Annotated in this window: 89 protein-coding genes, 8 pseudogenes and 1 riboswitch (1 of these 98 running past the window's edge); of the genes and pseudogenes, 58 read left to right on the forward strand and 39 right to left on the reverse strand. The window is 71.4% G+C overall.

What is annotated here, in order from left to right:
• Positions 1-90 precede the first annotated feature (90 nt).
• From ACWDX7_RS13960 to ACWDX7_RS13990, 7 genes and pseudogenes are all read right to left on the reverse strand, one after another.
• The gene (locus tag ACWDX7_RS13960; protein ID WP_451489697.1) at positions 91-261 is read right to left on the reverse strand and encodes a hypothetical protein; all 171 of its coding nucleotides are present in this window, start codon (positions 259-261) and stop codon (positions 91-93) included.
• A 117-nt stretch (positions 262-378) separates the two neighbouring features.
• Positions 379-921: pseudogene (locus ACWDX7_RS13965) on the reverse strand (hypothetical protein); the annotation flags it as partial.
• A complete protein-coding gene (locus tag ACWDX7_RS13970; protein ID WP_451750619.1) occupies positions 918-1,517 on the reverse strand; it encodes a TniB family NTP-binding protein in 600 nt (199 codons plus the stop codon). The pseudogene ACWDX7_RS13965 and the gene ACWDX7_RS13970, both read right to left, overlap by 4 nt.
• Before the next feature lie 9 nt (positions 1,518-1,526).
• Entirely contained in the window at positions 1,527-1,850 is a 324-nt protein-coding gene (locus ACWDX7_RS13975; RefSeq protein WP_451489682.1) for a hypothetical protein, read from the reverse strand.
• A 209-nt stretch (positions 1,851-2,059) separates the two neighbouring features.
• Positions 2,060-3,652, reverse strand: a complete 1,593-nt coding sequence (locus tag ACWDX7_RS13980) for a hypothetical protein (RefSeq protein ID WP_451489696.1) — start codon at positions 3,650-3,652, stop codon at positions 2,060-2,062.
• Positions 3,653-4,392: 740 nt separating this feature from the next.
• Positions 4,393-5,074 (reverse strand): annotated as a pseudogene (locus ACWDX7_RS13985) (TnsA-like heteromeric transposase endonuclease subunit); the annotation flags it as partial.
• A 224-nt stretch (positions 5,075-5,298) separates the two neighbouring features.
• Positions 5,299-5,730: a hypothetical protein gene (locus ACWDX7_RS13990; protein ID WP_451489681.1), complete on the reverse strand. Its 432-nt coding sequence runs from the start codon at positions 5,728-5,730 to the stop codon at positions 5,299-5,301.
• Between the two features lie 1,215 nt (positions 5,731-6,945).
• Here ACWDX7_RS13990 and ACWDX7_RS13995 point away from each other — a divergent pair.
• From ACWDX7_RS13995 to ACWDX7_RS14010, 4 genes are all read left to right on the forward strand, one after another.
• Positions 6,946-7,569, forward strand: coding sequence for a histidine phosphatase family protein (locus tag ACWDX7_RS13995; RefSeq protein WP_451489680.1), 624 nt, complete (start codon positions 6,946-6,948; stop codon positions 7,567-7,569).
• Positions 7,570-7,907: 338 nt separating this feature from the next.
• Entirely contained in the window at positions 7,908-9,326 is a 1,419-nt protein-coding gene (locus tag ACWDX7_RS14000; protein WP_451489679.1) for a S41 family peptidase, read from the forward strand.
• Positions 9,327-9,471: 145 nt separating this feature from the next.
• Complete coding sequence (locus tag ACWDX7_RS14005) at positions 9,472-10,005, forward strand: DUF998 domain-containing protein (protein ID WP_451489678.1); 534 nt, start codon at positions 9,472-9,474, stop codon at positions 10,003-10,005.
• A 143-nt stretch (positions 10,006-10,148) separates the two neighbouring features.
• Positions 10,149-10,295, forward strand: coding sequence for a DUF4287 domain-containing protein (locus ACWDX7_RS14010; RefSeq protein ID WP_451750623.1), 147 nt, complete (start codon positions 10,149-10,151; stop codon positions 10,293-10,295).
• A gap of 201 nt (positions 10,296-10,496) precedes the next feature.
• On the opposite strand, the gene ACWDX7_RS14015 is transcribed toward ACWDX7_RS14010, so the two are convergent.
• Positions 10,497-11,024 carry a DinB family protein gene (locus ACWDX7_RS14015; RefSeq protein ID WP_451489677.1) on the reverse strand — a complete coding sequence of 176 codons (528 nt, stop codon included), beginning with the start codon at positions 11,022-11,024 and terminating at the stop codon, positions 10,497-10,499.
• Between the two features lie 364 nt (positions 11,025-11,388).
• On the opposite strand from ACWDX7_RS14015, the gene ACWDX7_RS14020 reads away from it, so the two are divergent.
• The 4 genes from ACWDX7_RS14020 to ACWDX7_RS14035 all read left to right on the forward strand — a co-directional run bounded on the left by ACWDX7_RS14020 (position 11,389) and on the right by ACWDX7_RS14035 (position 16,321).
• Positions 11,389-12,588: a thiolase family protein gene (locus ACWDX7_RS14020; RefSeq protein ID WP_451489676.1), complete on the forward strand. Its 1,200-nt coding sequence runs from the start codon at positions 11,389-11,391 to the stop codon at positions 12,586-12,588.
• A gap of 278 nt (positions 12,589-12,866) precedes the next feature.
• A complete protein-coding gene (locus tag ACWDX7_RS14025) occupies positions 12,867-14,306 on the forward strand; it encodes an aldehyde dehydrogenase family protein (RefSeq protein WP_451489675.1) in 1,440 nt (479 codons plus the stop codon).
• A gap of 114 nt (positions 14,307-14,420) precedes the next feature.
• Positions 14,421-14,837, forward strand: a complete 417-nt coding sequence (locus tag ACWDX7_RS14030) for a thioredoxin family protein (protein ID WP_451489674.1) — start codon at positions 14,421-14,423, stop codon at positions 14,835-14,837.
• 41 nt (positions 14,838-14,878) lie between these two features.
• Positions 14,879-16,321 carry a dihydrolipoyl dehydrogenase family protein gene (locus ACWDX7_RS14035; protein ID WP_451489673.1) on the forward strand — a complete coding sequence of 481 codons (1,443 nt, stop codon included), beginning with the start codon at positions 14,879-14,881 and terminating at the stop codon, positions 16,319-16,321.
• Positions 16,322-16,614: 293 nt separating this feature from the next.
• Here ACWDX7_RS14035 and ACWDX7_RS14040 read toward each other — a convergent pair whose 3' ends face one another.
• Positions 16,615-18,057, reverse strand: coding sequence for a phosphoribosyltransferase family protein (locus tag ACWDX7_RS14040; protein WP_451489672.1), 1,443 nt, complete (start codon positions 18,055-18,057; stop codon positions 16,615-16,617).
• Positions 18,058-18,306: 249 nt separating this feature from the next.
• Here ACWDX7_RS14040 and ACWDX7_RS14045 point away from each other — a divergent pair, with 249 nt between their 5' ends.
• Positions 18,307-19,080: a metallophosphoesterase gene (locus ACWDX7_RS14045; protein ID WP_451489671.1), complete on the forward strand. Its 774-nt coding sequence runs from the start codon at positions 18,307-18,309 to the stop codon at positions 19,078-19,080.
• Here ACWDX7_RS14045 and ACWDX7_RS14050 read toward each other — a convergent pair.
• The 6 genes from ACWDX7_RS14050 to ACWDX7_RS14075 all read right to left on the reverse strand — a co-directional run bounded on the left by ACWDX7_RS14050 (position 19,053) and on the right by ACWDX7_RS14075 (position 23,773).
• Complete coding sequence (locus ACWDX7_RS14050) at positions 19,053-19,355, reverse strand: DUF2087 domain-containing protein (protein WP_451489670.1); 303 nt, start codon at positions 19,353-19,355, stop codon at positions 19,053-19,055. The two genes, ACWDX7_RS14045 and ACWDX7_RS14050, sit on opposite strands and share 28 nt — an antisense overlap.
• Positions 19,356-19,497: 142 nt before the next feature.
• Complete coding sequence (locus ACWDX7_RS14055; RefSeq protein WP_451489669.1) at positions 19,498-20,148, reverse strand: hypothetical protein; 651 nt, start codon at positions 20,146-20,148, stop codon at positions 19,498-19,500.
• A 183-nt stretch (positions 20,149-20,331) separates the two neighbouring features.
• Positions 20,332-20,739 (reverse strand): DUF6114 domain-containing protein, encoded by a 408-nt coding sequence (locus ACWDX7_RS14060; protein WP_451489668.1) that lies wholly within the window; start codon positions 20,737-20,739, stop codon positions 20,332-20,334.
• 257 nt (positions 20,740-20,996) lie between these two features.
• Complete coding sequence (locus ACWDX7_RS14065; RefSeq protein WP_451489693.1) at positions 20,997-21,635, reverse strand: DUF6230 family protein; 639 nt, start codon at positions 21,633-21,635, stop codon at positions 20,997-20,999.
• Positions 21,636-21,786: 151 nt separating this feature from the next.
• On the reverse strand, positions 21,787-22,551 hold the full coding sequence (locus ACWDX7_RS14070) for a MerR family transcriptional regulator (protein WP_451489667.1): 765 nt from the start codon (positions 22,549-22,551) through the stop codon (positions 21,787-21,789).
• 28 nt (positions 22,552-22,579) lie between these two features.
• Positions 22,580-23,773, reverse strand: a complete 1,194-nt coding sequence (locus tag ACWDX7_RS14075; protein WP_451489692.1) for a methyltransferase — start codon at positions 23,771-23,773, stop codon at positions 22,580-22,582.
• A 328-nt stretch (positions 23,774-24,101) separates the two neighbouring features.
• Between ACWDX7_RS14075 and ACWDX7_RS14080 the strand changes: the two are divergent.
• The 6 genes and pseudogenes from ACWDX7_RS14080 to ACWDX7_RS14105 all read left to right on the forward strand — a co-directional run.
• Positions 24,102-24,383: pseudogene (locus ACWDX7_RS14080) on the forward strand (pirin family protein); the annotation flags it as partial.
• Between the two features lie 342 nt (positions 24,384-24,725).
• Positions 24,726-25,607: a SigB/SigF/SigG family RNA polymerase sigma factor gene (locus ACWDX7_RS14085; protein ID WP_451489666.1), complete on the forward strand. Its 882-nt coding sequence runs from the start codon at positions 24,726-24,728 to the stop codon at positions 25,605-25,607.
• A gap of 261 nt (positions 25,608-25,868) precedes the next feature.
• Positions 25,869-30,422, forward strand: a complete 4,554-nt coding sequence (locus ACWDX7_RS14090; RefSeq protein ID WP_451489665.1) for a HAMP domain-containing protein — start codon at positions 25,869-25,871, stop codon at positions 30,420-30,422.
• 43 nt (positions 30,423-30,465) lie between these two features.
• Entirely contained in the window at positions 30,466-32,859 is a 2,394-nt protein-coding gene (locus ACWDX7_RS14095) for a SpoIIE family protein phosphatase (RefSeq protein ID WP_451489664.1), read from the forward strand.
• Between the two features lie 112 nt (positions 32,860-32,971).
• Positions 32,972-33,199: a hypothetical protein gene (locus ACWDX7_RS14100; RefSeq protein WP_451489663.1), complete on the forward strand. Its 228-nt coding sequence runs from the start codon at positions 32,972-32,974 to the stop codon at positions 33,197-33,199.
• 372 nt (positions 33,200-33,571) lie between these two features.
• Positions 33,572-34,213, forward strand: coding sequence for a TIGR04222 domain-containing membrane protein (locus ACWDX7_RS14105; RefSeq protein ID WP_451489662.1), 642 nt, complete (start codon positions 33,572-33,574; stop codon positions 34,211-34,213).
• Between the two features lie 259 nt (positions 34,214-34,472).
• Here ACWDX7_RS14105 and ACWDX7_RS14110 read toward each other — a convergent pair whose 3' ends face one another.
• The gene (locus ACWDX7_RS14110) at positions 34,473-34,826 is read right to left on the reverse strand and encodes a PRC-barrel domain-containing protein (protein WP_451489661.1); all 354 of its coding nucleotides are present in this window, start codon (positions 34,824-34,826) and stop codon (positions 34,473-34,475) included.
• A 457-nt stretch (positions 34,827-35,283) separates the two neighbouring features.
• Here ACWDX7_RS14110 and ACWDX7_RS14115 point away from each other — a divergent pair, with 457 nt between their 5' ends.
• Positions 35,284-35,823, forward strand: a complete 540-nt coding sequence (locus ACWDX7_RS14115; protein WP_451489660.1) for a DoxX family membrane protein — start codon at positions 35,284-35,286, stop codon at positions 35,821-35,823.
• Between the two features lie 308 nt (positions 35,824-36,131).
• Positions 36,132-36,620, forward strand: coding sequence for an SCO4225 family membrane protein (locus ACWDX7_RS14120; RefSeq protein ID WP_451750627.1), 489 nt, complete (start codon positions 36,132-36,134; stop codon positions 36,618-36,620).
• 100 nt (positions 36,621-36,720) lie between these two features.
• Here the strand turns inward: ACWDX7_RS14120 and ACWDX7_RS14125 are convergent, their stop codons facing one another.
• From ACWDX7_RS14125 to ACWDX7_RS14135, 3 genes and pseudogenes are all read right to left on the reverse strand, one after another.
• Positions 36,721-38,787, reverse strand: a complete 2,067-nt coding sequence (locus ACWDX7_RS14125) for a GAF domain-containing SpoIIE family protein phosphatase (RefSeq protein ID WP_451489659.1) — start codon at positions 38,785-38,787, stop codon at positions 36,721-36,723.
• Positions 38,788-39,186: 399 nt separating this feature from the next.
• Positions 39,187-39,279: pseudogene (locus ACWDX7_RS14130) on the reverse strand (transposase); the annotation flags it as partial.
• Between the two features lie 113 nt (positions 39,280-39,392).
• Positions 39,393-40,121: a thioesterase II family protein gene (locus tag ACWDX7_RS14135; RefSeq protein WP_451489658.1), complete on the reverse strand. Its 729-nt coding sequence runs from the start codon at positions 40,119-40,121 to the stop codon at positions 39,393-39,395.
• A gap of 139 nt (positions 40,122-40,260) precedes the next feature.
• Between ACWDX7_RS14135 and ACWDX7_RS14140 the strand changes: the two genes are divergently transcribed.
• The gene (locus tag ACWDX7_RS14140; RefSeq protein WP_451489657.1) at positions 40,261-47,790 is read left to right on the forward strand and encodes an SDR family NAD(P)-dependent oxidoreductase; all 7,530 of its coding nucleotides are present in this window, start codon (positions 40,261-40,263) and stop codon (positions 47,788-47,790) included.
• A 212-nt stretch (positions 47,791-48,002) separates the two neighbouring features.
• The gene (locus tag ACWDX7_RS14145) at positions 48,003-48,941 is read left to right on the forward strand and encodes a DUF72 domain-containing protein (protein WP_451489656.1); all 939 of its coding nucleotides are present in this window, start codon (positions 48,003-48,005) and stop codon (positions 48,939-48,941) included.
• A 215-nt stretch (positions 48,942-49,156) separates the two neighbouring features.
• Here ACWDX7_RS14145 and ACWDX7_RS14150 read toward each other — a convergent pair whose 3' ends face one another.
• The 4 genes from ACWDX7_RS14150 to ACWDX7_RS14165 all read right to left on the reverse strand — a co-directional run bounded on the left by ACWDX7_RS14150 (position 49,157) and on the right by ACWDX7_RS14165 (position 52,760).
• The gene (locus ACWDX7_RS14150; RefSeq protein WP_451489655.1) at positions 49,157-50,347 is read right to left on the reverse strand and encodes a cytochrome P450 family protein; all 1,191 of its coding nucleotides are present in this window, start codon (positions 50,345-50,347) and stop codon (positions 49,157-49,159) included.
• The gene (locus tag ACWDX7_RS14155) at positions 50,344-51,534 is read right to left on the reverse strand and encodes an MAB_1171c family putative transporter (protein WP_451489654.1); all 1,191 of its coding nucleotides are present in this window, start codon (positions 51,532-51,534) and stop codon (positions 50,344-50,346) included. The genes ACWDX7_RS14150 and ACWDX7_RS14155 overlap by 4 nt, the downstream gene beginning before the upstream one ends.
• Complete coding sequence (locus ACWDX7_RS14160; protein WP_451489653.1) at positions 51,531-52,058, reverse strand: regulator component; 528 nt, start codon at positions 52,056-52,058, stop codon at positions 51,531-51,533. Before ACWDX7_RS14160 ends, ACWDX7_RS14155 begins: the two co-directional genes overlap by 4 nt.
• Before the next feature lie 246 nt (positions 52,059-52,304).
• The gene (locus ACWDX7_RS14165) at positions 52,305-52,760 is read right to left on the reverse strand and encodes a helix-turn-helix domain-containing protein (RefSeq protein ID WP_451489652.1); all 456 of its coding nucleotides are present in this window, start codon (positions 52,758-52,760) and stop codon (positions 52,305-52,307) included.
• 727 nt (positions 52,761-53,487) lie between these two features.
• Between ACWDX7_RS14165 and ACWDX7_RS14170 the strand changes: the two genes are divergently transcribed.
• From ACWDX7_RS14170 to ACWDX7_RS14230, 13 genes are all read left to right on the forward strand, one after another.
• The gene (locus tag ACWDX7_RS14170; protein ID WP_451489651.1) at positions 53,488-53,973 is read left to right on the forward strand and encodes a DUF402 domain-containing protein; all 486 of its coding nucleotides are present in this window, start codon (positions 53,488-53,490) and stop codon (positions 53,971-53,973) included.
• A gap of 32 nt (positions 53,974-54,005) precedes the next feature.
• Positions 54,006-56,888 carry an FAD-binding and (Fe-S)-binding domain-containing protein gene (locus tag ACWDX7_RS14175; RefSeq protein ID WP_451489690.1) on the forward strand — a complete coding sequence of 961 codons (2,883 nt, stop codon included), beginning with the start codon at positions 54,006-54,008 and terminating at the stop codon, positions 56,886-56,888.
• A gap of 12 nt (positions 56,889-56,900) precedes the next feature.
• The gene (locus tag ACWDX7_RS14180; RefSeq protein WP_451489650.1) at positions 56,901-58,073 is read left to right on the forward strand and encodes an MFS transporter; all 1,173 of its coding nucleotides are present in this window, start codon (positions 56,901-56,903) and stop codon (positions 58,071-58,073) included.
• Between the two features lie 311 nt (positions 58,074-58,384).
• On the forward strand, positions 58,385-59,101 hold the full coding sequence (locus ACWDX7_RS14185) for a phosphoribosylaminoimidazolesuccinocarboxamide synthase (protein ID WP_451489649.1): 717 nt from the start codon (positions 58,385-58,387) through the stop codon (positions 59,099-59,101).
• Positions 59,094-59,786, forward strand: a complete 693-nt coding sequence (locus ACWDX7_RS14190) for an SDR family oxidoreductase (RefSeq protein ID WP_451489648.1) — start codon at positions 59,094-59,096, stop codon at positions 59,784-59,786. The genes ACWDX7_RS14185 and ACWDX7_RS14190 overlap by 8 nt, the downstream gene beginning before the upstream one ends.
• Positions 59,787-59,918: 132 nt before the next feature.
• On the forward strand, positions 59,919-60,383 hold the full coding sequence (locus ACWDX7_RS14195) for a hypothetical protein (RefSeq protein WP_451489647.1): 465 nt from the start codon (positions 59,919-59,921) through the stop codon (positions 60,381-60,383).
• Between the two features lie 66 nt (positions 60,384-60,449).
• Positions 60,450-61,646, forward strand: coding sequence for an MFS transporter (locus ACWDX7_RS14200; protein ID WP_451489646.1), 1,197 nt, complete (start codon positions 60,450-60,452; stop codon positions 61,644-61,646).
• Positions 61,643-64,522 (forward strand): HAD-IIB family hydrolase, encoded by a 2,880-nt coding sequence (locus ACWDX7_RS14205; protein ID WP_451489645.1) that lies wholly within the window; start codon positions 61,643-61,645, stop codon positions 64,520-64,522. The genes ACWDX7_RS14200 and ACWDX7_RS14205 overlap by 4 nt, the downstream gene beginning before the upstream one ends.
• A gap of 132 nt (positions 64,523-64,654) precedes the next feature.
• Entirely contained in the window at positions 64,655-65,662 is a 1,008-nt protein-coding gene (locus ACWDX7_RS14210) for a phosphoribosylaminoimidazolesuccinocarboxamide synthase (protein WP_451489644.1), read from the forward strand.
• Positions 65,663-65,688: 26 nt separating this feature from the next.
• On the forward strand, positions 65,689-66,717 hold the full coding sequence (locus tag ACWDX7_RS14215) for a beta-ribofuranosylaminobenzene 5'-phosphate synthase family protein (RefSeq protein WP_451489643.1): 1,029 nt from the start codon (positions 65,689-65,691) through the stop codon (positions 66,715-66,717).
• 17 nt (positions 66,718-66,734) lie between these two features.
• Positions 66,735-68,159: an adenylosuccinate lyase gene (purB, locus tag ACWDX7_RS14220; RefSeq protein WP_451489642.1), complete on the forward strand. Its 1,425-nt coding sequence runs from the start codon at positions 66,735-66,737 to the stop codon at positions 68,157-68,159.
• Positions 68,160-68,215: 56 nt separating this feature from the next.
• On the forward strand, positions 68,216-69,829 hold the full coding sequence (locus tag ACWDX7_RS14225) for an FAD-dependent oxidoreductase (protein ID WP_451489641.1): 1,614 nt from the start codon (positions 68,216-68,218) through the stop codon (positions 69,827-69,829).
• Positions 69,826-71,061, forward strand: coding sequence for an NAD(P)/FAD-dependent oxidoreductase (locus tag ACWDX7_RS14230; protein WP_451489640.1), 1,236 nt, complete (start codon positions 69,826-69,828; stop codon positions 71,059-71,061). The genes ACWDX7_RS14225 and ACWDX7_RS14230 overlap by 4 nt, the downstream gene beginning before the upstream one ends.
• A gap of 60 nt (positions 71,062-71,121) precedes the next feature.
• Here the strand turns inward: ACWDX7_RS14230 and ACWDX7_RS14235 are convergent, their stop codons facing one another.
• From ACWDX7_RS14235 to ACWDX7_RS14250, 4 genes are all read right to left on the reverse strand, one after another.
• Positions 71,122-72,291 (reverse strand): amidohydrolase family protein, encoded by a 1,170-nt coding sequence (locus ACWDX7_RS14235; RefSeq protein WP_451489639.1) that lies wholly within the window; start codon positions 72,289-72,291, stop codon positions 71,122-71,124.
• A 27-nt stretch (positions 72,292-72,318) separates the two neighbouring features.
• Complete coding sequence (locus tag ACWDX7_RS14240) at positions 72,319-73,680, reverse strand: LLM class flavin-dependent oxidoreductase (RefSeq protein ID WP_451489638.1); 1,362 nt, start codon at positions 73,678-73,680, stop codon at positions 72,319-72,321.
• A 4-nt stretch (positions 73,681-73,684) separates the two neighbouring features.
• A complete protein-coding gene (locus ACWDX7_RS14245; RefSeq protein WP_451489637.1) occupies positions 73,685-74,749 on the reverse strand; it encodes an LLM class flavin-dependent oxidoreductase in 1,065 nt (354 codons plus the stop codon).
• Positions 74,750-74,946: 197 nt separating this feature from the next.
• Positions 74,947-76,101, reverse strand: coding sequence for a transposase domain-containing protein (locus ACWDX7_RS14250; protein WP_451489636.1), 1,155 nt, complete (start codon positions 76,099-76,101; stop codon positions 74,947-74,949).
• A 163-nt stretch (positions 76,102-76,264) separates the two neighbouring features.
• On the opposite strand from ACWDX7_RS14250, the gene ACWDX7_RS14255 reads away from it, so the two are divergent.
• The 18 genes from ACWDX7_RS14255 to ACWDX7_RS14340 all read left to right on the forward strand — a co-directional run bounded on the left by ACWDX7_RS14255 (position 76,265) and on the right by ACWDX7_RS14340 (position 97,128).
• A complete protein-coding gene (locus tag ACWDX7_RS14255; RefSeq protein ID WP_451489635.1) occupies positions 76,265-77,191 on the forward strand; it encodes a PfkB family carbohydrate kinase in 927 nt (308 codons plus the stop codon).
• 121 nt (positions 77,192-77,312) lie between these two features.
• Positions 77,313-78,542 (forward strand): Rieske 2Fe-2S domain-containing protein, encoded by a 1,230-nt coding sequence (locus ACWDX7_RS14260; protein ID WP_451489634.1) that lies wholly within the window; start codon positions 77,313-77,315, stop codon positions 78,540-78,542.
• 40 nt (positions 78,543-78,582) lie between these two features.
• Positions 78,583-79,140, forward strand: coding sequence for an NADPH-dependent FMN reductase (gene ssuE / locus ACWDX7_RS14265; RefSeq protein ID WP_451489633.1), 558 nt, complete (start codon positions 78,583-78,585; stop codon positions 79,138-79,140).
• Between the two features lie 388 nt (positions 79,141-79,528).
• Positions 79,529-80,791 (forward strand): ATP-grasp domain-containing protein, encoded by a 1,263-nt coding sequence (locus tag ACWDX7_RS14270; protein WP_451489632.1) that lies wholly within the window; start codon positions 79,529-79,531, stop codon positions 80,789-80,791.
• Positions 80,792-80,822: 31 nt separating this feature from the next.
• Entirely contained in the window at positions 80,823-82,010 is a 1,188-nt protein-coding gene (locus tag ACWDX7_RS14275) for a saccharopine dehydrogenase family protein (protein WP_451489631.1), read from the forward strand.
• A 13-nt stretch (positions 82,011-82,023) separates the two neighbouring features.
• Positions 82,024-83,352, forward strand: coding sequence for a lysine N(6)-hydroxylase/L-ornithine N(5)-oxygenase family protein (locus ACWDX7_RS14280; RefSeq protein WP_451489630.1), 1,329 nt, complete (start codon positions 82,024-82,026; stop codon positions 83,350-83,352).
• Between the two features lie 79 nt (positions 83,353-83,431).
• On the forward strand, positions 83,432-85,471 hold the full coding sequence (locus ACWDX7_RS14285; protein ID WP_451489629.1) for a class I tRNA ligase family protein: 2,040 nt from the start codon (positions 83,432-83,434) through the stop codon (positions 85,469-85,471).
• Positions 85,472-85,550: 79 nt separating this feature from the next.
• Positions 85,551-86,822, forward strand: a complete 1,272-nt coding sequence (locus ACWDX7_RS14290; protein ID WP_451489628.1) for an aspartate aminotransferase family protein — start codon at positions 85,551-85,553, stop codon at positions 86,820-86,822.
• A gap of 115 nt (positions 86,823-86,937) precedes the next feature.
• Positions 86,938-87,537, forward strand: coding sequence for a sigma-70 family RNA polymerase sigma factor (locus ACWDX7_RS14295; RefSeq protein WP_451489627.1), 600 nt, complete (start codon positions 86,938-86,940; stop codon positions 87,535-87,537).
• A gap of 118 nt (positions 87,538-87,655) precedes the next feature.
• Positions 87,656-88,657, forward strand: coding sequence for an NAD(P)-dependent oxidoreductase (locus tag ACWDX7_RS14300; RefSeq protein ID WP_451489626.1), 1,002 nt, complete (start codon positions 87,656-87,658; stop codon positions 88,655-88,657).
• Between the two features lie 117 nt (positions 88,658-88,774).
• Positions 88,775-89,974 (forward strand): MFS transporter, encoded by a 1,200-nt coding sequence (locus tag ACWDX7_RS14305; RefSeq protein ID WP_451489625.1) that lies wholly within the window; start codon positions 88,775-88,777, stop codon positions 89,972-89,974.
• Between the two features lie 78 nt (positions 89,975-90,052).
• Positions 90,053-91,348, forward strand: a complete 1,296-nt coding sequence (locus ACWDX7_RS14310; RefSeq protein ID WP_451489689.1) for an adenylosuccinate synthase — start codon at positions 90,053-90,055, stop codon at positions 91,346-91,348.
• Between the two features lies 1 nt (position 91,349).
• The gene (locus ACWDX7_RS14315; protein ID WP_451489624.1) at positions 91,350-91,925 is read left to right on the forward strand and encodes a hypothetical protein; all 576 of its coding nucleotides are present in this window, start codon (positions 91,350-91,352) and stop codon (positions 91,923-91,925) included.
• Positions 91,926-92,131: 206 nt separating this feature from the next.
• Positions 92,132-93,640, forward strand: a complete 1,509-nt coding sequence (locus ACWDX7_RS14320; protein ID WP_451489623.1) for a DUF4246 domain-containing protein — start codon at positions 92,132-92,134, stop codon at positions 93,638-93,640.
• Between the two features lie 299 nt (positions 93,641-93,939).
• Complete coding sequence (locus ACWDX7_RS14325; protein WP_451489688.1) at positions 93,940-94,257, forward strand: STAS domain-containing protein; 318 nt, start codon at positions 93,940-93,942, stop codon at positions 94,255-94,257.
• Complete coding sequence (locus ACWDX7_RS14330) at positions 94,257-95,189, forward strand: anti-sigma factor RsbA family regulatory protein (RefSeq protein WP_451489622.1); 933 nt, start codon at positions 94,257-94,259, stop codon at positions 95,187-95,189. The genes ACWDX7_RS14325 and ACWDX7_RS14330 overlap by 1 nt, the downstream gene beginning before the upstream one ends.
• 116 nt (positions 95,190-95,305) lie before the next feature.
• Positions 95,306-96,775 (forward strand): PP2C family protein-serine/threonine phosphatase, encoded by a 1,470-nt coding sequence (locus ACWDX7_RS14335; protein ID WP_451489621.1) that lies wholly within the window; start codon positions 95,306-95,308, stop codon positions 96,773-96,775.
• Complete coding sequence (locus tag ACWDX7_RS14340; RefSeq protein ID WP_451489620.1) at positions 96,772-97,128, forward strand: STAS domain-containing protein; 357 nt, start codon at positions 96,772-96,774, stop codon at positions 97,126-97,128. Before ACWDX7_RS14335 ends, ACWDX7_RS14340 begins: the two co-directional genes overlap by 4 nt.
• Before the next feature lie 60 nt (positions 97,129-97,188).
• On the opposite strand, the gene ACWDX7_RS14345 is transcribed toward ACWDX7_RS14340, so the two are convergent.
• Positions 97,189-98,253: a type III polyketide synthase gene (locus ACWDX7_RS14345; RefSeq protein WP_451489619.1), complete on the reverse strand. Its 1,065-nt coding sequence runs from the start codon at positions 98,251-98,253 to the stop codon at positions 97,189-97,191.
• Positions 98,254-98,752: 499 nt separating this feature from the next.
• On the opposite strand from ACWDX7_RS14345, the gene ACWDX7_RS14350 reads away from it, so the two are divergent.
• From ACWDX7_RS14350 to ACWDX7_RS14365, 4 genes are all read left to right on the forward strand, one after another.
• Positions 98,753-99,031, forward strand: coding sequence for a GlsB/YeaQ/YmgE family stress response membrane protein (locus ACWDX7_RS14350; protein WP_384522711.1), 279 nt, complete (start codon positions 98,753-98,755; stop codon positions 99,029-99,031).
• A gap of 233 nt (positions 99,032-99,264) precedes the next feature.
• Positions 99,265-99,398, forward strand: a riboswitch (cobalamin riboswitch).
• Positions 99,399-99,587: 189 nt separating this feature from the next.
• Positions 99,588-100,610, forward strand: a complete 1,023-nt coding sequence (locus ACWDX7_RS14355) for a FecCD family ABC transporter permease (RefSeq protein WP_451489618.1) — start codon at positions 99,588-99,590, stop codon at positions 100,608-100,610.
• Positions 100,610-101,404 (forward strand): ABC transporter ATP-binding protein, encoded by a 795-nt coding sequence (locus ACWDX7_RS14360; protein WP_451489617.1) that lies wholly within the window; start codon positions 100,610-100,612, stop codon positions 101,402-101,404. The genes ACWDX7_RS14355 and ACWDX7_RS14360 overlap by 1 nt, the downstream gene beginning before the upstream one ends.
• A 9-nt stretch (positions 101,405-101,413) precedes the next feature.
• Positions 101,414-102,433 carry an ABC transporter substrate-binding protein gene (locus tag ACWDX7_RS14365; RefSeq protein ID WP_451489616.1) on the forward strand — a complete coding sequence of 340 codons (1,020 nt, stop codon included), beginning with the start codon at positions 101,414-101,416 and terminating at the stop codon, positions 102,431-102,433.
• Positions 102,434-102,512: 79 nt separating this feature from the next.
• Here ACWDX7_RS14365 and ACWDX7_RS14370 read toward each other — a convergent pair whose 3' ends face one another.
• Entirely contained in the window at positions 102,513-103,598 is a 1,086-nt protein-coding gene (locus ACWDX7_RS14370) for a DUF5954 family protein (RefSeq protein WP_451489615.1), read from the reverse strand.
• A gap of 486 nt (positions 103,599-104,084) precedes the next feature.
• Between ACWDX7_RS14370 and ACWDX7_RS14375 the strand changes: the two are divergent.
• A pseudogene (locus ACWDX7_RS14375) lies at positions 104,085-104,427 on the forward strand (TOBE domain-containing protein).
• A 192-nt stretch (positions 104,428-104,619) separates the two neighbouring features.
• Here ACWDX7_RS14375 and modA read toward each other — a convergent pair.
• The 3 genes and pseudogenes from modA to ACWDX7_RS14390 all read right to left on the reverse strand — a co-directional run.
• On the reverse strand, positions 104,620-105,423 hold the full coding sequence (modA, locus tag ACWDX7_RS14380; protein ID WP_451489614.1) for a molybdate ABC transporter substrate-binding protein: 804 nt from the start codon (positions 105,421-105,423) through the stop codon (positions 104,620-104,622).
• Between the two features lie 107 nt (positions 105,424-105,530).
• On the reverse strand, positions 105,531-105,926 hold the full coding sequence (locus ACWDX7_RS14385; RefSeq protein WP_451489613.1) for a TOBE domain-containing protein: 396 nt from the start codon (positions 105,924-105,926) through the stop codon (positions 105,531-105,533).
• Between the two features lie 140 nt (positions 105,927-106,066).
• Positions 106,067-106,279 (reverse strand): annotated as a pseudogene (locus tag ACWDX7_RS14390) (MerR family transcriptional regulator); the annotation flags it as partial.
• A 400-nt stretch (positions 106,280-106,679) separates the two neighbouring features.
• On the opposite strand from ACWDX7_RS14390, the gene ACWDX7_RS14395 reads away from it, so the two are divergent.
• Positions 106,680-108,674, forward strand: a complete 1,995-nt coding sequence (locus tag ACWDX7_RS14395; protein WP_451489612.1) for an amino acid transporter — start codon at positions 106,680-106,682, stop codon at positions 108,672-108,674.
• An 85-nt stretch (positions 108,675-108,759) separates the two neighbouring features.
• On the opposite strand, the gene ACWDX7_RS14400 is transcribed toward ACWDX7_RS14395, so the two are convergent.
• The 6 genes and pseudogenes from ACWDX7_RS14400 to ACWDX7_RS14425 all read right to left on the reverse strand — a co-directional run bounded on the left by ACWDX7_RS14400 (position 108,760) and on the right by ACWDX7_RS14425 (position 114,103).
• A complete protein-coding gene (locus ACWDX7_RS14400) occupies positions 108,760-109,314 on the reverse strand; it encodes a GNAT family N-acetyltransferase (RefSeq protein ID WP_451489611.1) in 555 nt (184 codons plus the stop codon).
• Between the two features lie 6 nt (positions 109,315-109,320).
• The gene (locus ACWDX7_RS14405) at positions 109,321-110,037 is read right to left on the reverse strand and encodes a potassium-transporting ATPase subunit C (protein ID WP_451489610.1); all 717 of its coding nucleotides are present in this window, start codon (positions 110,035-110,037) and stop codon (positions 109,321-109,323) included.
• Between the two features lie 20 nt (positions 110,038-110,057).
• Positions 110,058-112,163, reverse strand: coding sequence for a potassium-transporting ATPase subunit KdpB (gene kdpB, locus ACWDX7_RS14410; protein WP_451489609.1), 2,106 nt, complete (start codon positions 112,161-112,163; stop codon positions 110,058-110,060).
• Positions 112,160-113,853, reverse strand: a pseudogene (gene kdpA, locus ACWDX7_RS14415) (potassium-transporting ATPase subunit KdpA). Before kdpA ends, kdpB begins: the two are co-directional and overlap by 4 nt.
• Positions 113,854-113,861: 8 nt before the next feature.
• Entirely contained in the window at positions 113,862-113,951 is a 90-nt protein-coding gene (gene kdpF, locus ACWDX7_RS14420) for a K(+)-transporting ATPase subunit F (RefSeq protein ID WP_451489608.1), read from the reverse strand.
• Entirely contained in the window at positions 113,948-114,103 is a 156-nt protein-coding gene (locus ACWDX7_RS14425) for a hypothetical protein (RefSeq protein WP_451489607.1), read from the reverse strand. Before ACWDX7_RS14425 ends, kdpF begins: the two co-directional genes overlap by 4 nt.
• 328 nt (positions 114,104-114,431) lie before the next feature.
• Here ACWDX7_RS14425 and ACWDX7_RS14430 point away from each other — a divergent pair, with 328 nt between their 5' ends.
• On the forward strand, positions 114,432-114,608 hold the full coding sequence (locus ACWDX7_RS14430) for a hypothetical protein (protein WP_451489606.1): 177 nt from the start codon (positions 114,432-114,434) through the stop codon (positions 114,606-114,608).
• Positions 114,593-115,105: pseudogene (locus ACWDX7_RS14435) on the forward strand (amino acid permease); the annotation flags it as partial. The gene ACWDX7_RS14430 and the pseudogene ACWDX7_RS14435, both read left to right, overlap by 16 nt.
• A 147-nt stretch (positions 115,106-115,252) precedes the next feature.
• Here the strand turns inward: ACWDX7_RS14435 and ACWDX7_RS14440 are convergent.
• On the reverse strand, positions 115,253-115,343 hold the 3' portion of the coding sequence (locus ACWDX7_RS14440) for a DUF5133 domain-containing protein (RefSeq protein WP_451750589.1). The gene runs 170 nt beyond the window's last position; only the last 91 of its 261 coding nucleotides appear in the window; its start codon lies off the right edge, out of view; its stop codon occupies positions 115,253-115,255.

Consider the following 115,343-nt stretch of genomic DNA (forward strand, 5'->3'; position numbering starts at 1 on the left):
AGTTGCCTACGCGTCACAGCCACTGTCCTACTGGGTTCCGCCCCACAGAGAAGGCAAAACCCAGCAACTGATCACGACACCACACAGGCCCTAGGTGACCAGGTCACGGGCCAGCAGCGTGGCTGAGGCGGTTCCCGGCTGGTTCAGGTGGGCGTTGGCCGCGACGAGCCGGTTCAGGCGGTGCTGCCATCGGCTGGTGAGGTGTTGCTGGTGGTCGTACCAGCGGGTGGTGATCGCGCGGGCCGTGGTCCAGACGGTCACGGCCCGGGGATGACGTCTCAGGCGCTGGTGGGCGTGGTGGGCTGTGGTGAGTTCGGGTACGGCCCCAACGTGTAGAGGGGTGTGGAGTCGGGGGTCGGGGGCGGCTCGCTGATGTTGTGGGCAGACCAGCTTGTGCCAGGGCCGGTGGATCCACGCGGTGCCGGCGGCGCCGCGGCTGTGGTGGCCAACGCACACGGTAAAGGCGGCCACGGCCTGGTGTCCTCTTTCAATCGGTGTCCAGGTTGCTGTGGCCGCGCCGCCTTCCGCGCGGTTTTCCCGGCTGCCACCCGGGGTCAGGCCTGGTAGCGCGTAGGAGAGGCGGTCTGGACGGATGCCCGCCACCGCGGCGACCCGGCAGGCTGCGATGGGGTTGAGGGCCAGGCCGGCTGTGGGCGGGGTGGCGTGTCCGTGGACGGTGATACCGATGCCGTCGAGGAGCTGGGGCAGCGTCAGCCGGTAGGCATCCGCGATCCGGTGAAGGTAGGAGGCGGTCGCTTCTGATGGCAGGGGCCGGACTCGGAACACCCCCGGTGCCACGGCGGGTAGCCGCACCAGCCGCGCGTGCGCGGTGGGACCACTGGACGATGCCGCGGCCGCGGACGGTGCTGCCGCCACGCTGGGAGCGTCTGCGGAGCGGGCGCTCTGGCTTGTTCGGTTCACGGGGCGGGGGGCCTGCGCCGGGGGGTGGGGCGCCTGTGTTGTTCGGCGAGGTGGTCCAGGCGGATGTGGTCGAGGGTGGTTTTGGTGATGCGTTCGGTGCCGTTGGTCAGGGCGGTGAGGGCGGCTTGGCGGATGAGGCGGGCGAGGGAGCCGATCCGCCCGGCGGTCCGTTCGTGGAGATAGGGCGCGAGCCGTACCAGGCTTCCGGCCTGGTGCCGGCGTAGGTCGAGGGCGTTTTCCATCGCGGTGACGAGTTCACGGAAGGGCTCGCTGGAGCCGAGACGGGCGGGGAAGGGGTCGCATTCGACGAGCGATGCCCGGCCGGCGAGCTGCGCCCCGCGTACTCCGGTGAACAGGGGCGTGCTGGTGACGTCGATTCCGGCGTAGACGAACGTCGCGCCGATGCGTTCGGTGAGGTCTTTGAGGAGGTCGGCGCTCTGGGCGCCGCTGGTGGTGCGGGGGTTGAGGCGGTGGATTTCGTCGATCAGCACCAGCCGCACGCCGGCTGTGGTGTAGGTGCGGCAGACGCTGCCCACGATTGCGGCTTGGGACATGCGGGCGGTGGCGGGGATGCCGAGGTAGCGGGCGAATTCCAGGGCGAGGGTTTAGGCGGTGGCGGCGGGCGGGACCAGCACGTACGCGACCGGTACCTGTCCACTTGCCGCTTCGCCGTGGCGGAGGGTGTGGGCGAGGTGGCATACAGGGCCGACCTGGAGCAGGGCTGTGGTCTTTCCCGCGCCGGCGGGGCCGGTGACGATCAGGGAGGGGCGGGCGGTGACCTGCTGGTGGCGGCCCACCAGCATCAGGGTGCGGACGTGGGTGGCGAGCACGTCGATCACGGGCGTGCGCACGGTGACGAACCGCGAGTGATAGGCGAGCCGTTCCTCCAGGCTGCGCGTTGGTGCCCCGGGCGGGGGAGGGGCGGCCACTGGTGTTGCGGTGAACCGGGCGAACCCGTCCCATGTCGTCACCGACCCCGGCCCCTGCCATTCACCCGCACCCGAGCCCGTTGCCGCGCCCGTGCTGCTCATCCGACCCGTGCCGCTTCCCGCTTCCGCCACGAGCGGGAGCGCCCCGCTCGTCACAACGCCCGCATCGAGGCCAGCCGTCGGCACACCATCTGTACCCGGTACGGAACTCACCACCGTTCCGCCTCCGCCTCGGCGTCCCACAGTCCGTACCCACCCCGGTCAGCGCCGTTTTCGTCGGGCAGGGCGCCAGTGTCTTGCGGAGCGGGTTCGTCTTCGACGTTCTGGCCGATGGCGGCCAGGCCGTCCAGGCTCTCGTCCCACTCCCACTCCAGCGAGCCCCCGGCTTGTAGGGTGCCGGCGATGCCCGCGGGGCCTGGCTTTGAGCGCTGACTTGTGTCCGCCGTGGCGTCGAGTTCCGTCGGCCGGCCGTCTGCCGGATCCAAGGGCTGTCGTGGTGTCGGCAGGCCGGCGGCCAGGCCCTGGAGGGCGGCCGCACTGCGGGGCGCGGTGATCGAAGGGTTTCGGCCTCTGCGTTTGGGTGCCGCCGCGGCTGTGCCGCGGGTGCGGCGCAGGACCTGGTCGAGGGCGTCGGCGAGGTCGGCTTCGTGCTGCTCACGGTCGGCCCGCTGGTCGACTGCGCCGAGGATGTGGCGCCAGATCTGCTCGCCGAAGGGCTGGTGGACGTGGCCGCGGTGGATCCAGGGGATTTCGTGGAGGGTGCCGTCGGTGAGGCGGACCCAGATCTGGCGGGCATCGTGGGGGTTGTGGTGGACTTCCCACCTTCCGTCCTTCGCCGCGGCGTCGGAGCGCTCGCCGCGGCAGGAATCCAGGATGTCGTGGTCGTAGGTGCGGTAGTCGATGCGGATGCCGCGTTCGGTGATGGGCTGCCAGCGCACCGGCAGCAGTTCCAGGTAGTCGGCCCCGGTCAGCGGCACGGGCACGTACCCGCTCACGGCGATCAGCGCGGCCCACATCTGGTTCGGCGTGAGTACCGCCTCCGGCAGCACCGGATGGCGCAGGCCCTCATGGGGACGGTTCTGCCAGCCGCAGACGATCCACTCGTCGAGGAAGTCCTGCAGTTGGGGGATCGTCCACTGCGTCTTGGCGGCGGTGTCCGGGCCCCGGCGCCCGACATGGGATCCGGTGTGACCGGCGACATGCTGGCAGAACAGGTCGTTGATCGACCCGAAGGTCCGCTCCACCACGCCCTTGGCCTGCGGCCGCCGCGGCGGAGCCGGCTGCACGCTCACACCGAGCGTCTCGCACGCGGCGACGAAGCTCTCGGAGACGTTGATCTTCCCGCGGTCGACGACGATCGTCTCCGGCACGATCACCGGCCGCCCGGCCGCACCCTCCAGCCGTTCGTCCAGCGACAGCATCCGCCTGTACGGCACCTGGGCCCGCGACAGGTGCAGCGCAGTAGGCCATGTGGGCCGGGCGGGATGGGGTACCGCCATCTCCGCCAGCAGGAGCGCCGCGTCCACGGCTTTCGTACCGTGCGGCCGCAGTACCGCAGCCAGGATCGAGCGTGTCGCCACATCCACCGCGATGGACAGTTCGGGACGTCCCAGACTGCCGTCCTCCATCACGGCCATGATGTCCAGGCGGGTGGTGTCGATCTGCACCTGCTCCCCGGGCCGCAGCACCACCGGCGCCGACGCCTTGCGCGCCGGCCCGGTCGCCGTCCGTGCCGCTCGCCCGCCCCGCTCGGCCAGCACGCTGACCAGCCGGTAGAACGTCGACCGTGACGGCAGCTCCACCGCCCCCCGCTCCGTGCGTGTCGTCGATGATCTGCCCCACCAGCACTCGCAGTCCCTTCACCGTCCCCTTCGACCGCCCCCGCTGCCTGCGCAGCGCCTCCAGCACCGCCGCCACGACCCGCTCGTCGGCATACCCCGTCAAACGACGTCCCCGCTCCGGCACCGTGCGGTTGTCGACCAGCCCCCACAACCCCTGCTCGCGGTAGACGTACCGCATCTTCTGCACCCTCGTACGCGTCACCCGCGCGAACCCGAGCGCGGTCATCTCCCGCGCCTTGGCGGCCCCCCGCTGCGCGAGCGTCCACCGCTCGGGGTCGTACCTCACACATCGCCTGTCCCTCGCGGTTGCCCTCGGGGTGCGGCCAGCCCGTCTCCACCTCCCTGATGCGGCAGCCACGCGAGCGCCCGCACTGGGCCTCCAGCGGTACCGTCTCGAACAGGCCCCACTGCGGGACCGCGTCCGCCGGCCGCGCGCCCACCACCGCGAAGCCCGGGTCTGCGAACAGCCGGCTGGACAGCAGCGAGATGTCCGTGCCGTCCTCACCCAGCAGATCCACCCGCTGCCCCTGCAGGCCGACACCTGGAACGTCCGCCCCTGGTAGGTGACGTGCCCGCCGACCTCCACCACCGGACGCCGCCCCGCCGCCTCCTTGTGCCCACCCACCGCGCTCACCGCCTTTGCCGCGGCCGGCTCTGGCTTTCCGCCCGCCGCCGGCTGACGGGACGCAGACCAGCGATCCGCCGTGCAGCGGCTCTATCGGCTCCGTCTTCAACTGTCCTGACCACAGGGCGTGAAAGACGGCAGGCAGTACCCGCAGCGGATCCCCCGCCGACGCGGCTCCCTCGGCCAGCGGCCGGGGTACGCCGAACGCTTCGACCAGCGCGGGCCGCAGCTCGACAGACCCCTGATACCGGGGGTGGCGGTAACCGGCCAGCCACCGCAGGTTCGCCCCCTGCACCGCGGACGGCGCCTCAAGACGCCGGTACTCCCATCCGACCCGCGAACACGCCGCCTCCAGCACCGACCCGGCCCGCTGCGCCCGGCATGGCCGGGCAGTCGGCGAACAGGCCCGTGCCATCGGTGTGCCGCGCGAACACCTGTGGGATCCACGACCGCACCCGGCCATCCGCCTCGTCCCGCCACACGAACCGGACAGGCCGCCCGGCCAGGCCAACAACATCAGGATCACGGTCCAAAAGCATCAGCTGCGTGCGCATCGCGGCCGAACCATGCACCACATGCCGCCCGGTGGTCGCCGACCACCACCAGCCCGGACCCCACCTGCGCCCGGGGACCACAGGGAACGCCGACACCGACCCCAGCTCCTCGAACCGCACCGATGCCACAGCCTGCTCCCACGACAGCTGCGCCCTCTGCCCGCCAAGACCGCTGAAAGCGACCTCCACGTCCGAACTGCCCATTTCCCCGACAGCGCATCGAGCGCGACATACGACTTCGTCCTGCACACCGGACAGCCAAGGACGCACCGCCCGCGCGCACCGTGCGAACACGGGCCCGTCCCACTCGAAAAGGTGATTCCCGGCAGAAACCCGGACCGCGCGGAGCCGCTCCCCGTACAGCCCGCACCGGCCGCGGTCGCGGCCCCGAGCTGACCAGACCTGGATTCGGTATCCGCGTCCGGCCGCTATCGGCAGTCTTCGCCGGTGGCGGGTGTGTCGGTGTCGAGCTTCGCCCACCGCTCTACGTCGTGGAGTGCGACGCCCGCGTTCACTGCCGCGAGCGCGGTTGCCTTCAGGGCCTGGTCGAGCAGGCGGCTGGAGTGGCTGAGGCGCTGTAGGAGGAAGCGGGCGGCGTCCGCGGTGCGTCCCTGGTGCGCGCCGCGCAGCTGGAGCAGTTCTTCCTGGGCGGCCTCGATGAGGCTGGTGATGAACATGCGCCGCTCGGGTGGCACGGTGGAGCGCCAGTTCGTCCCGGAACCGCCGACGGCTTTCTCTCTGGTCTGTTCACGGAGCAGGGCGGCCATGGTGGGCGGCTGCTGGTCGGCCGGTACCCGCCACGGGCGGGCGTCGTGGGCGGTGAGGGGGTGCCCCGCCGGTGGATGACGGCGGCCTTCCACGTGATCAGCGGGCTGCCGCCGTCCGTCACGGCCAGCGGGCCCAGCCAGGGGCGTCCCACCAGTCGACCCAGGTGGCGCCCGAAGTGGCCATCGGTGGGCGGCACACGGGCACGGGTGCCGCCGCTGTCGGCCCACACCATCTCCTCGACGGCCACATCCAGCAGCGCGCCGGCCACCGCCACCGCTTCGGGGAAGACGACCGCGTCCCGCCCGACAGCCTGCCACCGCTCGAAGTCGCCACTGGCGTCGCCGCCCGCGACCTGGTGGAGGCGACGCGGCCAGGTCGTCTCTTCCTCCCAGTTCACGGCGTGCTCCCACCAACGGCACACCACCGCCCGGGCGAGAGTGAACACCTCGGCCGGTTCCACGCCCGACCGGCGGGCCCGCCGCTCCACCGCGGCCCATCGCTGCCGCGCCGTCGCGACCTCCGGGAGCTCGCGCAGATCGAGGTTCTCCAGGGGCTGGTCGGCGTCCGCGTCCAGCAGCCACCGGTCGTGCCGCTGGCACACCCGTTCCCAGCGCTCGGCGTAACGCACCACACGTACCGCCTGCCCGGTGCGCCGGGCCGCGCACGGACGGCAGCCGAACGCCACCGGCCCTACGACAGCGCCGGCAACACGCCAGAGGGCTTGTGGGGCTCTTGCCGTGTCCTGCTGGGGGTGTCGAGTCCGGCGACGAGGGTGTCACAGGCGGCATCGACGACATCACTTGCGCGGCCTTCTCCCATGCTCCAGAGGACGGCATGATCCAGTAGGGCGCTTGCTGCGGCTTCGGTCGACATCACTCGCCCATGATTCCCTTCGCGGTGCGTCCCGGTCGAGCGCATTTCATCGAAGCCGCTGTTCAGCCACCTGTTCCAGTAGCGCTCGTGCCGAGTCCGGGTACCACTCGGTGAATCCCGTAGCACCTTCCCGGAGTACGCGTCAGCTTCGGCCGGCTCCATGTCCCGCAGCGGTCGGCCGAACCAGGTTCAGATGTGGTGGTCCGGGTGCCAGACATGCCCGCGAATCGTACCGTCCGCCAGCCTGCCGAGGCCCACGCGAGGACAAACCGGAGCCCTTGCCGCGCCCGTCGTAGGCGCGGCCGTACGGGGCGACAGCCCTCGCGACGTGCTGCTACGGATTCAAGCCCGACCCCACCCATCGCGGAACCGGCCCGCGTGGGTCGACGTCACTCCATGAGTCCGCGAGATCGACTGCATTGAAGGGCGCGCTCATGATCGGTACGGCCGCCCGCTACCTCTATATCACCCGTCACGGCGAGGCATCGTCGGACGAACGTGAGCTGACGGATGCGGGCCGCCACCAGGCCGCTTTGCTGGGGGAGCGACTCCGTGGGGTCCCGTTGGCGGTGATCCACCACGGGCCTCTCGCCCGTGCTGAACAGACCGCCCGGCTGGTCGGTGAACGGCTCGACGGCGTCCCTCGCCGTTGCCTCGAAGCAGCCGGCGACTACATCCCTCACCTGCCGTCGTCCGAGGAACTGCCGCCGGAGGCAGCGGACGCCTGGCTCAAGTTCCTGGACCAGTTCACGGTTGAGGAACGTGAGCAGGGCCCCAGGCTCGCGGCGGCGGCGCTCGCGCATTTCACCGGACCTGTCGTCGGCGACGAACCGCGCCACGAGCTGGTCGTCACCCATAACTTCCTCGCCGGATGGCTCGTCCGAGCGGCCCTCGACGCGCCGAAGTGGCGGTGGCTGGGCATGAACCATGCCAACGTGGCCCTGACCGTTATCCGTTACGCACCCGAGCGTCCCCCGGTGGTCCTTCTCTTCAACGACACCGGCCACCTCCCCGCCGAGCTGTGCTGGACCGGCTTCCCGCAGGAGCTCCACGTCTGAGGCCCCGTAGCCGAGAGCGGCGTCCCGTCCTGAGTGCGGCAGGACCTCCGCAGTCCGACAGCTCGTTCCCCAAGCCCCGCCCGCCGTCCTCGCGAAGGCACTCGGCTATCACGGCAGACCGCCGTCCGACTCCTCAACGAGACTGGTGCGACGAGGAGTTCGATGCGCCCCCGGGGACAACTCACGGTCACCAGTGGGCTGAATTCCCCGGGGAGCTGACCGGTAGTAGGGGGGCTGGCCCCACCCATGATCAACCGGACAGCCGGATGGTCGGGAGAACACCGTGTCGGCGACGGTGGGGCTGTCCCGAGCAAGTCGCCCACCAAGAAGGCAAATTCGTGCGCATCATCACGGCCGCCGCCGTCGCGCTGGCCCTCGCCGGCCAAGCCGCACCGGCCGCCAACGCCCAACAGCCGACCATCGACGGAATCTGGCGCATGGACGGCTACGGCACAGTGCTATCCATCCGGAACGGAACCTTCCAGGAGTACCAGACCACCGCCGTCAGCTGCCTCAAGGGCGACTCCGCCCAGCGGACCGGCCCCGGCACCTACACCAGGCCCGACGGCGACGTCCTGACCGTGCGCACCCATGAAGGCCGCGACCACGCGTCCATACGCGCGCAGGGCGACGTGGGCAGCCGGAACCTCCGGCGTATCGCGGCGTTGCCCGACGCCTGCACGCGCCCGACGGCCGAGGACCCCCGCACGACCTTCGACGTGTTCTGGCAGACCTTCGAGGAGAACTACCCCTTCTTCGCGTCCAAGGGCATCGACTGGCACGAGGTCCGCGAGCAATACCGCCCCAAGGTGCACACCGGGACGTCGAGAGATGAGCTTTTTTCCCTCTTCAGCGAGATGGTCAAGCCGCTCTACGACGCCCATATCCTCGTCCAGGACGGCAAGCGCCGCTTCCACCAGGTCCGCCCCGGCACCGTCGCGCCGACCGGCGACCTGGACGCCGAGGCCAAGAAGTTCATCGTGGAACGCGACCTCAAGGACGCCAGGAACCTCCAGGACTTCGCCAACGGGCGGATCACCTACGCCGACCTCCCCGGCGGGCAGGGCTATCTGCGGATCTCCGGCTTCGGCGGGTACGCCGGAGAGGACGCGCCCTACGCCGCCGAGCTGGCCGAGCTCGACAGGGCGCTGGACACGGCCCTAGGCAAGCAGCGCCCCCAGAGCCTGAACGGCCTGATCATCGACCTGAGGATCAATGGCGGCGGCTCGGACGCCCTGGGAATCCACATCGCTGAGCGCCTCACCGGCACCCCCTACGTCGCCTACTCTAAGCGGGCTCGCAACGACCCAGCCGACCCAACCCGGCACACGCGCCCCGAGCCCGTGTACGTCACGCCCGCCCGGGGCCCCCGTTACACCGGGCCGGTCGCCGTGCTGACCGGCGGCTCGACCGTCAGCGCGGGGGAAAGCTTCACCCAGGCCCTCATGGACCGGCCCGGCAAGACGGTGCGTATCGGGCAGCCCACCCAGGGCGTCTTCTCGGACTTCATGGTGCGCAAGCTCCCCAACGGCATGTCGGCCTGGCTGCCGAACGAGGAGTTCCTGACCCGCTCGGGCAGGACCTTCGACGGCACAGGCATTCCGCCGCACCTCGCCGAGCCGGTCTTCACCAAGGAGGAGTTCGACAAGAAGAGGGACTCGGCCTTCGACAGGGCTGTGAACGTCCTGCGGAACTACGGCGGCACCACGACCCCGGTCGAGCCGGGTGACCTTCAGCGTGTCTCCCTCGCACAGTAGTTGCATGACGAGGTCGAGCTTCGTGCGGGACGCCGTGCTGGGAACGGCCGGGAAGGCGGGCTCTGCTGGCCGGCGGCATCGCGGCGGGCCCGCTGTTCCTCGCGGCCGGCGTGGTCCAGGGCCGGACCCGCGACGGTGTTCCGACTTGACCCGCAACGCCCTCAGTCAGCTCAGCCTCGGCTCGCTGGGTTGGTTCCAGGCCAGCGTCCTTGTGGTCATCCGGCTCCTGTCCATCGCCGACGCGATGGGGATGCGCGAGAGACTGCGCGATACCACCGGCGGCACCTGGGCGCCGCGCCTGATCGGGTGTTCGGCGCCTCCTTCCTCGCCGCGGCGGCCTTCCCCGCCGACCCCGGTGCCCGGTCCCCGCCGGTGCTCCCCAGGCCCGGCGACCTCGCTGAGCATGCACGGTGCCGTCCACATGCTCAGCGCCGTGGTGGGCTTCCTCGCGCTGTGCGCCGCGTTCCTGGTGCTGGCCCGGCACTTCACCACCCATGGCCGACGCCGATGGGCCATCGCCTCCCGCCTCGTGCCGGTAGGGGTTTTCGTCGGCTTCGCCGCCTCCTCCGCCGCCGCCGTCCTGGCCTGCACCGCCGGAGCGGGACTCGGGCTCCTCTGGCTCACCGCGGTGAGCATCCAGCTGCTCACCTCGGCGCCGGCGCCGACGACACGGCCGTAGCGACGGAACGGCTTGCCGACCAGCCGTGCGGAAACGAAGATCGAAGATCACGCATACGGACACGGGAGAGACAACGCCATGGCTGAACCCTTGAAGGGCCCAGCCAGCTACTTCCCTCGATCGAGACGAAGTACGGCCGCCCCATCGCGGAGTGGAAGGACCTCATCCGCTCATCGCCCCTGACCAAGCACACGGAACTCGTCGCCTGGCTCAAGACCGAGCACGGTCTGGGCCACGGCCACGCCAACGCCCTCGTCGCACACACCCTGGCCGAGGACAGCGGTAAGTGAACCGTTCCGCACCGGGCGCAGAACCCCGGGCGAATCACCACCCCGCTTCAGCGCGGAGCCCTCGCTCATGTGAACGGCTCGCTGGGCCGTCTTCGGTTCGGAAGGTGCCGTACGGGGGGATGTTCGACCAGAACGGCGCGGTCAGGCCGCGCCGGGCCTCGGCGCTGAGCGCGCGAGTCGGTCACCTCCGGGGGCCGACGGTCACCGTTGAGCGGTGGTGTTGGCTCCGTCCAACGCTTCGCGGATGATGTCCGCGTGGCCCGCGTGCTGGGCTGTCTCCCTGATCAGGTGGAGCAGGATCCGGCGCGCAGACCAGTAGACGGTCTCCGGCGGGGACCACGGAGTCTTGGGGAGGGGCACGCTTCGGTCCAGGTCCGGCAGGGCAGCCACGACCTGCTCCGTCTGCCGCGCCGCGGCCGCGTACTGCTCCAGCAACCCGGTGAGCGTCTCGTCGTCGGCCATGCGGTACTGCTCCATGTCCAGCATGCCCACCGGCACCTCTCCGTCACCTTTGGCCATGATCTGCGCCCACACCTGCTCGCAACGGCCCATGTGCTTGACGATTCCGCCCAGGGTGAGTTCGCTCGCGGTCGTGCGCTGTGCGGCCTGAGCGTCGGTGATCCCGCGGACGGTGATCAGAAGCAACTCCCGCTGCTCCGCGAGTGCCTGGAGCAACTCCTCCCGCTCGCCTCGAAGGGACGGGGCGGGGCTTTCCAATGAATTGGCCATGGCCCGACTGTAGGAGGCATATAGGTCACAGCGTGTCCTTCATGGCAGTCCGTGCCCTCTTCGGCCTGCCGCGCCAGCCAACGGTGCGGATCCTCGACCGCGGCAGCCAGCTGCCCCCGAGTCCCGAGTCCCGAGTCTCCGAGTCCCCGGCTCTCCAGCCGGTCTGGGCCCCACCGGTCGCGGGAGTCCAGCCGGGGCCGGGCCCGGCTGGGTCGCGTAGCCGCTGCGGGGGGCCGTTGACAGGCGGTGACCTGCGGACGGAGACTGCGGGCGCGCCCTACCCGGCGCGCCCGGCGTCGTACCCCGGTGCCGAAACCGGTACGGAAGCGTCGCCGCCCGTACGGATCCGCCCAGGAGAGCCCCCATGAGCATCCGCACCGTCCGCGACGTCTACGTCGTCGACGCCGTCCGCACCCCGATCGGCAAGTTCGGCGGCGCCCTCGCGGGAGTCCGGCCGGACGACCTGGCCGCTCACGTGGTCCGCGCCCTGGTCGACCGCGCGCCCGGCCTCGATCCGGCCCGCATCGACGACGTCGTCTTCGGTGACGCCAACGGCGCGGGCGAGGACAACCGGGACGTGGCCCGGATGGCGGTCCTCCTGGCCGGGCTGCCGGTGACCGTCCCCGGCGTCACCGTCAACCGGCTCTGCGGATCCGGCCTCGAAGCAGTGATCCAGGCCGCCCGCGCGATCGCGCTCGGGGACGCCTCCGTCGCCATCGCGGGCGGCGTCGAGTCGATGTCCCGCGCTCCCTGGGTGATGCAGAAGCCGGAGCGGGCCTTCACCGCCGCCCACCAGGAGATGTGGTCCACCACCCTCGGCTGGCGGATGACCAATCCGCGCATGCCCGCGGAGTGGACCGGCTCCCTGGGCGAGGGCGCCGAACTCGTCGCCGACAAGCACGGCATCACGCGCCAGGCGCAGGACGCCTTCGCGCTGGAGAGCCACCAGAAGGCCGCGGCGGCATGGGCCGCCGGGCACTACGACGCGGAGGTCGTCCCGTACGCCGGTGTGGACCTCGTACGCGACGAATGCATCCGTGAGGGCTCCACCCCCGAGGCGCTGGCCCGGCTGAAGCCCGCCTTCCGGACGGACGGCGCCGGCACGGTCACGGCCGGCAACGCCTCCCCGCTCAACGACGGCGCCGCCGCCCTGCTGCTGACCGACGAGGCGGGGCTGGCGGCCACCGGCCGCGAACCGCTCGCCCGGATCAGTGCCTCGGCCGTCACCGGGATCGAGCCGCAGCTCTTCGGCCTGGGACCGGTGGACGCCGTCGAGCGGGCCCTCGCCAAGGCCGGCCGGGGACTCGGCGAGCTCGCCGCCTTCGAGCTCAACGAGGCCTTTGCCGCACAGGCCTTGGGCTGCCTGGCGGCGTGGCCCGAGCTCGACCCGGCCGTGGTCAACCCGCGCGGCGGCGCCATCGCGATCGGCCACCCGCTCGGCGCCTCGGGCGCGCGGCTGGCCGGCTCGGTCGCGCACCAACTGGCGGCCGCCGGCTCAGGTACCGGCATGGCGGCGCTGTGCATCGGCGTCGGGCAGGGCATCGCGCTGGTCCTGGAGCGCTGAGGGGGTCCGGTCGCACCGCGGGTCGATCTCCCTACCGGGCCCCTGCACCGTGCCTAAAGGGACCCGGCACCCGCCCTGCACCGGCCCCTGACCGGGCCCGTGCAGGGCGGTGCCTCGGATCGGGCGCGCTCCTCGCCGTGTCGCTCCTTTTCGGTCATGAGGTCTCCTCAACTGCCCTAGAACTGAACAGAAGTGGTGCCTCCGGTCTGGCACGATGGCGCGTGCTGCCGCCTCGCCCGCCCCCGCCCCCGCCCATCCGCACCCGGAGGCCCCGCGCCATGCCGCTCCTCGACCCGACGTTCTGGCAGGACGGACCCACCCTCACGGGCGGCGCCGCCCCGGTCGTCGAACCCGCCACCGGCCGCACCCTCGCCACCCTCGACCTGGCCGCGCCCTCCGACGTAGCGGACGCCGCCGTACGGGCCCGGGCCGCGCAGCAGGACTGGGCACGGGCCACCCACGCGCAACGGGCGGCCGTGCTGCGCCGTGCCGGGGACCTGTTCGCCGTGCACGCCGACGAGCTGCGGCAATGGCTCGTACGGGAATCCGGCTCGATCCCCGGCAAGGCGGACTTCGAGCTGCACGTCGCCGCGCAGGAGTGCTACGAGGCCGCCGCGCTCGCCTCGCGCCCCACCGGCCAGGTACTGCCGAGCGAGGCGCCCCGGCTGTCTTTCACCCGCCGCATCCCGGCCGGAGTGGTCGGGGTCGTGGCCCCCTTCAACGCCCCGCTGATCCTGGCGATCCGCTCGGTCGCACCGGCGCTGGCACTCGGCAACGCGGTGCTGCTCAAGCCGGACGCGCGTACGGCCGTATGCGGCGGCCTCGCCCTCGCCGCGGTGTTCGCCGCCGCCGGTCTGCCCGGCGGGCTGCTGCACGTACTGCCCGGGGGCTCCGGAACGGGCGCCGCCGTGGTCGCCGACCCCCGCGTGCGCGTGGTCTCCTTCACCGGTTCCACGGCGAGCGGCCGGCTCGTCGCCGAGCTGGCGGGCCGCCATCTGACGCGCGCCCACCTGGAATTGGGCGGCAACTCCGCGATGGTCGTGCTCCGCGACGCCGATGTGGAGGCCGCCGTCGCCCAGGCCTCCTGGGGCTCCTTCTTCCATCAGGGTCAGGTGTGCATGACCCCCGGCCGCCACCTCGTGCACGCCTCGCTCTACGACGAGTACGTGGAGCGGCTGGCCGTACGCGCCGAGGAGCTGGCGGTGGGGGACCCGTACCGCGAGCCCGTACACCTCGGCCCACTGATCGACCGCGCTCAGCTGGACCGGGTCCACGGCCTGGTGGAGGCCAGCACCCGGCAGGGGGCCAAACTCGTCGCGGGCGGTACCCACCGGGAGCTCTTCTACCGGCCCACCGTGCTGGCGGGCGTCGCCGACGACACGCCCGCCTACGCGGAGGAGGTCTTCGGCCCCGTGGCGCCCGTACGGTCCTTCGCGACGGAGGAGGAAGCGGTGGCACTGGCCGCGGCCGATCCGTACGGCCTGGCCCTCGGGATCGTGACGCGGGACGCCGCGCGCGGGCTGGAGCTGGCCGAGCGGATACCCACCGGGATCGTGCACATCAACGACCAGACGGTGAACGACGAGGCCGTGGCCCCCTTCGGCGGCGTGGGCGCCTCCGGCACCGGCGCCCGCTTCGGCGGCGAAGCCAATCTGGACGCCTTCACGGAACTGCGCTGGACCACGACCCGCGCCACCCCGGCGGGGCACCCTTTCTAGGACGGGATCCCCTTCTCGGAGCGGGATACGGGATACGGGATCACCCTCCAGGAATCATGGGCGCGCGTCGTTCGTTCCAGGAGCAGACGGCTCAAAACAGGAGGTCTGGATACCGTGGCTACAGTCGAGCTCACCAAGGACAATTTCGACCGGACGGTTACCGACAATCCCTTCGTACTGATCGATTTCTGGGCGGGCTGGTGCCGGCCCTGTCTGCAGTTCGCCCCCGTCTACGAGAAGGCGTCCGAGGACAATCCGGATCTGGTCTTCGCCAAGGTGGACACCGAGGCACAGCAGGAACTGGCCGGCGCCTTCCAGATCACCTCGATCCCGACCCTGATGATCGTCCGGGACCAGGTGGCCATCTTCGCCCAGCCCGGCGCACTGCCCGAGGCCGCGCTGACCGACCTCATCGACCAGGCCCGCGCGCTCGACATGGACGAGGTGCGTGCGAAGATCGCCGCCGAGCAGAAGGACGGGCAGCAGGACGCGCAGAAGGATGCGCGGGAGCCCGGCACGCCGGAGGGCTGAATGCGTGACGCGGCCCCCGGCCGCCGGTGACACTGGTCCGCATGACAGAAGCCGTGGAGTACGATGTCGTGGTGCTCGGCGGGGGACCGGCGGGCGAGAACGTCGTCGACCGGACCCGCGCCGCCGGCCTGAGCACGGCACTGGTCGAGAGCGAACTCGTCGGCGGGGAATGCTCGTACTGGGCCTGCGTCCCCAGCAAGGCACTGCTGCGCCCGGCGCTGGCCCGGGCCGACGCACGCCGGGTGCCGGGCCTGGCGGCGGCCGTCAAGGGGCCGCTGGACACGGCGGCCGTGCTCGCGCACCGCGACTACTGGACCGGTAACTGGAACGACGAGGGCCAGATCGACTGGCTGGACTCGATCGGCGCCCACGTGTACCGGGGCCACGGCCGGCTCTACGGGATCCGGAAGGTCGCAGTCACCAGCCCCGAAGGGGAGCACCACGTCCTCGCCGCCCGGCACGCGGTGGTCATCGCCACCGGCAGCCGCGCCGTGATCCCCGGCCTGCCCGGGATCGCCGGAGCACGCCCCTGGACCAGCCGCGAGGCCACCTCCTCCCAGGAGGCACCCGGCCGGCTGCTCATCGTCGGCGGTTCCGTAGTGGCCTCGGAGATGGCCACGGCCTGGCAGGCCCTCGGCTCCCAGGTGACGGTGCTCGTACGCGGCCCCGGGCTGCTGCCCCGGATGGAACCCTTCGCGGGGGAGCTGGTGGCCGAGGCGCTGGGGGAGGCCGGCGCGGTCATCCGTACGGGCGTGAGCGTCGAGGCGGTCGTACGGGACGGCTCGACGGGCCCGGTCACGGTGGTGCTGGAGGGCGGCGAGACCCTGGAGGGCGACGAACTGCTGATGGCGACCGGGCGCTCGCCGCGCACCGAGGACATCGGGCTGGACACGGTGGGCGCGGCCCCCGGAGAGTGGATCGAGGTGGACGACACCTGCCGGGTTCCCGGCCACGACTGGCTCTATGCCGTCGGGGACGTCAACCACCGGGCGCTCGTCACCCACCAGGGCAAGTACCAGGCCCGGATCGCGGGCGACGCCATCGCCGCCCGGGCGACGGGCACCCCCTCGCTGGACACCGGCCCCTGGGGCGCGCACGCGGCCACCGCCGACAACCGGGCCGTCCCCCAGGTGGTCTTCACCGACCCGGAGGCGGCGGCCGTCGGCCTCACCCTGGCCGAGGCGGAACAGGCGGGTCACCGGGTGCGCGCTGTCGACTACGACCTGTCCAAGGTCTCCGGCGCCGGCCTGTACGCCGACGGCTACCGGGGCCGGGCCCAGATGATCGTGGATCTGGACCGCGAGGTCCTCCTCGGCGCCACCTTCGTCGGACCGGGCGCCGCCGAACTGCTCCACGCGGCCACCATCGCGGTCGTGGGCGAGGTCCCGATCGAGCGCCTGTGGCACGCCGTCCCGGCCTTCCCCACCATCAGCGAGATCTGGCTGCGGCTGCTGGAGACGTACCGGAGCCAGGCACGGGGTTAGGGCGTGTCTTTCGGATCTTGTCGGCCGAGCCCGCGTTGCCCGGTGCCGTGCATCGCAAGGCGGAGGAGCTTGCCTCGTACTGGACGTACTGGGAAGCCCCGACAACGCGGGGAGGTGCGGCACCGGGCAACGCGGGCCCGGCAAGATCCGAAAGACACGCCCTACTAGGGCTCCGGCAGGGCAGACGCTGGAGAGGGCAGACGTCGGCCGGGCAGACGCCGACCGGTCCCAGCAGGCGGATGAGGGACGGCAGGCAACGGGCGACGGAGGACGTACGACGGGCGGGCGAAGCGTTACTGTGGCGGCGCTCCCCGGGCTGCGCTCTGGCCGGCGGCCGGGGCCGTCAGGTGCGCGGTGAACCAGTCCCGGGCCAGGCCGGCGACCTCCTCCAGTGCGCCCGGTTCCTCGAAGAGGTGGGTGGCCCACTGGACCACCTCCAGGCGGTTCTCGCAGCGCAGCAGCGCCTGGGCCCGCCGGTTGAGGTCGAGGACCATGGTGTCGTCACCGCCCACGATCAGCAGCGTGGGCGCCCGTACGTCGGCGAGCGCCGGCCCCGCCAGATCGGGGCGGCCGCCGCGGGAGACCACGGCGCCGACCTCGGAGTCGGCGGAAGCGGCAGCCAGCAGGGCCGCCGCGGCCCCGGTGCTCGCCCCGAAGTAGCCGACGGGCAGGGGCTCGCGGCTCCGCAGCCAGCGGGTGGCGCCCGCCAGCCTCCCCGCCAGGGCTCGGATGTCGAAGACGTTGGCGCGGTCGGCCTCCTCCGCCGGGGTGAGCAGGTCGAAGAGGAGGGTGCCCAGACCGGCCTGCTGAAGGGCCGCCGCCACCGCACGGTTGCGGGGGCTGTGGCGGCTGCTGCCGGAGCCGTGGGCGAACATCACGATCGCCTCCGCGCCGTCCGGGAGGGTGAGTTCCCCCGCGAGCCGCAGCTCGCCCGCCTGCACGTCGACGGACTCCGCGGTCGCCCGGCCCGACCGCCGGGACGGCGGACCGGTCGATGCCGACCCCGATGCCGACCCCGACCCCGACCCCGACGCCGATGCCGATGCCGACCCCGACGCCGCTTCCGGATCCGGCGGAGCGGCTTCCGCCCGGCCCCGGTGTGCGGCCGAGGCCTCGGCCAGCAGGGCGACGACCTCCTCGTCCGGGGTCTGCGAGAAGTCCTCGTACCACTCGCCGACGGCGCGGAACGCACGCGGCGTGGAAAGGCAGACCACCTCGTCCGCCACCCCGCGAAGCCACGTGACCGCGTCGGGTGATGCGACGGGAGCGGCGAGCACCACGCGGGCCGCGCCTTGCGCCCGTACGACCTCACACGCGGCCGCGGCGGTGGCGCCGGTCGCGATCCCGTCGTCCACCACGATCACCGTGCGGCCTGCGACGGGCGTGCGGGGGCGGTCCGCGCGGAACCGGCGTGCCTGACGGGCGAGCTCGGCCTCCTCGGCATGCTCGACCGAGGCGAGATCCTCCTGTTTGGCGCGGCTCTGGCGCACGATGCGGTCGCTGATGACGCGCACCCCGCCCTCCCCGATGGCGCCGAATCCGAGTTCTCGGTGGTACGGGACTCCGAGCTTGCGGACGACGATCACATCGAGGGGGGCGCCGAGCGCCTGAGCGACTTCGAAGGCCACGGGCACCCCGCCCCGGGGCAGGCCCAGGACGACGGGCTCCTCCGGCTGGACGTGCCTCAGGGCCGCGGCGAGGCGTCGGCCCGCGTCCGTGCGATCGGTGAACAGCACTGTGCTTCACCACCCCACAAGGGGAGAACAGGACCCTGTGCCTTAGCTACTTCGACGCAACTCCACTTGCGGCCGCCGCGCAACTCGGATCCGGTTCCGGGCACGGTGAGCCGGGCGGAGGCGTGTTGAATGAGGTGCACATGCCGTTTCGGGGTGGGGGAGCCGCGGTCGGTCACCGCGCCCCCGTCCCCGCTCAGCCCCCGCCTCCCCTCGTGGGACGCTCGGACCAGCGACGAAGGAGCACCGCCCGTGATCGTGATCGCCCACCTCAGCGACGTCCATCTCGACGGGGACCGCCGTGCCGCCGACCGTACCCGCGCCGTCATGGAGTACCTGGACGGGCTGCCGTACGAGCTCGACGCCGTACTGGTGAGCGGGGACATAGCCGATCACGGCAGCGCCGCCGAGTACGAGGAGGCCCGCAAGGTGCTGCGCTCGCGGCACCCGCTGGTCGTCTGCCCCGGCAACCACGACGAGCGCGTCGCCTTCCGCCAGGTCCTGCTGGGGGAAGGGCCCGGGGCGGTCGCCTCCACGGAGCCGGTCGACCAGGTGCTGCGCGGTGACGGGTTCGTGCTCGCGGTGTGCGACTCGTCCGTGCCGGGCGAGCACCACGGCTTCCTGGGGGAGTCCACCCTCCGCTGGCTGGACGACCTGCTGGCCGCCACCCCTCGCCGGACGCCGGTCCTGGTCGCCTTCCATCACCCGCCGCTGCCCCTGCACACGCCGTACGTCGATGACATCAGGCAGTTCGGAGTCGAACGGCTCGCGGAGCTCGCCGGCCGGCACCCGCACCTGACGGCCTTCCTGTGCGGGCACGCCCATACGGCGGCGGCGACCACGTTCGCGGGCCGCCCGCTGCTCGTGGCGCCCGGCGTGGTCTCCACGCTCCGGCTGCCGTGGGAGGCGCGGTCGGGCGCGGACGAGCACGTCCACCTCGACGAACCGCCGGCCGTCGCTTTCCACGTACTCGGCGACGACGGACGGCTGACGACGCACTACCGGGTCGTCGTGGCCCGGCGGTAGCGACTGCCGTCACGGGTCCGCGTCAACAGGCCCGAGGTGATCAGGTAGCGCCGCAGGGCCGAGCAGTCCTCGTGCACGCTCAGCAGTGCCTCGTTCACCTCCGGTTCCGTGTAGTCGCAGTCCACGGCGAACAGGGTCTCGGTGAGGTGGACGAGCAGCTGTTCGCGTCGGGCGACCTTGCGGGGGATCGCGGTGAGGCGGCCGCCGGAGAAGAGGTCGCGGACGTCGCGTTGTGTACGGGGCGCGGTGCCGGGTTGCAGGAGGCTCTGTGACATGGAGTGAGCTTCACGCAGTTGCCTCCCCACGGGCAACGCAATTACCGCCGCCCCCCGGTCACCGGAGGGCGGCGGTCATTGCGTTGCCGGCGGGGTCGGGGACTCAGGCGCTCAGGGACTCAGGGACTCAGCGACCTGGGACTCAGGGACCGACGGTGATCTGCTGCGCCGGGTCGGTGGTGTCGGAAACCGTGTACACGGCGTTGAAGACGGAGCTCGTCGCACTCGTCGGGCAGCCGAAGCCGCCGACGACCTTGACCGGTACCGAGGCGTTGGTGAAGGTCAGCCGGGACGGAGCGCCGTTGGTCCAGCTGCCGCCCACCCCGGCCGGGGCGGTGGGCGCGGTGGTGACCGTACAGTTGGCGAGACCGGTCGTCTTGACCACGAGCCCGCCCTGCGGGACGGTCAGCGTGGCCGTGCTCGGGGCGCCGTTCTGCATCGACACCGTCCAGGCACCGCTGGTGGTGACCGTGGGGGTCACTCCCGGCGTGCTGGAGGTGCAGGAGGTGTACGTGGGCGGCGAGATCGGCGAGGAGACCGGCCCGGCCGGGTTGTGGTTGCCCGGGGCGGCCGGGACCGTACCGGTGGAGACGGAGACCGTGCAGGTCACCGTGACCGATCCGGCCTTGAGGGTGGCCTTCCCGCTGAGGGTGGCCTTGAAGGCGTGCCCGGCCGGGGTGACGGTGGTCGACCCGGCCAGCGGTAAGGGGGCGGCGGTTGCGGTGACCGAGGCGAGGGAGAGTGCCCCGGCGGCGGCCAGCCCGAGGGCGAGCGCGGTACGTGTACGGATCATGGCGGTGCTCCTTGGGGATGGTGGTGCGAGGTGGAGGGAGCGGGGCTGAGGGTGCGGTAGCGGGGTGGGGGTGTAGGTGTGACCAAGGGTGGGACTGGGCGTGGGGAGTCCCGGCTACCGCGGGGAGGTACTCCTCCCTGCGGCGGGCTCGGTGGTCACTGGGACTCGGTCGGCACGGCCGAATCAGTGGTTGCTGCCGGATCGGTGGTTACTTGCCGGATCGACCGAGTCGACGGAGTCGGCCGAATCGACCGGCCCGGCGGGCTGCGCGGGCTCGGCGGAGTCCGTGAGGTGGGTGCGCCGGGCGGCGGACGGCTGCCAGGCGAACATCAGGCCGCCGCCGACGATGCCGAGCAGCGTCCCGATGAGGAAGCCGCCCAGGTTGGACAGAACCAGCGCGGCGGTCGCGATCAGCGTGGTCAGCACGCCGGCGAGGCTGCGCTGCGGCGGCGAGAACCAGGCGGTGAGCCCGAGCACGATCATGACGACCCCCAGCAGGACGGACGGGATCCCCGCCACGCCCTGCTGGAGCATGACCTTCAGCGGTGCCAGCGGCAGGACACAGATCTCCACGCCCGCGAGGATGGCCAACAGCCCTCCCCAGAAAGGCCTGCCGCGTCGCCAGCGCCGCCACCGCCCGGGTCCGGGTTTCCGCGTGGACCTGGGATCCCGCCCGCGCCCGGTTCGGCGACCGGCTTCGCGCCCGGGCCCGCTTCCGGCCCCGGTCCCGTGGTCGGGCCCGGTCCCAGTTCCGTGCTCGGGCCCGGTCCCGGCCCCGGTTCCGCGCCCGGCGCCGGTGCCAGGCTCCGGCTCGGACGGACGCCCGCGTGGTCCGGGACGGCGGCGGTTCAGAAGCATTCCTTCTTGCCCCTGCTGACGTTCATGCTCAGGCCGGAAAGCTTGAAGGTGCCGGCGTTCGTCGCCCACGCCGTCTGCTGGAGACCGGTGATGCTGACGGTGTCCGCCTGCTGGGCGAAGAGGTCCTGCATGCCCTGCGCCTCGGCCGGACCCTTGTCGAGGGTGGAGGCGTCCCGGCCGATTTCGATGTTGGTGAAGGCGGCGTCACCGGAGAGCTGGGTGGCGTCGACGAACAGGTTGCTCGCCTCGACCGGCTTCTTCTGGCCGGCCGTGAGATTGAGCGAGATGTCACCGATCACCGGGAGCGTGGTGACCACCGACTGGCACAGGCTGTGCAGCTTGGCCTCCCGGATGGCGGTGACCGCCACCGGGATCAGCTCGCCGCGGGCGTTGACGTCGACACTGCCGTACTGCGCGAAGCCCTCGCCCTGCAGGCTCTGCGCCGACACCTTGAACTGCTGTCCCGACACCGCGAAGGAAGCGGCGAGCGCGCCCTGCGCGAGGGCGATGCCGAGGCCCGCCGTGACGGCCACGGCGGGGACGGTCAGGAGGGCGAACCGACGCCAGCGGACGCGGCCGTCGCCTTCCGATCCCCCGGCGGGGCCGGATCGATCGGAGGGGCCGGACATTCCGGAGGGGTCGGATAAGTGCGGGGAATCTGCCATGAGATCGTCCCTTATTTCGGCTGTGCACCGATTGTTGTTACCGACGAGTGAGTTGAATGTAAGAGTGCCAATGACGGTTGGCAAGGTTGCGCGAGCGCACCTTTTAGGCCGACTCCTACTGCTCCGTACGCAGCAGTTCGGCGACCTCCGCCTCCACCCGCCGCGCCATCGCCCGCGCGAACTCCGTGGCCACGACCTCACCGGCCACCGGTCGCAGCGCCGCCACCGCCTCGGAGATGTGCTCCAACTGCGTGGCCGAAAGCCGCTCCAGCCCGTCCTCGCCGATCACATGCCGCCGGAACAAACCGACGAACCGGTCGGCCAGAGCCGCCGCTTGTGTCTGTACGAAGTCCCCCGCGTCCAGGATCTCCGCGAGCGGCACGCCCTGGCGCACCAGCGTCAGCGTCGCCTCCAGCAGCCGTCGGCTCTGATGCGTCACCCGGTCGCCCTCGACCGTCACGTACCCCAGCTCCGCCGCCCGCCGGGTGTCCTCGGCCGTCGCCGTCGGGCCGAAGAGCGCCCGCAGCTCGGCCCGGGTCATCGTGACCGCGTCCTCCTGCACCCAGTCCCGCGTCATCTCCCGTTCGAAGCCGAGGAGTTGGGACAGGTCGCCACCTTCTTCCCACGCGTGCAGCAGCTCTGCGATGCCGTTGACGGTGTAGCCGCGCCCCAGCAGATCGCTGATCATCCGCAGCCGGGTCAGGTGGTCGTCGGAGTACCAGGCGATCCGGCCCTCCCGGCGCGGGGGCGGCAGCAGCCCGCGCTCCTGGTAGTAGCGCAGATTGCGCACCTTGACGCCGGCCGCCCGGGCCACGTCCTCCCGGCGGTAGCGCCCGCCCCCGCCGTCTACTCGGCCGTCATACCGCGTCTGGCTGCTCACGCGGCCGAGTGTAGGACGTACTGGCAGGTCACATAGGCCGCGGACGATCCTGCTTGACCGCGCGCAGGACCACGAACTTCGGCTCGCTGGCCACCACTTCGCTGTTGCCGAAGAGCCGGCGCAGGTGCGTGTGGTAGCCCATGTGCCGGTTGGCGACGATCCACAGCTCGCCGCCGGGCCGCAGCACCTTGCGCGACTGCGCGAACATCCGCAGCGCGGTCGCGTCCGTCGTCGCCTGGTGGGAGTGGAACGGCGGATTGCTCAGTACGAGGTCCACGGAGCCGGGGGAGAGCATGGCCACCCCGTCTCCGACGAAGAACTCGGCGGTCCGCCGGCCTTCGCGCACGTTCGCCCGGTAGGTGGCCTGCGCCGAGGCGATGGCCTGGTAGGACTCGTCGGTGAACACGATCTCGGCGTCCGGATCGGCGACCGCGACCGCCGTCCCGACGACGCCGTTGCCGCAGCCCAGGTCCACGACCCGGGCGCCGTCGGTGTTGGTCGGCAGGCTCTGCAGGAAGAAGCGGGTGCCGACGTCGAGCCGGTCGGCGCAGAAGATCCCGGCGTGGTTGACGACGGTCAGCCCGGAACCGGAGCCCGCGTCCTCGTCCACGGTGTACGTGACCGGCCAGGGGTCCGCGGCCGCGGGGCGCGTGGCCCCGGGGGTGCCGGGCGTACAGAAGATCAGCCGGGCCTTCTTCTCGGCGAGGGAGGTCTTCGTCGGACCCAGGATGCGCTCGAAGAGCCGCAGCGTGGAGGTGTGGATCTCCTTGACCATGCCCGTACCGATGACGACCGTGTCCGCGTGCACGTGCGGCGCCAGCCGGTGCAGCTGGTCCTCCAGCAGCGCCAGGCTCTTGGGTACGCGCACCAGCAGTACGTCGATCCGCTCGGGCGGCGGGTCCTGCGTGGTCAGCAGCGTCACCGTCGCCTTGGAGGTGCCGATCCCGTTGCGGTCCAGGTTCGCCGCGGTGGCGGAGCGAGTCAGCGAGGAGTCGGTGATCTGTGTGGGACGGTACGCCGCGAGGGCCGTCGTCAGCGTCCCCCAGCGGTCCCCGAGCACGGTGATCTGGCCGGCGGCGGCCAGATCCACCGGTCCGCGCTCGCCGGTACCGGAGTCGAGGTGGCGCAGCAGGTACTCGTCGGCGGCGTCCCAGGCGCGGAGCCGGTCGCGCGGGTCCTCGGGGAAGCGGGTGAGCTCGTAGGAGCCGAAAGGCGTGGTCAGACGGTTCATCGTGGCCCCAGGCTAACCGAGGCGGGCGCTCGGCCCCGCATGGGCGGGGCCGAGCCGCCGCTGGCCGGGGAACTCCGGGGGCCGACGCGGCGGCCCTCCGGGGATCCGGAGGGGCGCGGGCGCGGCCCGGCATCAGCTGCGCGAGAGCGGGGCGGGGCGCTCGGAGGAAACGGGGGAGCGGCAGCGTCGGGGTCGGCTGCCCCTTCGCGGCGCCGGTGGGACCCGGTGTCCGGAGGCCCGTGCCGAGTGCCTCCCAGGGCCGCCGTGGCGTGGAACGTTCCACTCCCGGTAGCCGCCGGGGCAGGGCTAGGTTGTCCGTATGAGCAATCTCGATCGCCAGCCCGCCCTCTCCACCTGCGGCGGCCGCGGTTTCGTCGTCGCGGAACCGGTACGCGAGCTCCTCAGCCCGCGTACGGTCAAGCTCGGGCAGTCCACCGAAGTCCGCCGCCTCCTGCCGAACCTGGGCCGCCGCATGGTGGGCGCCTGGTGCTTCGTGGACCACTACGGCCCGGACGACATCGCCGACGAGCCGGGCATGCAGGTCGCGCCGCATCCGCACTCCGGACTCCAGACGGTGAGCTGGCTGCACGACGGCGAGGTGCACTCCTGTGGCGTGGCCCGTACATCCCGTGTCTCCGCCAGTCACCGCCGGCATCTCGAAGAGGCCGCGGCGGCTGCCCTCAAGGCACGTGAGGCGGCCCGACACGTGAGGCGCCCGAGACGTGAGGCGGCCCGGCTGGTCAAGACATCGGGCACTGGTCGGTGTCGTCGGCGGGAGATCGGGCACGGCCGAGAGTCCTGCGGCAACGCAACTCGCGAAAACTATTTCGCGTATTTCTTGACGGGTGTGGGGTGAAGGAGCGAAGCTCAGGGGGCAGCCACACAGGCGGCAGTGTCCGGGGGAGCCCTCGGCTACGAAGTCGAGAACCCGCGGAGCGCTGACATGAACACCCTCACCACGCAGTCCGTGACCGGTACGGCCGAGGCCGTGACGGAGACCATCACGGAGTCGCCGGAGCAGCTTCCCCGCATCGCGAATGGCCGCGAGGTCGCCCCCGCCGACGCCCGGGCCCTCTCCAAGGTCTTCTTCGAGCGGCTGCGCACCCTGGACGAGGGCACCCACGAGCGGCAGTACGTCCGCAACACCTTGATCGAGATGAACCTGTCCCTGGTCCACTTCGCGGTGCGCCGCTTCCGCAACCGGACTGACGGTACGGAGATGGACGACATCATCCAGGTGGGCACCATCGGCCTGATCAAGGCCATCGACCGCTTCGACCCCACCCTCGGCAACGAGTTCACGACCCTGGCCCTCCCCTACATCACCGGGGAGGTCAAGCGGCATTTCCGCGACACCACTTGGGCCGTCCGCGTCCCGCGGCGCCTCCAGGAACTGCGCATCGAACTGGCACGGGGCAAGGAAGAGCTCAGCACCGTGCTCGACCGATCGCCGACGGTCCGTGAGCTGGCGGCGCACATGGGGCTCAGCGACGAAGAGGTGATAGAAGGACTGGTCGCCGCCAACGGCCACTCCAGCCAGTCCCTCGACAACGACCAGGACGAGTCATCCGACACCGCTCCCCGCCCCCTGGCCGACATGCTCGGTAGCGAGGACCCGGCCATGGAACTCTTCGAGGACATCCACAGCCTCGCCCCGCTCCTGGAGAAACTTGAGGGGCGAGAGAAGCTCATCCTGCAGATGCGCTTCGGCCAGGAGATGACCCAGGCAGAGATCGGTGCCCGCCTGGGCATCTCCCAGATGCAGATCTCCCGACTCCTCACCCGCACCCTTGCCCGGCTCCGTGAGGGCATGCTCGCCATGTGACCCAACCCACCCCGAACCCACGCCGGCAGGATCCGCTCCAGGCTGGCTGCCCTGCGTCCTCAGTCGATTGCCCGGGCGTCCGCAGGGCGCTGTGAGCCGGGCCGCCCGTGACGAGCGTCGCATCGGGTGCGGGTGTCTGCGGGGACTTGTTGCAAACGGCGGGCCAGGGCGACGGAGGCCCTGGTTTAGGCTGAGCGAGGGACGCTCACGGCTTCGAGCTTGTCCTGCTCTGACGGAGATGGGACAAGGATGGTCATGCCGGTGAGTACCGCGACGAGCGCGAAGACTTCTGGGGCGGTGGGGGAGCCCGAGCTCCGCCAGCTCCTGGCCGGACTGACGTCCGTGCGTGACGGTGATTTCGGTACCCGTCTGCCCGACGAGGCCGATGGGCTGCTGGGCGAGATCGCGACCGTCTTCAACGGCATGGTAGACCAGCTCTCCCTGTTCACCTCGGAGGTGACCCGTGTCGCCCGGGAGGTGGGCACCGAAGGGACCCTCGGCGGGCAGGCCGTCGTCCCGGGCGTGTCCGGAACCTGGGCCGATCTCACGGACTCCGTGAACGCGATGGCGGGCAACCTCACCACTCAGGTCCGCGACATCGCCCAGGTCGCCACCGCCGTCGCGCGCGGCGACCTCTCGCAGAAGATCGACGTAGCGGCCCGGGGTGAGATCCTGGAGCTCAAGGACACCGTCAACACGATGGTCGACCAGCTGTCCTCCTTCGCGGACGAGGTCACCCGGGTGGCGCGCGAGGTCGGCAGCGAGGGCCGGCTCGGCGGGCAGGCCGAGGTGCCCGGGGTAGCCGGCGTGTGGCGCGACCTCACCGACTCGGTGAACTTCATGGCCGGCAACCTGACCGACCAGGTGCGCAACATCGCGCAGGTGACGACGGCGGTTGCCAAGGGCGACCTGTCGCAGAAGATCGCGGTGGACGCCCGGGGCGAGATCCTGGAACTGAAGAACACCATCAACACGATGGTCGACCAGCTCTCCGCGTTCGCCGACGAGGTCACCCGTATGGCCCGCGAGGTGGGTACGGACGGACGGCTCGGGGGGCAGGCGGACGTCAAGGGGGTGTCCGGCACCTGGCGCGACCTGACCGACTCGGTGAACTTCATGGCCGGCAACCTCACCGCCCAGGTCCGTTCCATCGCGGAGGTCGCGACCGCGGTGGCGCAGGGAGACCTGTCGCAGAAGATCCGGGTCGACGCCCGCGGCGAGATCCTGGAGCTGAAGACGACCATCAACACGATGGTCGACCAGCTCTCCGCGTTCGCCGACGAGGTCACCCGCGTCGCCCGCGAGGTGGGCACGGACGGACGACTCGGGGGGCAGGCGGACGTCAAGGGGGTGTCCGGCACCTGGCGCGACCTGACCGACTCGGTGAACTTCATGGCCGACAACCTCACCGCCCAGGTCCGCTCGATCGCGGAAGTGACCACCGCGGTGGCGCAGGGAGACCTGTCGCAGAAGATCCGGGTCGACGCCCGCGGCGAGATCCTGGAGTTGAAGGAGACCATCAACACGATGGTCGACCAGCTCTCCGCGTTCGCCGACGAGGTCACCCGCGTCGCCCGCGAGGTCGGCACCGAGGGCAATCTGGGCGGTCAGGCCACCGTCCGCGGTGTCTCGGGCACCTGGAAGGACCTGACGGACAACGTCAACGTCATGGCGTCCAACCTGACCGGCCAGGTCCGCTCCATCGCCCAGGTGGCGACGGCGGTGGCCCGCGGCGACCTGTCGCAGAAGATCACGGTGGAGGCCAAGGGCGAGGTCGCGGCGCTGGCCGGGGTCATCAACACGATGGTGGACACCCTGTCGGCCTTCGCCGACGAGGTCACCCGCGTCGCGCGCGAGGTCGGGACCGAGGGCCGGCTCGGCGGCCAGGCCCGGGTCCCCAACGTCGCCGGGACCTGGAAGGACCTCACCGACAACGTCAACTCCATGGCCAACAACCTCACCGGCCAGGTCCGCAACATCGCCCTGGTCACCACGGCCGTCGCCAACGGAGACCTCTCCAAGAAGATCGACGTCGACGCCCGGGGCGAGATCCTGGAGCTGAAGACGACCATCAACACGATGGTCGACCAGCTGTCCTCCTTCGCCGCGGAGGTCACCCGTGTCGCCCGCGAGGTCGGCAGCGAGGGCCGGCTCGGCGGCCAGGCCGAGGTCGAGGGCGTCTCCGGCACCTGGAAGCGCCTCACCGAGAACGTCAACGAACTCGCCGGCAACCTGACCCGGCAGGTCCGCGCCATCGCCGAGGTCGCCAGCGCCGTCGCCGAGGGCGACCTCACCCGTTCCATCACGGTCGACGCATCCGGTGAGGTCGCCGAGCTCAAGGACAACATCAACTCCATGGTCGGCTCCCTGCGCGAGACGACCCGGGCCAACCGCGAACAGGACTGGCTCAAGTCGAACCTGGCGCAGATCTCCGGCCTGATGCAGGGCCACCGGGACCTCGCTGTGGTCGCCGAGCTCGTCATGGACGAGCTCGCCCCGCTCGTCGAGGCCAGCTACGGAGCCTTCTACCTCGCCGAGGAGACCGATGGCGAGACCTGGCTCACCCTCATCGGATCCTTCGGCCGGCCGTCCGACAGCCCTGCCGCCCAGCGGGTACGCAACGGCGAGACCCTGGTGGGCCAAGCGGCCCGCAGCCGCCGCATCCTCACCGCCACCAACGTACCGCCCACCTACCTGATCTCCTCCGGGCTCGGCGGCGCCACACCCGCCAGCCTCATCGTGCTGCCCATCCTCGTCGAGGAGCAGGTCCTCGGCGTCATCGAGCTCGCCTCCTTCAACGCCTTCACGCCGGTGCACCGCGACTTCCTCGCTCGCCTGATGGAGACCGTGGGCGTCAACGTCAGCACGATCGTCGCCAACGCCCGCACGGACGAACTCCTCGGAGAGTCGCAGCGCCTCACCGTCGAACTGCAGGCCCGCTCCGAGCAGTTGCAGGTCCAGCAGGACGAGCTGCAGAGGTCCAATGCCGAGCTGGAGGAGAAGGCTGCCCTCCTCGCCACGCAGAACCGCGACATCGAGACCAAGAACCTGGAGATCGAGCAGGCGCGCCAGGAACTCGAAGACCGGGCCCAGCAGCTGTCACTGGCCTCGAAGTACAAGTCGGAGTTCCTGGCCAACATGAGCCACGAGCTGCGCACGCCGCTCAACAGCCTGCTGATCCTCGCCCAGCTGCTCTCGCAGAACCCGTCCCGGAACCTGACCCCGAAGCAGGTCGAGTACGCGGGCATCATCCACTCGGCCGGCTCCGACCTCCTCCAGCTCATCAACGACATCCTCGACCTGTCGAAGGTCGAGGCGGGCAAGATGGACGTCAATCTGGAGCGGGTGTCCCTCAAAAACCTGCTCGCCTATGTGGAGGCGTCCTTCCGGCCGCTGACCACCCAAAAGGGCCTCGACTTCGACATCGTGACCGCGCCCGGCGTACCGGTGGAGCTGTTCACCGATGACGCGCGGCTCCAGCAGATCCTGCGCAACCTGCTGTCGAACGCGGTGAAGTTCACCGAAAGCGGCAAGGTGCAGGTCGAGATCGAGCCGGCGCGCGCCGCAGAGCTCCCGGCCGAGCTGGCGGGCTCCGGCCCGGTGGTGGCGTTCAGGGTCTCCGACACGGGCATCGGGATCGCCGAGGAGCAGCTGGAGGTGATCTTCGCCGCGTTCCAGCAGGCCGATGGCACGACCAGCCGAAAGTACGGCGGTACGGGCCTGGGCCTGTCCATCACCCGGGAGATCGCCAGGCTCCTCGGCGGCGTCGTCACCGCCATCAGCACGCCCAACGTCGGATCAGCGTTCACGCTCTACCTTCCCGTCACCCGCGACAGCGATCTCCCTGACCGGAACGCCCCGGTCCCCGCCCTGGAGCAGACGCCTGACGCGCAGGAGAAGCCGGAGGGCGACCCGGCCGACGAGCGCGGTCCCCGCCGGCTTCTGGTGATCGAAGCCCGCACCAACGGTCTTCTCAGCCTCGTCGCCGAGAGCGCCGCCTCGGACCTGACCGCCGGACGGGCCGCAGTGGACCCGGCCGCGAGGGTCGAAGTCGTCACGGCCGTGACGGCCACGGAGGCGGCCACCATGCTTGCCCAGTCGCCCTTCCACTGCGTGGTCCTGGAGCTGGGAGCCAACGACGAAGCCCTGAGTTTCCTGCGCGCCCTCGCCGGCGACCCCGCCCTGGCATCTCTGCCGGTCCTCGCCCACGACAACCGCAGGATGACGAAGGAACTGGACGAGGAAGTCACCCGGCACGCATCCGGACAGCGCCTGGAGGTACTCGCCAGCCTCGACGAACTGCGCGAGCGGATCACCCTGCACCTGTCGGTCGACGGCCTGGAGGACGTCCTCCCGCTCGTACGGCCCGACAGCGACGCGACCTCACCGGGCCACGCCCACGTCGATGCGAGTCTGGCCGACAAGTCCGTCCTGGTCGTCGACGACGACCCCCGCAACCTGTACGCCATCAGCGGCATCCTCGAACTCCACGGCATCCGGGTCCTGCATGCCGAGAACGGCCGCAAGGGCATCGAAACACTGACGAGCACGCCCGGCATCGACCTGATCCTGATGGACGTGATGATGCCCGAACTCGACGGATACGCGGCGACAGCGGAGATCAGGGCCATGCCCGAGTACGCTGATCTCCCCATCATCTCGGTCACCGCGAAGGCGATGCCCGGCGACCGCGACAAGAGCCTCGCCGCCGGATCGAGCGACTACATCACCAAGCCCGTCGACGCGAACGACCTCGTCGCCCGGCTGCGCCACTGGCTCCTGCCCACGGACGCCCCGGGAGCCTCCCGTGCCTGACCAAGCGCCCTCCGAACACGCGGGAACCCTGGAGGTTCCGGGCATGCGCCGAAGGCCGGATCCGGAACCGCCCTACGCTGCTGCCCCGTCCGGCACGGGTCAGCCGGGCGACGTCGGCCGCCTGGCCGCCACCGTCGAGCGTCTGCGCCAGGAGGCTCTTGAGGCCCAGGAAGCCGCCGATGGGCGTGCGCTGATCGAACTGGCCAAAGGCATTCTGGTGGGGCGCCTGGGATGCGGGCCGGGCGAAGCCTCCCGACAGCTCGCCAAGCTGGCCGAGCAGTCGAACGCGACCGTCCTCGCCCTGGCACTCGACATCATCAACCAGGCGGCCCGCGACCACGTCAGCGAACTCGCGCAGCAGTTCCTCCAGGCGGCGGACGCCGAAACCGCCACCCCCGACGTCACAGCGCCCCTCCTCCGGATGAGGGCGGCGGAAAGCCGCATGCTCGCCGCCGGCGACTCACAGGCCGTGGCCACTGCCCTGCTGGACAATGCGCTCCAAGCCCTGGGCGCCCACGGAGTGGCGATCTGGTCGGTCGGGCCGGACTCCTCGCTCGCACTCGTGGGCCAGGCGGGCTTCACCGCGCAGGACGCCGGCCGCTGGCGCTACGTCCCACCCGAGGTCGCCACATGCGCCCGGCTGGCCATCACCAGCCGGGAACTCACCATCGTGGAGTCCCTGTCCTCCTCCGGCATCCCCACCATCGGCAGGCGCCAGCACCCGGACGGCGGGCGCATCATGGTCCCGGCCGGCACCGGCGGACGCATCATCGGCGTCCTGGAAGTCAGCTGGACGAGCCCCCTGCCGCCCCAGCAGCCCCCGGTCCTGCGCCAGTTGGAGGCGCTGGCCGAACTGTGCGCCCGCACCCTGGACGAACAGTCCCCCGAGCCCGCATCCCTGACCCCCAGCGCCTCCGATCTGGCGGGCGTCGCGGAACTGACAGACCTCGCCGACCACCTCTGCGACCCGGTACTGATCCTCACTCCCACTTTCGACTCGGCCGGTCACCTCGCGGACTTCCGCATCCACCACACCAACCCCAGGTTCACCGACCCCGCCAGCCGGCCCCGTTCGATGCTGACCGGGACGCACTTCCTGGAGGTCTTCCCGGCGGCCGCCGAAAGCAACGGTCTCTTCTCCCTGCTGGAGCGCGTGTACGCGACCGGAGAGCCCTGCCAGGCGCCACGCACCACGCTGAAAACCATCGTCGACCAAGTCCCGCTCGTCACCGTCGCCGACGTCAGCATCACCCGCCACGGCGCAGCCCTCCTGGTCATCTGGAAGATCGAGGACGAGAGCGTACGGCTGGCCACTCTCCTACAGCACGCCCAGCGCCTGGGCCGAGTCGGCGGCTTCGAGGAAAACACCACCACCGGCGACATCAGCTGGAACAGTCAGCTCTTCTCCCTGTTCGGACTGCCATCGACAGCCTCCCCGGTTCCGCTCCAGGAACTGACGACTTACGTGCACCCCCACGACGTCAACTCGTTCGGCCGCTTCCTGCGAACCCTCCTGCACCGGCTCAAAGAGTCCTCGGTGGACTTCAGGCTCAAACGCGCAGATGGCATCATCCGGCACATCCGCATGGTCGCGGAGCCCGTCCTGGACCATAACGGACGACTGAGCTCCGTCCGCGGAGCCTGTCAGGACATCTCATCGCAGCACTGGACCGAGGTCGCCCTGGCAGCGACGCGCGACCAACTCGCCGACAGCGAAGCAGAATCGGCCGGCCGCACGAAACTCGCCCTCCAGCTCCAGCACGCCATCATGCCCCCCGCCCCAGCCCCCCTGGAGGTTCCCGGCATCCGCATCGCCGTCCGCTACCGCCCGGCCGAATCCCAGTCCCTCGTCGGCGGAGACTGGTACGACTCCGTCGTACTGCCCGACAACAAGATCCTCATCAGCGTCGGTGACGTCGCCGGCCACGGCATCCAGGCAGCCACCGGCATGGTGGTCCTCCGCAACGCCCTACGAGGTCTCGCCGTCACCGGCGCCGGCCCGGCCCAGCTGCTCTCCTGGCTCAACCGCGTCGCCCACGACCTCACCCGGCAGCTCACAGCCACCGCCGTGTGCGGCATCTACGACCCCGCCACCCGCTCGCTGCGGTGGGCGCGCGCCGGCCACCTGCCGCCCGTCCTGGTACGGGGAGCGCAGGCCAAGACCTTCCCGCTGACCTCCGGCCTCCTCCTCGGAGCGATCCCCGACGCGGACTTCGAAGAGGTAGAGGTACAGCTGGAGCCCGAGGACATCCTGCTCATGTACACCGACGGCCTCGTCGAGCGCCGGGACGTGTCCGTGACGGACTCCCTGACACAGCTCCTCGACGTGGCCGCACGCCCCTTGGAGTCACTCGAAAGGCGCCTCGACAACCTGCTGACCTACAGCGCATCCGACACCGATGACGACACGTGCCTCATCGGAGTACAGGTCGACTGACCCGTGTGGTGTGAGCAGGCCACCCGGCGGAAGTGATGATCATTTGTGACTGCCAGGAGTGATCAGCGGGGCTTGGCTGGGCGCCAAGGTCGGATGGCAACGACAGCGGGCCTTGGACGGAGGTCTTCTCATTGGCGGAGATGACGTACTCGTCCGCGCCCAACAGCTCGCCCTCGAAGGTACGGGCGTACAGATCCAGGACCCGCTGACGGTTCCGGGATCCGGGTCGATCCCGGCCGCATCCCTGAACCAGATGGCCGAGCGCGTGCTCGACAACTGTCCCAAGGTCAACAAGGCGCGCCTCAACCTCCCCAACGAGCATCACTTCCTCGCGACCTAGAGCCCTTCGACCTAGAGCCCCCTTCGACCTGGAGCCCTTCGGCCTCAAGAACGACAACGAGGTCTACTAAGCGCTGGACCGGATGTACGGTCTCAGCGAGGGCACGCGCACCGCGACGGCATGCAGCCGGTGATCGCGACGAGCGACTGAATCGTGGCGTAACGCCCGTTCCCAACCCGGAAGTTCGGCCCGACCGCGTCGCGGGGTCCGGAGCGCTCCGCGTTCCCGGCCCGACTCCACCCGGCTCGTCCCGATCCGGCCTTGCGCCGAAGCTCAAGTGTTGCTCTGAGATGGCAGGACGAGGGTTGGGCGCCGCGCTGTCAGGTGACACTGCCGACAGATGAGGTGGGCCGAAACGGGGGCGGGTCTGGTATGCGGTGGGTGTTCCGGTGGATCGTAAGGGGCTCGGGCGAGACGCGGACTCTGGATGTGTATGACGTCGCGTTCCTGGCGGGCGGGGCGCGGCGGGTGGTGGACAGCGCGGTGATCGCGTTGAACCGGCGCGGGCTGCTCGTGGTGCACGCCTCGCAAGTGCGTACTGTGGATGGGGAGCAACCCTTGCATGCGGTCGAGCGTGCTGTGGTCGCGTTCTGCGGGCGCACCAAGAGCATCGACACCGTACGCGCTGGCCTGCAACGCTCCCCGGAGGTTGAAGAGATCGGCCGTGGGCTGGCCGCATGGGGCCTGGTGGCGGGCGCGGACCGTCAGGTGACGCGTGCGGGCCGGCGACACCTCCAGCAGGCCGAGCGCGACCCAAACATCCCGGAGTACGTCCTGGGCGGGCCCGCCGGCCTCCTGGACGGGACGGTGCGACGCCCGGTCGGCCGCGCGCAGGCGGTTTCGCCCCGCCCTGGCCCGACGCCGAGGCGTAGCGGTCAGGGCCCGACGTCGGGGCGCAGGTTCTCGCGCCTGGACGTCGACTCCGGTCCCCACTTCGGCGGCGGCAGCGGCGGCGGCTGGGGAGGAGACGGCGGTGGCGGAGGCGGTGGTGGCGGCGGGGGAGGCGGGGAGTGAGGCGCTGCCCGGCGGACTTGATGCTCGGATGGCGGGGAGTTCAAGGTCTGGACGCAGGCCGGGGCGCCGATACCGGGGGTCGGGATACCGCTGGCTGTGAGGGCCCCGGGGCAGCGCGGCACGCAAGCCGGCGCGGCAGGTCCCCGAGCGCCCTCGGGGCGAGCACGGGGCGCGCACGGGGCGCGCACGGGCGGAGTAGAAGAGGCGTGGGCGGCAACCGAACGGTTGCCGCCCACGCCCCCGGGCCTGCTGGTGGTGGTCAGAGGCGGTGCGGGCCGTCGTAGTAGCCGCCCACCTGACGGTGGTAGTCCGCGTCACCGAGGTGCTTGTCCTTGTCGAACTCCGGGGCACTCTTGATCTGCTCCTTCGTCCGGTCGACATAGATCTTGCGGTCGTCCGTATCGATCCGGCTGACCGTGCCCGCGGGAAGGAGGACTTCCTTGCCGAAGATCCAGGGGCCGGTGTCGACCACGATGTACGCGGAACCGACCTCGTCGGAATGCTTGTCGACCTTGCCGATGGAACCGTCCGTCGCCTCGACCTCGTAGCCCGTCAGATCGGCACCGGCCAGACGGCCTGACGTCTCGCGGTAACCCCACACATGCTCAGACATACGAAAACCCCTCCATGAAGACTGGAAACCCAGCGGCCACTCTGACCCTCAGAAACACTGGGGATGAGCAACCCTGCCGAAGGGCCGCCTGCCCCGGTGAATCCGCCTCACACACCAGCACCGAAAAATGGCCTCCCGGGGTCGTGCTACCAGGCAGCAGTTGGGGCGGTCGACGGATTGGGAGGCGTCGGTTCCCGATGCTCCCGGCAGCCACCCCAACCACTCCCGCGCGCAGAAGAACAAGAAGCAGGAAAACCGTAGTTATCAACCTCCAAGGACCCGAAGGCCCTGCGATTCCATACCATGCACGACTTCTTACCCGTTTCCTACCTCCCAGGCAGGGCTGCAAGCCCGGTATTCTGATCATCTGTCCCGCGGACCGGGTTGCGCCCAGACGGGACGCACTTGGGCGGTCCGCCGCCGGGATGAGCAGGCCAAGTTGGGGCAGCAGCGGGACATGGCTGTCCTACGAAAGCTCGCACGCCCCCTGCTCGCCGCCCCGTTCGTCACCGGCGGACTGCGCAGCCTGCGCCGCCCCGAGGTCGCAACGGAGACCGCCCAACCCGTCATCCGGGCAATCGGAAAGCGCGTCCCGGCCCTCGCCGGGGATCCACAGCAACTCGTACGCGTCACCAGCACGATCCAGACCGCAGCGGGCCTGCTGCTCGCGACGGGTCGTGCCCCACGTCTGGCCGCGCTCACACTCGCTGCCACGCTCGTACCGACCTCCCTCACCACACACGCCTTCTGGACCGTGGAAGACCCAAAGGAACGTGCACGGCAGCGCGGCCGCTTCCTCACCGACCTCTCTGCGCTGGGAGGGCTCCTGATCGCCGCAGCAGACACCCACGGCAAGCCCTCACTCGCCTACCGCTCCCGACACGCACTCGACCACCGGCACCCGGTCAAAGCCATCCGCCGCCCCGCCCAAGCAGCCGCGGCCAGTACAACCCACCGCGCCAAAAGGGCGGCGACCTCGCTCACCGGCTCCCACTGAGGACTCACCCACCCACCGCCGCACCCCGGTTCCCCCCGGCCCTCGTGGTGGCCGAGGACCGCGCGGACGAGGCGCCCAGGGTTTCCGGGACGGGCAGGCCGTCGCTCTGGCGGCGGTTGATGACGGGCGTGCCCGTCGGATGAGACCTGTACAGCAGCGATCACGAAGCGGCTAAAGGTGTCATCGGAGCGCAGGTCGAGCGGGGCTCCTCGGTGGTATAGCAGGTGCGCACGCGCACCTGAGTAGTCGTACTCAGGTGCGAGGGCTGAACCGTTCTGATACTGGCTGTCAGACGAACGGGGGCAGTCATCAGACGACGGTCAAGAGTTGAAGTGTGGGTTCCGGCTGGCTATCTGGCCGTTGTTGTCGGGCTGTTGGTCTGGGTGGATGTGCTCGTCCGGAGGGGGGACGCCGGGTTCGCCGGCATCTGGCCGATGCTGGCCACCGCACCCCTCAGTCTCCTGGCCATGCGGCTGATCGTGCCCGATCCCGAGTCGCCCGAGATGCCGGAGGTCACGCCGCCCGTCCACACGGGCCCCCTGCCGCCCGAGCCCCAGCCGGTGCCCCTGCCTGAGCCCCTGCTCGGGGAGACGCCCGAGCCCGTGCCCCTGCCCGTGGGACCGCCCCCGACCGATTCGGCAGTTTACGACCTGCCAGGGACCGACCTGCCTGACACCTGGCTGGGGTTCGGATTCTACGGTGTGATCCTGGCCTCCGCCCTGGTCAACGCCACAGCACTCTGGGCTCTGGTACGCGGCCTGACCGGTCTCCTCGCACGCCGTCGGCGGGAGCGATGACGATGCCGACGGCCAGGTCGACCACGTTGCCGCGCAGGATGAAGCTGCGGAAGCCTTTCAGGGCGACTGCGTGCGGTCGGCCGGACCGTTTCGCGCTGGGTCAGGTGATGCGTAGGGCGAGGATGGCGAAGTCGTCGTTTGGTGGTGTGGGGCCGTAGGTGAGGACTTGCTGCTCAAGGGCGGCGACGGTGGCGGCTGCGGAGAGGTGGTGGGTGCGGGCGAGGGTGTCGCGGATGCCGTCCTCGCTGAGCATGGTGGTGCCCGAGCGGCGTTCGGTGACGCCATCGGTATACAGCAGGAGCAGATCTCCGGGGTGAAGACTGTCCTCGGTGATGTGCAAAGGAGGGTCGCTCATGATGCCGAGGAGGGTGCCTGCTCTGCCCAGTGTGGTGATCGTTCCGTCTGCCCGGCGAAGCAGGGGATGGGGATGTCCGCCCAGGGCCAGGCGCAGGCGAGCCGGTGAGGCACTCACATCCAGCTCAGCGTAGGCGGCGGTGCAAAAGCGCTGGGCAGGATGGTCGGTGAGGATCGCGCTGTTGACAGCATTGAGCACGCTGCGTGGTGCGGGGTCCCATCGCCGGGCGGCGCGGGCGGTGTGCCGCACCAGACCGGTGAGTGCCGCGGCCTGCGGCCCCTTCCCGCAGACGTCGCCCATGATCAGGGACCATTGGTGTCGACTGGTGGAGACGATGTCATAGAAGTCACCTCCCACGAGTGTGCCTTGGGCTCCGGGGTGGTAGCAGGCGGCGATTTCGGCTTGGGGGATGTGGGGGAGGGCCGGGGGAAGCAGGCTTCGCTGGAGGTAGTGCGCCACCTCGCTCTGCTCTGTGAAACGTCGCGCATGTGCGACGGCTTGCGCGGCGCGGCCGGCGAGTTCTTTTGCGAAGGGGATGTCATCCTCGGCGAACAACGTCTGCGCGGATGTTTCCTGGATCAGGACCATGGCGCCGATAACGGTCTGTCCATGCTCCATGGGTACGGCCAGCCAGGACGCCGCTGGCATGAGCTGGCTCAGAGCCGATCGGTGTTCGGCGTTGCGGGCCAGGCGGTCCAGGGTCCGGGGGACATCGGTCACCAGTTCATGCATCCCCGTGCGGATGACAGCGCCGACCCCGCCTTCGGCGTCCAGCCTCGGGGGGAAGCGTTCCACCAAGACACGCAGGGCCTGTTCCTGGCGAGGGTCGCGATGGACCAGGGTGGCGAGCTCGGGCTCTCCGGCTTCGCCCATGACGTGGATGAGGCATCCGTCGGCGATCTGCGGCACGACCGCGGCAGCGATGTTGGTGAAGGCCGTCGCGGGGTCCAGGGATGTGGCCAGCACGGCGCTGACCTCCGCGAGGGCACGGAGCTGCGCCTGCTTGTCCGTGGTCTGCTTTTGCAGCCGGGCGCGTTCCATGGCCTGGGCGCATTGCCCGACCAGCGCTGTGAGGAAGCCGCGCTCGGATTCGGTGAAGTCGTGGCGGACGGCGAAGTGGAAGCTCACAGCCCCGAACAGTCGCCCTTCCACGGCGAGGGGCAGGACCGCAGTTGAGTGAAGCCGCGGCGCAAAAAGGTGAGCCGCCTGCGGGAAGGCCTTGGCCCGTTCGGCCGGATCGGCGAAGAAGAGGGCCTGCCCGCTTCTGGCGGTGTGGGCCATGGGGTAGGGCGCACTGATGCTGAAAGGGGCCGGCTGCTGCGCTCCGCGTTCGACGTCGTGGATGTGCCGCACGGTGTAGTGCTTACTGCCCGGTTCGTTCAAGACGGCGGCGCTGACGGTCGCCCCGACCGCCGGCATGACCTCCTGGGTGAGGACCGTCATGACGGAAACAAGAGTGTCAGCCCGAGACAGAGACGCCGTCACCTTGGCCAGGAGTTCAGCTCTGAGTACGCGCTCCCTGTTGTCGCGCAGCACCCATACCAGCCGGTCCTGTCCCACACGGGTGGCCTGGTACTCGTAGTCGGCCGCCCGGTAGGTCCTCGCCTGAGTCCAGGTGAATGTGCCCTGCTCCGGTCTGCCCGTGGCCAGCACGCGCATGCAGGCGGCGAACGAACCGTTTTCAACCATCTGCGGCCAGAGCTCACTGCACAGGCCCCCGATGGGAGGGACACCGTCCGGCAAACCGGCCCGGGCGGCGGCATTCATGTGCTCCAGCCGCATGTCCACTGGCTCACCGGTGGCGTCGCGCACAGCCACAGAGACAGTCACCGCGTCCGGCAAACACTCGAACACATCCGTCAGCAGTTCAACAGAGGCAGCCCTCCGCATCATCCCCCCGGAGGCAGTGTCGCCCGGTCCTTGACCTGGCGTGACTATCACTCGCACATCTCCCACTGTCCGCGCCGGCAGATCAGCGGATACGGTGTCTGGTCATCTCTCGGAGGAAGGTAACAGTTGCCTAGCGGCAAGTGTTCACTCTGTGGCCGATACCGGAAGAGCAGCGCCAGACCTTAACCCGGTCATGGCAGGGAGCAAACCGAATCTTTACCAAGGTGCAGGGGCCAAGGCCGCAGACCGCCCCCGGCGCCGGCGTCCCGCCAGGCGCCCGTACTCGACGACACGAAGGTCGATAGCTGCCGGGCCCGCTGTGGCGAACCGCTCGCAGACGGTCTGCCAGGGTGCGTACCGCTCGGGCAGTTCGCGCCACGGAGCCCCGGTCCGCAGCCGCCACAACACCCCGTTAGGGCCGAGCACGCACACGCTCGGTGCCTACGGGCCCCGTTCGGCGCTTGGCCCGGCGGGGACCGTCAGGAGCCGGAGGAGGCCGCGGCCGCCGGACAGGGCCAAGCCCAGTTCTAGAGGTGATCGGCGATCAGGGCGATGGCGCGGGGGAGGCCGAGGTAGTGGTGTTCCACGGGGAGCGTGTGGTGGGTGAGCTCGTGGTCGGTCACGGCCTGCCACTTGGCCGCAGAGCCCGATGGAATGAGGGAGTCATCACGGGCGGTCCACACCGTGACGGGGTAGGTCAGCCGCTGGCCGGCTTCGTGGTGGTAGGAGTCGACCAGGGTGAGGTCGTGTCGGATGGCGTGGAGTGCTTCGTGTCGCCGGCGTTCGTCGCGCGGTAGGTCCATGCCGAGCGAGCTGGAGAGGCGAGTCAGGGTGGGGTCGTCCATCGACCGGGCGTCGAGGTCGATGTCGCCGTATTCGGGCGGCGACAGAGCTGCGGACGCGTGGAGGGCGAGGGGCGGCTGACGGCGCCGGGTGAGCTGCCGGGCGGTCTCGTAGCCGATGAGGGCCCCGAGACTGTGTCCGAAGATGACCAGCGGTTCGAGGACGTGGTACGTCAGGCGCTGGGCGAGTTCGCCGGAGAGGGCGATGAGATCCGCCGCCGGGGCCGGGGAGTCGTCGCGCCCCGGGTAGCGTGCGCTCAGGACGCGGAAGCGGGGCGCGAGGTAGTGCGGCCACAAGGCGAAGTCGGCAGGGCCTCCCGCTACCCCCGGCAGCAGGAGTACCGCCAGGTCCGCCACTGCCCCCTCGGGTGTCAGCTCCCACAGCAGGTCGTCACCGAGCGTTCGCATCGGCATCCCTTCATATGAACGCATCATTGCTCTGAACTGTCCCGTTATCACTCGTTCGTGATCTTTGCCCGTTTTTGGCTGGCTTTCCGACGCCGGTCGCAGGCAGGCTCTGCGTGACGGTTGGCGGCAGAGACAGGGAGGACACATGGACCGGGCGACGGGCAGCCATGAGCGTGGCACGAGCGGTCGAGCGGATGATGTCGCGATCATCGGGATCGGCTGTCGGCTTCCCGGTCGCCTGAACAGCATCGACGCCCTGTGGTCGGCGCTCATTCAGGGCCGTGATCTGGTCACGCGGATCCCTCCCGAGCGGTTCGACACGGACGCGTTCACCGACGCCGACCCTCGCCGGCCGGGTCGAACCTACACGGACGCCGCCGGTGTCCTCGCCGACATCGCCGCCTTCGACACCGAATACTTCGGCATCTCCCCACGCGAGGCAGCGTGCATGGACCCACAGCAGCGGCTGCTGCTGGAGCTGGCCGCGGAAGCCATCGACGACGCCGGCATCGATCCGGCGGCCGTCGCCGGCACCGACACCGGGGTCTTCGTCGGGGTGTCCAACCACGCGTACGGCAATCTGCAGTTCAGCCGCCTGGAGACGGTCGGTCAGCACACCATGACCGGCATCGCCGGTGCGAACACCGCCGGCAGGCTGTCCCATGCCTTCGACCTGCGCGGACCCAACGTCGCCGTGGACACCGCCTGCTCCTCCAGCCTGGTCGCCCTGCACCAGGCCTGCGAGTTCCTCCGCGCGGGCGGCGAGGCGGCCGTGGCCGCCGGGGTCAACATCCTGATCAGCCCTCATGAGTTCATTGGATTCGCCAAGGCATCGATGCTCTCTCCCACCGGCCGCTGCCGCGCCTTCTCCGCGGTCGCCGACGGATTCGTACGAGCCGAGGGCGGCGTCGTCCTCCTCCTCAAGAGCCTCGACCGCGCCCTGGCGGACGGGGACCGCGTCCACGCGGTGATCACTGCCACCGGCACCAACAGTGACGGCCGCACCCCCGGCCTCGCCCAGCCCAGTGCCCAGGCTCAGGCGGCGTTGCTGCGCCAGGTGTACGGGAGGGCCGGCCTGGAAGCCGACGACCTGCTGTACCTGGAGGCGCACGGCACGGGCACCCCCGTGGGCGACCCACTGGAGTGCGAGGCGGTATCAACAGCGCTGGCAGGGCGGCGATCCGTACACCCGCTGCCCATCGGCTCGATCAAGACGAACCTCGGGCACCTGGAATCAGCCTCCGGCCTCGCCGGCCTCCTCAAGGCCGTGCTGGTCCTGCGCCATCGCGTCATCCCGGCGTCCCTGCACGGTCAACCCGTCAGCTCCGCCATCGACTTCGCCGGACTGGGCCTCTCGCCCGTACCCGTCGCCGTGCCGGTGCCCACGGCCTCGGGCGGGCTCGTCGGGGTCAACTCCTTCGGGTTCGGCGGCGCCAACGCCCATGCCGTCCTCGCCCCCGCCCCCGCCCCCGCGGCCCGGACCGCCCCGCCGCCGGGACCACGGCCCCTCCTGGTGTCCGCCCGGACCCCGGCCGCCCTCGCCCAGGCGGCCACCGCCCTGGCGGACCGCCTCTGCGCAGCGGACGTGGACGAGCAGGTGTTCTACGACATCGCCCACACCACTGTCACCCGCCGCGGCCGTCACCCCCACCGAGCCGCCGTGCTGGCCGCCGATGCCGCCACCGCCGCCGACCGGCTGCGCGCCGCCGCCACCAACCCGCCCGTCCCCGCGCTGGCCCACAGGGACGTCGCATTCGTCTACAACGGCAACGGCGCCCAGTGGACGGGCATGGGCCGCAGCCTGATCAGTGGCTGCGTCCCCTTCCGAGAAGCCGTCGAGGAGATCGACGGGGCGCTGGCGCCGCTGCTCGGCTGGTCCGTACACGAGGAGCTCGCCACCGGCGCCGACACCGGCCGCCAGGCGCGGACGGAGGTCGCCCAGCCACTGCTGTTCACCGTGCAGGCAGCCCTGACCGCGACTCTGGCCACCTACGGGGTGCAGCCCGCGGCCGTGGCCGGTCACAGCGTCGGCGAGGTTGCCGCCGCCTACGCCTGCGGTGCTCTGGACCTGCCCGGTGCGGCGCTCGTCATCGCCCACCGCAGCAGCGCCCAGGCCCGAACGGCCGGGTCGGGACGGATGGCGGCGGTGGGACTCAGCCGCCCCGAGGCGGAGGAAGAACTGGCCGCCTACGACGGCAGGCTGGAGCTGGCCGCGGTCAACAGCCCCCAGGACGTCACCGTCGCCGGCGACGAGGCCGCGCTCGACGACCTGGCCCGAACGCTCGCCGGCCGCGGCACGTTCTTCCGGATGCTGGACCTGGACCACGCCTTCCACAGCCGGCACATGGACCCCATCGAAGAAGAGCTGCGCAGCGCTCTGGACGGCCTTGCGCCGCAGTCCGCCCTGGTCCCCTTCGCCTCCACGGTCACCGGCGGCCTGCTGAAGGGCCACGAGCTGACGGCCGAGTACTGGTGGCTCAACGTCCGCCGGCCGGTGAGGCTGACCGACGCCGTCCAAGCCCTCGCAGAAGCCGGCTGCGGCGCGTTCGTCGAGATCGGCCCACACCCCGTCCTCAGCCACTACCTGCGCCGCACACTCACCGCGGTGCGCCCGACCGGGCAGACGGTGGCGGTCCCCACCCTCAGCCGCGACCGCGACGGCGCCAAGGCCCTCGAAACGACCGCGGCCACCCTGCTGGCGGCCGGCGCCCGCACCGACCACAGCCGGCTCCTCCCGGTTCCCGGCCGGGTCCAGAGCCTGCCCTCCTATCCCTGGCAGCGCGAACACCACTGGCACGGCGCTCCGCAGTGGTTCGACCGCGGCTGCGGTGACGGCCGGCGCCACCACCCCCTCCTCGGCGAACGGGCGGCCCACCCGGACCCGCTCTGGCAGACCCGCATCGACCCCTCACGGCACCACTGGCTCGCCGACCACGTCGTCGCCGACGCCGTGGTCCTGCCTGCCGCCGCCTTCGCCGAAACCGCCCTGGCCGCAGGCCGGCTCCACCACCAGGCCCCCGTCCAGCTGACCGACCTGGCCGTCGAGCGCGCCCTCGTCCTGCCCTTCGACGACCCGGCGATGGACATCCAGCTCCAGACCGCCCTCGACCCGGCCGACGGCACCGTACGCCTCTCCAGCCGCGAGGGCTCCGGCGCCTGGCGAGCCCACGCCCGAGGCGTCGTCCGCCGACTCCTGCGCGAACGCCCCGCGCCGCAAGACCTGGCCGCTCTGCACGGCCGGCTGAGCGAGCCCCTGACCGCCGCCGCCCACTACGCGGCCGTCGCCGCGACCGGCATCAGCTACGGCCCCGCCTTCACCGTCCTCACCCAGCTGCACACCGGCCCCGGCGAGGTCCTGGCGCGCTACACCCTCACCACCACCGAGCCGTCCGCCGACCCCGCCAGCGGGCACATCCTGCACCCCACCGTCCTGGACGGTGCCATCCAAGCCGGCGCGGCACTGCTCCACCGCACCGGCGACAACCCGGAGCACCCACTCGACGCGCCCTACCTCCCGGCCGCCGTCGACGCCCTGCGGGTGTGGAGCCAGCCACCTTCGGAAGGCTGGGTGCACGTACGTCACCGCGAGGCCACCGACCGTGAAGTGTGCTGGGACATCCGGCTCCTCGACGACGAGGGCCAGGTCACCGCCGAACTGGATGCATGCCGGCTGCGCCGCTTCGACGCCGCCCGCACCGTGCCACGACATCTGACGACGGTCCTGCGCGCCGCCCCCCACGGCCACGACCCGGATGTTCCCTCGCACCGCCTGCCCGGTCCGCGGGAGCTGGCCCACGCGCTCTCCCGCACCTCGCACACGCTCTCCCGCACCTCGCTGCTCGCGCAGGATGACGACCGGTACGCCCGGACACTCGGCCTGGCCAGAACACTGAGCGCCCACTTCACCCTGCGGGCCGCCCACACCATCGACCCGGCCGCCACGACGTTCACCCCCGACACCCTCATCGCCGCAGGCGCCCTCCCCGAGTACCGGCGTGCGCTGCACGGACTCCTCGGCCACGCCGAACGCGCCGGGCTGCTGAGCCGCACCGGCGACGGTGTCTGGACGCCCACCAGCCCCGCCGACCCGCAGCAGGCCCTGACCGAACTGCTGCGTACCGCGCCCGGCAAGGTCGTGGAAACCGTCCTCTACAGCCGCTGCGGCACCGTGCTGGCGGACGTTCTGCTGGGCCGGCAGGACCCCGTCGCCCTGCTCTTCGGCGACGCCGAACGCCACTGGATGGAGAGCTTCTACTCCCACACCGAAGTCACCCGCCACTACAACGCCACGGCCGCCGCCCTCGCCCGGGAGATCGCCCGGCACTGGCCCGCCGGGCGGCCGTTGCGCGTTCTGGAGACCGGCGCGGGCACCGGGGCCCTGACCGCGGCCCTTCTCGCGGAGCTTCCCGCCGACCGAACCCACTACACCTTCACCGACGTCTCCGAAGCGTTCTTCCACCACGCCCGGCGCCGCTTCAGCGACCACGACCACATCACCTACCGCACCCTCGACCTCGACCAGGACCCCGAACGGCAGGGCTTCACCCCCGGCTCGTACGACCTCGTCATCGCGGGCAACGTCCTGCACGCCACGAGCAGACTGCGGGAGAGCCTCACCCGTACCGCATCCCTGCTCGACGACGGCGGACACCTGCTGGCCGTCGAGACCCACAACCCCGACGTCCTCCTGCCGATCTTCGGCCTGCTGACGAGCTTCTGGCACGCCGACGACCCCGACCTGCGCCCCGACTCGCCACTCCTGGCGCACGACCAGTGGCCGCGGCTGCTCGCCGGCAACGGGTTCGACGAGACGGCCCAGCTCGGCGCCGACCGGACTGGTGGCGACTACTCGGTCCTCCTCGCCCGCCGTGGCCCCCGCCCGCAGCCCCGGCCTGTAGCACCCGCCCCCGCCACGGGCGTGACCTCCTGGATCATCGCCACCGAGCACCCGCACCACCCCCTCGCCAGCTCCCTGGCGACTGCCTTGCGCGCGGCCTGCGACGTTCCCGTCGATGTCGTGCCCGCCACCACCGACCCCGCCCAGTGGGCGGCCCAGCTGTCCTCGGACCGGGTCCGCCCCGCCGTGGTCCTGCTGCTCGCCGACTCCGGCATCCCCCGTGACGAGGACGGCACGCAGCACGCAGCCGGCCACGGCGACGGCGACGACGAGTCGGGCGTCCTGGGACAGGCCGTCACCCGCACCGCGGTGCTGCGTGCCCTCGCCCAGAGCTGCGCCGGGCTAGCCCGGTCGACCACCCCCGAACTCTGGCTGATCACCCGGCCGTCAGGGGCCCTTCCCACACCAGGAGCACCGCTGACCCCGGGCGACGCCGTCCCGTGGGGCGTGGCGCGGACGATCGCCAACGAACAGACCAGGCCCGTCGTGCGACGGCTGTCGTTCGAGCCCGGGCCCTCGCCCGAGCGCGACGCCCGTCGCCTGGCCCGTGAGCTGCTGGCCGAACCGTCCGAGGAGGACGAGATCGTCCTCGCCTCCGGCGGGCGGTTCGTGCCTCGGCTACGGGAAGCGCCCGCCGCGACGGTGCCGGCGCACGGGAGCCCGTACCGGCTGAGGCTGCGCCGACCGGGTCTGAGCTTCGGCCTGGACTGGACGCCCGCCCCCGCACCGCCCGCTCCCGGCCCCGGCCAGGTGGCCATCGAGGTACGAGCGGCCGCCCTGAACTACCGTGACGTGATGCTGGCCACCGGCCTGCTGCCACCCGGGGCCGAAAACCCGGCACCCGGCGAGCACAGCCTGGGCCTGGAATGCGCCGGTGTCGTCAGCGCCGTCGGGGCCGGCGCCGCCTTCACCGTCGGACAGCGCGTCCTCGCCTACGCACCCGGGGCGCTGGCCTCGAACGTCGTCGTTCCGGCCCTGGCCGCGGGCCCGATCCCTGACCATCTGAGCTTCGCCGAGGCCGCGACGCTCCCCGTCGCCTTCTTCACCGTCCAACACGGACTGGAACACCTGGGCCGTCTCACCGAGGGCGAGACCGTCCTGGTCCACGGCGCCGCCGGCGGAGTGGGACTCGCGGCCCTTCAGTACGCCCACCAGGTGGGCGCCCGGGTCATCGCCACCGCGGGCAGCCCGGCCAAACGGGATCTGCTGACCCTGCTGGGCGCCGACCACGTGCTGGACTCCCGCACGCTCGCGTTCGCCGACCAGGTGATGGAGCTGACCGGCGGCCAGGGTGTCGACGTCGTCCTCAACTCCCTCGCGGGCGAGGCCATCGCGCGCAACCTCGACATCCTGCGGCCCGGCGGACGCTGTATCGAGCTGGGCAAACGCGACATCCACAGCGGCGGGCGCCTCCCCTTGCGGCCCTTCCGCAACAACCTGTCCCTGCACGCGGTGGACGCCCACCAGATGTTCACCCGGCAGCCGCAGCTGGCGAGCCGACACTTCGCCGCACTCGTCCGCCGCGTCCACGAGGGCGCCTACCAGCCGCTGCCGCACCAGGTGTTCCCCGCCGACCAGGCCATGGAGGCCTTCACCCTGCTGCGGCACTCCCGGCACATCGGCAAGGTCGTCCTGTCGCTGGAGTCCCCGCCGTACCTGGCCCCGACCCCCGGGCGCCTCGCCTGCGATCCGGATGCCACGTACCTGATCACCGGCGGCCTCACCGGACTCGGGGCCGCCACCGCCCGCTTCCTCGCCGCCCGCGGCGCCCGCCACCTGGCCCTGGTGAGCCGCCGCGGCCCCGCCACGCCCGGCGCGGCCGAACTGATCGCCGATCTGGCACGTCACGGAGCCACCACCACCGCCTACGCCGCCGACGCGGCCGATCCCATCGCTCTCGGCGCCGTGCTGGAGGAGATCGACGGGACCGGACGACCTCTGCGCGGCGTCGTCCATTCCGCCATGACCTTGGAGGACCGGCTGCTGACCGACCTGAGCGACGAAGCCATCAGGACGGTCCTCGCGCCGAAACTCAGCGGGGCGGCCGTCCTGGACCGTCTCACCCGCAAGGCCGACCTGGAGTTCTTCGTCCTGAACTCCTCCATCTCCGCCACCGTCGGCCACCGTGCCCAGGCCGCCTACGCCGCTGCCAACCTCGCCATGGAAGGACTCGTCCGCGCCCGCCGGGCAGCCGCCCTGCCCGCTCTGGCCGTCGGCTGGGGACTGATCGGCGAGATCGGCACCGCCGTCGAGGCGCACTACACCGACACCTTGGAACGCATGGGTCTCGGCCCCCTGTCCTCCGACCAGATCTTCACCGCGCTCGAAGACCTCATGACCCGCGCCACCGACGCCGACGCCGATGCGGCGGTCGTACAGGTCGGCCACTTCGACTTCCCCCGCATGGTCACCCTGCTGCCCACCCTGCGCGCCCCCAGGTTCGCAGCGCTCCTGCCCCCCGAGGAAGCCGGCGACCAGGAAGGCGCCGACCTGCGGCGGTCCCTGGCCTGCGGCGACCCGCAGACTCGGCACGCCACCGTCGCCGACATCCTCGTCCGCCTCATCGCCCGCGTCACCCACCACGTCCCAGAGCGGGTGGACCGCACCTGCCCCCTGGACGCCTTCGGCATGGACTCGCTGATGGCCACCGAACTGGTCGTCGCCCTCCAGCGTGAACTGGCCTGTGAGATTCCCGTCTTGGAAGTCATCAACGCCGCCAGCATCAACGACCTCGCCAGCCGTGTCCTGACCCTGCTCAACCCGCCCGCCACCGCTTGACCGGCAGCGGAGCGGGCGGCGCTCATCGGCCGCCGGCGCGTCAGGGGCCTACGCATCGGCCTCAGTGGAGAGGACGACGGTCATGGTGGGGTTCAGACGCGTGCCGCGTCCGTGAAAGCAGCTTCGGGGCGTCGCCGGGGAACGGGTGCGGGAAGGCCCGGGGGTTGACGGCGTTCCGGGGTAGACGGGGCCGGGGAGAAAGGACGGCCGTAATGGGCGAGATGTTGATCGGGACGTGTTCCTGGACGGACAAGGCCCTTGTGGGCAGCGGATGGTACCCGCCCGGGCGGCGCGACCCGGAGGGGCGCCTGCGACACTACGCCGAACGGTTCCCCGTCGTGGAGGTCGACGCCGGCTACTACGCCCTCCCCAGTGTGCGCAACAGCATGCTCTGGGCCGAACGCACCCCGCCGGGCTTCCGCTTCGACGTCAAAGCGTTCTCCCTCCTCACCGGCCACCCGACCCGCAAGGCCGCCCTGCCCGCCGACCTCCGCGGCTACGACGCCGGGGACCCGGAACTCCTCGACGAGGTATGGCACCGTTTCGGCGCCGCCCTGCGGCCGCTGGAGGAAGCCGGCCGGCTGGGTGCCGTACTGTTCCAGTTCCCGCCCGGATTCACGCCCGGCGCGCGGGCGGAGACCGTGCTGCACCGCACGAGGAAGCGGATCTCGCGGTGGCCGATGGCCGTGGAGTTCCGCCACCCCGGCTGGTGGCACGAGGACCGACGGGAACGCACCGCCGCCCTGTTGCGGGACCTGGACGCCACGGCGGTGGCTGTGGACACGGCGCAAGGGCTGCCCACCTCGATGCCCCCGGTCACACCGGTCACGTCCTCGGAGCTCGGAATCGTCCGCTTCCACGGCCGCAGCGCAGCATGGGGGACCGGCAGCAAGGAGGACCGCTTCCGTCACGCGTACACCCGGGAGGAGCTGCGCGGGTGGCTTCCGCGCCTGCGCTCTTTGGCGGACCGGGTCGACCAGCTGCACGTCCTGTTCAACAACTGCTGTGGCGACGCTGCCGTAAGCGCCGCCGAGACCCTGAGCGGCCTGCTGGGCCCCGATGAAGCGGCCGCCCCGCGCGCTCCGGCCGGCCACACGCGCGTACCCCTCTTCGAACCACCGCGCCCACGTGCCGGTTCAGCGCCCCAGTGACGACGCGGCCGGCCTCCGGGGTCGGCGGAGGCCGGGAAGATCGGCTTTGCCGGAACAGGGTGAACGCGCGGATCCTGCGCCCGGCTCGTGACCGTGATCGCCGTCCTGCCCGTGCCAGTAGTCGCGACGCTCGGCACCACCATCCCGGACGGGGAGCCGGACAGGACTCCGCACAACCAGGAGTCAGCCGGGCGCGCCTGGCGTGACCGCCGAGGTCACGCCAGGGTGAGGGGGAGGGTGGTCAGGCCGCGGGTCAGGCGGGTTCGGCGCCAGGTCAGGGACTCCGCAGGGATGGCCAGGCGCGTGTTCGGGAAGCGGGTCAACAGGGCGCGGAGGGCGATTTCGGCCTCGGCCCGGGCCAGGGGGGCGCCCGGGCAGCGGTGGATGCCGTGGCCGAAGGAGAGGTGGCCGCCGGCGTCGCGGTCGAGGTCGAGGCGGTGCGGGTCGGGGAACGCCGCCGGGTCGCGGTTCGCGGCCCCGGGGGCGATGAGCACCGGGAAGCCCGCCGGGATGTCGACCTTGCCGACGCGCAGGTCCTCCGTGCTGTGACGGAAGGTGGCGACGCTCACCGGGGAGTCGAAGCGGAGCAGTTCGTCCAGGGCGCCGGGGATCAGGTCCGGGTCCCGGCGCAGGCGGTCGAACGCCTCCGGGTGCCGGAGCAGGGCCAGGACGGCGTTGCCGATGAAGTGGGTGGTGGTCTCGTGCCCGGCGACCAGGAGGAGGGCGGCCAGGGAGACGGTCTCGTCCCGGCTGAGGCCGCCCTCGTCGCAGTCGCGCAGGAGGGAGTGGAGCGGGCCGTCCGCGAGGTTCGCCCGGGCCGTGTCGGTCATGTGGGTGAGGTAGTCGCCGATGTGGTGCGAGGCGGCGTCGATGCGAGCGGTGTCGGTCGCGTCGAAGAGGTCGTGGGACCAGGCGGCGAGCGCGGCCCGGTCGGCTTCCGGTACGCCGAGCAGCTCGCAGACCACGGTGACCGGCAGGGGCGCCGCCAGATCTGCCACCAGGTCGACTTCAGTGCCCGGTTGCCACGCGGTCATGAGGTCGTCCACGACCCGGGTGATGAAGGGGCGTAGTTCCCGGACGCGGCCGGTCGTGAACAGCCGGGTCGCCACCCGCCGGTGGCGGGTGTGCACGGGCGGGTCGCTCGCCAGCATGTTGCGGGAGATCGCCGGGTGCAGATCGCGGTTCGAGGGCCGGCCGGCGAAGAAGCGGGCCGTGTCCTTGGACAGGCGGGGGTCGGTGAACGCCTCGCGGGCCTCAAGGTGGCCGGTGATCAGGTACGCGTGGTGTCCGCCGGAGCCGGTGGGGACCCGCTGGACCGGGCAGCCTTCGCGCATCCGGTCGTAGGTGGGGTAGGGGTCGGCGAAGAAGCGGGGGTCGCGCAGGGGGTCCTGCCGCGGGGCGGTCACGAGGCCGCGCCCGCGTTGGCGGGTGCCGGGCGCCGCGCGTAGGCGTCCGCCACGAGCAGCAGCCACGCGGTCTCCGCCTGGAGGTCGCCCTTGCGGGAGGCGGTGCCAGTGGCGGTTGGCGCCTCGTCGCCCTCGGGGACGACTCCGGCGTGCTTCGCGGCGACGGCCGCGGCGAGGACCGCCGCCTCCACCTCGGCGTCGCCCTCGGGGGTGCCGGCCGTGCCCCGGCGGGCGACCTCGGCGGCCGCGGTGTCCCGTACCGACGCTTGACGGTACCGGCGCAGGGCCAGCACGCAGTCGTTGATCTCGATGACCCGGCGGTGTAGGTGGAAGTCGAGGTCGTGGGTGTCGGCCCCGGTGTTCCCCGGGTCGAGCACGACCTCGGGGACCGCTGAGGTGACCTCCCGCCACAGCGGCTCCAGCTCGGTGAACGAGTTCCGTTCCCAGCGACGCCGGCGCAGTTGGCTGAGCGGCCACAGCAGGGCGGGGAGGGTGAGTCCGAAGGTGATGAGGAGCACGGCGACGGCGGGCGCGGTCACGCTGAACGCGCAGCGGAAGGGGGTCAGCGGCGTCGAGCACCGGGCCTGGTCGGGAACGAGCCCCAGACCGAGGCCGATGGAGACCAGGGCGAAGACCTTGTACGCGGCGTAGACGAGGGCGAAGCCACAGCCGACCGAGGTCGTGCGCAGGCCCCAGCGCTGGCTGCGGCGGGTCGAGCGCTTGGACTGGGACCAGGTCTGCAGCAGGAAGTCCTTGGCCGTGTACCCCAGGTAGGAGATGTAGATCAGCACGTAGCACGCGTACAACACCGGGTTTCGTCCCGTGAGTTGTTCGGCGACGAAGAAGGCGGTCATGCCGGCGACGGAGATCGCGAGGGCGATGAGGCGCAGTCGGATCTGCCGGTGGGCCCGCTCTCGGTCCAGATTGAGCTGGAAGAGGAAGGCGAGGACCGCGGTGGCCGCCGTCAGGGTGAAGGTGTTGCTGAGGAGCCGGGCGACGTGGGGGACCACCGATTCGACCGCGCGCTCCACGGCGGGGGCGTAGGAGGCGAAGGCGAAGGCGAACGAGGTCAGCAGCGCCGCCATCGCCCAGGTGCCCGTGGGGCGGTGTCCGCCGCGTCCCCGCACCCAGTAGGCGGCGAAGCACAGCAGCACGACGGCCGTGCCCGTGAAGAGGATGTTGATCATTTCCGGTGGCGCTTCTTCCTTTGTGGCCTGGCGAACAGCGCGTCCCAGCTCTCGGCCCCGCTGGTGGGCCGGCTCGACGGGCCTTCGCGTCCCCGGTACATGAGTTGTCGGATCACGCTGGCCATCACCTCGGCCTCGCGTTCGTCCTCGCTGGTGTAGCTGGTCCGGCCGGACATGCGCTGGACGAGGGTGCGGTTGAAACCGATCGCGCGCAGGGTGTCCTGGTCCAGCTCCAGGCTGCCGGGGTGGTCGCAGATGATGTGGCTGATCTCGTGGGCGAGGATGTGGTTCTGGTGGAGGGGGGAGGTGGCCTCCTCGTAGAACAACAGGTCGGCGTCCGGGGTCTCCAGGCGGATGCCGCACGGAGCGTCCATGGCGCCCAGGGTGCTCAGCGGGCGCAGGACGATGGGGCGTCCGCGTTGTTCGGCCACGGCGTCGCGGAGGTCGCGGGTGCTGAAGCGGTGCGGGAGCCGAAGCGCCTCGACGCGTGCCTCACGCGCGGCGCGAAGCTGCTCGAAGTCCATGTCCTCACTCTGGTGACGACGGTCGGGGGTGGTCGGCCGTTGCGAGCCCCTCCGTGGAGGCCCGGCATGCGCGCCCCATGCTGACATGTTCGCGACGACGCGGTGCGGGCGGGGTGTCGCCGCGCAGGTGCCGCGGCCCGGGATGCCGGGCCTGTTCCGGGAAACGGCTGATGCCCCCTGCCGATGATCGGCCAGGGGGGTGTCGTGTCGGGGCGGGGACCGCGCGATCGCCGCCCGGTGCGCGGTTCAGTCGTCCAGGTTGAGGTCCTGCGCGGGGTCCTCGGTGGTGAGCCCTTCGAGTTTGCGGGCCTGTTCGATCACGGTGGACAGCATCTTCAGGCTGTCGACGCTCAGGCCGTTGGCGCGCAGGGCCACCTTGCGCACGTCTTGATCGCGCATGGCGGCGAGGAGGCCGATCTCCGCCTTGGTGCGTTCGGCCGCCGCGCTGTCGACGAAGTAGCCCGCCGGTACGCCGAAGAAGTCGGCCAGGGCCTTGATGGTGTGTCGCGTCGGGTTCCGCTTGGCGCCGGTGCGCAGTTGCTGGATGGCGCTCGCCGTCACCCCGCGCCCCTCTCCGGTCGCGGCCTTGCGGATTCCCTCGGCGACCTCCGCGTAGGTGTAGGGGCCCCGGGAAGGGGGGTGCACCTCGCGGAAGAGGTGGTCCAGGAGTTGGGCGAAGCTGGGCGACTGGTCATCCTCCACGTACACGACCTCCTTGGCGTGATGGCGAGTCTCTGCCCACCACAGTGTTTCTCAAAGCCCTTCAGGCCGACGCCGGCAACACTTTGGTTGACGCCGGGTGGCCACTCTGGTGTACGTTACCAACGCTCCGGCGCCACTGGAGTGTCGAGGGGGGGTGACGGCGGGGCCGGCCGGGTCGGGTCGGGTCGGGTCGAGCTTCACGGGGGTGAGCTCGGCCGGTGCCCGGAGCGCCGCGGCCGCGTCGGACGGCTTCGCCCCGGCCGGCGCGCGGCGACGCGGGGCAGGCCCCGGGCAGGGGCCCGTTCTCGACACCCGTACACGGGCTGAGCTTCAAAGACCCGCCTCCGGCCCCGCTTCGGTTCTCCTCGGAGTGCTGCCGCTGCTCGGCGATGCTGGCGGTCACCCCGGCAGCGTTGTGCGTTTCGATCGGCCCGAGCGTGCGTCCCGGGACACTGCCACCCGGGTGTTGCCCATCGCGACGCTCCATCGGCCTGAGTATTGGCCTGAATTTTTCAGTCCCGCCAGCAGACCTGCGGCCTGTCCCGGCGCCCTCCGCCCGTACCGCTGTGCGAGGACGCCGCGACCGGCGGAAAAGTGACGCTGACCCGGCAGTTACCGCGCCGGCTGTGGTCTGATGACCGCCTGCCGCGACCCCGGTTTCGATACGATCATCGTGCGACACGGAGGTGCGGAACCGAGAACGGGGGCAGCCAAGGTGCGGAAGCTCATGGACGTGGTGTTGACCAAGGCCGGTCGGGTCAAGATCCGTTACCAGGCGGAGCTGCTGGGAGACGACGGCTCCCGGGTGTCGGTGATCGCGCCCTGGTCGGCGCCCGGGGTGCGGGACTTCGGGTTCGTGCGGTTCGAGCCCGGTGATGAGTTCACCGAGTACTACTGGAGGGACCGCTGGTACGCCGTCAAGGAGGTGCGCGACGGCGCGGGGGTGTTGAAGGGGTGGTACTGCGACATCACCCGGCCCGCCGCAGTCCGGGACGCGGGAGCGGAGCCGGCCCAGATCGTGATCGAGGACCTCGATCTCGACCTGTGGGTCTCCGCGGACGGAGCCGAGGTACTGCGGCTGGACGAGGACGAGTTCGCGGCGAGCGGGCTCGCCGAAAGTGACCCGGAGGCGGCCCGGCAAGCCCTCGCTGCTCTCGACGAGCTGGAGCGGCTCGCCAAGGGCGGTGCTCTGCCCGTACTGCTGGCCGAATAGGGGCACGGGTGGCGGCGACTTTGCGGGACTCCATGGTTCCTGGCGCGGCGGCCGTGGCCCAGGCGTTGACCGAGGCGGACTGCGGGGAGGTGGCCGGCGACACGGGCGTCCGGGCGCAGTACTCCGCCGATGCCTCCAACTACCGGCAGATCCCGCTGGCCGTCGTCTTTCCCCGCGAGCGTGGGCACGTCCTCAACGCGCTCGCGGCGTGCCGGGGGCTGGGCGTGCCCGTCACCGCGCGCGGCGCCGGGACCAGCACCTCCGGCCAGGCGGTCGGCGCGGGCGTGGTGCTCGACTTCTCCCGCTTCTTCAACCGGCTGCTCGACCTGGACCCGCAGGCCCGTAGGGCCACCGTGCAGCCCGGCATCGTGCTGGACGACCTCCAGGCCGCCGCGGCCGGACACAACCTGCTCTTCGGCGCCGACCCGTCCACCCACAGCCGCTGCACCCTGGGCGGCATGATCGGGAACAACGCCTGCGGCACCCACTCCCTCGCATGGGGCCGCACCTCGGACAACGTGGACGAGCTGGAGGTCGTCACCTACCGCGGCACCGTCGTCCGGCTCGGCGAGATGAGCCAGGAGGAGATCGACCGGGCGGTCGCCGTGGGCGACGACCGGGCCAGGCTCATCGGGGCCTTGCACGCCCTCGCCCGGGACAACCTCGCCACGCTGCGCACCGAGTTCGGCAGGTTCCCCCGGCAGGTGTCCGGCTACGCGCTGGAACACCTGCTGCCGGAGCGCCGGTTCAACCTCGCCCGGGCCTTCGTCGGAAGTGAGGGCACGCTGGGACTGGTGCTCTCCGCCACGGTCCGGCTGATCGCGCCGCCACCCGCGCGGACGCTGGTGGTCCTCGGATTCGAGGACGCCTACATGGCGGCGGAGGCCGTGGTTGCGCTACTCGGTCACCAGCCGCTGGCGCTGGAGGGGCTCGACCAGGCACTGACCGACGTGGTGACCCGGCCCGAGACCCGCGCCGCCATCGACACCCTGCCAGCCGGGCGCGCCTGGCTCTTCGCCGAACTCGGCGGCGAGCCCGACGAGTTGGCCGCACGGGCCGAGGAGCTCCTGGAGGCCGCGCGGAAGGCCGCCGGCTTCAGCGGGGGGCGGGTCGTCGGCGATCCGGCCGACGCACGCCGGCTGTGGCGGATCCGGGAGGACGGCGCCGGGCTGGCCACCCGCCGGGCCGACGGGTCGGAGGCCTGGCCCGGATGGGAGGACTCGGCGGTCCCGCCCGGTCGACTCGGCTCGTACCTGAGGGAGTTCGGGTCGCTCATGGAGCGGCACGGTCTCGCGGGAGCCGTCTACGGGCACTTCGGCGAGGGCTGCCTGCACGTACGGATCGACTTCGACTTCACGAGCGAGGAGGGTGCCGCCGTCTTCCGGGCCTTCGGCGCGGACGTGGCCCGGCTGATCGCCGAGCACGGCGGCTCGCTGTCCGGGGAGCACGGCGACGGGCAGGCCCGTTCCGAGTTCCTCCCCGTCATGTACTCCGCGGCGGCCATGGGGCTGTTCGAGCGGTTCAAGGACATCTGGGACCCGGACAACGGCCTGAACCCGGGGATCATCGTCCGACCGCTGCCGGTCGACGGGAACCTGCGGGTGAGCCCGCACCGCACCACCCTCCCGCTGGCCACCGTCTTCGCCTACGACGCCGACGACGGGGACTTCGCGAAGGCCACCCGCCGGTGCGTCGGCGTCGGCAAGTGCCGCGCCTCGGCCGCCCACGGCACCGGGGTCATGTGTCCCAGCTTCCGGGTCACCGGGGACGAGAAGGACTCCACACGCGGCCGTGCCCGGCTGCTGTACGAGATGACCCAGGGCGAGGTCATCACCGACGGCTGGCGGTCCACCGAGGTACGGGACGTCCTCGACCTCTGCCTGTCCTGCAAGGGGTGCAGTACCGACTGCCCGGTCGGCGTCGACGTGGCCACCTACAAGTCGGAGTTCCTGCACCACCACTACAAGGGACGGATCCGGCCGGCCTCGCACTACACCATGGGCTGGCTGCCCCTGCTGTCCCGGGCGGCCTCCCGGGCGCCGGGCCTGGTCAACGCCGTCCTGGGCTCCCGGCTCGCCCCGCTGGTCAAACGCCTCGGCGGGATCGCCGACCAGCGCACCCTGCCGCGGTTCGCGGACCCCACCTTCCTCTCCTGGTTCCGGGGACGGAGCCCCCGAGGTGACGGGCACCGCGGGCCGGTGATGCTGTGGGTGGACTCGTTCAACAACCACTTCTCCCCGGAAGTCCTCCAAGCCGGGGTGGTCGTCCTGGAGGACGCCGGGTTCGTCGTCCAGGTGCCCGACGGCACCCAGTGCTGCGGTCTCACCTGGATCACCACCGGGCAGCTCGGGATCGCCCGGCGGATCGCCCGGCGCGCCACTGCCGCGCTCGCCCCCGCCGTCCGCGCGGGCGTGCCCGTCGTCGGCCTGGAGCCCAGCTGCACCGCCGCCCTCCGCTCGGACCTGCCCGAACTGCTCGGCCGGGACGAGGACGCGAAGGGGCTGGCCGAAGCCACCCTGACCCTCGCCGAACTGCTGGTCCGGCGAGCCCCCGACTGGGAGCCCCCCGAGGTCCGCCTCCGCTCCCTCAGCCAGACGCACTGCCACCAGTACGCCACCTCCGGCTTCGGCGCCGACACCGCCCTGCTGCGCCGGATGGGCGTGGACAACACGGTGGTCGACTCCGGCTGCTGCGGACTGGCCGGAAACTTCGGTTTCGAGCGCGGCCACTACGAGGTTTCCGTGGCCGTGGGCGAGCAGGGACTGCTGCCCGCCGTACGGTCCGCCGGCCCCGACACCCATGTGCTGGCCGACGGGTTCAGCTGCCGGACCCAGATCGCCCAGCGGACCGACCGCCGGGGTACCCACCTCGCCCAGCTCATCGCCGAAGCCCTTCCGCCGGCTCCGGCACCCTGAAAGGGACCGCACATGCCCTACTTACACATACTTCGGCGCCCGTCGGTGTTCCGGCTGCTCACCGGCAGCTGGGTGGGCCGGCTGCCGTCCGCGATGGCCGCCCTGGCCGTGCCGCTCGCGCTGCGGGACGCGGGGGCCCCGTACGGCTTCGTCGGCCTGGCGGCGGGCACCTTCGCCATCTCCGCCGCCGTGGGGGCCCCACTGCTGGGGAGACTGGTGGACCGGCGCGGCCAGACCCTGGTCCTTCTGCTCACGGCGCTGCTCGCGGCGGCCGGCTTCATCACGGTCGCCGTCGCCCCTGACCATCGGGCGCTGGTGCTCCTCGGTGCTGCCGTGGCCGGCGCGGCGACGCCCCCGCTGGAGCCCTGCCTGCGCGCCCTATGGCCGGATCTCGTCCCCTCCGACGACCTGGAGTCCGCCTACGCCCTGGACTCCAGCGCCCAGGAAATGGTGTTCGTCGCCGGCCCCCTGGTGGTGGCCGGGACCGTGGCGGTGGCCTCGCCCACCGCCGTGCTGTGGGCCCAGGCCGTCCTCGGCATCGCCGGCGTGCTGGTGGTGGCCACCTCCCGCCCCTCCCGCCGGTGGCGGACCGCCGCCCGCTCCACCGACTGGCTAGGGCCGCTCCGCGAACGCGGGCTGGTCCTGCTGCTCGTCTGCCTGGCCGGGGTCGGCTTCGCCATCGGCACCCTCAACATCCTCGTCGTCCACTACGCGGAGCAGCGCTCGTTCCCCGGCGGCGCGCCCGGACTGCTCGCGCTGCACGCCGCCGGCTCGCTGATCGGCGTACTGGTCTACGGGGCCCGGCGGTGGACGGCTCCGCTGCCGCGGCGGGCCCTGGCGCTGGCCCTGTGCCTGCTGGTCGGTTACACCCTGCTGATCCTGTTGCCCCCGGCCTCGCTGATGGGCCCGCTGATGGTGCTGACCGGGCTGTTCCTGGCGCCGCTGCTGGTCACCACCTTCATGCTGGTGGGCGAGCTGGCCCCGGCCGGCACCACCACCGAGGCCTTCGCCTGGCTGATCACCCTCTTCGCCTCGGGCACCTCGCTGGGTTCCGCGATCACCGGCGTGGTGCTTGAGGGCGCCGGCGAGCACTGGGGGGCCGCCTGCGGGGCGCTGGGCGTCTGTGTCACGGTGCTGCTGCTGTTCGCGGGCCGCCGCAGGCTGCGGGTCGCCGTCGCCGCGTAACCGGTCGATTCCGGCCATGCAGGGCCGCGTCGAGCCACGCTGAATAACTCTGATCACACCCGGTCGGGCTGTTGACGATCACTCAACGGCCCGACTAGGGTGCGATTCGGTGAGGCCCGGACCCCATGCGGGGCGCGGCCAATTTTCCTTCACTCACGTGTATCGCGAGCGAGTCCTCCCTCGGCCAGGCGTGCTGTCCCGATCTGTCACGCGGCCCGGAGTTGAACGTTTCGATACGGCTTCCCCGTGGACGGGGCTGCCGTCTTTCCCTTCCCATGGGTTCGCCCGACGAACCAGAATGGATGTGAGGCGTGCATTCCGATGTGACGGATGTGATGTCCAGGACGCCCGACGTCTCGGGACGCAGCAAGAAGGTCTGGCTCGTCGACGAGGACACCTGCCTGGTCGAACTGATCCCCTCGTTGAGCAGCTTCACGTTCAACCGCAACGAACTGATCGACGGCACGGCCGAGTTGCGCCTGGACTTCTTCGAGCACGTCTCCGGTCGGCTGGCGGCCGAGGGAGTGCACACGGTCTTCCGCGAGCGCACCGGACCGCTCACCTACCTGGCCGACTACCGACCGTCCACGCCCTTCGAGGTCATCGTCAAGAACAGGGCCACCGGCTCCACCATCCGCAAGTACCCGGGGCTGTTCACCGAGGGCCAGGTGCTCGACCGCCCCGTGGTCAAGTTCGACTACCGGACCGACCCTGAAGACCAGCCGATCGGCGAGGACTACCTCCGGCTGCTCGGCCTCGACGTGGACGCCTACCGGGCCGCCGCGCAGCACTGCAACACCGTCCTCCGCGGCCTTCTTGAGCCCCTCGAACTCTGGGACTTCTGCCTGATCATCGCGCCCGACGCGGAGCGCGGACTGGTGATCAACTCCGAAATATCGCCCGACTGCATGCGGCTGCGCTCGGCCGCGGGCGAGTGCTACGACAAGGACCTGTTCCGCCAGGGCCTCTCGGGCGACGAGATCATCAAGCGCTGGACCGAACTGATGCGGATCATCACCCGTGGCTGAGCGGCGACTGGCGCTCGTGACGGGCGCGAACCGGGGGACCGGGCGGGCCATCCGCCACCGCCTCACGGCCGACGGCTTCACCGTCCGCTGCCTCAACCGGAGTTCCTGTGCGGACCACCGGGACCCGGTCACGGCCGATCTCGCCGACTCGCAGGCGGCGTTCGAGGCGGCCCGCGCGGTCCTGGCCGACGTGTCCGCGCTGGACCTGCTGGTCCTGAACGCGGTGACCCGCGGACTAGGCCGGGTCGAGGAGCTCGTCCCGGAGGTGTGGGACGAGGCGTTGGCGGTGAACCTCACCGCCAACGTCCGCGTCATCCAGGCGGCGCTGCCCGCGCTGAGGGCGGCCGGCGGGCACATCGTCCTGATGGGCTCGCACGCCGGGGACCGGCCGTTCGAGGGCGGAATGGCGTACTGCGCGACCAAGGCGGCCCTGAAATCGGTGGCCGAGGTGCTGCTGATGGAGGAACGCCCGAACGGTGTCCGGACCACCCTGCTCAATCCCGGCGCCATCCGCAATTTCGACGACGATTTCTCCGAGCTCAAGATGAGCGTCGAATCGGTGGCCTCGGTGGTGTCCTGGGTGGTCGCCGCCCCCGCCGACACCGTCCTCGGCGAGGTCGAACTGCGGCCGGCGCGCCTCGGCACCCCGCCCGCGGTCGGATTCGAGCGGCTCCAGCACGTGTGAGTGACCTAGGGGGTGTTTCTCGGATCTCCGTGGGAGAAGGAGCGGGGTCTGGTGCGTGCCAGGGCTCGCGACGCCGCGGAGATCCGAGAAACACCCCCTAGGTCCCCTGATGACCCCGAAGGGAGCGTTGAGATGGCGCCACAGAGCTTCATCACCGAATGGAATGCGGAATCCGGAGCACTGGAGGCTGCACGGTCCCCCACCGGGGACCCCGCGGATGTCCGGTTCCCGCCGTCCGGACCGGCCGGCGACACCCCCATAGGCTTCCGGGCGACGGCCTCGGTGGGCTTCGCTCCCGACGGCGGAGTGTGCAGGGTGGACGTGCCGGACATTCCGGAAGGCGTCGCCCCGGCCATCCCCACCGCCCGCGGCGAGGAAAACGTGGGCTTCGCCTGGCTCGACAGCGGCTGGCTCTGGATCCCGCTCAGCGGGGACCGGGCCGAGCGGTACCGGTCGGGCCTGGCGGAGATCGAACTGCGGGTCCGCCGCGAGGCAGTGACGGGCCTCTCGCTGCGGTTCCTCAGCCAGGTCTGCGACCGGCGGTTCCCGGTCCGGCACGTCCCCGTCCGGCAGTCCCCGGAGTCCGCCGACCGGTAGTCCCCCGACCGGTGATCCCCGCCCGGTGATCCCCCGAGCGGGAAACCCCGACCAGGAGAACAGCACGTGAGTTACGCGGCACTTCTGCGCCGGCCGTCCGTTCCGCACGCCCTCGGCGGCGCGCTGATCGGACGGCTGCCCACCGCCATGACGGCCCTCGCCATGACCCTCACCCTGCGCGCCCACGACGCGGACTTCCGCTTCGTCGGCGTGGCCACGGCGGTGTTCGCCGTGGCAGGAGCCGTCGGGGGACCGGCGCTCGGCCGCATGGTGGACCGCTGGGGGCAGACGTACGTCCTCGTCGTCAGCGCCGTGCTGTCCAGCTGCGGCACCCTGCTGATCGCCCTCGCGCCGTCCTCCCGGCCCGTGGTACTCGCCGGCGCCGTCCTGGCCGGGGCGGCCACCCCGCCCCTGGAACCCTGCCTGCGCGCGCTGTGGCCGGTCCTCGTCGGCCAGGAGAATCTCCAGCGGGCCTACTCCTTGGACGCCGCCGCCCAGGAACTGGTCTTCATCGGAGGCCCGCTGCTCGTCTCCGGCACCGTGGCCCTCGGCCCGCCCGAGGCCGCTGTGGTGCTGTCCGCCGCCCTCTGCCTCGGCGGGGCCCTCGTGATGGCGACCTCGCGACCCTCCCGGCAATGGCGGGGGACCCCCGGCACCGGCGAGTGGCTCGGCCCGCTGCGCAGCCGCGCGCTGGTCCTGCTCTTCCTCGGGCTCGCCGGAGCCGGGGCGGCCATCGGCGGCCTGAACATCGTTGCCGTGGCCTACGCCGAACGGCACCCGCTCCCCGGCGGGGCCGGGACCCTGCTCGCGCTGTCCGCGTGCGGGGCGCTCGCCGGCGCCGTGGTGTACGGGCGCGGTCGGTGGAGCCTGGCGCCGACCGCCCAGGCGGTGATCTTCGGCGCCGGCCTCACCGTCACCTACGCGCTGGTGGCCCTGATGGCCCCGCCGGTACCGATGGCCCTGGTCTGCCTGTCCACCGGGTTCTTCCTGTCGCCCCTGCTGGTGGTGTCCTTCACCCTGGTGGACGCCCTCGCACCCCAGGGCACCGTCACCGAGGCCTTCGCCTGGCTGATCACCTTGCTCACCACGGGAACGGCCCTCGGCTCCGCGCTCGCCGGGCTGGTCCTGGAAACGGGCGGTCCGGGACCGGCGGCCGGTTCGACCGCGCTCTGCGCCCTGCTCGGAGTCGGCTTCCTGCTGCTGTGCCACCGGCTGCGCAAGACCTCGGCGCACCGGGCCGCCACCGCGCCGGCGGGCAGGTGAACCCGGCACCGGGCGGCGGCCGCCGGCCCCGGCTGCTCGCCTGCGACCTCGACGGAACCCTGCTGGACTCGCGCGGCCGGATCACCGCACCGGTTTCCGCCGCGCTGTTCCGGGCCCGCGACGCCGGACTCGCCCTCGCCGTCATCACCGCCCGGCCGGGCCGTGATGTGGCCGCCGCGGTGACCAGCCGGATACCGGACTCGGCCTACTGGGCGTACAGCAACGGGGCGGTGATCCACCCGCCCGGCGCCGCCCGGCCCCGCCGGGTGCTCGGCTTCGCCCCCGGCCGGGTCGTACGGATCCTCGACGCCGTCCACGCGGCCTCGCCGCACTGGTCCTGTGCGCTGGACCTGGTGGACCGTACGGTCACCCTCGACCCCTTCCCACGCGACGCCACCACGCACTGGAAGCACGTCACCCACTGCCCCTCCGCAGATGTGCCCGACCTGCGTGGCCTGCCGGACCGGGTGCCGAAGTTGCTCGTCCACACCGGAACCCACTGCGGTCCGGCCGTCGTGGCCGAGGTCCAGCGCGCGGTCGGCCCGGGCGCGGTGGCCACCGCCTCGGGCGGTGAGTTCGTCGAGCTGGTCCCGCCCGGCACCGGCAAGTCCGAGGCCCTGCGGTGGCTCTGCGCCGAGCTCGGTGTGGACCCGGCCGAGGCGGTGGCCGTCGGGGACGGGCTCAACGACCTGTCCATGCTGAGGCTGGCCGGAGTGGGGGCCGCCCCCGCGAACGCACCCGAAGAAGTGCGGCGCGCCGCGGACCTCGTCCTGCCCTCGAACGACGAGGACGCGGTCGGCGCACTGGTCGGACTGCTGCTTGCCGGCGCCCGTGGACCCACAAGGAGTGAGAAGACCGTGCCTGCTGAGAAGACCGTGCCTGCTCAGAAGACGGTGCCAGCTGAGGAGAGCGTGCCCGACGCCCGGGAGGAAGCGCCCTACGGAGCCTGGCGGTCGGCGATCGGCGCCCGCGACGTGGCCCGCGGAGCCGCCCTGCCCGAGTGGCCGGCCTTCGTCGGCGACGAGGTGTGGTGGACGGAGCCGCTGGCCCACGACGGCGGCCGCAACGCCCTGATGCGGCGGGGGCCGGACGGCGCCCCTCAGGAGGTGCTGCCGGCCGGCTGGGACGTGCGGAGCCGGTTCAACGAGTACGGGGCCCGCCCCTGGCTGCCGCTGTCCGGCCTGCCCGGCGACGGCATCGTCTTCACCCACTGGGCCGACCAGCGCGTCCACCGGTGGAAGCCCGGCATCCAGGCCGTGCCGCTCAGCCCGCCCGCCGGGCCCGGCGGGGTCCACCGTTACGGGGACTTCGCGGTCCGGGGCGCGGAGCTGTGGTGCGTACGGGAGACCCTGCCGGGCACCGGTCCCGGCGCCGCCCGCGACGTGCGCCGCGAGCTGGTGGCCCTGCCGCTGGACGGCAGCGCCGCCGAGGACCCGGAGGCGGTGCGGGTGCTGGCCGCCGGGCACCGGTTCCTGACCGGCCCGCGGATCGCGCCCCGCGGGGACCGGGTCGCCTGGCTGGGCTGGGACCATCCGGACATGCCCTGGGACCGTACGGACCTCATGGTCGCCGAGATCTCCGCCGAGGGCTCGCTCGGGCCCGCGGTCCGGGTGGCTGGCGGCCCCGGCCAGTCGGTCGCCCAGGCGGAGTGGGCCGCCGACGGCACGGAACGGCTGTTCGCCGTCACCGACCCCGATGGCTGGTGGAACCTGCACGAGATCGGGCCGGACGGCCGGGCCCGCCCCCTGCGCCCCGCGCCGCGGGAGTACGCGGAAGCCCTCTGGCGCGTCGGCTCCCGCTGGTTCCTGCCGCTGCGCGACGGCAGCCTGGCCGTGCTGCACGGCACCGGCGGCCGCCGTCCCGCCCTCCTCACCCCCGACGGCGAGCAGAGCGAACTCGACCCGGACGGGCCGTACACCGAGTGGCACTCGCCGGCCACCGACGGGCGGCGGATCGCCGCGGTCGCGGCCGGCCCCGCACACCGGCCGACGGTGGTGCTGCTGGACCCGCAGGACGAGGACGGCCGGGTGGAGGTCCTGCGCCCGCCCTCCCGCGAGCACGCCGAACTCTGGCCCACCCCTTTCCGGCGGACCTACCACGGCCCCGGCGGCGAGGAGGTGCACGCCCACGTCTACCCGCCCCACCACCCCCGCCACCGGGGCCCGGACGGCGAACTCCCGCCCTACGTGGTGCTGGTGCACGGTGGCCCCACCAACCGCACCCACATGACCCCGCACCCGCACATCGCCTACTTCACCAGCCGGGGCATCGGGATCCTGGACGTCCAGTACGGCGGCTCCACCGGCTACGGGCGGGAGTACCGGGACCGGCTGCGCGGCGGCTGGGGCGTGGTGGACGTACGGGACTGCGCCACGGCCGCCCGTGGGCTGGTCGCCGAAGGGCTCGCCGACCCGCGCCGCCTCGCGATCCGGGGCGCGAGCGCGGGAGGCTGGACCGCCGCCGCCTCGCTGATCGCCGAACCGGACTTGTACCGCGCCGCGGCCATCCACTTCCCCGTGCTGGACGCGGACACCTGGCGGCGCACCACGCACGACTTCGAATCCCGGTACGCCGAGACGCTGATCGGGCCCTGGCCGGAGAGCCGCGAGGAGTACGCCCGCCGCTCACCGGTGCACGGAGCCACCGGCATCCGGGCCCCCTTCGTGCTCTTCCAGGGGACCCAGGACGCGATCTGCCCGCCGAGCCAGGCCGAGCGGCTGCTGGAGCGGCTGGCGGGCTGCGACGTGGACCACGCGTACGAGGCCTTCGAGGGGGAGGGGCACGGCTTCCGGAAGGCCGAGACGGTGGCCCGCACCCTGCACATCGAACTGGAGCTGTACGGACGCGTGTTCGGGTTCGTTCCCGACTGCGGCTGACTGCGGCTGACTGGCGGCGCCGTGGGCCGGCCGGCTGTCACATCCGGGCAGCCTCGATCGTCTTCAACTCCGGGTGAGCACCTCGCCGCCGCAGGCTCCCCGCACAGGCGCACCCCAGGAAGAGAAGAGCCGATGAAGCGCTGGTCCACCAAGGATCTGTACACACTGACCCCATCCCGCGACGGTCGGCCCGGCGACGGCATCCTGACCTTCACGGACCGCTACTCCGTCTTCGACTTCGGTGTCATGCCCGATGAGATCCCCGGCAAGGGCAAGGCCTCCTGCGCCATGGCCGTCCGGTCCTTCGGCCTCATGCGCGAGGCCGGAATCGGCACGCACTTCGTGGAGCAGGTCTCCGACAACGCCATCCGGATCGAACTCCTCGACATCGACTTCGAGGGCACCCGGCCCCGGACCGGTCCGGGCGGGATGATCCCCCTCCAGGTCGTCTACCGCAACGCGCTGCCCCGGGAGTCCTCGGTGCACCGCCGGGTCGCGGCGGGCCGCCTCGACGCCGCCCTGGTGCCGGAGCGACGCGAGCCCGGCTCCCCGTGGCTGGCCGAGGTCATGGTCGAGTTCACCACCAAGTTCGAGGAGACCGACCGCTTCGTCACCCGCGAGGAGGCCGCGGCCGTCGGCCGGATCCCGATGGAGGACATCGCCCGGATCGAGAAGCTCACCCGGCAGCTCGCCCCGGTGCTCACCGCCCACTGCGCTGCCCTCGGCCTGGAACTCGTCGACGGGAAGGCCGAGTACGGCTTCGGCGCGGACGGCGAGCCGATCGTCATCGACCACGCGGGCACCCCCGACGAGAACCGCTTCTACTACGACGGCGCACCGGTCTGCAAGGAACTCCTGCGCTACCTCCACCCCGGCCTGCGCGAGCGCGTCCAGCAGCACATCAGGGACGGCCTGCCCCGCGACCGGTGGCCTCGTCCGGAGCCGCTGGACGCCGCCGCGGTGGCGGCGACCTCCGAGGTCTACGCCGCGCTGACCGCGCTGTGGACCGGCCCGGCCGGCGTGAGCGGCCCGGCCGGCGGGAGCGGCCCGGACGCCGCCGCGCGCGCCCGCCTGTCCGCCGCCGTACGGGAGTTCCGAGAGGTCACCGGCGCCGCCCTGGGCGACCGGACCGGGCTCTGACCGACCACCGACGAGGAGATACCGCCGTGGCGCTGGAACCGCCCACCGAACACGGGACGGCCGTACGCGTGTCCGCCCCGGCCCGCCTGAGCTTCACCCTGATCAGCCTCGACGCCACCTCGATGCGGCGCAACGGCATCGCCGCCATGGCCGTGGACCGGCCCGGACTCACCGCCGAGGTGCGGCCCGCCGCCGACGGGGTCACCGAGGTCACCGGTACCGCCGAGGAGACCACCCGCGAGGTGACCCGGGCCGTCGAGACGCTGCGCAAGCTGTGGGACGGGCCGCCGGTCCGGGTGACCGTCACCCGGCCACTGCCCCAGCACAGCGGCTTCGGTTCGAAGACCAGCACCCTGCTCGCCATCGGCCACGCTTACGGGCGGCTCTGCGGCCAGGAGGCCGACTTGCGGGAACTCGCCCGCACCCTGGGCCGCGGCCGTACCTCGGGGGCCAGCACCGGGCTCGCCGAGCACGGCGGATTCCTGGTGGACGGCGGGCACCGCAACCCGCCGCAGTTCGCCGGGGCCCCGCACACCTACCTGCGGCCCAGCCGGTTCGCGCAGGACGTCGCCCCGCCCCGGCCGGTGGTGCGGCTCGACTTCCCCGACTGGCCGGTGCTCGTCCTGCTCACCCACGGCCGCCACCTGGGCGGCCAGGAGGAACTCGACTGGTTCCAGCGGGTCACCCCGATCCCGCCGGAGGAGTCGTGGCGCACCTCCCACCTCGTCTTCATGGGCCTGGCCCCGGCCGTGCTGGAACAGGACTACGAGGCGTTCTGCGCCGCCGTGAACGAGATCACCTTCACCGGCCACTTCAAGCAGGCGCAGATCGCCTTCCAGAGCGAGGCCGTCACCAGCGTGCTGGAGGCCGGGCGCGCGGCGCCCGCCGTGGACGCGATCGCGCTCAGCGTGACCGGCCCGGCCTGCTTCGCCTTCACCCGGCGGACCGACGAGGCCGCCGCCTGGGCCGAGGACCTCCACCGCCGCGGCCTGATCAGGGACTTCTGGTTCACCAAGGCCAACAACAACGGAATCAGCACCACGTGCCCGTCCTGAGCTTCGGAAAGAGTGCGATGAACGCCAACATCCCCGACGTCCTTGCCGCCCGCTACGCCTCCCGGGAGATGACCGGACTCTGGTCCCACGAGCACAAGATCCTGCTCGAACGCCGGCTGTGGCTGGCCGTGCTGACCGCCCAGCGCGACCTCGGCATCGACGTCCCTGACCGGGTGATACCCGACTACGAGCGGGTCCTGGACACCATCGACCTGGACTCCATCGCCCGGCGCGAGCAGGTCACCCGGCACGACGTCAAGGCCCGCATCGAGGAGTTCAACGCCCTCGCCGGCCACGAGCACATCCACAAGGGCATGACCTCCCGCGACCTGACCGAGAACGTCGAGCAGCTCCAGGTCCGCGACAGCCTGGTCCTGGTCCGCGACCGCTGCGTGGCGCTGCTCGCCCGGCTCGGCCGGCTGGCGCAGGAGCACTCCGGCCTGGTGATGGCCGGCCGCTCGCACAACGTGGCCGCCCAGAGCACCACCCTCGGCAAGCGGTTCGCCACCGTGGCGGAGGAGGTGCTGGGAGCCTTCCGGAGGCTGGAGGAGCTGATCGCCCGCTATCCGATGCGCGGCATCAAGGGCCCGATGGGCACCGCCCAGGACATGCTGGACCTGCTCGGCGGCGACCGGGCCGCACTCGCCGGGCTGGAGGACCGGATCGCCGCCCACCTCGGCTTCACCCACCGCTTCACCAGCGTGGGCCAGGTCTACCCGCGCTCCCTCGACCACGAGGTGCTGAGCTTGCTGGTGCAGCTGGCCGCGGGCCCCTCCTCGCTGGCCCGCTCGATCCGCCTGATGGCCGGCGACGAACTGGTCAGTGAGGGATTCGCCGAGGGCCAGGTCGGCTCCTCCGCCATGCCGCACAAGATGAACTCCCGCTCCTGCGAGCGGATCAACGGTCTGATGATCGTCCTGCGCGGCTTCGCCTCGATGGCCGCCGAGCTGTCCGGCGACCAGTGGAACGAGGGCGACGTGTCCTGCTCGGTGGTCCGCCGGGTCGCGCTGCCCGACGCCTTCTTCGCCCTGGACGGGATGCTGGAGACCCTGCTGACCGTACTGGACGAGTTCGAGGTGTTCCCGTCCGTGATCGAATCCGAGCTGGAGCGGTACCTGCCCTTCCTGGCCACCACCAAGATGCTGATGGCGGCGGTCCGGCTGGGGGTGGGACGCGAGAGCGCCCACGAAGTCATCAAGGAGCACGCGGTCGGCTCCGCCCTCGCCATGCGGGCGGACGGCGCGGACAACCTGCTGCTGGACCGGCTCGCCGCCGACGAGCGCTTCCCGCTCGACCGGGCGCAGCTCGACGAACTCCTGGCCGACCGGATCGGCTTCACCGGCGCGGCCGCCGACCAGGTCACGACGGTGGTGGCGCAGATCGGCGAGGTCGCGGCCCGCTACCCGGACGCGGTGGACTACAAGCCCGGCCGACTGCTCTGAGCGCGTCCGCTCCCGTCCCAGCGTCCCGAGGAACACAGGAAGAGGAACAGGCTTCCGTGCACGACAGCGATTTCGACACGATAGTGATCGGCTCCGGCGGAGCCGGACTGCTCGCGGCCTGCCGGGCCGCCGACGGCGGACGACGCGTCCTCGTCCTCGAACGCACCCCCGTCCTGGGCGGCACCACCGCCGTGTCGGGCGGCATGGTCTGGGTGCCCAACAGCTCCGTGATGCGCGAGCACGGCATGTCCGACTCCGCCGAGGACGCCCTGCGCTACCTCGAACTGGTCACCGAGGGCACCGTCGAACGGTGGCGGCTGGAGCAGTACGTCGCCACCGCGCCCGAGATGGTGGACTACCTGCACGCGAAGACCCCGGTCCGGTTCTTCCCCATCGACCGGCCCGACTACCACTGCGACTGGCCGGGCGCCCGGGACGTCGGCCGCACCCTGGACAACGTGCCCTTCCCGACCGCCGACCGCCCCGGCCTGGTCGAGCGGATCCGGTGCGGCGAGCACTTCGACGCCGTCACCTACGACGAGCGGCACCGCTGGCGCTCCCCGGAGCTGTACGACCACCGGCTGGTCGCCCGCCGCAAGGCCGAGGGCGTACTGACCGTCGGTGCCGCCCTGGTGGCGGGCCTGGTCGCGGCCTGCGACGAGCGCGGCGTACGGTTCGCCAGCGGCGTCCGGGTCCGCGAACTGCTCGTCGAGGACGGCCGGGTCACCGGGGTCCGCGCCGAGACCGCCGACGGCCCGGTCTTCCACCGGGCGCGCGCCGGGGTGGTCCTGGCCAGCGGCGGCTACGAATGGAACGAGCGGCTCAAGCAGGCGTACCTGGGTGTGGCGGACACCCGTCCGGTCAGCCCGCCGTGGAACCACGGCGACGGGCTGCACATGGCCATGGCCGTCGGCGCTTCCCTGGCCGGCATGTCCCAGGCCTGGTGGGTGCCCGTGGTGGGCGCACCGGGGGAGGAGTACGACGGGGCCCCGCTCTCCCGGCACCTGGTGGGCGAGCGCTGCCTGCCCGGATCGGTGATCGTCAACCGGCGGGGCCGCAGGTTCGTCAACGAGGCCGTCAACTACAACGACATCACCAAGGCCTTCTTCGCCTTCGACCCCACGACCCACGACTACCCGAACGCGCCCGCCTGGCTCCTCTTCGACGAGGCGTTCCGCCGCCGCTATCCGATCGCCTCCGTCCAGCCGGCCGACCCGGTCCCCGACTGGTTCGTCCGCGCGGACTCGCCCACCGAGCTGGCCCACCGGCTGGGCGTGGACGAGGCCGGCCTCACCGCCACCCTCACCGCCTTCAACCGGCACGCGGTCCTCGGTGAGGACCCCGAGTTCGGCCGCGGCGCCACCAGCCACGACCGCTACTACGGGGACGACCGGCACGGCCCCAACCCCTGCCTGGGCCCGCTGGAGCAGGCTCCGTTCTACGCCGTCCAGGTCCGGCCCGGCATGCTCGGCACCAAGGGCGGGGCGGTCACCGACCGGGGCGGCCGGGTCCTGCGCCCCGACGACACCCCGGTGCCCGGCCTGTACGCGTGCGGCAACGTCGCGGCCACGCCCATGGGCCCGGGCTACCCCGGCTCCGGCGGCACCCTCGGCCCCGCGCTGGTAGGCGGCTACCTGTGCGGCATCAGCCTCGGCGAGGCGGACCGGTGAACGCGGTCGGGAAAACGGGTGGGAACACGGCCGGGAACACGGCCGGGAACACGGGTGGGAACGCGTCCGCGAGCACGGCCGGCACCGCGGCGGTGAAGGCGGTCGTGGTCGGCGCCGGCTCCATCGGCAGCTGTGTGGCCCTGAACCTGGCCGAACAAGGGGTCTCCGTGGTCCTGGTGGACGGCCAGGACCCCGCCCGCGGGCTCTCCGCCCACGGCTTCGGCTGGGTCAACGCGGTGGACAACGGCTCCGACGCCTACTTCGCCCTCTCCGCCGAGGGCCTGCGCGCCCACGAACACCTCGCCGCCCGCACCGGCGGTGCACCCTGGTTCTTCCGGACCGGCAACCTCCACTGGGCCGACACGGCGGCTGGCGCCGAGCGCCTGGCCCGGACCGCCGCCGGCTACCGCGCCCGCGGCTACCCCGTGGAGGAGTACGAGCCCGGGCGGGCGCTGGCCGAGCTCCAGCCGGGGCTGGCGCTGGACGGCGTACACGGCCCGCTCCACCACTACCCGGCCGACGCCCACGTGGTCAGCGACCGCTTCCTCGCCGCCGTCCAGGAGAGCTGCCGCGCGCACGGCGTGGAGATCCGCACCGGCGACCCGGTCACCGGCCTCCTCGGCGCCGACCCGGTCCGCGGGGTGGTCCTGGCCTCCGGCGCGCGGATCGAGGCGGATGCGGTCATCAGCTGCGCCGGCCGGGGCACCCGCGACCTGCTGGCCCATGCCGGGGCGGAGGTCCCGCTGGTGGAGCCCGGGGACGAGGGCACGGTCACCATGGGCCTGCTGGTGCGCACCTCACCGGTGGCCGGCGCCCGGGTGGAACGGGTCCTGCACGCCCCGGGGCTGAGCGTGCGTCCGCACAGCGGCGGCCGGCTGGTCCTGCACTGCCACGACGTGGACCATGAGCTGGACCCCGGCCACCCGGACCCGGCCGGGCAGGCGGCGCGGGCGGCCGAGCGGGTGCTGGCCCGGCTGGACGCGGTCCTGCCCGGGGCCGGGGCCCGGGTCTGCGTGGAGTCGGCGTACGTCGGCGTCCGGCCGATGCCGGCGGACGGCATGAGCGTCCTCGGTCCCGTGCCGGGGGCGGCCTCGCTCTACGTGGTGGTCACGCACAGCGGGCTGACCCTCGCCCCCGTACTGGGGGAGATCGTCGCCGGCGAGGTGCTCGGACGGCCCTCCGCACTGGCGGCGGCCTTCCGGCCCGAGCGCTTCAGCGCCCGCACGACGTGACGTGCGACGGGGCCCGCCGGTGCCAGGCACCGGCGGGCCCCGTCGGGCGGTCCGCCCCCGCTACCGCTCCAGCGTCGCCGGGCGCGTGGCCCGCGGCGTGTTCCGGCTGGCCAGGAAACGCGGCACGCCGTCCGTCACGACCGCCGAGATGCCGGGCACGTCACCGATGGACATGGCCTCCAGCGCCGTACCGGCCACCGAGCCCTTCGGCGCGTCCATGAGCACCAGATCGGCCTCGGCTCCCACCCGGATCCTCCCGGCCGGCAGCCCCCAGACGTCCGCCACGTTGCCGGTGGCCAGCGCCCAGGCCCGGGCGGGGGCCAGCGGGCTCAGCGCGGACAGCTCCACCAGCGTCTTCAGCACGGCCAGCGGCATCACCCCGAACCCCGAGGGGGTGTCCGAGCCCACCACGATCCGCGCCAGGGCGTCCTCCTCCAGTGCCCGGTCCACGATCCGCAGTGCCGCCCGCAGGTTGCCCGCCTGGACGAGCTGCAGAGCCATCGTGCTCTCCGCCAGCAGGCGGTCCACATCGGCGTCGGGCAGCGCGGTCGGCCCGCCGTTGGTGTGCCCGCACACGTCCGGGTCCAGGGCCAGCAGGTCGTCGGCGCGCAACGAGGCCGAACCGGCCGCGCTGGCGCCTCCCGCGTGGCACATCACCACCAGGCCGTGGGCCCTCGCCCAGCGGATCTGCTCGACGCCGTCGACCGCCTTCGCGTACGCGCCGAAACCGAACTTGGCCAGCCACACACCGCAGCGGGCGAGGTAGGCGAAGTCCTCTTCGGTCAGGGAGGGTTCGAGCAGCACGTTGCCCGCGTGCACCCGCATGCCGCCGGGCCGGTACGACTCGAAGCTGGCCCGGGCCGCGACGGCGAGCGCCTTGACGCCCTCCCGGTCGCGGGGTCGGCCCGGCACGTGCACCTCGCCCGCGGAGACGGTCCGGGTGATCCCGCCGTGGACGTACCCCTCCAGGTAGTCCACCGCCTTCTGCCGCGGCGAGTAGTCGCCGAAGGTGACGTGCCCGTGCGAGTCGATGAGGCCGGGGGCCACGGTGGCCCCCGCCGCGTCCAGGACCCGGTCCGCCGCGGCCACCCGCGCGGCCAGGTCGGCGGCCCGGCCGACCGCGGTGATGACGCCGTCGGCGCACAGCACCGTGTCGGCGTCCTCGATCAGGGGGTGCGTGAGATCGCCGGAGACCAGGGTCCCGGCGCCCACGACGGCCAGAGTGGCCACGAGTTCACCTCTTCCTTCGTACGGGGGTCAGCGGGCCGGGCGCCGCGGCGGCACCGGCAGCCCGAGGTGCTCGCGCAGGGTGCTCCCGTCGTAGTCCTTGCGGTACAGCCCGCGCCGCTGGAGCACGGGCACCACCAGCTCGGTGAACGCGGTCACCGAACCGGGCACGTAGGCCGGATAGATGTTGAACCCGTCGGCGGCCCCGCCCTCGAACCACTCCTGGATCATGTCGGCGACCTCCTCCGGGTTGCCCACCACCGTGTGCGAGAGCTCGGACGGTGTGGCGTGCACCAGGTCCCCGTAGGTGATCCGGCGCGGTCCGTCGGCGGTGCGCCGGGTCAGCCGGCTGATCTCGGCCAGTCGCAGGGCACCCTCCTCGGAGACCGCGGCCAGGGTCTCGGCCGGCACCTCCGCGGTCAGGTCGTTGCCGCGCAGGTCCACCCCGAAGAGCCGGCTCGCGGAGGACAGGTTGCGCCGGTGTCCCTCGCCGATGCCGCCCTTGCGGACCAGCTCGCCCGGCTCCTCCTCCGGGTCGAGGACCAGCAGGGAGTTGAGCAGGTCGTACAGCTCGACCGCCTCCTCGGTGGTCGAGGCGACGATCGGGGTCAGCCCGGGCAGGATGGCGACCTGGTCCGCCCGGCCGTAGCGCGCGGCCCGCGCCTTGATGTCGGCGTAGTACGCCTGGCGCAGCGCGAAATCCGGCTGGGGACCCGCGAAGACGATGTCGGCCTCGCGGGCGCTGAGTTCGCGGGCCTGGTCCGAGGTGCCCGCGTTGAACAGCACCACCTGCCCCTGCGGTGGACGGGCCACGTCCAGCGGGCCGTCCACCGAGAAGTACCTGCCGCGGTGGCCGACCGGGCGGGGGCCGCGACCTGCGTCCGCCCCGCTGTCCCACAGGTCGCGGACCACCTGGAGGCACTCCTCCGCCCAGGCGTAGCGCTTTTCGGTGTCCCAGTGCTCCTCCCGGCCGAAGTTGAACGCGGCCGCCGCGTCGGCGCCCGTGACCAGGTTCCATGCGGCGCGTCCGGCGCTGACGTGGTCGAGGGAGGCCAGCAGCCGGGCGATGGAGTACGGGTCGGAGTAGGTGGGATTGGCGGTGACCACCACCCCGATGCGGCTGGTGGCGGCGGCGATCGCGGTGGCCGTCGCGTACGGCTCCAACCGGGAGATCTGCGCCGGGTTGCTGTGCTGCAGTGCCGGGTCGCTGGCCAGCCGGTCGCCGAGGAACACGAAGTCGAACTTGGCGCGTTCGGCCTCCGCGCTGACCTCCTGGATGAGGCCGATGTCGTACGCGGCGTCCGCGCGCGCCTCGGGGTGGCGCCAGCCCGCGGCGTGCGTGCCGGTCGCCCAGAACATCAGGCCGAGATGGAGCTGTCGGTCGGTGGGCATGTCCTCAATCCCTTTCCGGGCCGGCGGCGATCCGCTCGGCGAGGCGGTTCTCGGGCCTGCTCAGCCCGAAGTGGCCGCGCAGTGTGTCGGCGGCGTACGTGGCCGGGAACAGTCCGGCGGCCGTCAGCAGCGGCAGCACGGCGGCGGTGAACTCCCCGATGCCCTCGGCACCGGCACCGGCGCCGTGCGGGCCGGGTGCCGGGAAGCGCACGGTGAAGCCGTCGACCGCGCCCCGGCCGAACCAGGCGCCGAGCCGTTCGGCGACCTCCCCGGGGGTGCCGGTCAGCACCGCGCGGTCGCGGTCGGAGCTCGGGGCGCCGGCCCGGGCGTGCAACTCCCGGGCGCCTTCCGCCGTGGGGGCGACGAAGGGGGTCACCACCCCGAGCCGGGGCCGGCCGCCGGCCTCCGCCGCGGTCGGCGCGGAGTCCGGGTTCCCGGCGGTCAGCACGTCGGCGTGGGCGGCGCTCAGCGGGTCGGTGGCGTCGGCGAGCACCACCGGGTGCCCCTGGGGCGGGCGGACCACGTTCAGCGGCCCGCGGACGCGCAGCGTGCCGCGGTGGTCCAGCACGTGCACGCGGCCGCTGTCGATGAACCGGCCGGTGCCCTTCTCGTGGACGAAGGCACCGTCCTCCCAGGTGTCCCACAGGTCCCGGACGACCGGCACGAACTCGCGGGCCCGGGCCTCCCGGTCGGCCGCCGGATCCATCCCCTCGCGGCGATGGTTGGCGTCGGCGGACGCGTCGGGGCCGGTGACCACCCGCCAGCCCGCCCGGCCGTGGCTGATGTGGTCCACCGAGGCGACCATCCGGGCCAGGTTGTACGGCTCGTGGTAGGCCGGCGCAGCGGTCATGACCAGGCCGATCCGGGTGGTGCTGACGGCCAGCAGGGAGACGGCGACCAGCGAGGCCGGGGACCGGGGCCCGGCGGGGCCGGCGGCCGGCCGGTCCCCGAGGACGAGGTGGTGGACTCCGGCGGCCTCGGCCTTCCGGGCGGTGTCCAGCAGAAAGCGGGTGGGGTCCGGAAGACCGGCCTCGGGCAGTTCGTAACCGAGGAACATTCCCGTGCTCACGTGGTGCCTCCGATGACAGGGCGGATCAGACGGGCAGGGCATCGTGGAGAGGGCGGTGAGAGGACGCGGCCGCGGCTGACACCGCACACGGGGCGGAGCGGGACCGCGCAACGGCGCACTGCGGGCCGGAGGTTGGGCTCCGTGGCATCGGCAGGACCGGGCAGACTCGCCGGAAAGTAACACGATCTTGGAGCGGCCTACAAGCAGTCCGGTGGGGCCATGCGTACGGTTCCGGCCAGGGCGGCCAGCTCCTCCGCGGCTGCCGACTCCAGGTCCTGGGCGTCGACGATCAGGCCGTGCACGGCGTGGTGGACCAGCAGCATGGCCCATATCTCCTGCTCGACCAGATCGGGGCCGCGGGACCGCAGCAGTTCGATCCCGGACACCCCGCCTGTGAGGATGTCCTCCACCATGTCGGCCAGCCCCCACCGGCCGCGGTGCGCCTGGATCAGCTGGGCCGCCGCCGCCTCCTCGGGCATGAGCAGCGTGGTGATCAGCCGCTCCGCGGGACCCGAACGGCCGGAGCGGCTGTACGGGATCACGCGGACCGGGACCGGTGCGGCGGCCGGCGTGCCCGGTTCGGCCAGCCGCGAGAGGTAACTGCCGTCGGCCAGCACCTCGTCCACCGGCAAGGCCCGGTCCGGGCCGGCCCGCCAGAGCAGGTCCGCCCCGGTGGCGGCGGCCTGCCGCCAGACGTCCACCGACAGCGCCTCCAGCTCGGCCAGCAGCAGTGTCCCCTCGCCCAGCGAGGGCAGCAGTTCCACGGCCAGGCAGGCGGGACCCAGGGACAGCGGCCCCATGGCCGCGTCGAGCACCGCGTGCGCACCGCAGTGCCCGAGCCCGACCAGCCGCATCTGCGGGACGATGCCCCGGTCCGCGGAGACCGCGGCGCCGAACCGGTCCCGGTTGGCGGAGGTGTCGGGCACACAGAGGGTGAGCGCGTCGAGGGTGACCGGCCGCAGGATCCCGGGCGGTGCCTGCGGAACGGCACGCGGGGCGACCGTACGGAACAGCAGCCGCAGCGGGGCCGGGCCGAGCCGCTGCCGGGCCTGGGTGAGCGCCGACGGGGTGGGCATGCGCCAGCCGCGGGCCCAGCCGTGCTTGCGGGACAGCCCCCGCATGAGCCTGCGCAGCACCTCCTCGTGACCGGCGGTGGGGTACAGCCACATCGCCAGGGCGTGGTAGACCATCGTCCGGGCGGACAGCGTCCGGGAGCGCTGCTCCGTGCGGCCGGCGGCCGCTACCGCCTCGTCCACGAGGGCCGGCGGAAAGGCCCAGGTCAGAATCCCGGCGATAATTCCGTCCGCCGGACGGGCGGAATCCGCCGAGGCCACATGACCGGCGCGTGCCATTCCGAGGCCTCCTTTGCCGAATGGGTTGGGTGGGGCGGGGGTGGGCGCATATTGTCACGCTCCGTCCGAACTCCCGGGCGGGTATGCACACTTCAGGCATCCCGGTGAGGAAATTCAAAGGGAAGGGTGAGTTTCCATCAAGCGCGATCCAATAACCGGACAGGTGGACCGACGACCGGCCGGACGGATGGCCGGGCGGCCGGTGCTCGTCGGCACCGTCACCCTGGACTTCCTGCACGAGGGCCCGCTGGGCCGCGGCCAGGACCCGGCCACCGTGCGATGGGGCGGAGTGGCCAACAACGCCGCCTGCGCGCTGGCCGCGCGCGGCGCCCGGCCGGCCCTGGCCACGGTGTCGTACTCGGGGGAGCTGGGGCCGGCGGTCGGCGGTCATCTGGCCGGAAATGGCGTGGACTGGCTGAGGCTGCCCGAACGGGCGCCGCTGCCAGTGTTCCACGCCGAACTGGTCGCGGGGTCCGTCGCCGACAAAAGGTTCCTCGGAGAGCGGGCCCTCGGCCTGATAACGCCCCAACTGCTCGACCGGTCCAGGGACCTGTTCGAGGACGCCGGGGTGCTGGCCGCCGGTACGGACGCCGAAGAGCCGGCGCTGGCCTGGCTGGCCGACACCGCGCGGGCCCGGGGGATACCGTTCTGGCTGCTGTCGGCCGACCCCAACGAGGTGTCCAAACTGCGCCCGGAGGGCCGCGGAGCCGATCTGGTCGCCCTCAACCTGCGGGAACTGTCCCTGTGGGCGGGCCGGCCGCTGACCGCGCGGGAGGACCTCGTGGCCGCCGCCCGCCGGCTGCCCGCCCCCGGCGGGCGCTGCCTGGTCACCCTCGGCGAGGACGGAGCCCTGCTGGTGCCGGCCGACGGCTCGCCGCCGCTCCACCAGCCGGCTGCCTCCTTGGCCGGCCAGGTGATCACGGTGGGGGCCGGCGACGTGCTGTTCGGCTGCCTGCTGGCCGGGCGGGCGGCGGGCCTGGACTGGGCCCCGGCACTCGCCGAGGCGACCGGCCTCACCAGCCGTTTCCTGGGCGCGCCGGAGGACGCGCCGCACCCCTACGCGGTCCTGTCGGGCCAGGAGGGACTTTGACGACAGGGCTCAGGTGCGCCAGAGGTGTCACGCCCGGCCGGTCTGGATCGTCATCAAGGGTGGGGGCGACGGCCGGGCGGCCGGTGTCGGTCCCGGATATCGACCATCACGGAGGCGGGAAGTGACCACGCAGAAGGTGAACGAGACCCTGACCCGGGTGGGTCCTGGCACCCCCATGGGGCAGTTGCTTCGCGAGTACTGGCTGCCCGTCATGCGGTCGCAGCGGCTCGCCGAGCGGGGCGGCGCTCCCCTCCCCGTGGAGCTGCTGGGCGAGAAGTACGTGTTCTTCCGGGCGGACGACGGCACCGTGGGCTGCTTCGCCGAGGCGTGCCCGCACCGCGGGGCCTCACTGGCCCTCGCCCGCAACGAGGACTGCGCGCTGCGGTGCATCTACCACGGCTGGAAGTTCGACGTCTCCGGCAAGGTGCTCGACACCCCCTCCGAGCCGGAGGAGGACGGCCCGCGGTTCGGTGAGCGGGTCAAGCTCCTGCACCACCCGGTGGTCGAGGCCGGCGGCGTCATCTGGGTCTGGCTCGGCGGTACCGGCCGCCAGCCCGCCCCCTTCCCGGAGTTCCCGTTCACCAAGGTGCCCGCGGAGAACGTCTTCGCCACCATCGCCCTGGTGGACTGCAACTGGCTGCAGGGCCTGGAGGCGGACATCGACTCCGCGCACGTCTCCCTGCTGCACGAGACGGAGGCCCGCAACGGCCCGCTGAAGGACCTGCTCGACGACACGGCCCCGCGCGACGAGATCGACCCGCAGCCGTACGGGCTGCGCTTCGCGGCCCTGCGCACCCTCTCGTCGGGGGAGACCCTCGCCCGGGTGAAGCCCTTCGCCATGCCCTGGTACACGGTGGTGCCCGAGCTGCCCAACGGGGACCGGCTCTGGCACGCCTGGGTTCCGGTCAACGACCACCAGACGATCATGTGGTACCTGTGGTGGAACGACGACGCGCCGGTCACCCCGTCCTACTTCAGCGAGCAGTTCGGCCTGGACCTGGACAAGCTCAATCCGGACAATATCCGCGAGGGCTACACCCGCGAGAACGGCTGGGGCCAGGACCGGCAGGCCATGCGCGACGGCAGGAGCTTCTCCGGCATCCGCGGTCTGGTCCTCCAGGACGTGGCCGTGCAGGAGAGCATGGGCCCGATCGTGGACCGGACGGCGGAGAACCCCGGCAAGAGCGACCGCGGCATCGTCCGCACGCGCCGCTTCCTGCTCGACGCCCTCAAGGCGCACGCCGCCGGCGAGACCCCCGCCGGGCTGGGCGCCGACGCCGACTACGGGGCGGTGCGCTCCGCCGTGATCGTCGTACCCGAGGGCGAGGACTGGCGCGCCGCCACCTCGTAGCGCCTCCCGATCGCAGGTCACCCAGAGAAAGGGACCTCTCATGGCCACCGTCCTGTCCGTCTCGGGGAGTCCCTCGGCGACCTCCCGTACCACTGGGCTGCTGCGTCACGTGGACGCTCAACTCACCGCCCACGGGCATGAGGTGACCCACCTCGACGTACGCTCCCTGCCGGCCGGACCGCTGCTCGGAGCCGAGGTGCGGCACCCCGCGATCGCGGCGGCGGCCGCTCTGTTCGACGGCGCGGCCGGCATCGTCATCGGCACGCCGATCTACAAGGCGGCCTACTCCGGGCTGCTGAAATCGCTGCTCGACCTGCTGCCGCAGTACGCGCTCACGGGCAAGGCGGTGCTGCCGCTGGCCACCGGCGGGACCACCGCCCACGTGCTGGCGATCGATTACGCGCTGCGACCGGTGCTCGCCTCGATGGGTGCCGCGTACATCGCGCCGGGCTGGTTCACCCTCGACCGGCACATCACGCTCGGCGAGGCCGGAACGGTGACGGTGGCCGCGGAATCCGCCGTGGGTCTGGAACGGGTCACGGAGCAATTCTCCGCTGCGCTTCATGATCGCCGCGCAATGGCCGGTGCCACGCTTTAGCGAATTCTCTCCATTCCTTTACCAAGTCCTTACGACGCCGTCTGAACCGACCGGCCCCGGCCTCTCCGGGCCTGGTCGTTCAGGCGGCGTTTCCGCATGTCAGGTGGCATGTAGCGGATGGCTGTCCGAGCAGCGGACGCGGGGTGTCCTCAATTAAGTTAACGCCCTTGCCCGGCAGCGGACAGGCCGGTCGAATGCCTCAGAGTTTTCGATAGGTGGCCGAAAGTGTGGCAGCGGGGGGACGGGCGCAGGATTTCGGCCAGCTCTTAACTGGATTGGCGCAGATCCACCCAAGATCCCCTTCCCAACCCCCGGCCGCTGTGATTGGATACCACTCGTTTGGTACTAGAGATTCCATACGCACGCCCGACACAGCGGGGGCTGTCTCGTGACGGAACGTCATCTTCTCCTAGTCAATCTCCGGCGCATTCAAAGGGAAGGGCTTGAGTCTCTGCTCGCCGCCCGGCGCCTCGGTTACCGAGTGATCCTCCTCGGCCGCTCCATGCCTGAATTCGCGAAGCCACTCGTCCACGAGTTCCGGCAGGTCGATACCTACGACCGGGCCGCTTCCATCGAAGCGGCCCGCGAACTCCACACCACCTACGATTTCGCCGGTGTCGCCAACTTCACCGAAGTCGACGTCCAACTGGTGGCCGCCATCGCCGCCGATCTCGGACTTCCCGGCATGTCCGAGACCGCCGCCCTCCGGGCCCGCAACAAGTACGTCATGAAGGACGCGCTGCGGCACCTGGACGGCGTACTCCCGCGCTTCGCCAAGGTCACCGACCTGGCCGGCCTGCGGGCGGCCGTCGAGGAGGTCGGGCTGCCGGCCGTGGTCAAGCCCACCGGGGCCTCCGGCTCGAAGGGCATCTTCGAACTGCGCGACCCCGCGGACCTGGACGCGGCGATGGCCCGCCTCGCCGACATCGCCCGCCCCGACTTCGACCCGGTGTTCCAGCAGTTCGGCGCCGAGTTCATCGTCGAGGAGTTCCTCGAAGGCGACGAGCTGAGCGTCGAGGGCTTCGTCTGCGGCGGTGAGGTACACATCGTAACCGTCACCGACAAGGTCACCAGCGTCCCGTTCCACCTGGAACTGGAGCACAAGGTGCCCAGCGCGCTGCCCGCCGACGCCTGGGCCGAGATCAGCGCCACCACCAAGGACATCGTCGGTGCACTCGAATTCGACAACTGCGCCTTCCACCTGGAAGCCAAGTGGGGCGACCGGGGGCTGCGGTTCATCGAGATCGCCGGCCGCCCCGCCGGTGACTACATCGGCTCCCACCTGGTGCCGCTGGCCACCGGCGTCGACTACTTCGAGAACGTGATCCGCGTCGCCACCGGCGAGCCGCTCCGGCTGGAGCACGACCGGCGGCTCAATGCCGGCCTGCGCTTCGTCCTGGCCGATCGGGCCGGACGGTTCGACGGCGTCGAGGGGCTGACGGGCCTCGGCGAGGACCCGGGCTTCGACCACGTCTTCACCGAGGTCCCGGCCGGCACCGAAGTCGCGCTGCCACCGGAGAACTTCGGCCAGCAGCGGGTGGCCGCCGTCATCGCCCGGCACGTCACCCGAGAGGGGCTCGAACAGCTCCTCCACCGCGTCACCACCGGGGCGACGGCCAGGATCACGCCTGCCGCGGACCGCGCGGAATGACCCGGAGCACGCTGGAACGGAGGGCGTGCACATGAAGGCGGCCCTCCTCGGCTGCGGTCAGATGGGGCGGGCAGCCGCGTACGCGCTGGCCACGGATCCCGGTACCGAGGAGCTGCTGCTCCTGGACCGGGATCCCGGCCGGGCCGCCGCCGTGCGGGACTGGTTACGGGAGGGCGGCGGGACGGGAAACCGGACCACCGCCGTGGTCCGGGCCGCCACCGACCTCGACTCCGCCCTCACCGGGTGCGAGGTCGTCGCGATGGCGATGCCCTGGAAACCCACCGGCGCGGCCCTCCGCCCCGCCGTCGTCGCCGGCCGCCCGGTCGCCGCCATCACCCGGCCGCCCACGGCCGAACTGTCCTCACTCGACACCCGGATCCGGTCCGCCGGCGGCACCGTCCTGCTGCCGGTCGGCCTGGAGCCCGGCCTGACCGAACTGCTCGCCGTCCACCTCGCCGAGCGGCTCGACCGGGTCCGCGCCCTGGAGATCTACTGCGGGGGGATACCGACCGTGCCCCGCGAACCCCTCGGCTACACCGCCTTCTTCGGCGGCGAGAACGACCACCACCTGCCGATCGCCCAACGCGAGGCACTGGCCCTGGACGGCGGCCAGCCGGTCCACCACCCCCGGTTCTCCGGAGTGGTGACCCGCGAGTACGCCGGTGTCGGCCGGCTGGAGGCCTACCACGACGGGATGGCCCCCTGGCTGGGCGAACACCCCGCCCTCCGCGACGCGGACTGCACCCAGAAGACCCTGCGCCGGCCGGGCTTCGCCCGCGTCGTCACCGAACTGGCCCGGCTCGGCCTGCTGGCCGACGAGCCGGTGGATGTGGACGGGGCCCGCGTGGTTCCCCGGCGCCTGGTCGAGCGGGTGCTCTCCCCCCAGGTACGGGCGCGGGCGGAAGACCGGGACATGGTGGTCCTGGAACTCACGGCGCACGGGGAACTGGACGGCCGGCCCGCGGCCCTCCGTACCACCGTGCTGGATCACGCCGACGAGACGACCGGCCTGTCCGCGATGGCCCGGACCACCGGGTTCACCCTGGCCGCGGCCACCCGGCTGCTCGCCGAACGGGCCGTGAACGGAACCGGATGGGTCAAACCGCACCTCGCCCTGTCCCATGAGCTGACGGAGCGGATGATGCAGTCGCTGACCGGGCGTGGAGTCACCTGGCTGCCGGCTCACGAGGTCGCAGAAGCCGAACGCCCCCACCTGTAACGGGAGCCCCCATATGAGTACAGCACCCCCTACCTACGACCTCGTAGGCATAGGGTTAGGCCCCTCGAACCTCAGCCTCGCCGCACTGACCTCGCGGGAGCCCGGCCTCTCCGCCGTTTTCCTCGACCGCAAGGACGCCTTCGACTGGCACCCCGGGCTGATGGTGCCGGACGCCGAGATGCAGGTGCACTTCCTCAAGGACCTGGTCACCCCCGTCGACCCGACCAACCCGCACTCCTTCCTCGCCTTCCAGGTGGAGACGAAGCGGCTGTACCGGTTGCTGGTCACCGGCCGCTCCAAGGTCCCGCGGCGCGAGTTCGAGCAGTACTGCCGCTGGGTGTCGCAGCGCCTGGACAACCTCCGGTTCGGCGTCACCACGGAGAACGTCGAATGGGACGGCTCCGCCTTCCTGGTGCACACCACCGACGGCGTGCTGCGTGCTCGCAACGTGGCCACCGGTACCGGACTCAACCCCAAGCTGCCCCAGTGCGCCGTCGGCCACGACCCCGACACCGTCTTCCACGCCGAACAGCTCCTGCGCAAACCCCGCGCCTTCGCGGGCAAGCGGGTGGCCGTGATCGGCGGCGGCCAGAGCGGCGCCGAGGTCGTCAGCCACCTGCTCACCCGCGAGAGCCAGCGCCCCGCGCGGATCGTCTGGGGCACCCGTCGCACCAACCTGCTGCCGCTGGACGACAGTCCGTTCGTGGATGAGCTCTTCCTGCCGGACTACAGCCGCTACTTCCACAGCCTTCCCGCCGCTGAACGCGAGGATGTGGTCCAGCGGCTGCGGATGGCCAGCGACGGCATCTCCCTGTCCACCCTGCAGGACATCTACCGTCGCCTGTACGACCTGGAACTGCTGGAGGGCGGCGGCCGTCCCTGCCGGATCCTGCTCGACCAGCACCTCACCGCACTGACCCGTCTCCCGGAAGGACTCCGCACCACCTGGCAGCCCGCCCGCGGCGGCGAGCCGGTGCACGAGACGGTGGACATCGTGGTCTGCGCCACCGGATACGAGCACGGCATGCCCGAGCTGCTCCTCGGCCTGAAGGACCAGCTCACCCTGCACGACGGACTACCCGTCGTCCGCTCCGACTTCAGCCTCGACTGGGACGGACCGTCCGGGAACCGCGTGTACGTGCAGAACGCGGCCCGCCGCGAGTTCGGCGTCGCCGACCCCAACCTCAGCCTGCTGGCCTGGCGCAGCGCCGTCATCGCCAACAGCCTGCTCGGGCGTGAGCGCTACGACACCGGACCGGTCAGCACCGCCCTGGACTGGGAGCCGCTGGGACAGGAGGCGGACCCGAGACAGCCGGGGGCTGTCCCGGCCGGCTGGCTTTGATCCCGCACACGACATTTCCTGAGAGGAGCAGTGGGGCGTCCCCGGCCGGCTCCGGCCGTACGGCGTTCCGCGCGCAGCCATGCACGTCATACGCATCCGACGCACGGTCGGGGAACTCGACCTGCCCGACTTCGTCCGCAGCGTCGAGCCGGCCTGGGCCGGTCAGGGCACCCTCCCCTTCAACCTCCGCAGGGTCACTCTCCGCCCCGGCGAGAAGACCGCCCCGCACAACCACCACGACACCGAGGTGTGGGTGGTCCTGGACGGCGAGGGCGAGGTCGCCTCGGACGGGGAGACCGTCCGGGTGACCGGCGGTGACACGGTCCGGCTGCCGCCGCTGGGCGTGCACACCCTGCGCAACACCGCCACCGACCGCCCGCTGACCTTCCTCACCACCTGGTGGGAGGACATGGCGGCGCTGGACGCGGCGCACCGCGAGCGGGAGGAACGTTTCGGTGGCGCCGAGCGGCCCGTCCTGCTGCTGCCTTCCTTCCCCACCCCGAACGGCGAGCTCCACCTCGGCCACGTGGTCGGCCCCTTCCTCGGCGCCGACCTGGTCCGCCGCGGTCTGAAGGAGCGCGGGACCGAGGCCCACCTGCTGCTCGGCACAGTCGGCCACCAGTCCCAGGTGGCCTCCGCCGCCATCAGCCAGGGCCTGTCCTTCTACGAGCTGGCGGAACGCAACACCGACGCCATCCAGGAGGCCCTGACCGCGGCCGACATCAGCTGGGACGTGTTCGTCCGCCCCTCTTCACCCGAGTACCCCCAGGTCGCCCTGGAGATCTTCGAGGACCTCCGGGCCCGGGGCACCGTGGTCACCAAGACGGTGCGGGCCAACCACTGCGCTCCCTGCGGCACCTTCCTCTTCGAGGCGTTCGTCGCAGGAGCCTGCCCGCACTGCGGCTCGCACGACACCGCCGGCATCGAGTGCGAGGCCTGCGCGCTTCCCTTCGCCGACGAGGACCTGCGCGACCCGAGCTGCGCCACCTGCGGCACCCCCGCCGAACGGCGCGAGCTCACCCGCTGGTACCTGCCGCTGGAGCCACTGCGCGAGAAGCTCACCGGCTACCTGCGCACCGTCCACATGAGCGCCCGGCTGCGCGCCTACGTCGAACGGGTCCTCGCCGGACCGCTGCCCGACCTCCCGGTGAGCACCGTCGCCCCCGACGGAATCCTGGTCCCGGCCGACCCCACCGGGGGCCCCGAGGGCCAGCGCATGTACTCCGCCTTCGAGCTGGCGGCCCGCTTCGTCACGGCCCTCGACGCCCTCGCCAAGGACAAGGGCGAGCCCGGCTGGCGGGAGTACGTCCGGGCGAACGACCCGCGCACCGTGCTGTTCTTCGGCTTCGACAACGCCTTCCTGCGCACCATCGTCTTCCCGGCCGTCCTCGGCTCGTTCACCGAGCAGCCGGCGCTGCCCGACACGATGATCTGCAACGAGTTCTACACCCTGGACGGGCAGAAGTTCTCCACCGGCCGGATGCACGCCATCTGGGGCCGCGAGGTCTTCCGTGAGCAGACCCGCGACCAGCTGCGGCTCTACCTGGCCGGCACCCGGCCCGACATCCGCCGCCGCGACTTCGTCATCGACGAGTACGCCGAGTTCGTCCGGACCGAACTCCTCGGCGGCTGGGAGTCCTGGCTCGGCTCCGTCGCCGCCCGGGTGGACAAGCACTTCGGCGGCGCCGCCCCCGAGGCAGGAAGCTGGAACGCCGAGGCCGAGCGGTTCTACGGGCAGATCCGCGAATTCCGCGCCGAACTGCCCCGCGCCCTGCGGCCCGAGCGGTTCGACGCCCGCGGCGCGGCCGAGCTGCTCCGTACGTTCGTCCACCGGGCCCGCCGGTTCGCGGAGGCGGCCGAGGACGCGCTCGCCGCCGGGCCGCCCTCCGGGGAGGCCCGTACCTGCGTGGCGCTGGAGCTGATGGCCGTACGCGCCCTGGCGGAGACGGCCGGCCCGCTGGTGCCCGTCCTGGCCGCCCGGCTCGGCGAGCAGCTCGGCACCGCCGGCGCCGCCGGCACCGCCGCGGCGGACACCCCGCGGTGGGTGCCCGCCGGCACCGAAGTGCGCCTGGCCGGCCCCTACTTCACGGCGGACGTGGCGATCAGGACCGCCCGCTGACCCGACGCGCCCCGCCCCCTGCTTCCCTCCTCCCATTCCCCCATTCCCCCCGTTCCTTCCGGTCGTGAAAGGGCACAACGTGAACACGGACAAGTCTGCCGAGCTGTACTCCCGCGCGGTCGAGGTCATGCCCGGCGGCAACAGCCGTACCGCCGTCTACAGCGCCCCGTACCCGGTCTACATCCAGTCGGGCAGCGGCGCCCGGGTCACCGACGCCGACGGTGTCGAGCGCCTCGACTTCCTCAACAACAGCACTACCCTGATCCACGGCCACGCCCACCCCGAGATGGTGAAGGCGATCACCGAGGCCGTCGGCCGCGGAAGCAGCTTCGGGATGCCCACCCCGGTGGAGGTCGAGTACGCCGAGGCGCTCTCCGCCCGCAACGAGACCTTCGAGCACGTCCGGTTCACCAGCTCGGGCACCGAGGCCGTGATGATGGCCGTCCAGGCCGCCCGCGCCTACACCAAGCGCCCGAAGATCGCCAAGATCGCCGGTGCCTACCACGGCGCCTACGACGCGGTCGCCGTCAACAACGACGGCTCCGGCTCGCTCATCAGCCACGCTGTCACCGGCAACCCCGCGGGCGTCGTCGACAACACCGTCGTGTTCCCCTTCAACGACGCCGAGGGCGCCCTCGCGGTGCTCCGCGAGCACGCCGCCGACCTGGCCTGCGTGCTGATCGACCCGGTGCCGTGGCGGATCGGCCTGGTCCCGGCGGAGAAGGAGTACCTGGACGCGCTGCGCGCCTTCTGCGACGACAGCGGCGCCGTGCTGATCTCCGACGAGGTCGGCTCCTACCGCGTGGGCTACCACGGCGCCATGCACCTGCTCGGCAGCGAGGCCGACATCACCGTCCTCGGCAAGGTCATCGGCGGCGGCATGCCCATCGGCGCGGTCGCCGGCCGCCGCAAGTTCATGAGCGTCTTCGACCCGAGCCAGGGCGCCCCGGCGCTGCCGCACTCCGGCTCGTACAACGCCAATCCGGTCAGCATGAGCTCCGGCCTCGCCTCGCTCGGCCTGCTCACGCCGGAGGCACACGAGCGGATCGGCGACCTCGGCGAGCGGGCCCGCACCGCCATGCGCGCCACCATCGACTCCGTGGGACTGGACTGGCAGGTCAACGGCCTCGGCTCGCTGTTCCGCGTGATCGCCACCAGCGCCCCCGAGGGCTACACCAGCCCGGCCGCGGCCATGAAGCGCCTGTACTGGGTGCTGTTGGACAGCGGCGTCCACATCGGCGACAGCGGCCTGGGCTGCATCTCCACCCCCATGGGCGACGAGGAGATCACCGCGTTCGCCGGGGCCTTCGACACGAGCCTGCGTCAGGTGCTCGCCGAGGGCCGGGGCTGACCTGCGCCCGGGCCGGTGAGCCGGCCCCCACCGATCCCAGCTGAACCAAGTGGCCTGAGCCGACCCGAGCTGACCCGAGTGATGGGCTGTGCCATGGCCGGCCTGGAGGCAAACCTTGTTCGATCTTGACCAGGAAGAGTTCCACCGCCGCAGGTCGAATCTGCAGGCGCTGGCCTACCGCCGCGTCGGCTCCGCCGAGGAGGCCGAGGACATCATCTCCGAGGCCTGGCTGCGCTGGATGACGGCCCAGAACGTGCAGAACCACGGCGCCTTCCTCTCCACCGTCGTCACCCACCTGTGCGCCGACTACTGGAAGTCCGCGCACACCCGGCGGGTCTCCTACGTAGGCGCCCTGGTGCCGGAGGAGACCGCGACCGCTGCCGAGGAGCCGTTTCAGAACGTGGAGCGGGCCGAGGAACTCCGGCGCGGCGTGGCCCGGCTGCTGAAGCTCCTCGGCCCGGCCGAGCGGGCGGTACTCGTGCTGCGCATCGCCTTCGAGTACAGCTACCGGGAGATCGCCGCCGTGCTGGGCATCAGCGAGGTGTACTGCCGCAAGCTGTACGGCCGGGCGCACGACCGGCTCGCCGAAGGCCGGCCCCGGTTCAACGCCGCCCCCGTGGAGCACGCCGAACTCACCCAGCGGCTGCTGGCAGCCAGCCGCGGGGGTGAACTCAGGCCGCTGGAAAGCCTGCTGGCCGCGAGTGTGGCGGCCTGACCCGGCCCGTCCGACCGGGAAGCCGCCGCACACCGGCACCGCGCCACCGCATCCGTCCATCCGCATTCCCCTCCAGGGGCGTCTCGCCGGCCCCTGGCCCCACAGGAAGCACACCATCATGCGACCGAACGTAGTCCTCGTCGGCTCGATGTACGCCGCAGAAGCCGAGGAACTGCTGGAGCAGCACGCCAACGTCCGCCGCGTGGACGACTCCGACCGGGCGGCGGTCCTCGCGGCCCTCGCCGACGCCCACGGCCTGGTGGCCCGCTACCCCGCCCGGATCGACCGGGAACTCCTCGCCGCAGCGCCGGACCTGCTCGCCGTGCTGTCCAGCGGCCGAGGCGTGGACAACATCGACATCGAGGCGGCCACCGAAGCCGGCGTGGTCGTCGCCAACAACCCCGGTCTGGGCGGCAAACCGGTCTCCGAGCACTTCTTCGGGCTGCTCCTGATGGTCACCCGGGGGCTCGCCGCCGTACACCGGCACGGCAACCAGGCCGCCTGGGACGCCCGACTCACCACCCACCGCGTCGAACTCACCGGCAAGACCCTGGGCATCGTCGGTCTCGGCAACGTCGGCGGCTGGACCGCCCGGCGCGCCCACGGCGGTTTCCTGATGCGGGTCCTCGCCTACGACCCGTACGTCTCGGCGGAGAAGATGGCCGAGGTGGGCGCGGTCAAGGTGGAGCGGCTGGAGGACCTCCTCGCCGAGGCCGACTTCGTCACCGCCCACCCGGAACTCAACGACGAGACCGAGCACATGTTCAACGAGAAGGCCTTCGCGCGGATGAAGCCGGGCGCCTACTTCGTCAACACCTCCCGCGGCCGGGTCGTGGACACCGACGCCCTGGTCCGTGCGGTGCGCAGCGGCCACCTCGGCGGCGCCGCCCTCGACGTGTACGAGGACGAGCCGCTGCCGGCCGACAGCCCGCTGTTCGAGCTGGACAACGTCGTCCTCAGCGCCCACATCGCCGACTTCACCGTCGAGACCAAGCGCGCCCTGGCACTGAACGCCGCCACCCAGCTGATCACCGCGCTCGGTGGCAAGCAGCCGCCGAGCGCGCTCAACCCCGACGTCTGGGGCCGCGTCGCCGAGCGCCGGCGCGAACTGCTGGTCTGAGGAATCGTGACGGGCCGCCCGCCGGTGGCAGGGGAAGATGCGGGCGGGCGGCCCGGCACGGCCCTTTCCCGAGGGCTTGCGACGACTCCCTCGGCTTCCCCTCCGGAAAGGCAGGACATGATCAAGCGGTGGCGCAGCGTACTGGCCCACCCGTACGCCACCCGGCTGGTGCTGACCAACCTGGCCGTACGGATCTCCGCGGGCGCCGTCGTGCTGTCGCTCGTCCTCTTCCTCGAAGAGACCCGCGGCTCCTTCGCCGTCGCGGGCGCCGTCGCGGGAGCGTACGGGCTCGGCACCGCGTTGGGCTCGCCGCCCGTCGGCCGGCTCATCGACCGCCACGGGCAGACCTGGACGCTGGTCGGCAGCGCGACGGCGCACGGCCTGGCGCTGCTGCTGGTCGTGGCCCTGCCCGAGGCGCCGCTGCCGGTTCTGCTGGCTCTGGGCGCGCTGGCGGGGGCGGGCCGGCCGCCGGTGCCCGCCTGCGTACGGAGTCTGTGGATCGAGATCCTGACCGACGAGGCCGACCGGCGGGCCTCCTACCGGCTCGAAAGCGTGGTGCTGGAGCTGGGGTTCATCGTCGGGCCGGTGCTGGCCGGCGCCATGGTCGCCGTACTGCCGGCCGCCTGGTCGGTGGTCTGCTCCGCGCTCCTGGCCGTACTGGCCACCCTGGTGTTCGCCGCGACACCGCCCTCGCGGGCCTGGCGCGGCGAACCGCGCGCCGAGCGCGGGCTCACCGGGCCGCTGCGCTCCCCGGCGATCCTGTCCCTCATCAGCTCCCGGGCCGCCATCGGCATCACCATCGGAGCGGTCCAGGTCGGTGCCGCCGCGGCCGCCGCCGCGGGCGGCCGGGCGGGAACCTCCGGCATCCTGCTGGGCGGCTTCGCCGTGGGCAGCCTCGCCGGCGGTCTGCTGCTCAAGACCGGCCGGACCGCGGCCTCGCTGACCCGCTCCTATCTGGTGTTCTCGCTGGCCATGGCCGCCGGGCTGGTGCCGCTGCTGCTGCCCGCCCACGTCTGGGTCCTGAGCGCTCTGTTCGCCGTGGCGGGGCTGTCGATGGCCCCGCTCAACGCGGCGGCGTACGAGATCACCGACCTGACCGCGCCGGCCGGCACGGGCACCGAGGCGCGGATCTGGACGAGCACCGCGACGGCCGGCGGCACGGCCCTGGGCAGCGCGCTCGCGGGGCCCCTGGTCGACGCCACGTCGGCGCGGGCGGCCTTCCTGCTCGCCCTCGCCGGCGCGGTGCTGGCCGCCGCCGTCGCCCTGTCCACCCGTTCCCTGCTGCGGTCCCGGATCGCCGCGGCTCCCGTCCGCTGAACCGGCGGAACGGATCCAGCAGAACAGACCCAGCACAACAGACCCAGCACAACAGATCAGAGGAGTTCCATCGTGCTCATGGCAGTTGTCGGCCTCAACTGGGGTGACGAGGGCAAAGGAAGGATGGTCGACAATCTCGCCGCGGATGCCGACTACGTGGTCCGCTACCACGGCGGCAGCAACGCCGGCCACACCATCCACACCGACCAGGGCACGTTCAAGCTCCACAGCCTGCCCAGCAGCATCATGCGTCCCGATGTCATCAGCATCCTCGGCCCCGGCATGACCGTGGATGTCGAGGGCCTGCTCCAGGAGATCGACGCCCTCGCCCCGCAGCCGGGCGTCACCCCGCAGCGGCTCCTTGTCTCCGACCGGGCGTCCCTCTGCTTCCCCTTCCACCAGGATCTGGACACCCTTGAGGAGGAACGCCTCTCGCACGGCAAGTACGGATCCACCCGCAAGGGCATTTCACCCGCTTACGGCGACCGTGTCATGAAGAAGACGTTGCTGGTGGGGGAGCTCTTCGCCAAGGAGAGCCTGCCGGGCCGACTGGCATCCGTCGTGGACTGGGCCAATGAACGGATCACCAAGATCTACGGGGGCACCCCGCTGGTCCTCGCCGAGGTCGAGCGCTGGGCCGCCGAGATGCGCGACCGGCTGGAGCCGTACGTCGCGGACGTGACCGCGCTGCTGGCCCGGGCACTCGAAGAGAACGCCACCGTGCTGGCCGAGGGCCAGCTCGGCGCCCTGCGCGACCTCTACTTCGGGATCTACCCCTTCACGACCTCCTCCAACTGCCTGGCCGGGCACGCGCCGGTCGGCATGGGCGTGCCCTGGGCCAAGGTGGACCGTACCGTCGGTGTCACCAAGGCGTTCTCCTCCTGTGTCGGGGCGGGTCCCTTCGTCACGGAGTTCGACCAGGAGCGCGCCGACCGGCTGCGCCGTCAGTGGGGCGAGTACGGCTCCACCACCAACCGGCCCCGCCGGCTCGGCGCCTTCGACGCGGTGGCCACCCGCTACGGGGCCAGGATCCAGGGCGCCGACGAGATCGCGATCACCAACCTGGACCAGCTCACCGGCGTGGGCGAGCTCCAGGTGTGCACCGCCTACGAGCAGGACGGCATGCCGGTGGCCGAGTTCACCACCGACCCGGCCGAACTGGCCCGGATGAAGCCGGTGTACCGGACCTTCGCAGGCTGGGAGGAGGACATCTCCGGGGCCCGCCGGTACGACGAGCTCCCCGCCGCGGCACGGGCCTACGTAGAGGGCGTCCAGGAACTGCTCGGCGTACCCGTCCGCCACGTCTCGGTGGGCTCCCACCGCGACGCCCTGATCGAGGTCACCAGCTCCGGAACCACCCACGAGGAGAACTGACATGCTCGCCGTACTCGCCGTGAGCGACAAGCGGAACATCGACACCCTTGCGGCCGGCCTGCTGCGCCTGGGCTGGGACGTCGTGGCGACCGAGGGAACCCAGAAGCAGCTGGCGCAGGCCGGCCACCAGGTGGGCGCGATCGCCGACCTGGCCGGGGCGCCCACCCTGCTGGGCGGCCGGGTGAAGACCCTGACCCTGTCCGTCATGGGCGGCATCCTCGCCCGCGACACCCCCGCCGACCTGGCGGAAATCGCGGCCTATGACATCACCCGCATCGACCTCGTCGCGTGCAATTACTACCGGCTCCCCGAGCGGGAGCAGGGCATCGACTTCGCCGCCTTCCGCGAGAAGATCGACGTCGGCGGCCCGGCGATGCTCCGTGGCGCGGCGAAGAACTGCGAACACGTCATTCCGCTCAGCGATCCCGACGACTACGCGGACGTCCTCACCCTCCTGGACGCCGAGGGGGGCAGGCCCTCTGCCGTCCCGCTGTCCCGTCGGCTTGCCCTAGCGGAAACGGCCTTCCGCATCAGCGCCGCATACGACGACTCGGTCCGCGCCCTCTTCCGGGCATAAGTCGGTCGCGCCCCGTCGTCGCGCCGCCGGCACCTGCGGAGGTGGACCCGCAGGAGCTGGGGACCCGGTCCGGTGCGGATGGACCCGGCTGTCGAAGCCACGGCTCCGGGGGACAAGCTGATGACAGGGACACGGCTGCGGTGGTGTCAGTCGGCTGAAGTATCCTTCCCGCCACCGCACACCGACTGCTGCAAGGATCCAGAGAATTGACCGGCCTGTCTGCTTTCCCGCTGCCCTTTCAGGCTTCCCGTTCCATATCGTTCGCGACACCCCGAACGCTCCGGGAACTCCAGATGATGCAGTGCAGCGCACTCATCCGGGCGAAGCCGGGGTGGTTCGACAAGATGAACGATGCCGACATCGTCGCCCGGTGGACGCAGGAAGCGGTGGCCCAGGGCCTCACCGAAGCGCAGGTTCGATACGTGCTTGCCGAACTCCTGCACTACGCCGCGCTGCGGGACGGACGGACCGGCGCCGAGGTGTCCGCCGTCGACGGGGTGTGGCAGTCGGACACTCTGGTCGACGACAAGCTCAGGTCCCGGCTGCGCGAGGCGGTCCGGGTTCTGGAGCAGGTCCCCGAAGCCGAACAGGACTGGCATCCCGGATCTGACGGCCAGGTACTGGATCTGGTTCATCCCTCACTGTTCTGCCTGGTGAGAGAGGTCAGCGGTGGGCCCGAGCGGGCTTGGCAGAACCCGACGGACCGCTACTCAAGGTACGAATTCTCGGAGAGGTTCCAGTGGCTGCCCACGGACGTCGACGTCAGTGACGACGGCGATGTCGCCTTCCGTTCGTACGTCAACAACGTCCACCCCGAGAGGCATCGCGAACTGGCCTCCGTGCTGCCGGACCTGTTCGCGTGCTTGCGCCCGCTGCTGGAGAGCGTGCTCACCGATCTGCGCCATCCGCGGCCCCTGCGGATCGAGGCCGATCCTTACGGGTGGTACCACTCGAAGCCGGAGTATCCGAAGAAGGCCTCCTACAGTGATGAGGGGGCCTACGCAGAAGCCCTCCGTGCATGGGAAGAGGCCCAGGACGACTGGTGGGAGAACCGCCGCCCGACCATCCCGGACGCCCCGGCCTTCACCCCGCCCGAGTCGCCCGAAGAATCCGCCCGAGTCGACCTGCGCGGCCGCCGTCTCCAGGCCATCGTCAAGCTCGCCACCCTTCACCTCACCCCGGACAAGCCCGAGTACCCCGGTGGTTCCTGGCATGTCGAGGGGATGTTGAACGAGCGGATCGTCTCGACCGGCATCTACTACTGGGACAGCGAGAACACCACCGAAAGCCGGCTGAGTTTCCGGGCGGCACTCGACGACCCGGACTACGAACAGAACGACGACGACGGTCTGCGTGAGGTCTACGGCCTTCAGGACGAAGACGCGCTGAACCAGGTGCTGGGATCCGTAGCGACCCCAGCGGGCCGCTGTCTGGCGTTCCCGAACATCCTGCAACACCGTGTCGGCTCATTCCGCCTCGCAGACCCCACTCGCCCGGGATATCGCAAAATTCTCGCGTTCTTCCTGGTCGACCCGTCGCAAAAGATCGTCTCGACATCCGATGTGCCACCGCAGCAACCATGGTCCGACACCTCGACCATGACGCTCGAAGAGGCCAAGGGCTACCGCGAACAACTCATGCAGGAGCGCAAGTTCTTCTTCGACGAACACAACGAGCAGCTCTACGAACGAGAATTCTCCCTCTGCGAGCACTGAAGCTCTTCCACCATCGTTGATACCTGGTCACCCGAGCCGGTTCGACGGCGGACCGTGGGAGCGGGGCCACCGAGCCGGGCCGGGGCATTGCCCTGGGGCTGGGGCTGGGGCTGGGGTGGGGGCCGGGAGGCCGGGGGCCGGGCCCATATGGCCCTCCGGCGGGTGGTTTGTCCGGCGGGATACACTGCTCCGCTGGGGGAGTTTTTCCCCAGCCCGTGCTGGGGCAGCCGGCAGGTGGCTTGATGTGAAGGAGTCCGAGCGTGGATGCCCCACATGCGGTGGGCGGGATCGGCCAGGCGATGCCCGGCAAGGCCGCCTTTTTGGAGGTGAGCGCGTTGCCCGGTCGTTCCGGCATACGTGCCCGCGGTGAGATCAGCGTCCTCACGCGTTCGTCCTGGGAGCAGGCCCTGACGGAGCTGGCCCGGCGGCACGAGGGCGTATCGTACGTGGAGCTGTCGGACGTGGCGTTCGTCGACGTGGCCGGGGTCAGCGCGCTGGCGGCCACCGCCATGGGCCTGCCGGGCGGGCGGGTCGTGGTCGAGCATCCACCGCCGCAATTGAGACGGGTTCTGGAGATGTTCTGGCCGGCTCTGGAGCGGATCGAGGTGGCGCTGTGATGAACACGGTGACCACCCACGAGGCGTTCGTGCACCCCGCCCTGTTCTACCGCACCGAGCAGGAGTACGCGCAGCAGACGGCGTCGTTCCTGCGCGAGGGTCTGGCCAACGGTGAACCGATGGCCGTCGCGGTGCCCGGACCCAACCTGGAGCTGATCAAGAGCGGGCTGGGCGCGGACGCCGAGGGCATCCTGTTCCTGGACATGACCGAGGCCGGCCGCAATCCCGGGCGGATCATTCCCAAGGTGCTGCGCGGGTTCGCCGACGCGCACCCGCAGGGGCGGGTGCGGATCATCGGTGAGCCGATCTGGGCCGGCCGCAGCGCGGTGGAGTACCCGGCGTGTGCGCAGCACGAGGCTCTGATCAATGCCGCGTTCGAGGGCAGGGCGGTGACGATCCTGTGCCCGTACGACGAGGTGCGGCTGGATCCGCAGGTGATCGCCGATGCGAAGGTCACCCACCCGACCCTCATCAGCGGGGACGGCAGTGAGTCGGTCAGCGACGTCTACGACTGGCAGGCGGTCGTCTCCCGTTACAACCAGGAGCTGCCGACGATGCCGGACGCCGCGGTCCTCTCCTACGGCAGGGAGGACCTTCCGGCGGCCCGCCGGTTCGCTCTCGCCCAGGCCGCGCGGCTGGGCATGGCCGGGGAGCGGCTGCTGGACGTGGAGCTGGCGGTCGCCGAGCTGACGACCAACAGCGTGGTGCACGGCGGAGGCCGCGGGACGCTCGCGGTCTGGGCCGAGCAGGGGCAGCTCGTGGTCGAGGTCCGTGACGCGGGCCGGCTGACCGATCCGCTGGCCGGCCGCCGCCCGCCGACGCACGGGCAGGTGGGCGGCCGGGGCCTGATGCTGGTCCACTACGTGTCCGATCTGGTACGCGTGCACACCGGGGACGACGGCACGACCGTGCGCTTCTACCTCGGTCTGTAAGCGTGCGTGGGCGGCCGTCCGGGTCCGGACGGCCGCCCGTCCCCTTTCTGCTTTCACGTTGCAACCAATTACGACCCCTGGGCGCGAGCACCGGGCCGACGAGGAGCGTGGAAGCCATGCCGCGAGCACAACACGCGGTCGGGCGGGACAAGATTCCCCAACAGCGGCCCGTGCTCAGCGCGGTGGACGAGGCCGCCCGGCTGGAGGCGGTACGCCGCTACGACATACTGGACACCCCGCCCGACGGGGCGTTCGGCCGCATCGCCGCGATGATCGCACGGCTGTTCAAGGTGCCGGTGGCAACCATCACGATCGTGGATGAGGACCGGATCTGGTTCAAGGCCGCCCACGGCCTGGACGGCGTCAGCGAGATCAGCCGCGGGCCCGGACTGTGCACCTCGGCGATCCTCACCGATGACACCCTGGTGATCCCCGACACCCTCCTCGACCCGGTCGCCCGCACCAACGACCTGGTGACGGGCCCCATGGGCGTGCGGTTCTATGCCGCGGCGCCGATCATCACCCACGACGGACACCGGCTGGGCACCGTCAACATCCTGGACACCAAGCCGCGCGACATCACCGGCGACGACACCGCCACCCTCGCGGATCTGGCCGCGATCGTGCTGGACGAACTGGAGATGCGCCTGGCGGCTCTGAACGCCGTGCGCGCCGAGCAGGAGCGCCGCAAGGTCCAGGAGGAGGCGCGCAAGCGGGCCGAACGCGACACGGCCGCTCTCGCCACGTTCGCCGCGACCCTCCAGCGCACCCTGCTGCCGTCCGCCCTCCCGGTGGTGCCGGGCCTGGAGCTGGCCTGCCACTACGCCGCCGCCTCCCCGCAGCACGTGGGCGGCGACTTCTACGACGTCTTCCCGCTGCACGGCGGCCGGTGGGCGTTCTTCCTCGGAGACGTGTGCGGCAAAGGCCCCGAGGCCGCCGCGGTGACCTCGCTGACCCGCTACACCCTGCGCGCCGCCGCCCTGATCGACCCCGACCCCCACAACGTCCTGACCGCGCTCAACAGCGCGCTGCTGTTGGACCCCGCGGTCGGCACCCGGTACTGCACCGCCGTCTTCGGCATCCTCGAACCCGCCGGGGACGACTCCTTCACCGTCACGGTGGCCACGGGAGGCCACCCCCCGCTCTACCACCTGCGCATGAACGGAACCAGCCGGCTGGCCGACCCGGTCCACCTCCAGGGCGGCATGCTCATCGGCGCCCTGCCGGAGGCCTCCTTCGCCTCCCGCACCTTTCGCCTCGCCCCCGGCGAGGCGCTGCTGCTCTACACCGACGGGCTCATCGAAGCCCGCACCGAGGACGGCACGATGATCGGCGAGGAGGGGCTGGCCCGTTTCCTGACCGGCCGGACCCGGCCTTTGAACGCCACCGCACTCATCGAGGACACCGTCGACCTCATCGACACCCTGCCCCAGGGCGCCGACGACGACGTCGCCCTGCTGGCCCTGTCCGTCCCCGCCCTGACCGTCCCCGCCCGTGACACCGCAGTGGACGGTGTCACGGGCGTCGCACCCACCATCGCCGCGGCCACCGCCCCTACCGGCCCGCAGCCCAGGAGACGCCCGTGAGCCCCACCGTCCACCTGACCTGCCAGTACATCGACAGCGACCTCGCCATAGCCACCGTGACCGGCGAACTCACCCACGACACCGCTCCCTCCGTACGCGACCAGGCCCTGGCCCTGATCGAGCAGGGCCGCCGCCACCTGGTCCTGGACATGCACCAGGTCACCTTCTGCGACTCATCGGGCTTCAGCGCCCTGGTCGGCATCTGGCGCTGCGCCCAGCAGGCGGAAGGAAGCGTGGTGCTGGTCGCCATCCCCGACCGGCTGAGCCGCATGCTGCACTTCACCGGCCTGAAGGATGTGTTCCGCGCCTACCCCACCGCTGCCGAAGCCCTGGCCGCCCGCCCGCCCTCCTGACCCCCGCACGGCGTCAACGGCGCGGCGGCCTCGCCGCACTCGGCCGCCGGTGCGCGCGGGTCACTCCTGGTCATCGGATCCGGTGGACCAGGTCCCCAGGGAGAATTCGGCGGTGATGCCCGGGCCGAAGCCGGCGATCATGCCCCGGTGCCCGTCGAAGGCTGATGCTTCGTCGAACATGCGCGACAAGGCGTCCAGCACGACCGCGCTTGCGATATTGCCGTACTCGGTCAGGGTGGCGCGGCTGAAGCGGAATGCCTCCGGCGGTACGTCGAGGTAGTAGCTCAGGTCGTCCAGGATGCGCGGGCCTCCGGCGTGGATGACGTAGAAGTCGAGCTTGCTGGCGTTCCAGTGGTGTTCCTCGGCGACGGTGCGCATGACCGGTGCGAGGGGCTCCATGGTGCCGGGCACACGCTTGTCGAGCTGGAAGTGGAAGCCGGTGGGGCGAACCGCGTAGGAGATCCAGTCCTCCGTGTCCGGGATGAGGTACGAGGCATTGTGCTCCAGCTGCACCCCGGTGCCGCCCCGCCCGCGGACCACGGCGGCCGCGATGCCGTCGCCGAAAAGCCCGTTGGACAACAACGAGCCCACGTTCAGGTCGGTGGGCTGGTAGCACAGGGAGCAGAACTCGCAGGCGACGATGAGGACGTTGGCGCCGGGGTGGGCCAGGCAGAAGTCGTGGGCGCGGTTGATGGCAGCCCCTCCGGCGGCGCACCCCAGCTGGGCGATCGGCAATTGCCTGGTCTCGTGACGGAAGCCCATTGTGTTGATGAGCCACGACGTCATCGACGGCATCATGAAGCCGGTGCAGGAGACGTAGACGATCAAGTCGATCTGCCGCGGCTCCAGTTCGGCCTCGGCGAGCGCCGTGCGCACCACGGCCGGCACACGGGCCTTCGACTCCGCCTCGTACACCGCGGAGCGGACATCGAAGCCGGAATGCCGCAGGACCGCGTCGATGGGCTGGATCAGATGCCGCTCGCGCACCCCGGTGTTCTCGATGAGCCGCAGGGCCAGACTCAGCTGCGGATGGTCGCCATGCAGGCGCCGGGCCAGCTCAAGTGTTTCCTCGTTGGTGATGACGTACTCGGGGACCGCGATGGCCGGCTTGCACAGAACCGCCATGGATAACCTCCCGGTGTACCTGGTGGACGCCAGACTGGTCAGCGCTGAAGATGTCCGTGCGGGACGAGTACGCGAAAGAGCGCCGATATCCGGCGGGGTGGGCACATCAGCCCTCCAGGGGCTGATGCGGCGGCGCAATGGCCGCAACGCTTCTCGACGGACGGAAAGTTGCGGTTGGGGCGTCCCCACCTCAGCGACAGGCGGATGCGTGCCGGGCACAGCGCACGCGTCGCTCTTCACGTCCTGCGGACGGCGCGATCGGCCACCCGCTCTACCTTACGGCGGTCCCTCACCCCTCGCATGCCGAGCCCCCACCCCCCTCACGGCCGGCTCCTCTGCCCGCGAACCGGGCCTGCGACCACCGGCCCGCGCCCAGCCCTGCCGGGCGTGGCCAGACCCGGGTCTGCAAAATGATCAAGGGATGGGGACGTTTGGAAACCTCCGCACGGTAAAGACGATCGTTAACACCGGCTTTATTCATCGAGGTAGGAGACGCATCATGGGCATTCTGGCTTGGATCCTCATCGGACTGCTCGCGGGCCTCATCGCCAAGGCTCTGATGCCGGGCAAGGACCCGGGCGGCATCATCATCACCATGCTCATCGGTATCGCGGGCGGCCTGCTCGGCGGCTGGCTCGGGAAGGTCATCTTCGGCGTCGACTCGATCGACGGCTTCTTCGATCTCTCCACCTGGATCGCCGCCATCGTCGGCTCCGTCATCCTCCTCGCCGTCTACCGACTGGTCACCGGCAACAAGCGCCACCACAGCCACGCCTGAGCGACACGGTCCCACCCGGACGGAAACGGCTCCCCCTCTCCGAGGGGGAGCCGTTCCGCTGCGGCGAGCACGGGCCCGTGCCGCACAGCTGAGGGCCGACCAGACGACTGGGCTGACCGGACAGTCGGCCGACCGCCGGCGCACCCTCCGCCCTGCGGTGGCCCGCGCACACCCGCCTCCTGTCCGGGGCGTCCGTTCACGGCTGGTCCCGGCACGTGCCCTGCGGGGAGCGCGATAGGCTGCACACGCCCCGTGGGGGAAGTCCGGTGGAAGTCCGGCGCTGACCCGCAACGGTAAGCGGTGACGGGACCTGTACGCAGGTCCGTCCCCGCAAGCCCGATTACCCGCGGCGGTGAAGGCTCCTGACAATTCGCCGTGGACTGCGAGAGGGTGCTGCGCCGCACGCACCGCGTCGTGGTCTGCTCCCTTGGCGTGTGGCACGGCCCGAGGCGAAGGCGATCCGCCCGTGGCCATACCCGTCGAACACAGCAGCACCGCCGCGCCGCCGTACGCTCCCCGCACGGGCACCGGGCCGGCGCCGCCACGGCGCGTACCAGTGCCACCCCTGTTCGTAGCCCTGTCCGCCGCACTGGTGCTCTCCGTCGTCTGCGGGGCGGGGATCGGGGCTTCCGGACTCTCCTGGGGCGAGGTGCTGCGTCATCTCTGGTCCGGGCTGACGGGCGGGGCGATAGCCCCCGGCGAGGTGCCGGCGTACGCCATCGTCTGGGAACTGCGCTTCCCGCGAGCCCTGTTGGCCGCGGTCGTCGGCGCGGGGCTCTCGTTCATCGGCGTCGCCGTGCAGGCGATGGTCCGCAACGCGCTCGCGGACCCCTTCACCCTCGGCATCTCCTCGGGCGCGGCCGTCGGAGCGAACGCCGTCCTGCTTTTCGGTGCGCTGGGCGTGCTCGGTATCTGGGCGCTGTCCACCGCCGCGTTCCTCTCCGCGCTGCTCGCCATGATGCTGGTGTACGCGATCGCCCGTACCGCCGGTGGTCTGACCCCGATGCGGCTGGTCCTCACGGGCAGTGCGATGTGCTACGGGTTCTCGGCCGTCACCACGTTCATGGTGTTCGCGGCCGAGCGCGGCGAGGCGGCCCGCTCCGCGATGATGTGGATGCTCGGCAGCCTCGGCGGGGCCAACTGGTCCTCCCTGCCCATTGCCGCGGGTGTCGTGCTCGCGGGCCTCGCTCATCTCACGCTGTCGGCGGGCAGGCTGAACGCGCTCGCCATGGGCGACGAGACGGCGGCCGCGCTCGGCGTGGACGCGGGACGCCTGCGCAAGGAGCTCTTCGTGGTCTGCGCCGCCGTCACCGGCGCCGTCGTCGCCGTCAGTGGCGCGATCGGCTTCGTCGGACTGATGGTTCCCCACGGCGTACGCATGCTGGTCGGCGCCGACCACCGCAGAGTGCTGGCCGTCGCACCGCTGGCGGGCGCGGTCCTGATGATCTGGGTGGACATCCTCTCCCGCGTAGTGATGGCACCGACCGAGCTTCCGGTGGGTGTACTGACCGCGGTCATCGGCGTGCCGTGCTTCGTCCTGCTGATGAGCCGCCGCTCGTACACCCTCGGAGGCGCGTGATGCGGATCGACATCGATGACCTGACGGTCGAGATCGCTGGCGCGCGGCTGGTGGAGGACATCACCCTCGCAGTGGGGGCCGGGCAGCTCGTCGGACTGGTCGGACCCAACGGCAGCGGCAAGTCCAGCCTGCTGCGCTGCGTCTACCGGGCGCTGCGCCCCGTGGCCGGCACGGTGCGGCTCGGCGGGGAGGACCTGCACGCCATGAGCGCGCGCGAAGGAGCCCGCCGGCTGGCCGCGCTTCCCCAGGAGTCGGTCACCGAGTTCGACTTCACGGTCACCGAGGTCGTGGCGATGGGACGGCTGCCGCACCAGAGCGGCGCGGCCCGCGCCACCACCGGGGACCGGCAGGCGTGCGAGGCCGCGCTGGCGCGGGTCGGCGCGGGCCATCTTGCCGACCGCGGCTTCCTCACGCTCTCGGGTGGGGAGAAGCAGCGGGTCCTGATCGCCCGCGCGCTGGCCCAGCAGCCGCAGGTACTCGTCCTGGACGAACCCACCAACCACCTCGACATCGCGCAGCAGTTGGAAGTGCTGTCCCTGGTGCGCGGCAGTCGGCTGACCGTGCTCACCGCACTCCACGACCTCAACCTCGCCGCCGTCCACTGCGACCTGCTCTACGTCATCGAGCGCGGCCGGATCGTCGCCAGCGGCGCTCCGTACGACGTACTCACACCCGAACTGCTGGCCGAGGTCTTCGGCGTGCGGGCGCACCGCGTGCCGCACCCCGAGTCCGGGGCGCTGCACCTGCTCTTCGATCTACTCCCGCCCGCTCAGCCTGCTCAGCCCGCTTCTTGAGGAGCCCCGATGCACTCGTTCGTACGCCCCGCCGCTCTCGCGTTGGCCGCTGCCCTGACCCTCATCGGCTGCGGCGCGCAGGTCACCGCCCCCGAGGGCGGGGAGGGCCCGGCCAAGGCAGGCGGCCCGTATCCCGTGACCATCGAGAACTGCGGACAGAAGAAGACCTACGCCGCCGCGCCGCAGCGCGTGGTCACCAATGACGTCGGCATCACGGAGATCATGTTCGCGCTCGGCCTGGAGGACCGTATGGCGGGCTACGTCATGCCCGATGACAAGGGCGATCTCGACTCCGTCCCCTGGAAGGACGCCTATCAGAAGACCGAGTGGCTGTCGAAGAAGACGATCAACAAGGAGCTGGTGCTCAACGCCCGCGCGGATCTGGTGTTCGCGGGCTGGAACTACGGCTTCAACGAGGCGGAAGGCTTCACCCCCGCAGAGCTGGAGAGGGTCGGTATCGGCTCGTACCTGCTGACCGAGTCCTGCCGCAACGGGACGGACAAGGCGCGCGGTGTGATGCCGCCGCTTGAGGCGCTCTACACCGACCTGCGGAACCTCGGGAAACTCTTCGACGTCGCGGACCGCGCTGAGGCCCTCATCGCGAAGTTCCGGAAGCAGGTGGCCGAAGCGGAGGCAATGGCCCCGCAGGGAGCCGAGCGGCCTCGGGTCTTCCTCTACGACGACGGCCGCGACAGGCCCTTCACCTCGGGTGCGTACGCGGGGCCGCACGACATCATCACCAAGGCGGGCGGCGACCACGTCATGAAGGACCTCAAGGACAGCTGGACCACCGTGGGTTGGGAAACGGTCGTCGAGCGGGACCCGGAGGTGATCGTGATCAACGACTACGGGGACACCGGCGCCGAGGAGAAGCGGAACTTCCTGAAGTCCTACCCGCCGCTCAAGGACGTCTCGGCGATCAAGCACGACCGCATCGTCGTCCTCGACTACGCGGAGCTGGTGGAGAGCCCGCGCAATCCCGAGGCGATCGCCTCGCTCGCCGGCGACTTGCGCGATCTGATGCGGTGATCGAGCTTGCCGAGGCATGAAGAGCAACTCAAGCGGCGGCGTCATGCGACGGTCAACGATCCACAGTGACCGGCTGTTGTCAGCTTTCGGGGAGCACGTTTCCGTCCTCATCCAGCGGAGGGTGGATGCGGGCGGGCTCCTGGCTGTTGACGTCGGACGGGCGGGGGCCTTCCGGTCCGTCGGGGCCCCAGCGCAGCAGGCGGCGGGTGCGGGCGATCTGGTAGACGCCGCCTTGGAATTCCAGCCGGTTGACGAGGCCGACTCGCAGCGTGTCGGCCGCCTGGGCGTATGCGGCCAGCTCCTCGTTGTGTGGGCCGGCCGGTGCCCCCTCGCCTGTGGTCATGGTGCGGGCGTCGGTCTTCATGTCGGCGTCTTCGGAGATGAGGCCGCGCATGCGGGGCCACATCCACGTCAGGGCGAAGTCCAGGGACTTGCGGGCGGCGTGCGCGCTCGCGTGCGGGCCGCTGACCGGCTTCCAGCCGGTGACGGTCTGCTCCACCACCTCGAACGTCGGGGGCAGGAGCAGCACGTCGGGGTGGGTGTCCAGCGCGCGCCAGGAGTCGGCGAGCACCTCGTCGGGGAACCGGGACCCGGTGTAGCACAAGCCGCGCATCGCCAGCTGCTCGACGGCCTGGGTCGGGGTGACCGGTGCGTCCGGGTCCAAGGTGAGGTCGTCGTCGATCTCCGGTCCCTCGGCGCCGCGGGCCCAGTCGGGAGCGAGGGACTCCACGTCCGTCGGGCGCGGCTGTTCGATGCCGTCCGGGCCGGAGCCCGCGTACTCCTCGGCGCGCACGACTCGGTACCGGGTCCCCGCGGCCTGGAGGTCGTCGACCCGTTCGCTCTCCAGGCGGGCGACCGCGGCCAGCAGTGCGCGCCGTTCCGTTCTGTCGTGTGCCTCGTCCTTCGCCCGGAACCACAGCCGCGAGTTCAGACTGTCGCGCGCCAGCTGAGGGCAGCCGGACGTCACCGCCACCTCCACCCGCCACCGCGGCGCCTCCCCGGCCCGCTGTGAGGCCACCCCGAACAGCGGGCCCCGCACGACCACTTTGCCCGCGCGCGTCACGGCGTCGGCAGCGTCGGCTTCCACTGCCGCCTCCACCGGTTCCACCGGCACCCGCACCACGATCGGCCGCGACCCGCCCGGCCCCATATCCCCACTGTCCATACCGCCCATCCTGCCGACCACGGCACGGCACCGCTGCTGATTCGCCGATTCCTCACCTCTTGGGGTGCCGCGGGCTGTTTCGGGCAGGGGCCACCCCGCAAGCCCCACGGGTGCAAGAGGGAGCGACCCTGACGGGGACGGCCGGGCAGCTATCGGTCCCACATCCGGGGCGGCGGCCACGGAGTAACGGGCGCAAGCTCATAACTTGTCCGCCCTCCGCGTCCGCACATGCGGCCATTGAATAAGGGGCGGGCCGCATATGCAATTGACGGCCGGGTTCCGTATCGGCATGGGCAGTCGTCCGGCCCGGTAGCACTGCGGATTCCGTGAAGTGAGAGCACTCCTGATCCGCAAACTTAAAGGGGAGTTCGGGTTGGCACATGCGACGTGCCTGTGTGGCGGGATATTCCGCTTCCAGTAGGGTCGGCAATAACGGAGGCCATTCCAGGCGCCGTTGTTTCCGAACGATGTGTGAGGCATTTCTTCATGAGTTTGAGCATCCGCAACCAGCTCCCCGGCACGATCACGGCCATCACCACCAGTGAGGCCATGGCGGCCGTCAAGGTCCGCCGTCAAGGCGCTGGTGAAGTCCACCGAGGTCGCCCTCGCGACCGGCCCCGTCGAGGGCATCTCCATCCGCAACCAGCTCGCCGGCACCGTCACCGAGGTGGCGGCCGGGGGCGCCATGGGCTCGGTCAAGGTCTCCGTCGAGGGCGGGGAACTGACCGCCGCCATCACCAAGGACGCCGTCGAGGCCCTCGGCCTGGGCGCCGGTACCTCGGTCGTCGCGCTGATCAAGTCCACGGAGATCTCCCTCGCCTCCGCCTGATCACCGCGCACCATGCGAACCGGGGCGCCGCGCGGCGTACTGGGCGACCGACCAGCCGGGTGCGGCCCCTTGCGCCTCGCGTCACGGCGGGCGGTGAGCGGCCAGTCGGCAGCGGGTGGTGGCAGACCGAAAAGGGGGCTGCCCGGACCCCGTTGGAGTACCGGACAGCCCCCACGCGGGGACGAGGCGGGGCTACGGCTTCTGGAAGCCGGCGTCCGCGAGGACCTTCTGCGCCTCCGGGCCGGAAAGCCAGGCGACGAACGCGGCCGCGGCTTCGGCGTTCTTGGACTCCTTCAGGCTGGCGGCCGGGTACGAGGCGATGGCGTTCTGCGCGTCGGGGATGTCGACGGCATCGACCTTGTCCGGAGCGCTCGCGGCGTCCGTCTGGTAGACCAGCCCGGCGTCGGCCTCTCCCAGTTCGACCTTGCTGAGCACGGCGCGCACGTTCGGCTCCTGCGAGACCGGCTTCACGGTGATCTGCTGTGCGTCGAGGATCTGCTGGCTGTACTTGCCGGCGGGCACCTCGGGGGCCGCCATGACCACCTTCAGCCCCGTGTCGGCGAGGTCCTTCAGCTCGTCGATCTTCTTCGGGTTGCCTTCGTTCGTCGCGATCACGAGGCGGTTCTTGGCGATGACCGCCGGAGCGTTCGTCTGCGCCTTGACGCTGTCCATGCTCTTGGTGTCCGCGGTGACCAGCGCGTCGGCGGGGGCGCCCTGCTTGACCTGGGCGATCAGTTCCTGGGACCCGGCGAAGGAGAAGGTTATCTTCGTGCCGGGGTGGGACTTCTCGTAGGCGGCGCCGGCCGTCTTGAAGACGTTGGTCAGGGAGGCGGCGGCCAGCACGGTGAGCCGGGCCGGCTTGGGAGCCCCGGACGAGGAGGCGGAGGCGTCGGCGTCCCTCTTGGTGTCGTTGCTGCCGCAGGCGGTGAGCGGGACGAGCAGTGACGCGGTGAGGACGGCGGCCGCGAGGCGGCGACGGGGGAAGCGGAGGGACATGAGGGTGGAACTCCCTGGGGTGAAGTGCGCGCGAGCCGGAGGCGCCCGGGGCAGGGGAGGGGGCGGTGCCGGGGGGCCGGCACCGCGGTGGGAGATGGTGGGACGGATCAGGTGCGGTCGATGTGCACGCTGGTGGACTTCACGCGGGCGGTGGCCCGCATACCCACTTCGAGCCCCAGTTCCTCGACGGCCTCACGGGTCAGCAGGGAAACCAGCCGGTGCGGACCGGCTTGGATCTCGACCTGGGCCGCGATGTCGCCCAGCTTGATGGCGGTGACGATGCCGGGGAAGGCGTTACGGGCCGTGGTGTAGGAGGGCTCGTCGTCCCCCTGGCCGCCCTGGGCGACCTCGATGGAGAACGCGGCCAGGTCACGGCCGTCGATGAGGCGCCGGCCGGCTTCGTCCCGGTGGGTGGCGACCCGGCCTGCGTCTGCCCAACGGCGCGTGGTGTCGGGGCTGACGCCGAGCAGTCGCGCCGCCTGGCCGATCGTGTAGGACTGCATGTGCGACACGTTAGGCCGCCAGCGCCATCAGATGCAATTCTTTTGAGCGTTTGTCCATGGCAGATGCGAGAGCCCTTGGAGGAAGCGCCGAGCGGTGTCGGCGGGGCCGCCCGGGCGGCCTCGCCGGTATGCGGACGTAGGGAATTGCGCATGGACGTGACGACCTCGCCGCCCTGGGTTTGCGACTCGGCGGCCCGGTCGCGGATGAACGCGGCGAGTGCGACTCCGTCGATCAAGCGGTTCCCCGAACCGTCCCGCTCCGTCGGCAGCCGCCCCTGCTCGGCCCAGCGCCGGACGGTCTCCGGACTCACACCGAGCAGGCCTGCTGCTTGACCCATGCTGTAGGACGGCATGCCCGACTCTAGGCGCCGCCCGATCCGTCGCGGACCGGCCACCGCGACCGCCCTCTCCCGCCCCAGGCGTTAAGGATGCGTCAAGGTTCTGGGCCTGCGGGGTGCCGGGTGCGGGGTCGTTCAGGGGGGCCGTACGGCGTCCTCCGCGACGGAGGCTGCGCAGGCTCGCGCCTGACACGCCATTGGTGTCCTTCCGCTGTACGCGGGTTGCCGGTCCGGGTACGGCCGCTCGGGGAGTGGACGTGATGCTTCGGGGCACGACCGCAGGGCAGGCACCGGTGTGGGCCGTGCGGTGTGGTCCACGCCGACGGCCTGCGCATACTCGATGATCGTCGTAAGGCCCGGGGGCGAGTGCCTTGTATCGGGTGCGCCGGACGGGTCGGAAAAGGTGATGGGGGATATGAGGGCAGCGGATCGGCCGGTGATGCCGGTGATGCCGGAGGTGGTGGAGAGTCCCGCGCTGCGGGCCCAGCCCACCGGCAAGCTGGCGCGGTGGATGTTGCGGCACCAGGTGCAGCCGGTGGGTCCGGCGGCGGGTGAAGGGCACGCCGAACCGCACTCGTGGTGGAAGGTGATGTGCCTGACCGGGGTGGACTACTTCTCCAGCCTCGCCTACGTCCCGGCGATCGCCGCCCTGGCCGCCGGGGCGGTTTCCCCGCTGGCCACGCTGCTGATCGTCGCCCTGACCCTGCTGGGCATGCTGCCGATGTACCGCAGGGTGGCCAAGGAAAGCCCGCACGGCGCCGGTTCGGTCGCCATGCTGGAAGACCTGCTGCCGTTCTGGTGGGGCAAGCTGTTCGTGCTGATCCTGCTCGGCTTCGTGGCCACCTCCTGGATCATCACCATCACCCTGTCCACCGCGGACGCCTCCGTGCACGTCGTGGAGAACCCCTTCTTCCCCGCTGCCCTGCACGGCCACGAAGTCGCCCTGACGGTGGCCCTGCTGCTGGTCCTCGGCGGCGTCTTCCTCCTCGGGTTCAGCGAGGCGGTCAGCGTGGCCATCCCGCTGGTCGCCGTCTTCCTCGTCCTGAACGCCGTCGTCATCGGCGTCGGACTGCTGCACGTCTTCACCACCCCCGGCGCGTTGTCCGCCTGGACCGACGCCCTCGCGGGCGGCGGCGGAGGCGGCCTGGGCGATCTGGCCGGTCCGGCCCTGCTGGCCTTCCCGCTGCTGGTGCTGGGCCTGTCGGGCTTCGAGACCGGCGTGAGCATGATGCCGCTCGTCGCCGCCGACGGAGCCGATGAGGAGCAGCGGCTGCGCTCGCGGATTCGCAACACCCGCCGGCTCCTGACGACGGCCGCCGTGATCATGAGTGTCTACCTGCTGGCCGCCAGCTTCGTGACCACCGTCCTCATCCCGCACGAGCAGTTCGAACCGGGCGGCGCCGCCAACGGCCGCGCGCTGGCCTGGCTGGCCCACGAACACGTCGGAGAGGCGTTCGGCACCCTCTACGACATCAGCACCATCCTCATCCTCTGGTTCGCAGGCGCCTCCGCCATGGCCGGCTTGATCAACATCGTTCCCCGCTACCTGCCCGACTACGGCATGGCCCCCGAATGGGGCCGCGCGGTACGCCCGGTCGTCCTCGTCTACACCGCCCTGTGCGTCGCGATCACCATCGTCTTCAACGCCGACGTGGACGAACAGGCCGGCGCCTACGCCACCGGCATCCTGGCCATGATGGTTTCCGGTGCCTTCGCCGTCACCGTCTCCACCGCACGCCACCGCCGCCGCGCCACCACCGTCGGCTTCGCGCTGCTGACCGCCGTCCTGCTCTACGCGCTGGTCGCCAACATCATCGACAAGCCCGACGGCATCGTCATCTCCGGCTTCTTCATCGCCGGGATCATCATCGTGTCGCTGATCTCCCGCGTCTCGCGCACGACCGAACTGCGCGCCGACCGCATCGTCTTCGACGCCGACGCCCGCCGGTTCATCGCCGACACCCTCGCCCACGACGGCGCCATCAACATCATCGCCAACCGCCGCCAGGGCGGCGACCTCGCCGAGTACAGCGCCAAGGAACAGGAGCAGCGCGGCGTCAACCCGGTGCCCGGTCTCGCCGACGTGCTGTTCCTCGAAATCGACGTGGTCGACCCCTCGGACTTCAGCGACACCCTCACCGTCCACGGGGTCGAGGTGGACGGCTACCGGATCCTGCGCGCTGACGCGCCCGCCGCGCCGAACGCCATCGCCGCGATCCTCCTGGCCCTGCGTGATGCCACCGGGGTGCGGCCGCACTGCTATTTCGCCTGGGCCGAAGGCAGCCCGCTGGTGCACATGGTCCGCTACTTCCTCCTGGGACGTGGTGACACCGCCCCGGTCACCCGCGAGATCATCCGCAGCCACGAGCCCGACCCGGACCGCCGCCCCGGCATCCACGTCGGCGGCTGACCCCCGCCCGCCCGCCCAGGGCGGGCTCTGACCCACCGTTGACGCGGCGGACAGCTCTCTTCGACGGGGACGGGTCGTACGCCGCTCACGTGAGGACCGCCGTCGCGGCGGCCGTTCGGGCCGTGGACCGTGCGCGTCCGGTGACGTGGTGCACGTACTCCCGGCTCAGCCGGAAGCCGGCCGTCCAGGCCAGCAGCCGGCCGGGCCGGTCGTCGCGCGAGCAGCACCAGCTCGCGGTGCGTCCACGCGCCCGGACGTCGGCGGCCAGACCCGCGACGCAGGCCAGGGCCAGGCGTTCGCGGCGCCGGTCGGGCACGGTGACCACCGCGATGTCCTCGTACGCGCTGCCGCGGAAGTAGCCGCAGGCGACGGCGAGTACCGTCCCCCTGGCGAACGCGGCCCAGCCGTACCCGGAAGCCGCCAGCCCGGCCGGGCCGCCCCAGCTGGTGTGTATCCAGGCGTTCTCGGGGCGGAGCGCCGCCAGCGCCGGGGCGTCCTCGCGGGTCAGGCGCCGCACCGTCACCCCGCGGGGCACGCGGGGCAGCGCCACCGGGACCCGGTGGACGTACAGCATCCGCTCCCCGGGCACGACCCGGTCGAAAGCGGAGGCGAGGTACGGCCCGCTGTTCACCTGGACCATCCAGCTTCACCTCTCGGACAGTGCCTTGAGGGGGATGTTGAGTTCGAGGACGCTGACGCGGGGTTCGCCCATGAAGCCGAGGGTGCGGCCGGTGGTGTGGTCGGCCACGAGCTTCTGGACCCGCTTGACGTCGAGCCGGTTCCGCTCGGCGATCCGGTGGATCTGGAGCTTCGCGTACTCGGGCGAGATGTGCGGGTCCAGGCCGGAGCCGGAGGAGGTGACGGCGTCGGCCGGCACGTCCTCCGGCCTGACCTGGTAGCCGGGCGTGGAGTTGTCCCAGATGACGGCTTCCTTGGCGGCGGTGACCTGGGCGCAGAGCGTGCCCTCCTCGGCGTCCTCGGCGCAGACGCCGTTGACCGCGCCGTTGTCGGCGGACCGGTTGGTGGCGCCGGAGAGGATCAGCGAGTACCGGGTGTTGACGCTGTTGCTGCCCAGTCCGTTGGAGGGGCGCGGCTGGAACCACTTGAGGTCCGGCCTGGCGGCCTCCGCGGGGTCGGCGGGGTCCTGTTTGGGCAGGTCGTAGCTCTGCCCGATGAGGGAGGAGCCGACGACCTGCCCGCTCTCGTCCCTGATCTCGGAGCCGTTGGCCTGGTCCTGGAACAGCGCCTGGGCGATCCCGGTGACGGCGAGCGGGTAGCCGACCCCGCAGAGCACGGTCAGGACGAGCATGGTGCGCAGCCCCGCCCCGAGCAACCGCGTGGTGTTGACGACGGAGTTGTTCATGGAATCAGCACGTTCCTAATTCAGGCGAGCCCGGGGATGAGGGAGATGAGCAGGTCGATGAGCTTGATGCCGACGAACGGGGCGACGAGGCCGCCGAGTCCGTAGAGGCCCAGGTTGCGGCGGAGCATCTTGTCGGCGCTGGTGGGCCGGTACCGGACGCCCTTGAGGGCGAGCGGGACGAGCGCGATGATGATCAGTGCGTTGAAGACGACCGCGGAGAGGATCGCCGACTCCGGCGAGGCCAGGCCCATGACGTTGAGCTTGTCCAGGCCCGGATAGACCACCGCGAACATGGCGGGGATGATCGCGAAGTACTTCGCGACGTCGTTGGCGATGGAGAACGTGGTGAGCGCGCCCCGGGTGATGAGGAGCTGCTTGCCGATCTCCACGATCTCGATGAGCTTGGTGGGATTGGAGTCCAGGTCCACCATGTTCCCGGCCTCCTTTGCGGCCGAGGTACCGGTGTTCATGGCCACGCCGACGTCCGCCTGGGCGAGCGCCGGGGCATCATTGGTGCCGTCGCCCGTCATCGCGACGAGCTTGCCGCCCGCCTGCTCCCGCTTGATGAGGGCCATCTTGTCCTCGGGAGTGGCCTCCGCGAGGAAGTCGTCCACGCCCGCCTCTTCGGCGATGGCCTTGGCGGTGAGCGGGTTGTCACCCGTGATCATGATCGTCTTGATGCCCATGCGGCGCAGCTCGTCGAACCGCTCGCGCATGCCCTCCTTGACCACGTCCTTGAGGTGGACGACCCCCAGGACACGGGCGCCCTTGTCGTCCTTGACGGCGACGAGGAGCGGCGTCCCGCCGGCTGCCGAGATCCTGTTGGCGAGGGTGTCGGCGTCGTCGGAGACCTCGCCGCCCTGCTCCCGTACCCAGGTGATGACCGAACCGGCGGCGCCCTTGCGGGTCTGCCTGCCGTCCACGTCCACACCCGACATGCGGGTCTGGGCGGTGAAGGCGATCCACTCGGCTCCGGCGAGTTCGCCCTGGTGGCGCTCGCGGAGCCCGTACTTCTCCTTCGCGAGGACCATGACCGAGCGGCCCTCGGGGGTCTCGTCCGCGAGGGACGACAGCTGCGCGGCGTCCGCCAGCTCGGCCTCCGTCGCGCCCTTGACGGGCACGAACTCCGAGGCCTGGCGGTTGCCGAGGGTGATGGTGCCGGTCTTGTCGAGCAGCAGGGTGGACACGTCGCCGGCGGCCTCCACCGCCCGGCCGCTCATCGCGAGGACGTTGCGCTGGACGAGCCGGTCCATGCCGGCGATACCGATCGCGGACAGCAGCGCGCCGATGGTGGTGGGGATCAGGCAGACCAGCAGGGTGGTCAGCACGATCATCGACTGCTCGGCGCCGGCGTAGATCGCGAAGGGCTGGAGGGTCACCACGGCCAGCAGGAAGACGATGGTGAGGGACGTGAGGAGGATGTTCAGCGCGATCTCGTTGGGGGTCCGCTGCCGGGCGGCGCCCTCGACCAGGTTGATCATGCGGTCGATGAAGGTCTCGCCGGGCTTCGTCGTGATCTTGATGACGATCCGGTCGGACAGCACCTTCGTACCGCCGGTGACGGCCGAGCGGTCACCGCCCGACTCGCGGATGACCGGAGCCGACTCGCCGGTGATCGCGGACTCGTCCACCGAGGCGACGCCCTCAACCACGTCACCGTCGCCCGGGATGACGTCCCCGGCCTCGCAGACCACCAGGTCGCCGATGCGCAGCTCCGCACCCGGTACCTGCTCCTCACCCGGGCCGTCCTTGCTCAGGCGGCGCGCCACGGAGTCGGTCTTGGCCTTGCGCAGGGTGTCCGCCTGCGCCTTGCCACGGCCCTCCGCGACGGCCTCCGCCAGGTTCGCGAAGATCGTGGTCAGCCACAGCCACGCGGTGATCGCCCAGCCGAACCAGTCCGTCGGATCCGGACACGCCAGGACGGTGGTGACGACCGAACCGATGAGGACGACGAACATGACCGGGGACTTGATCATCACCCGGGGGTCGAGTTTGCGCACCGCGTCCGGGAAGGACTTCAGTAGCTGCTTGGCGCCGAACAGGCCCCCGCCCACGCGCCCGCCGCCCGGCTTGTGGCCGGTGGGCACGTCCTGGTGCGGAGCCCTTGTGGGAGTGGCGGTGCTCATGATGCGAGCCCTTCGGCGAGCGGTCCCAGCGCCAGGGCCGGGAAGTAGGTCAGACCGGTGATGATGAGGATCGTGCCGACGAGGAGGCCCGCGTAGAGCGGCTTGTCGGTGCGCAGCGTGCCCGCCGTCTCGGGGACGGGCTTCTGCTCGGCGAGCGAGCCGGCCAGGGCCAGCACGAACACCATGGGCAGGAAGCGGCCCAGCAGCATCGCGATGCCGATCGTGCTGTTGAACCACTGCGTGTCGGCGTTCAGGCCCGCGAAGGCGGAGCCGTTGTTGTTGGCGCCCGAGGTGTAGGCGTAGAGGATCTCGGAGAACCCGTGTGCGCCGGAGTTCGTCATCGAGTTCGCCGGAGTGTCCAGGGCCAGCGCCGCAGCGGTGAAGCAGAGCACGAGCGCCGGGGTGATGAGGATGTAGCAGGCGGCGAGCTTGACTCGCGGGTGCCGATCTTCTTGCCCAGGTACTCGGGGGTGCGGCCGACCATCAGGCCCGCGATGAACACCGCGATGACCGCCATGACCAGCATGCCGTAGAGGCCGGAGCCGACACCGCCGGGCGCGATCTCGCCGAGCTGCATGCCCAGCATCGCGATGCCGCCGCCGAGGCCGGTGTAGGAGGAGTGGAAGGAGTTGACCGCGCCCGTCGACGTGAGGGTGGTCGCGACGGCGAAGATCGACGAGCCGCCGACCCCGAAGCGGGATTCCTTGCCCTCCATCGCCCCGCCGGCGACATCGAAGGCCGGGCCGTGGTGGGCGAACTCCGTCCACATCATCAGCGCGGTGAAGGCGATCCAGATGATGCCCATGGTCGCGAGGATCGCGTAGCCCTGGCGCAGGTTCCCGACCATGCGGCCGAAGGTCCGGGTCATCGCGAACGGGATCAGCAGGATCAGGAAGATCTCGAACAGGTTCGAGAAGGGGGTCGGGTTCTCGAAGGGGTGCGCGGAGTTGGCGTTGAAGTAGCCGCCGCCGTTCGTACCCAGTTCCTTGATGACCTCCTGCGAGGCCACGGCCCCGCCGTTCCACTGCTGGCTGCCGCCGAGGAACTGGCCGACCTCGTGGATGCCGGAGAAGTTCTGGAGCGCGCCGCAGGCGACGAGGATCACCGCGCCGATGACGGAGACCGGGAGCAGGATGCGGAAGGTGCCGCGGACCAGGTCGGCCCAGAAGTTGCCGAGCTCGCCGGACCGGGTGGGGGTCCCGCCTGCTCGAAGAGCTCGGGGGAGCGCGAAGCCCCGTACGAGGGCCACCGCGACGGCCATGCCGACGGCGGCGGAGACGAAGTTCTGAACCGCGAGGCCGCCGGTCTGCACGACGTGGCCCATGGCCTGCTCACCGTAGTACGACTGCCAGTTGGTGTTCGCGACGAAGGAGGCGGCGGTGTTGAAGGCCTGGTCCGGATGGATCGCGACGAAGCCGAGGGAGCCGGGCAGGACGCCCTGGGCGCGCTGCAACGCGTAGAGGAAGAGGACGCTCACGACCGAGAAGGCGAGGACGGCGCGCAGGTAGGCCGGCCAGCGCATCTCGGCGGTCGGATCGGCGCCGATGGCCCTGTACATCCACTTCTCCGGGCGGTAGTGCTTCTCGGAGGAGTAGACGCGGGCCATGTAGTCGCCCAGGGGGCGGTACGCCAGCGCGAGCGCGGCGACCAGCGCGAGGAGCTGGAGCACTCCAGCGGTTTCGGGGCTCATATCGGTGCTCAGAACCTCTCCGGATACACGAGGACGAGGATGAGGTAACCGAGCAGGGAGACGGCGACCAGCAGGCCGACGATGTTCTCGACCGTCACAGCTTGGTCACCCCGCGGGCGATGAAGGCCACCAGTGCGAAAACCGCGACCGTGGTGACGACGAAGGCCAGGTCGGCCATCGTGAGCTCCTGGATGAAGAGGGGAGTAATGAATCGGCCAGATGGCCGATGACGAGATAACCGTGTCTTCATCCCGGCTTCGGGACGCCTTGACGCCCTCCATACGGGCTTCGCCGGACTCTTGATGCCGCCCTGACGCCTCTTGATGCCCCTCTGACGCGCGAGACCGGGAACCACCGCCCGGCCCTGGCGGGACGACATCGCGGCCCCGCATCAGGAACGCGTGAAGAGTGGGCCGACGGGCGTATGGAACGCGCCAAACACCCTGGTCATCCAGCTCCGGCAGCCGGACGCTGTCCTCACTTTGTCCAACGGAGGAACCAGCGAAGATGGCCATACACATGGGAAGCCGGTCACGGCAGGACAGGCCCCGAGCACCCAGGAGCCCCCTGATACCGGCGTGACGGCCGCCGCGGCCGGGGACCGGCACCGGCTGACCGCCCTCCAGGGCCTGGCCGCGCTGTCCCTCGACGCGATGGCGTCGGTCGCCTACGGCCCCGAGTCGGTCGTGCTGGTCCTGGCGGCGGCCGGTGCCTACGGCCTCGGCTTTCACCGAGGGCCGAGAGCGCCTGGCTGATCATGCTCACGCTGCCGCTGCTCGCCATCGGATTCGGACGCGTCCGCCGTGCCTACGCGCAGATCGGCGAACGCCTGGAGCTCGGCCGCATCCAAACGCAGCCGCCGCACCGCTCCCTGGTCGTCGTACCCGTCTCCGGGCTCTCCCGGCTGACCTGCCAGGCGCTCACCGCGGCCCGCTCACTCGGCGACGAGGTGCTCGCCGTGACCGTCACGCACTGCGCTCCGGAGGACCGGCAGGCCGCCGAAGCGCTGCGCCGGGACTCGGAGTTGTGGAAGCCGGGCGTCGAGCTGACCGAGCTCACCTCGCAGAGCCGCTCGCTCGGCCGACCCGTGTCGGCGTACGTGCGCGAGCTGGCGCGGACCCACCCGGACGCCCAGGTGGCCGTCCTCATCCCGGAGACCGAGCCCGCCCACCTGTGGCAGCGGATGCTCCAGAACCAGCGGGGTTCCGTCGTCGCCCACGCCGTGCGCCGCGACACCGAAGCCGTCATCTGACGCCTGCGCTTCCGCGTCACCGACGACAGCCGCTGACCCGCGGCGATACGCCGCACGTCGCGCCGCCGGGACTTCGATCACGCACATGACGGCCGAGGGCCTCCGTCCCGGCCGCCGCCCGAGCCCGGGCGGCGGCGACTGGGCGGTTCAGGCGGCAAGCGTCGGGTTCGCCGTGCGTGGTGCCTGCGGGTGTGCTTCGAGCCGGCCGGCCGCAGCCAGGATCTCGTCGGCGGCCGCG

It is taken from the genome of Streptomyces sp. NPDC003034 (assembly GCF_053591375.1).

Excerpts from the sequence above, each read along its gene's own strand:
- ACWDX7_RS13995 (WP_451489680.1), top strand. The coding sequence starts at position 6,946 with ATGATCGGTACGGCCGCCCGCTACCTCTATATCACCCGTCACGGCGAG.
- ACWDX7_RS14015 (WP_451489677.1), bottom strand. The coding sequence starts at position 11,024 with ATGGCCAATTCATTGGAAAGCCCCGCCCCGTCCCTTCGAGGCGAGCGG.
- ACWDX7_RS14020 (WP_451489676.1), top strand. The coding sequence starts at position 11,389 with ATGAGCATCCGCACCGTCCGCGACGTCTACGTCGTCGACGCCGTCCGC.
- ACWDX7_RS14025 (WP_451489675.1), top strand. The coding sequence starts at position 12,867 with ATGCCGCTCCTCGACCCGACGTTCTGGCAGGACGGACCCACCCTCACG.
- ACWDX7_RS14035 (WP_451489673.1), top strand. The coding sequence starts at position 14,879 with ATGACAGAAGCCGTGGAGTACGATGTCGTGGTGCTCGGCGGGGGACCG.
- ACWDX7_RS14050 (WP_451489670.1), bottom strand. The coding sequence starts at position 19,355 with ATGTCACAGAGCCTCCTGCAACCCGGCACCGCGCCCCGTACACAACGC.
- ACWDX7_RS14055 (WP_451489669.1), bottom strand. The coding sequence starts at position 20,148 with ATGATCCGTACACGTACCGCGCTCGCCCTCGGGCTGGCCGCCGCCGGG.
- ACWDX7_RS14065 (WP_451489693.1), bottom strand. The coding sequence starts at position 21,635 with ATGTCCGGCCCCTCCGATCGATCCGGCCCCGCCGGGGGATCGGAAGGC.
- ACWDX7_RS14085 (WP_451489666.1), top strand. The coding sequence starts at position 24,726 with ATGAACACCCTCACCACGCAGTCCGTGACCGGTACGGCCGAGGCCGTG.
- ACWDX7_RS14095 (WP_451489664.1), top strand. The coding sequence starts at position 30,466 with ATGCGCCGAAGGCCGGATCCGGAACCGCCCTACGCTGCTGCCCCGTCC.
- ACWDX7_RS14105 (WP_451489662.1), top strand. The coding sequence starts at position 33,572 with ATGCGGTGGGTGTTCCGGTGGATCGTAAGGGGCTCGGGCGAGACGCGG.
- ACWDX7_RS14110 (WP_451489661.1), bottom strand. The coding sequence starts at position 34,826 with ATGTCTGAGCATGTGTGGGGTTACCGCGAGACGTCAGGCCGTCTGGCC.
- ACWDX7_RS14115 (WP_451489660.1), top strand. The coding sequence starts at position 35,284 with ATGGCTGTCCTACGAAAGCTCGCACGCCCCCTGCTCGCCGCCCCGTTC.
- ACWDX7_RS14135 (WP_451489658.1), bottom strand. The coding sequence starts at position 40,121 with ATGCCGATGCGAACGCTCGGTGACGACCTGCTGTGGGAGCTGACACCC.
- ACWDX7_RS14140 (WP_451489657.1), top strand. The coding sequence starts at position 40,261 with ATGGACCGGGCGACGGGCAGCCATGAGCGTGGCACGAGCGGTCGAGCG.
- ACWDX7_RS14145 (WP_451489656.1), top strand. The coding sequence starts at position 48,003 with ATGGGCGAGATGTTGATCGGGACGTGTTCCTGGACGGACAAGGCCCTT.
- ACWDX7_RS14155 (WP_451489654.1), bottom strand. The coding sequence starts at position 51,534 with ATGATCAACATCCTCTTCACGGGCACGGCCGTCGTGCTGCTGTGCTTC.
- ACWDX7_RS14160 (WP_451489653.1), bottom strand. The coding sequence starts at position 52,058 with ATGGACTTCGAGCAGCTTCGCGCCGCGCGTGAGGCACGCGTCGAGGCG.
- ACWDX7_RS14170 (WP_451489651.1), top strand. The coding sequence starts at position 53,488 with ATGGACGTGGTGTTGACCAAGGCCGGTCGGGTCAAGATCCGTTACCAG.
- ACWDX7_RS14175 (WP_451489690.1), top strand. The coding sequence starts at position 54,006 with ATGGTTCCTGGCGCGGCGGCCGTGGCCCAGGCGTTGACCGAGGCGGAC.
- ACWDX7_RS14180 (WP_451489650.1), top strand. The coding sequence starts at position 56,901 with ATGCCCTACTTACACATACTTCGGCGCCCGTCGGTGTTCCGGCTGCTC.
- ACWDX7_RS14195 (WP_451489647.1), top strand. The coding sequence starts at position 59,919 with ATGGCGCCACAGAGCTTCATCACCGAATGGAATGCGGAATCCGGAGCA.
- ACWDX7_RS14210 (WP_451489644.1), top strand. The coding sequence starts at position 64,655 with ATGAAGCGCTGGTCCACCAAGGATCTGTACACACTGACCCCATCCCGC.
- purB (WP_451489642.1), top strand. The coding sequence starts at position 66,735 with ATGAACGCCAACATCCCCGACGTCCTTGCCGCCCGCTACGCCTCCCGG.
- ACWDX7_RS14240 (WP_451489638.1), bottom strand. The coding sequence starts at position 73,680 with ATGCCCACCGACCGACAGCTCCATCTCGGCCTGATGTTCTGGGCGACC.
- ACWDX7_RS14250 (WP_451489636.1), bottom strand. The coding sequence starts at position 76,101 with ATGGCACGCGCCGGTCATGTGGCCTCGGCGGATTCCGCCCGTCCGGCG.
- ssuE (WP_451489633.1), top strand. The coding sequence starts at position 78,583 with ATGGCCACCGTCCTGTCCGTCTCGGGGAGTCCCTCGGCGACCTCCCGT.
- ACWDX7_RS14275 (WP_451489631.1), top strand. The coding sequence starts at position 80,823 with ATGAAGGCGGCCCTCCTCGGCTGCGGTCAGATGGGGCGGGCAGCCGCG.
- ACWDX7_RS14280 (WP_451489630.1), top strand. The coding sequence starts at position 82,024 with ATGAGTACAGCACCCCCTACCTACGACCTCGTAGGCATAGGGTTAGGC.
- ACWDX7_RS14285 (WP_451489629.1), top strand. The coding sequence starts at position 83,432 with ATGCACGTCATACGCATCCGACGCACGGTCGGGGAACTCGACCTGCCC.
- ACWDX7_RS14300 (WP_451489626.1), top strand. The coding sequence starts at position 87,656 with ATGCGACCGAACGTAGTCCTCGTCGGCTCGATGTACGCCGCAGAAGCC.
- ACWDX7_RS14305 (WP_451489625.1), top strand. The coding sequence starts at position 88,775 with ATGATCAAGCGGTGGCGCAGCGTACTGGCCCACCCGTACGCCACCCGG.
- ACWDX7_RS14310 (WP_451489689.1), top strand. The coding sequence starts at position 90,053 with ATGGCAGTTGTCGGCCTCAACTGGGGTGACGAGGGCAAAGGAAGGATG.
- ACWDX7_RS14315 (WP_451489624.1), top strand. The coding sequence starts at position 91,350 with ATGCTCGCCGTACTCGCCGTGAGCGACAAGCGGAACATCGACACCCTT.
- ACWDX7_RS14325 (WP_451489688.1), top strand. The coding sequence starts at position 93,940 with ATGCCCGGCAAGGCCGCCTTTTTGGAGGTGAGCGCGTTGCCCGGTCGT.
- ACWDX7_RS14330 (WP_451489622.1), top strand. The coding sequence starts at position 94,257 with ATGAACACGGTGACCACCCACGAGGCGTTCGTGCACCCCGCCCTGTTC.
- ACWDX7_RS14335 (WP_451489621.1), top strand. The coding sequence starts at position 95,306 with ATGCCGCGAGCACAACACGCGGTCGGGCGGGACAAGATTCCCCAACAG.
- ACWDX7_RS14345 (WP_451489619.1), bottom strand. The coding sequence starts at position 98,253 with ATGGCGGTTCTGTGCAAGCCGGCCATCGCGGTCCCCGAGTACGTCATC.
- ACWDX7_RS14350 (WP_384522711.1), top strand. The coding sequence starts at position 98,753 with ATGGGCATTCTGGCTTGGATCCTCATCGGACTGCTCGCGGGCCTCATC.
- ACWDX7_RS14360 (WP_451489617.1), top strand. The coding sequence starts at position 100,610 with ATGCGGATCGACATCGATGACCTGACGGTCGAGATCGCTGGCGCGCGG.
- ACWDX7_RS14365 (WP_451489616.1), top strand. The coding sequence starts at position 101,414 with ATGCACTCGTTCGTACGCCCCGCCGCTCTCGCGTTGGCCGCTGCCCTG.
- ACWDX7_RS14370 (WP_451489615.1), bottom strand. The coding sequence starts at position 103,598 with ATGGACAGTGGGGATATGGGGCCGGGCGGGTCGCGGCCGATCGTGGTG.
- modA (WP_451489614.1), bottom strand. The coding sequence starts at position 105,423 with ATGTCCCTCCGCTTCCCCCGTCGCCGCCTCGCGGCCGCCGTCCTCACC.
- ACWDX7_RS14385 (WP_451489613.1), bottom strand. The coding sequence starts at position 105,926 with ATGCAGTCCTACACGATCGGCCAGGCGGCGCGACTGCTCGGCGTCAGC.
- ACWDX7_RS14395 (WP_451489612.1), top strand. The coding sequence starts at position 106,680 with ATGAGGGCAGCGGATCGGCCGGTGATGCCGGTGATGCCGGAGGTGGTG.
- ACWDX7_RS14400 (WP_451489611.1), bottom strand. The coding sequence starts at position 109,314 with ATGGTCCAGGTGAACAGCGGGCCGTACCTCGCCTCCGCTTTCGACCGG.
- ACWDX7_RS14405 (WP_451489610.1), bottom strand. The coding sequence starts at position 110,037 with ATGAACAACTCCGTCGTCAACACCACGCGGTTGCTCGGGGCGGGGCTG.
- kdpB (WP_451489609.1), bottom strand. The coding sequence starts at position 112,163 with ATGAGCACCGCCACTCCCACAAGGGCTCCGCACCAGGACGTGCCCACC.
- ACWDX7_RS14425 (WP_451489607.1), bottom strand. The coding sequence starts at position 114,103 with ATGAAGACACGGTTATCTCGTCATCGGCCATCTGGCCGATTCATTACT.